We start from the raw sequence: 93,894 nt of genomic DNA on the forward strand, positions 1-93,894 counted from the left end.
CCGGAATTTTTGGCTGGGATATCGACTTTGCTCAAGACATTCGTGAACGCGACAGCTTTCGCGTGCTTTATCAAGAACAGGTTGTGGAGGGCGAAGTCATCGGTCGTGGCCGAATTATTGCAGCCATTTTCCACAACCAAGGCGATACCTTCACCGCTATCTATGATGACAAAACAGGCAACTATTACGACGAGAACGGGCGAGCAATGAAGAAAGCGTTCTTGCGGGCACCTATCGATTTCCGACGCGTAAGCTCTAACTTCAATCCTCGTCGACTACATCCCGTCACCGGACAAGTCAAAGCGCACCGAGGTACCGATTACGTTGCGCCCGTCGGCACACCAATTTGGGCAGCAGGCGATGGCGTCGTACAACAAGCAGGGTACAACCAATTTAACGGCAACTATGTGTTTATCCGCCACAGCAACACTTATCTGACGAAGTATTTGCATCTACAAAAGAAATTAGTCAAAACCGGACAACGAGTCAAACAAGGTCAAAGTATTGGTACTCTAGGCGGTACAGGCCGTGTAACGGGCCCTCACTTGCATTATGAATTCTTGGTTAACGGGGTTCATAAAAACCCCAGAACGGTCAGCTTACCTCAAGCTCAATCGTTGAGCGGACAAGCAAAAGAGACCTTCATCGCCAATTCTAAACTGCGTCTCGATAAATTAGAGCGCTACAGTAAGTTACTGGCAATGAACTAACCCACTTAAAAACAAAAGAGAGGCAAGGTTTGCCTCTCTTTTGCTTAATAGAAGTTGGAGATTACAGACCGACGACTTTTCCAGATTCAGAGTTCGCTGCTGGTGGAATATCAGTATGAACGTCCTCAACTACCTCATCCTCCGCAACGTTTTCTTCTTTCATCACTCGGTGCTCTCGCCCCAACATCAGCATACAGGGTGTCAGTACTAACGTTAGTACCGTAGCAAAAGCAAGCCCCCCCGCGACAGCAGTGGCTAACTGAGACCACCATTGGGTGCTTGGCGCGCCAAACTCAATCTTTTGATTAATCAAATCGATATTCATTTCAAGCACCATCGGCAACAAGCCAAGTATGGTCGTCACCGTAGTGAGCATCACCGGTCTTAAACGCTGAACCCCTGTGCGCAAGATCGCTTCTTCCTTATCTAAACCTCTCTGGCGTAACTGGTTATAGGTATCAATCAACACAATATTATTGTTCACCACGATACCCGCCAAGGCAATAACCCCAATCCCCGACATAATGACGCCAAACGGTTTTTGGAAAATCAACAGCCCAGCAAAAACCCCAACCGTGGAAAAGAGTACAGCACTGAGGATCAAAAACGCTTGATAGAAACTATTAAACTGAGTGATCAAGATAAGTGCCATTACGGCCAACGCGATCATAAAGGCATTTTGCAAGAAGGCTGAAGAGTGTTCTTGCTCTTCATTTTGCCCTCGAATCCGAAACTCTACCCCCTCTGGTAGACCAAGCTGACTGAGCGCTTGCTCAATCTTTGGCAGTTCAAGCGCTAAGTTGTAACCTTCTACCATATCCGCCATTACATTGATTACTCGTTGACCATCAATGCGCTTGATGGTGTCCTGCTTCGGCTCTGGCTTAATTTGAGCAAAATTGGTAATTGGAACCAGACCTGCTTGAGTTTTCACTCTAAGCTGATCAAAGCGTCCAATATCGCGTTTTTCCTCTGGATAGCGAACCAAAATGTCCACTTCCTCATTGGCGTCATCCGGTAAGTAATCACCAATTTTCAAACCATTAGTGACAAATTGGACGGTGTTACCAACTAAAGTAGCATCAGCAGCAAAACGCGATGCGTCATCTCGGCGGATATCTATTTGCCAATCAATCCCTTCCTTGCTGGAACTATCACTCAAGTTGGTCAGAGCTGGGTTGTTATCTGCCCAATGCCTAACGAGCTTCGCGGCATCATCCAATAATTCTGGTTTTCGAGAAGACATTTCTATGACAAGGTCATGCTCAACAGGTGGCCCTGCATCGGGAAATTTATATTCGATCTCAACCCCAGAGAACGTGGATGTAGTTTGTTTTAACTCATCAATAATCTCTTTGACTTTACGACGGTATTGCCAGTCTACTGGTGTAATTTGTATCTGGCCAATTTCGTCATCGCCACCGGTTCGGGTGTAGACGCTTTCAAACTCATCATGACCAAGCATCACTTGTTCGATATCACGCATCACGATGTCTTTCTCAAAAATCGACAGATCACCATAAGAGCGGACTTTCACAGTAAAGAAAGGCGGATCCACTTCGGGGAAAAACTCAGCACCTAATCCAGCCTTGTTGTAGGCAAAACCTACACCACCCGCCATTAAAATCGCACTAAGGAGAATTTTAAGGGGGTGTCGCACAGCGATAGCCAAGGTTTGATAGTAAAGCTTGGTAATACCCGTCGCTTTATCAAACTCACCATTGTGCAGTGCCACCATTCGTCGCTGATTTTCACGCGAGACATTCTGTGGCCTACCAATAAGCCCGCCAAGCACAGGCACAAAAAGCAAGGCCATGATCAACGAGGCCGCCAAGGTTGCGATAAGTGTTAGCGGCAAATACTTCATGAATTCGCCTGTAATATCTGGCCAGAAAAGCAGTGGTGCAAACGCAGCTAACGTGGTGGCTGTTGATGCGGTAATTGGCCATGCCATTCGCTTAGCCGCATCTCGGTAGGCTTCCTTGCGCTCAACGCCTTCCTGCATTCGTCTATCGGCGAACTCTGTCACGACGATTGCACCATCCACCAGCATGCCTACCGCCATGATCAGGGAAAACAGCACCACGATATTCACGGTTAAGCCGAACACAGCTAACACCAATAATCCCGTTAAGAATGACCCAGGAATCGAAATGCCGACCAACAGTGCGGTTCTTACCCCTAAGATGGCGATAATAACAATCACCACCAAAATAATTGCCGATAAGATATTGTTTTGCAGATCGTTGAGCATCAACTCTACGTCTTCCGATTGATCCCAAGTGTACTTCACCAATAAGTTATCTGGCCATTCTGCGCGTTTTTGCCCTTCTTCAATCACGCGTTTAACCAGTTCCACCGTTTCAATGATGTTCTCACCCGCGCGTTTTTTCACATCTAATACGACTGCTGGCTTGCCATCTAGCCGAGCGAAAGACTCTGGATCGCGAAACGCACGACGCACCGTCGCCACATCGGCAAACGTAATGACTTGCTTGCCATCCACTTTGATTGGTAGTTCTAAGACATCCTTTAATGAATCAAACACCGAAGGGACTTTAACCGAGAAACGGCCATAACCAGTGTCAACAAAACCCGCCGCGACCACTCGGTTGTTTAACGCGATCAGGTTGTATATGTCACCTTGATCGAGACCATAACTTTCCATCAATAAGGGATCGACGATGATCTCAACGATGTCTTCGCGATCACCAGCAATATCAACCTCAAGGACTTGGCGATAACTCTCTAACTTATCACGTAACTGGCGAGCAATTTGCACAATGGTGCGCTCTGGTAGCGTGCCATAAAGCACCACTGACAGTACCGGCTCTTCCGAAGCCAAAGTAACTTCATTAACGGTAGGCTCATCACTGTCGGCAGGTAATTTGGGCTTGGCTAAATCTACGGCGTCGCGTACATCCGCCATCGCTTTGGCAAGATCCACCCCAACCGTAAACTCCAACATGACCGAAGCGTGCCCCTCTGCTGCAGTTGAAGTCATCTCTTTAACCCCCTCAATTGAACGAAGCTCTTGTTCAATTGGGCGCACGAGCAAGCGTTCAGCATCTGCGGGTGAAATGCCTTGATGACCTACCGATACATAAATAATGGGAATGGTAATATCAGGGCTCGATTCCTTCGGAATGGTCATATAGGTGACGACCCCTGCCAATAAAATCATTACTAACAGCGTCATCATGGTACGTGAGCGAGAAAGAACCGCATCTATGACAGATAACATGGCTTTCTCCTTAATCGTTCACGATGTCTGTGTTTAGCTGTGCATTGACCAGATCACCATCTCGGACAAAGCCTTGTCCTAACACAATGATATCTGCACGTTCTCCTAAACCAGAGAGCCATACACCATCTTGTTCTGCCTTAACCAGCTGGATGGGAACAAAACGTACGTAACTGTTTTTTACTGTTTTCACACCTAAGTTACCGCTTTCATCCAAAGCGAGCATCGCGGGGGTGACTTTGATGGCCGAAGTTTCGTCTAAGGTCAATTGCACCTCAGCGCTCACTCCCGCTGGGATGCGGTGTTGGCTATTATCCACCTCGATTTCGATCGGGAAAGTATTGGTGGTTTGGGAGGAAACTTGTCCGACGTATCGAATACTACCGTTGAGGAGTTGCCCGCCAATCAAACGAATTTGAGCCGTTTGATTCGCTTGAAGATATTGAACGTGACGCTCACTGACATCCGCTTCAATCAGTAACTTCTGTAAGTCAATCACCGTTGCTACAGGATCACCAATCCCCACGAAATCACCCACTTCGACAAATCGGCTGTCCAAAATGCCGTCAAAAGGAGCTCTAACTTCGGTATTACTTAGCTCAGTTTCCACATTACTCAAGTTCGCTTTGGCATCAACGAGTGCGGCTTCTGCGGTTGCAAAGGCGACTTCTCCCTGCAAGCCTCGACTCTTTAAAGATTGAGCGGCTTTGAACTCTTTTTGTTTCACTTCGAGCATAGCTTTGGCTCGTTGTAAACGATAGTCCAAATCACGCTTATCGATTAATGCTATCACCTGCCCTTTGCGAACAAGCTGGCCTTTATCGACTTCTAAACGAATAATTTTGCCCGCAATTTCAGCGCCTAAACGAGCTTGGCGGTTGGGAGCCGTGCGACCATAAAGCTCCAAGCTTCGGGAAGTCGGCTTTGCATCAAACGTTTGAGTAACAACGCTTGCTAGAGGGATGTCTTGTGACGCTTTGTCTGGGGCTGACTCTTGAGCGTTTGTCCCGCCAACGCTTAACCAAATAGCCAAAATAACGATAATAGCAACTGACACTAACCACGGGCGTTGAATGAACTGACGCCCCTGTTGTTTTATAGACATAGTAAGTCCTTTTTGATTTTTATGCTCAGCAAGATAGAATCTGGAGCAAGCCTAACATGACATCCTAATACGTTAGGCTGAGGTGATTGGATTAATACCCAATCACCTTTAAGATCAGCGTTAAACTGACATTACACGCTAAACGATGCACCACAACCGCAGGTTGTCGTCGCATTAGGGTTATCAATAAAAAAGCGCGAACCTTCTAACCCTTCAGTGTAATCAACCACACCACCAATCAAATACTGCAGACTCATTGGGTCAACGACCAAAGTCACACCACTATTTTCAATTGTGGTATCGCCTTCGTTAACACTCTCATCGAAAGTAAAGCCGTACTGGAAGCCACTGCAACCACCGCCAGTAATGTAAACACGCAATTTCAGCGCTGGATTTTCTTCTTCAGCAATCAACATTTTAACGCGCGCCGCTGCTGCATCAGAAAAAGATAATGGTAGATTCATATCGCTCACGACGACCTCTCTCACTCGTGTATTACTGCCAGAGGCTCTTTAAAATAAGAGCACACAGACAATGGTATTGTTTTAGCTTTCGCTCGATTATCCAATACCTGACCAAGACGTTCAAGTATTCACCACGTCATTGTCTACAATGATTTACCAAATACTCGTTATCTAAACAGATCATTTTTATAAAACCCGTGAATGAAGTCATAAACCGAAGCAAAATATTCCTAACAGCGGTTTAGAGCGTTACAATGCCCGCCACTTGGTCCGAGCAATCAGAAGAGGATAATCCCATGACCAAATCAGCCGAGCTGTATCAAAAAGCCCAGCAAACCATTCCTGGTGGCGTTAACTCTCCCGTTCGTGCGTTTAACGGCGTAGGCGGATCACCGATTTTCGTCGAAAGAGCCGACGGCGCTTTCATCTTTGATGCGGATGGCAAAGCTTACATCGATTATGTCGGTTCATGGGGTCCTATGATTCTTGGCCACAATCATGCGGTGATTCGTGAAGCGGTGATTGACGCAGCTCAACGTGGTTTGAGTTTCGGTGCGCCGACTGAAATGGAAATCAAAATGGCGGAACTGGTTTCTGAACTGGTTCCTTCTATGGAACAACTGCGTATGGTCAGTTCAGGCACAGAAGCAACCATGAGTGCGATTCGTCTCGCTCGTGGTTATACTGGGCGTGACAAAATCATGAAGTTCGAAGGTTGTTACCATGGACATGCAGACAGCTTGCTTGTCAAAGCTGGCTCAGGTGCACTAACTCTTGGCCAGCCTAGCTCTCCTGGTGTTCCTGCTGATTTTGCAAAACATACCCTAACCGCTACATTTAACGATCTCGATTCGGTACGAGAGCTGTTTGCAGCAAACAAAGGTGAAATTGCGTGTATCATCGTTGAGCCGGTTGCGGGCAACATGAACTGTATTCCTCCAGTGGCAGGCTTCCACGAGGGGCTGCGCGAAATCTGTGATCAAGAAGGCGCACTACTGATTTTTGACGAAGTGATGACCGGTTTCCGTGTTGCGCTTGGTGGTGCACAAGCTCACTACAACATCAAACCAGACTTGACCACGCTTGGTAAAGTCATTGGTGGGGGTATGCCTGTGGGCGCATTTGGTGGTCGTAAAGAAGTCATGCAATACATTGCTCCGACAGGTCCGGTTTACCAAGCAGGTACACTATCAGGTAATCCTGTAGCGATGGCAGCCGGCTACGCTTGTCTAACGTTGTTGCGTGAAGAAGGCAATGAAAAACGTCTTGCTGCAAAAACCAAACAACTAGCGGATGGTTTTAAGTCGCTGGCAGAAAAGCATGGTATTCCACTGGTTGTGAACCAAGTGGGCGGCATGTTTGGCTTCTTCTTTACAGAGCAAGAGCAGATCACTTGCTATGAAGATGTCACCAAGTGCGACATTGAGCGCTTTAAGCGTTTCTTCCACCTGATGATTGATCACGGTGTTTATTTGGCACCTTCCGCTTTCGAAGCCAGTTTTACGTCTTTGGCACATGGCAGCAAAGAAATCGAAGCCACACTTGAAGCCGCTGATCGCTGTTTTGCTATTTTGGTAGCAGAAAGCAAATAAGTGTATTTAGCATGAACAGAAGGGTCGCAGTGCGGCCCTTTTTATTGCCAGTAAAATGCGGTCAGAGCCGCAAGGAGCAACATGGTCAAAGTAAACCATGGCACTATTCGGCAGCGCTTCTGAACAGAATGGTTTTGCTCTTGGCAACTTGTCTCATTATTACAACACCCCATATTCTTCCCATTGCATTGATAACCATTGAATTTAAGGTCATTATAACGACAAACTGCAACTAATTGGATTGCCACTGTGCCAGATAAACTAAAAATGAGTTCAAGCCACTGGGTCTTGATCGTCGCACTCTTAGCCGCAGGGATGGCTTGCTATCTTCTTGTCGAGCCGTACATCAACTCCATTATCATGGCTTTCATTATTTCGCTGTTGATGTTTCCCATTCACGACTGGTTTGAAAGCAAAATTCCTAAACACCGCAATGTCGCGTCTCTGCTCTCTTGCGTGGTTTTAACCTTTATTATTGTTGTGCCTTTATTGTTTGTCTTCGCAGCTATCGTACAGCAAGGATCTGTTTTTTCTCAAAACACCTATCAATGGGTCACGCATGGTGGCATACAACAAGTACTTGGCCATCCATGGATTGTTAAAGGCTTGAAGTTAGTGAATGAGTACTTACCCTTTGACAATATTGACGCCAAATCGATTGCTGAAAAAATTGGTCAACTCGCCACCTCATTTGGCTCAAACCTTGTTGCCATCAGCGCAAAAATTCTCGGTGATGCGACCAACTTCCTGATGGATTTTTTCTTGATGCTGTTTGTGCTCTTTTTCTTATTGCGCGATCACGACAAAATCATCAGTGCCATTCGGCATATTCTTCCGCTATCGCGCAGCCAAGAAGATAAGCTATTGAGCGAGATTGAAAATGTTTCTAAGTCTGCAGTAATGGGCTCTTTTCTCACCGCGATTGCACAAGGTATTGCTGGCGGTTTGGGGATGTGGCTCGCCGGTTTCCCAGGATTGTTCTGGGGCACCATGATGGGCTTTGCTTCCTTTATTCCCGTGGTCGGCACCGCGTTAATCTGGATTCCAGCGACCATCTACCTGTTCCTAACTGGAGAAACTGGATGGGCAATCTTCCTTACGATTTGGAGCATTGCGATTGTCGGCTCGATCGACAATTTACTCCGCCCGTTCTTAATGCAAGGTAGTGCTGGGATGAATACTCTGATGATTTTCTTTTCGTTATTGGGCGGTATTCAATTATTCGGACTCATAGGCTTAATCTATGGCCCATTGATCTTCGCCGTCACCATGGTGCTCTTTAATATTTACGAGGAAGAGTTCCAAGGCTTCCTGAATCGGCAGGATAATAGCTAACCCACACGCTACTTCACGTTGTGGGCAGAGTATGCGAGAATCTGCCCACTTTATTTCCAACCGATACCATCCCATGTCTGCCTATACTGCCCCAAGCCAAATTGCTGAGCGCCAACTTGATTACTTTCACGGAAAACACGTTCTTGTCGCGGGTGAAATCGAAGATTTGTTTCCTCTCTCGCTCAGCAAACACTGTGAATCAGTCACTCTCTTTACGTCAAACTACAGTTACTTTCGTCAAATTGAATCTAACACTAACGTGACCAGCTACTTTGGCAGCGAATTTGATTCAGAAACAAATGCAGACTTATTGCTGCTTTACTGGCCGAAAGCCAAAGCGGAAGCGGAATACTTATTGTCGATGTTGATGAGCAAGTTGGGCAAAGGATGCGAAATTGTGGTGGTTGGCGAGAACCGTTCTGGTATCAAAAGTATTGAAAAAATGTTCAACGCCTACGGCCCCGTGAACAAGTACGATTCTGCGCGACGCTGCTCATTTTATTGGGGACAGTGTATCAACCAGCCTGCGCCATTTAAGCAATCTGATTGGTTCCGCAGCTACGAAATCACAATCAATGGGCAGACACTAAGTGTAAAAAGCCTTCCTGGTGTCTTTAGTCATGGTGAGTTTGATTTGGGCAGTAAACTACTGATTGAGAGTCTTCCATCGTTACAAGGGAAAGTGCTCGACTTTGGCTGTGGCGCAGGCGTTATCGGAGCCTATATGGCGAAGAATAATCCTTCGATTCAACTGGAAATGTGTGACATTAACGCTTACGCGTTAGCCTCTAGCCAAGCAACATTAAAGGCTAATCAATTACAAGGCCGTGTTTTTGCTTCTGACATATACTCCGATACAGCGGATGACTATCGCTTCATTGTCTCTAACCCACCGTTTCATAGTGGTCTAGAAACAAACTACAATGCTGCGGAAACACTGCTTGGCCAAGCACCTCAGCACTTAAATCATGTCGGCGAACTGATTATCGTGGCCAATAATTTCTTAAAGTACCCACCCATTATTGACAAAGCATTCAGTAATTGCGCGACTCTAAATAAGACCAATAAGTTCTCGATTTATCACGCAACGAAGTAGTTATTTAACCCAGCACAGCGCCTTGCTGTGCTGATTTTCAACACTCAATCGCCTCCTGTCGCGATTTTTGCGCCACTCTCCACGAATTAGTGACAACTTACTTGTCAAAGTAAAAAAACTCGTTAATTTCGTTAAATTTGAATCCTTTTGCTCTTATTTTGCCAACACACTTAAGAGTAACTGAGCAGCATTGTGCATTCACGACTTCGATTCGAGTCCTTCTTCATTAACATTAACGAAATCGTATGTTTAAGTTTTATCGCAAACAGAAGTTTAAACGTCTTCAAAGTACGCTGATGACTGCGTTTTTGGTGTTGAGCCTGACACCACTAACCATCACTGCCATTTTCTTTTTGCAATCACACAGTAAAGATCTACAAGAGCAAAGTACCTCTCACTTGCTGTCCGTTCGCGACACCAAACAGCAGCAAATTCTAGACTACTTCCAAGCTCAAGAGACCGAAGTAATGGGTTTTGTACGTTCTGAACTGGCTTATGCCAGTGGTGGACGTTTTTATGGTTTGGTCAATGCCTTTAAGAGCTTGGGCATCGACATAGAGCAAGCTCGAGATAATGCGCAGCAACGCTATATCCAAGGCTCGGGTGACCAAATAAAGACATCTATTTTGCCTGAATCGAGCTCTTATGTGGGCAGCGAACGTTACCGCCTGCTCCATAAGCGTTACCATTGGGCCTACTTAGAACTGCTTAAGCGTTCCGACTTCGATGACATCCTCTTAGTAGACTTAGATGGTAATGTCACTTACTCAATCTACAAACATGAAAACTTTGGAACAAACCTCAATACAGGTCCATTCAAAGACAGTATGTTGGGACAAAGTTTCCGTTTACTTGCAGCCGATGTCTCCGAGAAAAGGAAACAAAATGAAGACTACACCCCTGTCTACATTTCGGATTTCTCAATAGAAGATGGCAAATCAGTCGCTTGGCTTGGCGCTCCTATCATTCAACAAGGGCATCTTCATAGCTACGCGATGTTCCGGCTACCAAACAATGGAATCACCAAGTTAATTGCCGACATTAACAAAGATGCCGCAATGCATACGCTACTCGTAGGAAGCGATCATCTTCCTAGGACAATGACAACAAAAACCATCGACATCGAAAGCAGTATTGAGGTCGTCAATAAAGCGCTTGAAGGGCTGACCGACGTTGGCACCTATACCAATACCACTGGAGAAGCGACCATCGCTGCGTATGCACCTATTGCGTTGAAAACGCAGACTTGGGCGCTCGTTGTTCAACTTCCAGAAAAAGAAGCGTTTGCTCGAATCCATCAGTTAGAGAAGCTGTTTGTCATCGCGATGCTGATTGCGATCGTATTGGTGTTTATCTCCTCTCACTATCTGTCTAATTTCATCACGTCACCTCTTCTTAAACTTACTTGGGCTGCTGAACGAGTTTCTGCGGGCGATCTCGACGAGAGCATGATCAACACCGAACGAAAAGATGAAATAGGACGATTAGCGGTCAGCTTTGAAAGAATGCAACGCAGCATCAGAGACAAAATTCAACTAATTAAAACTCAAAACGCCGAACTCGAGAGAAACCTGCAACTGATTCAAAAGCAAAACGAAGAGTTGCAACTTGCCGACAAACTAAAAGATGAGTTCCTAGCCACCACATCTCACGAGTTGCGTACGCCGCTGCATGGCATGATTGGTATTGCAGAAACCTTGATCTCTGGAGCTAATGGGCCTCTCCCTTCCAATCAAAAATATCAGCTGGATATTATTATCAAAAGTGGTCAACGCCTTGCGACACTGGTCGACGATTTACTTGATTATCATAAGATGCGTTACGGCAGCTTGGATATTCAAAAATCCGCCGTTAATCTTTCGAGTGCCACGAAACTCGTCTTGGAGCTATCCAACCACTTATTAGGCAACAAGACCCTTCGCATCATCAACCAAGTCTCTAACGATGTACCGTCTGTTTCCGCTGATCCACAGCGTTTAGAGCAGGTGCTGTACAACTTAATAGGCAACGCTATCAAATATACAACGGAAGGAAAAATCGTCATCTCAGCAAATTTGGTTGATGACAAAGTACGAGTCCAAGTAGTTGATACTGGGCAAGGCATTCCAGCCGAACAACTGGAGCACATCTTTGAGCCATTAATTCAAGCTGGACAAGATTCCGGCCGATACCGCCAAGGCGCGGGCTTGGGACTTTCTATTAGCCGACAATTAATTGAGTTGATGGGTGGTTCATTGTACGTGAGCAGCCAACCGATGGTAGGCACCACCTTCAGTTTTACCCTTCCACTGGCAACAAACGAAGAGGTTAACGCCGCTGAAGGAATTCTTCATCAGAATCACTTCCAAGCGCCAGAAAATAGTGAACTGGTTCACTTAGACAACTCTTCTTTACCTGAGAATCCAAATGGCGCATTACTCGTTGTTGCTGATGACGAACCCGTCAACCTGAGAGTACTCGAAAGCTTCCTTAGAATCGAAGGTTACCGAGTTAAAACGGCCTCTGATGGCCCCGAAACTCTTGACCTAATCAGTCAAGAAAAACCGGCATTATTACTACTCGATATCATGATGCCTGGCATGAGTGGCTATCAAGTATGTCATCAACTGAGACAACACTACGATATCGCAGAGTTGCCAATCATCATGCTCACTGCGTTGAGTCAGAGTGAAGACAGAGTACGAGGATTTGAAGCGGGCGCGAACGACTATCTGACCAAGCCATTTAACAAACAAGAGCTTGCCGCTCGAATCAAAGCGCACTTAATGGCGAGTAAGGCGGAAGAAAGACGATTGGAAAACAATCGATTAGAAGCCGAGCTTCATCAACGAGCGATGGTAGAAGCCAGTTTGCTTGAAACTCAGGGGAGACTGTTAGAACAGTTAGAGTCAGCACCAGAAGCCATCATCTGTATCCGTGAAGATAAGCGTATTCGTTTTGCCAACGACGCCGCATGCAAGCTATTCAAGCGTAGTTTGGAGCAGTTGAAACGTTCAAGTGCCGAAGAGCTTATTGCGCCGAAATACCTAACCGTTAAACAACAGCACTATTGTGGCAACATTGATATCTACGTTGATGATGTAAGGCAACATATTGAAACCGATATTTTGAAACTGCCTGAAGGTTCAGGGCTTGACGCTATGTTTATCTTTAACGTAGGTGGAGGAGCAACCGCTTCACGCGTACACAACCTTGAGACAGCGGTGGAAGTGCTATCCAGTTATGCTTTCGATGGTGATAAAGAGCGCCTACAAAGTCTAAAAGAGCTTGGTGGTGAGTTTACACGCCTCGCAGATAAAGCTTTAGGTACAAACAAGAATAAGCAAGAGCTAATGAGGGAAGTATTGGTCGACCTCATGACACACGCTCTTGACTATTGGGAGTCTGTAACAGGTGAGGATAAGTTTTCTTTTGCTGAGCAAAGTGGCCTATGGCGAGTATACCTAGACAGAAGCACATTACAAACACGTACTCTGGACAAGTACATGCGTATTGAAACTCTGCCCAAAACCCCTCGCTGGCGCACGGTGTTAAGCTCAATTGACTACATTTTGGATCATTGTAAAGAGCAAAGCCCGGAGCGAACTTATATTGAAATGCAAAAGGACAAACTTCAACGTCTACTAACAAGCTAATGTGACAGTACGTTGCTCCCACTTTCAACGCCCAAATCGAGTGATTTGGGCTTTTTTTATCGCTTTGAAACGAACACACACAACGTTACTTCTTATTGGTACGGTAACGCGCCACACATGACCGAATCATCGCTGCCACAAGCGTTCTTTAATTAGCGTAGCCATGGCGTTTATCGCGTTAGACAACCAAGTGCGTCCAGCCGGTATTCCCTTCTTATTTCATCTATATTCGTCTAGAAAGAACGATGATAGAAGCCCAGAGATTGCTGCAAAACAACTTTCTTTCCCGTGTAAAAAAACCACATTTAACAGGCCATCAAATAGTCGTTATTCATCAATCCAAGCTTTAATCATAAGTAAATTGTGGACTTTTGAACCATATTGCGAGATCTATCACAACAGAACGGCAGATTAAATTTTGGCTAAAAAATTAACGTAAAACTGACATGTGAGCGGGATCCTGATTTATCAAAAATGCGATGGTAACCTTAATATCATTAACGCAAGGAGTTAGTAACCACTAACACTAACTCAGCAAAAACACCCAGTATGCGACACACATCAATGTCCATTTTTTGCTCAAAAAACCAACTCAGATAAAAAAAATGCCGTTTATAACGGAGTTTTAAGTAGTTTTAACGTTTTTAACGAGAATGCCATTTGATTATTTTCTCGCTAACGTGTTTTCTTAGCCTTGCCTAAGGCCTACAGGCCACTTTGGTAACGAGTATCAGAGGTAGGTCTTGGAGAGTGTTTATCAATTGATGACATTCCAAACATTGTGAAATGAAAGCAAAATAGTAAGGAACAGCTATGCTTGCCAATATTAAAAAAACAGCTCTAGCTACTGCAGTAATCGCTGCAGCTGCGACCAGCATTTCAGCACCAGCAGCAGCTCGCAGTGAGTTGACTGTAGTACCAAACTTTTACCCTACATTCGTCAAAAACTTTAACCCGTACTTGGCGACAAACCTTGCAACAACAACAGACTTCATTTACGAGCCACTTGTTGTTTTCAATGAGATGCACGGTAACACACCAGTAATGCGTCTTGCTGAAGACTTCCGCATGTCTGACGACCTAATGAGCGTAACTTTTGACATCCGTAAAGGTGTTAAATGGTCTGACGGTCAAGCGTTTACAGCGGATGACGTTGTTTTCACTTACTCAATGCTTAAGAACAAGCCTGAGCTTGATCAACGTGGTATCAACAAGTGGGTAACAAGCGTTGAGAAACTGAATGACTACCAAGTTCGTTTCCGTCTAGCTGAAGCTAACTCAAACGTACCATACGAGATCTCAGTTGTTCCTATCGTTGCTGAGCACGTATGGAAAGATGTGAAAGATCCAGCGTCTTTCACTAACGAAAATCCTGTAGGTACCGGTCCATTTACAGTTATCGACACCTTCACTCCTCAGCTATACATTCAGTGTCGTAACCCGAACTACTGGGATGCTGCGAACCTAGAAGTAGACTGTCTACGTGTACCTCAGATCGCAAACAACGACCAACTTTTGGGTAAAATCGTTAACTCTGAACTAGATTGGACTTCTTCGTTCATTCCAGACATCGACCGCACTTACGCAGCAGCAAGTCCTAACCACCACTACTGGTACCCAGCAGCTGGTACTCAAGCGTTTGTTGTGAACTTTAAGAACCCAGATGCAGCGAAAAATGAAGCGTTGACTAACGTTGACTTCCGTCGTGCATTCTCAATGGCTCTTGACCGTCAAACTATCATCGACATCGCATTCTACGGTGGCGGTACAGTGAATGACTTCGCATCTGGCCTTGGCTATGCATTCGAAGCGTGGTCTGACGAAAAGACTCACAACAAGTACAAAGGCTACAACACTTACAACGTTGAAGGCGCGAAGAAACTTCTAGCGAAAGCTGGCTTTAAAGATGTGAACAAAGACGGTTTCGTTGACACCCCATCTGGTAAGTCATTTGAGCTACTCATCCAATCTCCAAACGGTTGGACTGACTTCAACAACACAGTTCAACTAGCAGTTGAGCAGCTTGCTGAAGTAGGCATCAAAGCTCGTGCGCGTACTCCTGAGTTCGCAGTGTACAACCAAGCAATGCTTGAAGGTACTTACGACGTTGCGTACACCAACTACTTCCACGGTGCGGATCCACACCTATACTGGAACAGTGCATACAACTCAGCACTGCAGGAAGGTGACGGTATGCCACGTTTTGCAATGCACTTCTACAAAAATGAAAAACTGGACAACCTACTTGACAGCTTCTACAAAACGGCTGACAAGAAAGAGCAGCTAGCTATCGCTCACGGTATCCAGCAAATCATCGCTGCGGATCAAGTGACTATCCCTGTCATGTCTGGTGCTTACATGTACCAATACAACACCACTCGCTTCACTGGTTGGTGGACAGAAGAAAATCCGAAGGGCCGTCCAAACATTTGGGCTGGCATCCCAGAGCGTCTACTACACGTACTGGACCTAAAACCAGTTAAATAAGTAGAAGTTCATCTCCCGCGGCGCGCATCCCGTGCGCCGCTATAAAATCCCTCTCAGACCTAGTTTGTTTATGGCGCCAGTCGTCAGGGGATTTTTCGCTCTGAATTTGGTCACGAGCGACCTGAAACCAGAAACAGGGAAAAAGTCTGGGTGAGTAAGGTGTGAGTTATGGGTTATTTTTTAAGACGTTTGTCGTTCTATATGATTGCGCTGCTAGTCGCGGCAACATTAAACTTTATTATTCCTCGAGCAATGCCTGGTGACCCTGTTACCATGATGTTCGCTAATGCAACCACGCAAGTGACACCTGAGCGTATTGAGGCGATGAAGAAGCTACTTGGCTTCGTGGATGGTCCTCTCTATATTCAGTATTTCACTTATATCAAGAGTATTCTTAGCTGGGAACTTGGTACTTCTATCAAATTCTACCCACTGAGTGTGAATGACCTACTAGGCAGCGCATTTGGTTGGTCTCTGTTCCTAGCAGGAACTGCGGTAATTCTTTCATTCTCAATAGGCTCTATTCTCGGTATTTTCGCAGCATGGCGTCGTGGTAGTAAATACGATGCATTCATCACTCCAGGTATGTTGATTATTCAAGCAGTACCTCAGGTGGTTATCGCAATGCTCGCGCTATTTATCTTTGCAATCGGCCTTGGTTGGTTCCCGACAGGCTATGCATACACGCCAGGAACTCTGCCAGATTGGACTAGCTGGGACTACTATAAAGACGTCGCTTACCACGCCATACTACCTCTTTTCTGTGCTTCTATCGTTCAGATCGGTGGCTTCTTGGTCAACATGCGTAACAACATGATCAACCTGCTAGCAGAGGACTACATCACGATGGCAAAAGGTAAAGGCTTGAGCGAAAACCGCGTGGTGTTTAACTACGCAGCGCGTAACGCACTATTACCTAGTGTAACAGCCCTTTCCATGTCACTCGGTATGGCCATCGGTGGTCAGCTGATTGTTGAAATCATCTTCAACTACCCAGGTTTAGGTAAAGTCCTGCTTGATGCGATCAACGCACGTGACTACCAAGTACTACAAGGCCAATTGTTAATCATGACTCTGTTTATGCTGTCATTTAACCTAATTGCCGACATGCTGTATGTCGTACTCGATCCTCGCCTACGCAAGGGAGGCAAATAATCATGAACAATCTATTTAAGCTGATTCTTGGCAACGCTATCGCACGTGTAGGTCTGGTCATCGTTAGCCTATTCATTTTTATGGCTGTGGCTGCGCCACTGATCACCAAACATGCACCAGATAAGCGCACGGGTAATCCTCATGAGTATCCTAGCTTCGTAGTAAAAGCAGCGAAAGCTGACCCAAATGGTTGGATTGCGACCAACTTAGCGGATGATCGCCGTACTTTGATGCTTTCCAAGAAAGCGGATCACATATTGGGTACATCACGCATGGGCCGTGACGTATGGTCACAGCTTGCCTACGGCGCACGAGTTTCACTCGCTGTTGGCTTCGGTGCTGGTATCACCGTGTGTTTCTTAGCAACCGTGATTGGCATCTCAGCAGGCTACTTCGGGGGACGTGTTGATGACATCCTCACCGCAGCGATGAACATCATGCTGGTTATTCCACAATACCCACTGCTATTTGTTCTCGCAGCCTTCATCGGTGAAGCAGGACCAATGACCATCGCCATTATCATCGGCTGTACCTCCTGGGCTTGGGGTGCGAGGGTTGTGCGCTCACAAACGCTTGCCCTACGCGAAAAAGAGTTTGTGAAAGCTGCTGAAGTGCTAGGTGAATCGTCGTTCCGTATTATCTTTGTTGAAATTTTGCCAAACCTTGTACCTATCGTTGGTGCGAGCTTCATCGGCTCGGTAATGTACGCCATCACTATGGAATCGATCATTTCGTTCCTTGGTCTGGGCGATCCAAACACCATCAGTTGGGGCATCATGCTCTACAACGTGCAAACCTCCTCTTCAATGTTGATTGGGGCGTGGTGGGAACTTATTGCGCCATGTATTGCCTTGACTCTACTGGTTACAGGTCTAGCTCTATTGAACTTTGCCGTAGACGAAATTGCTAACCCACAACTTCGTTCTCACAAAGGAATGAAGCGCTGGATGAAACTTGCTAAGCAAGACAAGAAAGAACGTGAGCCTGAACTGGCACCGCAAAATGCACTTTGGAGCGGAGATAAATAATCATGACCGAACCACTTATTTCAATCCGCAACCTTTGTGTTGACTACATCACAGACGCGGGCGATGTCCGCGCTTGTAACAACGTTAGCTTTGATATTGCACCAGGCGAAGTCTTCGGCCTAGCGGGTGAATCAGGCTGTGGTAAATCAACTGTAGCATTTTCGCTGATGCGCCTACACAAGCCGCCCGCGTTTATCACTGGCGGGGAAGTCATCTTCAATGGTGAAAACATCTTGCAATACAGCGATGACCGCATGCAGGCATTCCGCTGGAGCGAAATGTCGATGGTTTTCCAAAGTGCAATGAACGCGCTGAACCCAGTACTGACGATGGAAGATCAATTCTGTGACGTCATCATGCGCCACACCAACATGACGCGTGAGCAGGCAAAACGTCGCGCAGAAGGTTTGCTGGAGATCGTGGACATTCACCCAAGCCGTTTGCATGACTATCCTCACCAGTTCTCTGGTGGTATGCGTCAGCGTTTGGTTATTGCAATCGCGTTGGCTCTCAATCCGAAAATGATCATCATGGATGAGCCAACCACAGCACTAGACGTGGTTGTACAGCGTGAAATTTTGCAAAAAATCTACGCATTGAAAGAAGAGTTCGGCTTCTCGATTCTGTTCATTACCCATGACTTGTCGTTGATGGTCGAGTTTTCAGACCGCATTGGCATCATGTATTCCGGTGAACTGATTGAAGTCGCTCCCGCTAAACAAATTTTGGAAAGTCCATACCACCCTTACACCAAAGGGTTGGGTAGCTCTTTCCCTCCGTTAACGGGTCCAAAAACCAAGTTAACAGGTATCCCAGGGAACCCTCTTAACCTACTAGAGGTTCCTCAAGGTTGTCGTTTCCAGGCCCGTTGTGAACGAGTGCATGACACCTGTACCAAAGTCGCTACTAGCTTAAGACAAATCGAGCCAGGCCGTTTCTCGAACTGCCACCTCTATGGCGAAACGATTGCTCAAACCAAGCAGTAACACAACGAAATAAGCAGTAAGAAGACTGGAGACAATTATGAGCAAAGAATATGGCGAGCTGCTGATTGAAGGTAAAAACGTCGTCAAAGACTTTCCCTTAAATAGTAATGCTCTAAAGCAAACCAAGATGCGCGCACTCAACGACGTATCGTTCAAAATGTACAAGGCACGTGGTCTGTCTGTCGTGGGTGAATCGGGTTCAGGTAAATCCACCACAGCAAAAATGATCGCGAAAATGTACGCCCCCAGTGGAGGTGTTATCGAGTACAAGGGACGTGATATTCAGGAGATCACCTCAAGAAAAGATCTCATGAGCTATCGCGAAGGGATCCAGATGGTTTGGCAAGACCCATTCGGTTCACTGAACCCAACACACAATATCTTTCACCACATTGCTCGTCCGCTGTTGATCCATAAAAAGGTCGATCCGAGCAACAAGAAAGAGTTGGAAGAACGTGTGTATGACCTGCTTGAGCAAGTGGGCTTGATTCCACCGAAAGCCACTGCAGAAAAGTTTCCTCATCAGCTTTCTGGTGGTCAGCGTCAGCGTGTCAACTTGGCGCGTAACATTGCCGTCGGCGCAGAAGTGGTGCTTGCCGATGAGCCGACTTCAATGCTGGATGTATCGATTCGCGCTGGCGTCCTTAACTTGATGGAAGAGATGAAATTTGAAAAGCAAATGTCTCTTTTATACATCACGCACGACATCGCGACAGCGCGTTACATCGCTGAAGATCTGGCGGTTATGTATGTCGGACACATGGTGGAATGGGGGGATACTGACGAAATCATCCACGATCCTCAGCACCCATACACTCAGCTGCTTGTTTCTGCAGTGCCGGATCCATCAAAGTCGATTCACACCAAGTTAAAAGGCAACAAAGGTGAGATCCCGTTGTGGACACCTGAATCGGTCGGTTGTCCTTTTGCAGGTCGCTGTGAACACGCAACTGAGAAGTGTCGTGAGAAGCTACCTGAGGTTACTCAGCTATCTGAAAACCACTTTGTACGTTGTTACTTGTTCGAAAACTAAACCACTCTGAGCCAAGGCGTTGCCTTGGCTCAAACTGTTGCTACCCTTGATTTTGCTATTTGTCGGAGATTTTTAATGCTGCTACTCACCAACCACCTAGGCTATGAATTGAATGGACCCAAGCATGCCGTCATTCAAAGTAATAAGTCGCGCTTGTCGTCTTATACTGCCTTATTGGTCTGTGCGAATGGTCATCAGACCGTGGCATCATTAGAAATTGAGAAAGTGGGCAAAGTTGCTAACTGGCATCAAGGCCATTTTTATACCATTGACTTTTCAGACTTTCAGCAAAGCGGTGAGTTCTACATTCGCTTCGATAACCATCGTTCTGCCAATTTTACGGTGGGCGAATCCCTACTCATGCAACGCACTTTTTCTGATGTGTTGCATTACTTTAAGTCGCAACGTTGCGGGGGGATATTTGATCGTCAAGACCGCGCAATTCCACTACTAGACAGTGATAAAACCGCTGATGTGCACGGTGGTTGGTACGATGCCTCTGGCGATGTGAGCAAGTATCTGAGCCATCTTTCTTACGCAAACTACCTTAATCCACAACAAACCCCAATGGTGGTTTGGAACATGCTGAAAGGGTTAGAGCTACTGAACGGCCACTCTACCCTAGCTGCATTTAGCCAAGTACGTCTGAAAGAAGAAGCCCTGCACGGTGCGGACTTCTTAGTTCGCATGCAAGATAGTCAAGGCTTCTTCTATACCACAGTTTTTGACAAGTGGAGTAAGGACATTAAACAACGTGAGATCTGTTCTTATGAAACCCAGAAGGGCCACAAGTTAGCGGATTACCAAGCAGGCTTTCGTCAAGGCGGCGGTGTGAGCATCGCAGCCCTAGCCGCCGCCTCGCGTCTCGATGTGCACGGTGAATTTGACCAACAGAAATACCTCAATGCAGCAGAGAATGGTTACTGGCATCTCAAAGAGTACAACTCTCAGTACCTTAACGATGGACAAGAAAATATCATCGATGAGTACTGCGCTCTGCTTGCGGTTGTTGAACTTTTCCGCGCAACGCAAGAACCACGCTATCTCACAGAAAGCCGCATTTGGGCATCACGCCTCTCTGCTCGACAGCAAAGTGATGAACGATTCACTCATTATTGGTCAGCCAATCAGGATGGTTCTCGCCCTTATTTCCACGCCGCCGAAGCCGGACTTCCGGTGATTGCCCTGTGTGAATATCTGGCGATCGAACACGACTATTCTGAACATGAAAAAATTACGCAGATCGTTCGCCAAGCATGTCAGTTTGAGTTGAGTATCACCCACAAAGTCAACAATCCGTTCAGCTACCCAAGACAGTACGTTAAAGGAGTTAACGAGAAGAAACGCGATGCGTTTTTTGTCGCACAGAACAATGAATCGGGCTATTGGTGGCAAGGTGAGAATGCTCGTTTAGCCTCTATCGCCACCATGGGCTACTTAGTCCAACCTCACCTTGATGATGAGACACTAAAAGCGGATATGGCAGAACTTGCTCAACGAGCATTGGACTGGATTTTAGGCCTTAACCCCTATGACATGTGCATGCTTGATGGTCACGGTAGAAACAATCCTGATTACCTCCCGCACCTTGGTTTCTATAACGCTAAGGGCGGCGTCTGTAACGGAATTACTTCTGGTTTTGATGATGAAAATGACATTGCTTTCAATCCAGAGAAACAAAAAGACGATTTACTACAAAACTGGCGCTGGGGAGAGCAGTGGATTCCACACGGTGCATGGTATCTCCTAGCAGTAATGAGCCAGACAAAACACCATTCAGCTGGGCTAGGAAACTAATATGACTAATTTTTATGTGGGGATAGATGGTGGCGGCACCTCATGCCGCGCTCGAATTCGCGATGCAGAAGGAAATTTTGTGGGCGAAGCGAAAAGTGGCAGTGCCAACATTATGCTGGGCGCTTCTGTGGCGATGGAATCGATTCTCTCCGCTATTCAGGAAGCAGCAGCACAAGGCGGCTTATCAGCACAAGATTTTTCTCGCATGCATGTTGGATTGGCATTGGCGGGGGCAGAACATAAAGCCTCTTGGCAGAGTTTTATGCAGCAATCGCATCCCTTTGCCAGCATGACTCTCAACACCGATGCCTATGGCGCCTGTATTGGCGCACATAATGGCCAAGACGGCGCCATCATGATTGCAGGTACGGGCTCTTGTGGCATCTATTTACAAGGCACTACTCAACATGTGGTGGGTGGTCGTGAATTTCCAATTTCCGATCAGGGTGGTGGTGCAGTCATGGGCCTTCGTCTTATTCAACAAGTACTCCTAGCTCAAGACGGCATTCGCGAAAACACACCGTTATGTGAGCATGTTATGACGCATTTCAATCAAGATATTGATGCGATTGTCGAATGGTCTAAGAGCGCGCTGCCAAGAGACTACGGGCAGTTTTCGCCTGCCATTTTCCAATTTGCTGAGCAAAACGATCCGCTGGCGGTTGAAATGTTGAAGCAAACCGCACAAGACATTGAAATGTTTTTGATCGCCTTAAACAAGCGCGGCGCAAATCGTATTTGTCTCATGGGCAGTATTGCCGAACGCATTGTTAAATGGCTATCTCCCCCGGTTCAGAAATGGGTTGTTGAAGCACAATTCGATGCCATCGAAGGTGCGATTATGTTTGCAGGCAAAAGCGAACACAATCTTTATACAGTGGCAACAAATTAGGAATCACTTATGGAATATCGTATCGACCTTGTTGTCCTTTCAGAGCAGAAACAAAACTGCCGTTTTGGTATGACGTTGCACAATCTCAGCGATCAAGACCTACCAAACTGGTCATTGACCTTTGCCTTCAACCGATTTATTCAACCTGGCAGTATTTCTCATGGTCATTTGACGCAAATCGGTAGCTTCTGCCAACTCAAGCCAGATTCAATGGTGCTGCCGGCCAACCACCATTTTTATTGTGAGTTCACCGTATTAACCAACCCGTTCCGTTTTTATTCCGATGGCCTTAACGCGGCTTTTGTTGAGTTCTACCAAAACGGCAGCTTGGTTAGGTCAAACGTTGATGTCACGCCTATCGTTCTCGCCTCTCCCTATAAAGAGCGTGTAAGCGTGCCACAAACGTTAGCCAGCGGTTACGCCTTGTTACCTAAAGTTAATGCACTGAAAGTTGATTCAGGTCACTTTACTCTGAACGCATCAACTACTATTGCTTGCACTTCTGCACTCGCGGATTCTGCGGTCACTTGGTTGACTGAAGAGCTGACTCGTATCCATCAGCTCGATCTAACCACCGACCAAGGGGCAGGCATTGTTTTCCGCAGCAATCCAACGTTGGATGAAGGGGCATATCATCTGAATGTCACTCCCAGTGAGATCAAAGTCGAAGCGGGATCATCAGCAGGATTTGTTCACGCGGCTGCGAGCTTGATCCAGCTCTTGGATTACAATCAGGACGACGGCCAAGCACAAATCGCTTGTTGCTCTATTTCTGATAGCCCTCGTTTTCGCTATCGCGGCATGATGCTCGATTGTTCACGTCATTTTCACTCCGTAGAACAAGTGAAACGTCTAATTAATCTTCTTGCACATTACAAGTTCAATACGTTCCATTGGCATTTAACCGATGATGAAGGCTGGCGCGTTGAAATCAAAGCCTTCCCTGAACTAACAGAAATTGGCGCTTGGCGCGGGGTCGATGAGGCGATTGAGCCACAATACACCCACATATCTCAGCGTTATGGCGGTTTTTATAGCCAAGAAGAGATCAAAGAAGTGGTTGCGTACGCAGCGCAACGCAGTATCACTGTGATCCCAGAAATCGATGTACCTGGTCATTGCCGTGCAGCCATCAAGTCACTGCCACATATGTTGGTCGAAGCTGAAGACACAACTGAATATCGCAGTATTCAAAACTACTCTGATAACGTCCTAAACCCAGGTTTAGCGACCACATACGAGTTCATTGAACGCGTATTGGAGGAGATCGCTCAACTGTTCCCAGCACCTTACGTCCATATTGGTGCCGACGAAGTACCACATGGCGTTTGGTCAAACAGCCCAAGCTGCCAAGCATTGATGGCAAAACATGGTTATCAGGATTACAAAGAGCTACAAGGTCACCTACTGCGTCACGCAGAGCAGAAGCTTCGTAGCCTTGGTAAACGCATGCTGGGTTGGGAAGAAGCACAACACGGTGACAAAGTGAGTAAAGACACCGTGATTTACTCGTGGTTAAGTGAAGACGCTGCGGTGAACTGCGCTCGTCAAGGCTTTGATGTTGTGCTCCAGCCAGCACAAACCACTTATCTCGACATGACACAAGATTACGCACCAGAAGAGCCGGGGGTAGATTGGGCCAATCCACTGCCACTCGAAAAAGCCTACAACTACGAGCCGCTTGCCAATATTCCGGCTGACGACCCGATTCATAAACGAATTTGGGGAATCCAAACGGCTCTCTGGTGCGAAATCGTCAATAACCCCGCGCGAATGGACTACATGATCTTCCCTCGCGTGATTGCTCTCGCAGAAGCGTGTTGGACTCATAAGGAACATCGCGACTGGGGAGACTTTTTATCTAGGTTGAAAGGTCATTTGCCCTTACTTGATAAGCAAGGCGTGAAATACCGTCATCCATGGAAATGAACAACCGAATGAAAGCGTTGCTTTCACCAGTTTTCACTAGCTTTAGTTTTTTGACTGCCATATAAGCGCAGTTTGTTAAAAAGGAAATGACAATGAAATACGGCTATTTCGATAATGACAATCGTGAATACGTCATCACTCGTCCGGATGTTCCGGCACCTTGGACTAACTACCTCGGCACAGAGAAATTCTGTACGGTTATTTCACACAACGCAGGGGGATACTCTTTCTATCACTCTCCTGAGTACAACCGTGTGACCAAGTTCCGTCCAAACTTTACTCAAGATCGTCCAGGGCACTATGTGTACCTACGTGATGATGCAACGGGTGATTACTGGTCAATTTCATGGCAACCAGTGGCGAAAAGCCTGGAACAAGCTAAGTACGAAGTACGTCATGGCTTGTCTTACTCAAAATTCAAATGTGAATACAATGGCATCGTTGCCAACAAAACCCTGTTCGTACCAAAAGGTGAAGACGCGGAAATTTGGGACGTTGAAATCGAGAACACCTCTAACGAAGTACGCACCATCAGTGCCTTCAACTACGTTGAGTTTTCTTTCAGCCACATTAAGTCGGACAACCAAAACCATCAGATGTCCTTGTACTCTGCCGGTACCGAGTACAAAGATGGCGTGATTGAGTACGATCTTTACTACAACACCGACGACTTCCTAGGTTTCTACTACCTAACCGCCACGTTTGATGCTGACAGCTACGACGGCCAACGCGATGTCTTCCTAGGTATGTACCGTGACGAAGCAAATCCAATCGCTGTGGCACAAGGTAAGTGTTCTAACACTGCACAAACCTGTTACAACCACTGTGGCGCTTTGCACAAACAATTCGTTCTACAACCTGGCGAAAAAGTACGCTTTGCCGTGATCTTAGGTGTTGGTAAAGGGAACGGCGCGAAACTGCGCGAGAAGTACCAAGATCTTGCCAAAGTCGATCAAGCGTTTGCTGGCATTAAAGCACACTGGGATGAGCGTTGTGAGAAGTTCCAAGTGAAATCACCGAACGCAGGTTTGGATACCATGATCAACGCATGGACTCTGTACCAAGCTGAAACGTGTGTGGTGTGGTCTCGCTTTGCCTCTTTCATTGAAGTTGGCGGCCGCACTGGCTTGGGTTACCGTGATACTGCACAAGATGCAATTTCGGTCCCTCACACCAACCCAGCGATGACGCGTAAGCGTTTGGTTGATCTGCTTCGCGGCCAAGTGAAAGCCGGATACGGTTTACACCTATTTGATCCAGATTGGTTCGATCCAGCAAAAGCGGATGTGAAACCATCAAAATCACCTACCGTTGTCCCAACGCCATCTGACGATGACAAGATCCACGGTATCAAAGACACCTGTTCAGACGATCATCTATGGATTGTCCCAACCATCTTGAACTATGTGAAAGAGACAGGCGATATCAACTTCATCGATGAAGTGATCCCGTACGCAGATGGCGGCAACGCAACTGTGTATGAACACATGATGGCAGCGCTGGATTTCTCCGCAGAATACGTTGGTCAAACAGGTATCTGTAAGGGTCTACGCGCAGACTGGAACGACTGTCTAAACCTAGGTGGTGGTGAGTCTTCCATGGTGTCATTCCTACACTTCTGGGCACTAGAAGCCTTCCTAGAGCTTTCTCGTTTCCGCAATGATGAAGCGGCGACAGACAAATACCAAGCGATGGCGGACGGTGTTCGTGAAGCGTGTGAAACTCACCTATGGGACGAGAAAGGTGAATGGTACATTCGCGGCCTGACCAAAGATGGCGACAAGATTGGTACCTTTGACCAAGTGGAAGGTAAAGTGCACCTTGAGTCAAACTCACTGGCCGTCCTTTCTGGCGCTGTCAGCCACGAGCGCGGCATCAAGGCGATGGATGCGGTCTACGAGTACCTATTCTCGAAATACGGCCTACACCTAAACGCACCATCATTTGCTACGCCAAACGATGACATCGGTTTCGTGACTCGCGTATACCAAGGCGTAAAAGAGAACGGTGCTATCTTCTCTCATCCAAACCCATGGGCTTGGGTAGCGGAAGCGAAACTAGGCCGTGGTGATCGCGCAATGGAGCTTTACGATTCGCTAAACCCATACAATCAAAACGAAAGTATTGAAACGCGCATTGCAGAACCGTACTCGTACGTTCAGTTCATCATGGGCCGCGATCATCAAGATCATGGCCGCGCTAACCACCCATGGTTAACAGGTACATCGGGTTGGGCTTACTACGCGACCACCAACTTTATTCTCGGTGTGCGTACTGGTTTTGATTCACTTGAAATCGACCCATGTATTCCAACATCATGGCCTGGTTTTGAAGTGACTCGTCAATGGCGTGGCGCGACTTACCAGATCAAAGTGGAAAACCCACAAGGCGTATCGAAAGGCGTGAAATCCATCACCCTTAACGGTCAAGCGATTGAAGGTGCCGTTCCTGCGCAAGCAGAGGGCAGTGTAAACGAAGTCGTGGTGGTGTTGGGCTAAGCCTCAATTCCAACGCTAGCAAATAGATTGGGAAGTGGCCGAAAGGCCGCTTCCTAAGGGAGATCGAAGAATGATCAAATTTGGAACAGGTGGCTGGCGTGCCTTTATTGGTGAAGAGTTCACCAAAGACAACGTTCGCATTGTTGCTCAAGCCGTCGCCAATATCATCAATAACGAACAAGTTGCAGAACGTGGGTTTGTGATTGGATACGACCGTCGTTTCTTGTCGGATAAAGCTGGTGCTTGGTTTGCTGAAGTCCTTGCCGCTAATGGTATTGTGGTGAGCTTCATCAACAAGTTTGTCCCAACACCTATCGTCATGTTCAAAGCCAAAGAAATGGGCTGCGCTTACTCTGCGTGCATTACCGCCTCACACAACCCGGCCGACTACAATGGAGTCAAGATCTTTATTGAAGGCGGACGTGATGCAGACGAAGTGATCACACAAAAAATCGAAGCACAAATTGCCCACCTGACACTAGATCAAGTGAAAAGCGTCGATTTCGAGCAAGCCGTTGAAGATAAACAGATCGTCATCATCAACCCGATGAACGAGTTTGTGGACTCTATCATCAACTTCATCGACATCGAAGCAATCAAAAAGGCCAATCTACGCGTGCTGATCGACCCGATGTTTGGGGTGGCGAAGAACGCGCTGCAAACGGTATTGATCAATGGGCGCTGTGATGTCGACGTGATCAACGATGGCAAGAACCCAGACTTCGGCGGCTTAATGCCATCCCCAAGCGCTGCGACCCTCTATCGTCTGAAGCACCTTGTGGCGGCACAAGGCTATGACATCGGTATTGGTACCGATGGCGATGCAGACCGTTTGGGTATTATCGATGAAAAAGGCAACTTCATTCACCCGAACGAAGTGTTGATCCTATTGTATTACTACCTACTCAAATACAAAGGCTGGACAGGTTCTGTGGTTCGTAACATCGCCACCACGCACCTGCTGGATAAAATCGCTGCAGACCATGGTGAGAAGTGTTTTGAAGTGCCTGTGGGCTTTAAACACATCAGTTCACAAATGGAAGCCGACGACTCTTTGATCGGTGGTGAGAGTTCTGGCGGCTTAACCATCCGTGGTCATATCAAAGGCAAAGATGGCGTGTTTGCCTCGAGCCTATTAGTTGAAATGATTTCCGTGACGGGCAAAAAGCTTTCTGAGCTATTAGAAGAGATCTACAGCAAGTACGGCTATGCCTACATGGCTGAAGGTGATTGCAAGTTCAAACCAGCGGCTAAACAGTCGTTGTACGACAAAATTTATGTCGAAAAACAATTGCCTGAATTTGGCTTTGAGATTGAAAAAGTCAGTTATGACGATGGAGCGAAAGTGTACTTCAAAAACGGAGGCTGGGTCATTGCTCGCTTCTCCGGTACTGAACCTTTGCTGCGAATTTTTGCTGAGATGCAGGATAAAGAGACTGCCGAACTGGTCGTTAATCAATTTAAAGAGTTTTTAGCCCTTTAAACATTGTTTTTCGGAACAGTGAGATAACGTACCATTGCCCGACCAATTTAGGTCGGGCTTTTTTCGTTTAAAACGCTAAGATGCCTTGGGTATCAACTTTCACCGAGACCATTTGTCCGATATTGAGTGCTTCCGCCGAACTGGCGAGTAGCTTATTGCCATTAGCTTCGATCACATAGCGGCAGTGATCACCCATAAATTGCTGCTCCATAATACGGATACTGCTTTCCTCTGCGGCACTGATTTGAATGTGCTGAGGACGCAACAACAACTCACACTGCTCATTAATCAAAATCGATTGCTGCGCCGTGGCTTCGACGACACCCAAATGGGTTTCAAACTCGGATTCCGACAAACGCTTCGCAGGGAGGTAACTGCCGCCGCCAAGGAAGTCTGCGACAAACTTGCTCGATGGTTTGTAATAAAGTTCAGAAGCGGTGCCATATTGTTCAATCACACCGTGATTCATCACCGCCATTTTATCGGCAAAAGCAAACGCTTCTTCTCGGCTGTGCGTAACGAAAATTGCTGTTACGCCTTGCTGCTTAAAGATTTTACGAATCTCAGCAATCAGTTCATGGCGTACTTGCGTGTCAATGTTCGAGAAGGGTTCATCGAGCAGAAGCAAATCTGGCTTGTACGCCAACGAACGCGCAATCGCCACTCGTTGCTGTTGGCCACCCGAGAGCTGATGCGGGTAACGATCGGCAAAAGGAGACAAATGCACCAACTCTAGCATTTCTTTGACTTTGCTTTGGCGTGCATCTGTGCTGATGCCACGCAATCCAAACGCCACATTCTCTGCCACAGTCAGGTGAGGAAACAGCGCATAATCTTGGAAAATCATGCCGATATTACGCTGCTCAGGTGGCACCCAATGTTCACCATTATCGATCATCATGCAGTTTAAACTCATCTCTCCGGCTGAGAGAGGCAGCAGCCCTGCGATGGCTTTCAATAAAGTGGTTTTTCCGCAACCACTGGCCCCAAGTAAACAAACAATCTGCCCTTGTTCTACTTCCAGAGAGAGTGACTCAAGCACCGTTTGAGCATCGTATTGACAAGTCAGGTTTTTAATCGATAGTGCGCAACTCATTAGTGACTCTGCTCCAGTGAACGGTTAACGATAACAAGGGGGATCAATCCAACCAACACCAACAACACCGCCGGTAATGCAGCCAGTTCCAAACGCTCGTCGGAGGCATAGTTGTAAACATAGGTGGCCAAGGTTTCAAAGTTGAATGGGCGCAATAGTAGCGCTGCATTCAGCTCTTTCATCGACTCAATAAATACCAACAATCCCGCAATCAGCATGCCGCGTTTGATCAGCGGGAAATGCACACGCCATAACATAGCATTGGCATGGCAGCCCATAGTACGTGATGCCATATCAAGCGAAGGGGAGATTTTGTTCAAGCTACTTTCAATGCTGCCAATCGCCACCGCAGAAAAACGCACCACCATGGCAAAAATAATCGCAAATATAGTTCCTGAAAAAATCAGGCCGGGTCTGCCCCATCCCATGTACTTCGCGACATCATTGACTAAGTGGTCCATAGACAACACCGGCACCATGATACCAATCGCCAATACGGTACCTGGCACTGCATACCCCAAGGACGAGAAGCGAATGCACGCCAAGCTGGTTTTCTGATTGTGTAGACGGTGATTGAAGTTCACCACTAAAGCAATCAATACCGCCACCACTGCCGCTGCAGTTGAGACTTTTAAGCTGTTCATCGCAAAGCGACGGAAGTCGTTGGTCCAACTCTGTTCAAAATAAGTGATCGAGTAATCCACCAACTGCAGCAGCGGGAAAATAAAGGCAATAGACACCAGCCCCCAACACCAAGTCAGTGCAGCCCATTTTTTCCAACCTTTGAGTTGATAACGGAAATCTTCGTGGCTATTGAACTGCGCTTGAAAGAGCTTTTGCTTACGTCGGCTATAACGCTCAGCACTGAGTAATAAGATGACAATCAGTAGCATTAAGGCTGAAATTTTTGCCGCCGCGTTTAAGTTGGAGTAACCGAGCCAAGTGTCATACACCGCAGTGGTGAGCGTGTTGACCGCAAAATAGCTGACGGTGCCGAAGTCACCAATCGTCTCCATCGCCACCAACGACAACCCCACCGCAATAGAAGGGCGCGCAAGCGGCATAGAAATACGCCAAAAGCTCTCCCATGCGCTGCACTTCAGTAAGCGAGCACTTTGCAACAAAGAGACGTTTTGTTCCATAAAGGCAGCGCGACAGAGCAAATAAACATACGGGTAAAGCACGAGCGACAGCACGAAGGTGGCCCCTGCTACCGTTCGAATATCAGGAAACCAATACTCTCCAGGACCCCATCCCGTTATATCGCGCAAGAGAATTTGAACTGGACCTGCGAAATCAAACCAATCAGTAAAAATATAGCCAATAATGTAGCCCGGCATAGCCAGTGGCAGCACTAAAGCCCATTGCAACCATTTTTCAGTGGGAAGTTTGCACATGGCCATAAACCAAGCACTTGGAATACCCAAAATGAGAGAGACAACTAACACGCCAGTCGTCAAAAGGATGGTATTTAAAATGTACGAAGGCATCACCGTTGACATCAAATGAGCAAACAGCTCATCCGTGTGACCAACAGCAGTATAGAAGATCGCCAAGATCGGCAAAACCAGCAGCAGAGCCAACACTCCACTACTGGTTTTCCATGTGTATTTTTTTTCTTTCATCGCCTAATAACTGCAAGGGCGTATGAAACACAGATGCGTTTGCAAATACATCTCATATCACTTAAATAAATAGGGGTATAGTTATACCCCTAGTTTCATTTAAAGGTCAAATTTCACTTCATCAAGAAGTTTGATTGCAGCTGCATGGTGTGATGCGATGTCATCAAGAGAAATGTTATCTGCTTTGAAGTCACCCCAAGAAGCCACAAGCTCAGAACGCTCTACACCCGCTTTTACTGGGTATTCAAAGTTCACTTCCGCATACATGTGCTGTGCTTTGTCGCCAGTTAGGAATTCCATTAGCTTTTGTGCATTGGCTTTGTTCGGTGCGTATTTCGCCATCGCCATACCAGAAATGTTCACGTGTGTACCCGTGGTTTGCTGGTTAGGGAAGTTAATGTAAACCGCTTCCGCCCACGCTTTCTGCTCTTGATCATTAACCATTGCGCCTAGGTAGTAGCTATTACCTAGAGAAACATCACAAAGGCCTTCTTTAATTGCCTTCACTTGACCACGGTCGTTACCTTGAGGTTTACGTGCTAGGTTGGCTTTTACGCCTTCTAGCCATTTCTTAGTTTCTGCTTCACCGTGATGTGCGATCATCGCTGAAACCAAAGAGATGTTGTAAGGGTGCTTACCACTACGAGTACAGATTTTGCCTTTGAATTCTGGCTTCGCAAGATCTTCGTAAGTGAAAGATTCACCTAGCTTACCAACGCGATCACGAGAAGAATAAACGCTACGAGTACGAGTCGTTAGTGCAAACCACTCGTTTTCTTTGTCTTGGTATTGAGCAGGAACATTGGCTTCAATGATTTCGCTGTTGACTGGCTGAACAAGACCTTTGTCTGTTAGCTCTGCAAGACGGCTGATATCTACGGTTAGAATTACGTCAGCAGGGCTGTATTCGCCTTCTTGCGCGAGTTTTTCTGCAATACCAGTTTTTGCAAACATCACGTTTACTTTGATGCCGGTTTCCTTTGTGAACTCATTGAACATTGGCTCAACAAGGAAAGGTTGACGGTAAGAGTAAACATTGACCTCTTCAGCAGCCATTGCTGTAGGAGCAAGCGTCGCACATGCAAGCGCAGAAAGAGTAAGCAGCTTTTTCATTGATTCAATCCTTTAGATTCGTAATGATAACGTTTATCAGTAGCGTTATTATATTCATCATAGTTTAGAAAACAATGACGGAAAACAAAAAAACCTGCTGGTATGAGCAGGTTTTTGATATTTTTATTTGTAAACAAGTATGTCTTGATTGACTTATTTTACCGTAACGAATTCTGGGTACGCACCAACACCACAGTCGTGCATGTCCATTCCTTCCATCTCTTCATCTTCCGATACTCGGATGCCGATGGTGGCTTTGAGTACTGCCCAAACCGCAAGGCTTGCACCAAATACCCAAGCAAAAATCACTGCTGCGCCAAATAGTTGCGAAAGAAAACTCGCATCACCGTTGCTGATTGGTACGACCATGAGACCAAAGAAGCCACACACACCGTGAACCGAGATCGCACCCACTGGATCATCAATTTTTAGTTTATCAAGACCAACAATACTGAACACAACCAAGGCACCCGCTACCGCACCAATCGCCACCGCATACAAAGGTGATGGTGAAAGAGGGTCCGCAGTAATCGCAACTAAACCAGCAAGCGCGCCGTTGAGAATCATGGTTAAATCGGCTTTGCCCCAAGTTGTTTTACACACCAATAGCGCGGTAATGGCACCCGCTGCAGCTGCGGCGTTGGTGTTTAGGAAAATTTGCCCAACCGCCGTCGCGTTTTCAAAGTCAGACACCATTAACTGTGAGCCACCATTAAAACCAAACCAGCCAAACCACAGAATAAAGGTACCTAACGTTGCCAATGGCATGTTTGAACCTGGGATGGGATACACTTCGCCATTTTTGCCGTATTTACCTTTGCGCGCTCCCAACAGCAGTACACCAGCTAAAGCCGCCGCAGCGCCGGCCATGTGCACAATACCCGAACCTGCGAAGTCACTAAATCCCGCCGCTGACAAGAAGCCGCCACCCCAAGTCCAATAACCTTCTACCGGATAGATAAAGGCAGTCAAAATGGCAGAGAACAGTAGGAAAGACCAAAGCTTCATACGCTCCGCTACCGCACCAGATACCACTGACATCGCCGTTGCCACAAACACCACTTGGAAGAAGAAATCTGATTCAAGTGAGTGATCGGCCCCTTCTGCTTGGCTACCAATTAATGCGCCAATCGAAGGCAACCAACCGCCTTCACTGTTATCCACGTACATAATGTTGTAGCCCACGACTAAATACGTGGTGCACGCAATCGCGTATAGGCAGAAGTTTTTAGTTAAGATTTCCGTGGTGTTCTTTGAACGAACCAACCCCGCTTCCAGCATGGCGAAACCTGCTGCCATCCACATCACCAGCGCCCCAGAAATAAGGAAGAAAAAGGTATCGAGCGCGTAGCGTAGTTCCGAGACTGTTGTTGTTAATTCCATAATGTATCTCTCCAATCCTTTGAATCGTTAAAGTGCTTCAACGTCAGTTTCACCAGTACGAATACGTACGGCATGGCTCAAGTCGTAAACAAAGATTTTACCGTCACCGATTTTTCCGGTGTGCGCTGCTTTGGTGATCGCTTCAATCACACGGTCAACATTCTCAGCCTGCGTTGCGATCTCCAGTTTGACTTTAGGTAGAAAGTCCACTTGATATTCCGCACCACGGTAAAGTTCAGTGTGACCTTTTTGACGACCAAAGCCTTTGACCTCGGAAACGGTCATTCCCTCAATACCGACATCCGCCAGCGCTTCTCGAACATCATCGAGCTTAAAAGGTTTTATAATGGCGTTAATTAGTTTCATTGCATCCTCTCTGAAAGCGTTCATCCTGTAACGCTTTAGATAATCCAAGCAACGTGCCAACTTTTTATCTTATTGTTTTTAAATAAAATTAATTTTAAAAGTTACAAAAATAAAAATAGAGCGCACCATAATAGTGCGCTCTATTCACAAATATAAAGCAAGTGTTCAATAAACGTGCAACAAGCTATCCATCAACGACGAACGAACAACTGCCACTGCTGAATGAGCTGTTCAAAGTCTTCTAAACCACAACATGCGACACTCTCACAGTCATACAGTTCGAACTCGCTCTCTTCCTCAAGCTCGTAACTGTGCAGCAACGCATTATCTTGCACGGTGACTTCGTCACCACAAATCATCAAGCTGATTTCGGTGCCATTTAAGCAAAGCTCTTCTGTCGGGTTACTTCTTGCGGCGGTAATTAAAGCCAGCACTTGGGCGATTTTAGTGCTCTCTTTGCCGATTTCTTCTTGAACCCAACGGCCGACAATTTCATGGTCCATTGAGCAATGGCAGTAATAGTTGCCATCTAGGATGTTTTTCTTAAATTCGTAATCCATGTTTTTCTCTATTGATAACGAGATCAGGTACTATTATCGACAAATTCCCACTTGGACTCCACTCTCAAGCATGAAACTGAACGAAACTATTGCACGGCAAATTGTCGAACGCACCATGAAGATCATCCCCTATTCCGTCAATGTGATGGACGATCAAGGGAGGATTATTGGTTCAGGGGATGCAAGCCGTCTTTATCAGAAACATGAAGGCGCGATTCTCGCCATCAATGAATCGCGTGTGGTAGAGATAGACACCGCAACGGCCGAGCACCTCATGGGGGTTAAACCTGGGATCAACTTACCCATAGTGCACCACGAGCAAGTGCTTGGCGTTGTTGGTGTTTCGGGTGCACCACTTGAAGTACGACAATACGGCGAGTTGGTTAAAATGACCGCAGAACTCATTGTTGAACAAGCGGAAGTGATGGAGCAAATTCAATGGGACAAGAGACACCGGGAGGAACTGGTACTTCAACTCATTTCTGCCGATATCGAGCAGCAGAGCCAGCTAGCATTGATAGCTCAACGATTAAATATTGATATATCCGAACCCAGAATTGTCGCGATCATTAAGTTAATGCCCAAGGGAAACAACCACATTACTTTAGAACATATGCAGCATCTTGTTCATTTGCTCGAATACCCCGAACGCAATAACTTAGTGGGCATATTGTCGGTGTCAGAACATCAAGTCGTTGTACTCAAACCCGCCTCTCTCGTGCACGGTTGCTGGGATCCCATCAAAGAGAAACAACGTGTTCGCTCACTGATAAAACGTATCGACAACGAAGCAGGTTATTCCGTCCGTGTCGCCGTTGGCGACTACTTTCCTGATATCAATGGTTTGATTCAATCCTTTCAAACCGCGAAAACGACCTTAGAAGTCACCCGCAAGCTTAAAGGGACCATGTTTTTTTATCACGATCACCAGCTCCCAGTATTACTAAGTTCAATTCACTACGACAGTTGGCAAAGGACGCGCCTACAAGCCCCTCTCGCTCTCCTTGCACAACACGATAAACAAGGACTGCTGTTACGTACTTTGGAGAATTATTTGTTATCAGATTGCGACCCAGCTCAAACCTGTCAGAGTCTCCATATCCATCGCAATACACTTCGTTATCGATTAGAGAAGATACAACAAATAACCTCAATAAATATCAACACATTAGATGGAAAAATACAGTTCTATTTGGCGCTAAAATTAACCTAAGCAAATTCACAACATGTGCAAAAGAACAAATTATCACTTTTATTTGGCATCTTTTTTATTACTTTGCACAGTTATTTTTTGAACCACTCCTTGATAATGCATTTTGCTATCGACAATTAACCTACTACAACAATATGAAATCGATAGCATTTAACTTACCCACCCTACATCATGGAGATTGTACATGGAACTCATCTTGATACTGTTGGCGGTGATTGCCTTTATCGTCATCGCTACAACAAAATTTAAACTACACCCTTTCTTAGCACTCATTTCAGCCGCTTTTTTAGCCGCCTTCGCCTATGGATTACCCGCGGAAAGCATCGCTAAAACCATCACCAGTGGTTTTGGCGGCATCTTAGGCTACATAGGTTTAGTCATCGTACTCGGCACCATTATCGGTGTCATTTTGGAAAAAAGTGGTGCAGCCATCACGATGGCAGACACCGTCATTCGCGTTCTGGGAGAACGTTTTCCAACCTTAACCATGACCATTATCGGCTATATCGTTTCTATTCCTGTTTTTTGCGATTCTGGTTATGTCATTTTGAATTCTTTGAAAGAATCACTGGCCAAACGTCTACGTACTTCCAGTGTCGCGATGAGCGTAGCTTTGGCCACTGGCTTGTATGCTACCCATACTTTTGTTCCACCAACGCCGGGACCAATCGCCGCCGCTGGTAACTTAGGTTTGGAATCGAATCTTGGTTTAGTGATTGGTGTCGGTGTCTTCGTGGCTGCCGTAGCGGCTTTAGCCGGTATGCTGTGGGCAAACCGCTTTAAAGATATTGAACCCGATAACCTTGAACAACAGGAAGAGCTACAACAAGACTGGCAAGCACTGAAAGCCTCCTACGGCACGCTACCTTCTGCCAGCCAAGCTTTTTCACCAATCTTTGTGCCGATCCTGCTCATCTGTCTTGGTTCTATTGCAAAATTCCCATCACTTCCTTTGGGTGAAGGGTTTCTATTCCAAATGCTTGGCTTTTTAGGACAACCGCTCGTCGCCCTATTTATCGGTTTACTTCTTTCCGTTCGCCTACTGAAATCAGACAACAAGGCAGAAGAATTTAGTCAACGTATTAGCCAAGGCATTACCGCTGCGGCACCGATTCTGCTGATCACTGGTGCTGGTGGTGCGTTCGGTGCGGTACTTAAAGCCACGGAACTGGGCACCTATTTAGGTACAACACTTTCTGCGCTAGGAGTTGGCATTTTCATGCCATTCATCGTCGCTGCAGCATTAAAGTCAGCCCAAGGCTCCTCGACCGTTGCACTCGTTACCACTTCAGCACTTGTTGCGCCAATGCTTGCTCAGTTAGGTTTAGATTCCGAGATGGGCCGAGTACTCACCGTAATGGCTATCGGCGCTGGGGCAATGACTGTATCTCATGCGAATGACAGCTTCTTCTGGGTTGTTTCGCAGTTCAGCCGTATGAGCGTCGGCTTAGCCTATCGCGCGCAAACTGCCGCTACGTTAGTGCAAGGCATTACGGCTATGCTGCTGGTTTATCTATTAAGTTTAGTTTTACTGTAAGAGAGTCTTTATGAAAATCGTTATTGCTCCAGATTCCTATAAAGAAAGCCTTACTGCCATGGATGTGGCAATCGCGATTGAAAAAGGATTTAAGCAAGTCTTACCCGATGCACACTACGTGAAGCTCCCTATGGCAGATGGTGGAGAAGGGACGGTGCAATCGATGGTTGACGCCACTGGTGGCACCATCATCGAACACACCGTTACTGGCCCACTTGGCCAGAATGTTGATGGCTTTTTTGGCTTGCTTGGCGAAGGCAAAACCGCAGTCATCGAGATGGCGGCGGCTTCTGGCTTGCACCTTGTATCACCAGAGCTGCGCAACCCTCTCATCACCACAACGCTGGGGACGGGAGAGTTGATCAAAGCCGCCCTCGACCACGGTGTGGAACACATTATCGTTGGCATCGGCGGCAGCGCGACCAACGATGGCGGCATTGGCATGGCACAGGCTCTCGGCATCAAACTGCTTGATGCGCACGGGAACGCGCTTGGCCATGGTGGCGGTGAGCTAGCGAAATTGGCAACGATTGACTGCTCTCAACTTGATTCTCGCTTGGCTCAAGTTCGCCTCGAAGTCGCGTGTGACGTTGATAACCCACTATGTGGAACAAAAGGCGCTTCCGCCGTCTTTGGGCCACAAAAAGGGGCAACACCCGAGATGGTTACGATCTTGGATGAAAACTTGGCACACTATGCCACAGTCATTAAACAGCAACTTGGCGTGGATGTTCGTGATATGGCCGGTGCGGGCGCAGCCGGTGGTATGGGCGCAGCGCTGCTAGGCTTGCTTAACGCCGAGCTTCGCCCTGGTATTGAGATTGTCATGGACGCGGTTCGCTTAGATGAAATCGTTGCTGATGCGGATCTGGTGATCACCGGAGAAGGTCGCATCGACAGCCAAACCATTCATGGCAAAACCCCAATCGGTGTCGCGCGCACAGCGAAAAAGCACGGCTTGCCAGTGATTGGCATCGCGGGTTGTCTGTCGGCCGATTGCGGAGTGGTCCATGAACATGGCCTCGATGCCGTCTTTGCCGTGGTCAATCGTTCCGTTGATCTGCCAACCGCGTTGGCTGAAGCGGCAGAGAACGTAGAACTAACGGCAAGAAACGTTGCCGCTGCTTTTTGTATGACTCGCCGTTAAACTTTACTTAACGTAAAAAAAACCGCTGAAAATTCAGCGGTTTTTTATTATCGAAGATGTTATTAAGCCGGCTGTTGGAAAATCACTGTGTCGGCTTTTTTGGTGTACTGCCCCATCAGGTGGAAGTTGAGGTAACGGTAGGTATCCGCCGCCGTTGCATCCAACTGTTTCGCGTATTCCATGTACTCTTCTACCGTTGGGATTCGGCCAAGAATCGCACCGACTGCCGCCAATTCTGCTGATGACAGATAGACGTTCGCACCCGTACCTAAACGGTTCGGGAAGTTACGTGTTGAGGTCGACATCACCGTGGTTTTGTCTGCAACACGCGCTTGGTTACCCATACACAGCGAACATCCCGGAGTTTCAATACGAACCCCAGCGCGACCGTAAATACCGTAGTAACCTTCTTCAGTTAGTTGGTCACGGTCCATCTTGGTTGGTGGTGCAATCCACAGACGCGTATCAAGCTGACCTTTGAACTTCTCTAGCAACTTACCCGCTGCACGGAAGTGACCAATGTTGGTCATACACGAACCAATGAACACTTCGTCGATTTGCGTGCCTTGAACATCAGAGAGCAAACGTGCATCGTCTGGATCGTTCGGCGCACAAAGAATCGGCTCTTTGATTTCCGCGAGATCAATTTCAATCACGTGTGCGTATTCTGCATCACGGTCTGCCGACATCAATTCTGGGCTTGCTAGCCACTCTTGCATCGCAACGATACGACGCTCGATAGTACGACGATCACCGTAACCTTCTGAAATCATCCACTTCAGCATCACGATGTTCGAGTTGAGGTACTCTTCGATCGATGCTTGAGACAGTTTCACCGTACAGCCTGCCGCAGAGCGCTCAGCTGACGCATCAGACAGTTCAAATGCTTGCTCAACCGTGAGGTGTTCCACCCCTTCGATTTCCAGAATACGACCAGAGAATTCGTTGATCTTGCCGGCTTTCTCAACGGTCAGTAGACCTTGTTTGATGCCGTAGTAAGGAATGGCATGGACAAGATCACGCAGCGTAATACCTGGCTGCATTTCGCCTTTAAAGCGCACCAAGATTGACTCTGGCATATCCAGTGGCATAACACCGGTCGCTGCCGCAAACGCAACCAGACCAGAGCCCGCAGGGAATGAAATGCCCAATGGGAAACGAGTATGTGAGTCACCACCCGTACCTACGGTATCAGGCAGCAGCATGCGGTTTAGCCATGAGTGGATAACACCGTCGCCAGGGCGCAATGACACACCACCGCGATTCATGATGAAATCAGGCAGAGTATGGTGCGTGTTCACATCGACAGGTTTTGGATACGCTGAGGTGTGACAGAAAGACTGCATCACAAGATCAGCGGAGAAGCCAAGACAAGCAAGGTCTTTTAGCTCATCACGCGTCATTGGGCCAGTAGTATCTTGCGAACCAACCGTGGTCATTTTAGGTTCACAGTAGGTCCCTGGGCGAATGCCCGTTACGCCACATGCTTTACCCACCATCTTCTGAGCAAGCGTGTAGCCTTTGCCCGAATCTGCAACATCCGCTGGTTTGCGGAAGACATCAGACGGCGCTAAACCTAGTGATTGACGCGCTTTCTCTGTCAAACCACGACCGATGATCAGTGGAATACGGCCACCTGCACGAACTTCATCAATCAACACATCGGTTTTTAGTGAGAATTCAGCAAGAACATCACCTGTTGCATGGTTAGCCACTTTACCTTGGTATGGGTAGACATCAATCACATCGCCCATATTGAGCTTGGACACGTCAACTTCGATAGGTAGCGCACCCGCATCTTCCATGGTGTTGAAGAAGATAGGTGCAATTTTGCCACCCAAGACATAACCACCAGCACGTTTGTTTGGTACGTAAGGAATGTCATCACCCATAAACCAAAGCACTGAGTTGGTTGCTGATTTACGCGATGAGCCTGTACCAACGACATCACCAACATAAACAAGTTGGTGACCTTGTTCTTTTAGCGCTTCAATCTGTTTGATCGGGCCAATGCTGCCAGGCTGATCTGGCACAATGCCTTCACGCTCATTTTTTAGCATCGCTAAAGCGTGAACAGGAATATCAGGGCGAGACCAAGCATCCGGAGCTGGAGACAGATCATCGGTGTTGGTTTCACCCGTGACTTTAAAGACGGTTAACGTAATTTTTTCGGCAAGCTCAGGTTTTGACAAGAACCATTCTGCATCAGCCCATGACTGAAGCACTTGTTGCGCATATTGATTACCAGCTTTCGCTTTTTCTTCAACGTCATAGAAAACGTCAAACATCAGTAACGTGTGAGACAGCGCTTCAACGGCGATTGGCGCCAGAGCTTCATCATCAAGCAAGGCCACCAATGGTTCGATGTTGTAACCACCTTGCATGGTGCCAAGCAGTTTTGCCGCATGCTCACGGCTGACAAGCGGAGAGCTTGCTTCACCACGAATCACCGCAGCAAGGAAACCCGCTTTCACATACGCGGCTTCATCAACACCAGGGGGAATGCGATTTTCAAGTAGGTCTAGAAGAAACGCTTCTTCACCTTGTGGGGGATTTTTCAGAAGTTCAACAAGTCCAGCAACTTGTTCTGCATCTAGAGGTTTTGGAACAACTCCCTCTGCTGCACGCTCTTCGACGTGTTTACGGTAGGCTTCAAGCACGACTTTTTCCTCTCATTGCGGTTCCTCCTTTTGTTATTACTATGATTCAAAGTAAAGGAGTGAACATCCTTGGAAACTTGGCTCCCTATTGCCCATGTTTTCATTCAATTATGATTGAGAAACAGCGCCGCAGAGGCCAAACTGTGGGCGACAGAATAGCAAATTTAACGATAAATTAAAATCTCATCACTTTGACCAACATAGCAACTTAAGACTAAAGTCCCATTAAATTTAGCTATTTATTCGTCTTTTTTGTTCAATTTTTCACCACTAGCGAAACGATGTACCAATGATCAAATAGAATGCACTTAGGTCACTTTCCGTACGGCCATAACCAAACATAATGGGGCCTATCGGTGAATCAATGCCTGCAAAGATACTCGCGGCGTTATAGAGTGGTGCTTGACTGAGGCTCAGTGTCGTATCAGACCAGACTCCACCGTGCTCCAAAGATGCCCCAAGATAAACAGGCGCTTCGAACATGCCAAAGTCATTGTCGAACCAACGGTAGCGATAGACCAAACTGCTAAAAAATTTGTTTTGTCCGATCAAACTGTTACGAGGAATACCCGACAAGTTTAGGAAACCACCGATCGATTTGGGATCGAGGGGGAAATATTTGTTTTTACTTTCAACGAACTCGTAATCAGCCGATCCGACCAAAGTATGACGCTGATATGTGCTTGCAAACCGCCCTACGATTGAAAATTCATGAACCGTGTCACTTTGAGATTCGGAAGCAAAGCCGTTTTCGAACACATCATGGCTTTCATCGTGGGAAACCAAATACTCCAGATCGAGATAGATACCTCGTGTGGGCAGCGCAAAATTATCTAATGTATCTAATCGGTATTGGACAAATACACCTCGGCGTTCAAACTCACTCGAACCTGCCGACTGTATGGTCGTCAACTCAATATCCCCTTTAGTGTATCGGCCACCGAGTTTAAACTCTTGCCACAAAGCAGGCTGATAACCAAACGCAATTTCACCGATGAACTGACCATAGGTAATGGGGAAATAGTCGTAAGCACTTTCAAGCGGTGGCTCGACAATCTCATCAAGGGTAAAAGGTATACTGCGCTTTTCGCTGCTGTAAGCCAATTTCGTTGTGGTAAAAAACTCCTGTCCAAACCAAACCGGAGAGTAAAACTCCATTTCAACCAGCTTATCCGTTCCCATATCTAAATTAACCGTTAACTCGCCACCTTGAGAGTTTAAATCCGTAAAACTGGTCGAGAGGCCAACACCATATTGGCTGTCTGTGGTGAAATCATCTTCAAGGAAAAAGCGAAAGTTAACGTAATTTGGCCCCCATGATTTTTCATCCACCACCACCACGAGTTGGTTGATCCCGTCCACTTCCTCATAGTGATAAGAGATCAACTCGAAGCGATCCAAGGCATAGAGGTTTTCTATCGCCGCTTCGATTTCATCCGTTTTCAGTACTCGGCCAGTATCCAAGTCAAGACGACGAGTCAACAACCCAGCACTGTAGTGAGTATTATTGATCACCACAATTTGATCGACGCGAGTTTGGTCACCATAGTTGAGCGTTTTTCGTGCTTGCTGCTTACCATCAATATAGTGTTGATATTGGCGGCCATTAAGTCGCAGAGCCTTCAATTTCTCTTTCATTTGATAGGTTGCTTGATACCCAGCTTCATACGCATCGGGCATCTTAGCAAACTCGGTGGTTTCCATTTGACCAACATTAGGCCTGAGGTAGACATCCTGCCCGCCTAAGCTTTCTGCTTGCTGTTGGGTGCTGCGACGTACAAGATAGTTAGACAGCTGGTCTGCAACCACCAGCATGCTGGTAAAGTCTTCTTTCTGCTTGTAATCGGTACTGATGTCAACAGCAATAACAATATCAGCCCCCATGTCTCTGGCAATATCCACCGGCATATTGTTAATAACGCCACCATCGACCAGCATGCGCCCATTAAGCTCGTAAGGAGGTAACGCACCAGGCACGGACATACTGGCCATCATGGCATCCACCAACTGCCCTTTATCAATCACCACTTGTTGTAGCTCTACGATGTCCGTCGCGACAGAACGATACGGGATAGCCAGATCATCAAACGAGTCGAATTCGTTCAGGTTACCGGTGGTTTCACGCAAAATGCGCAGCATGTTTTGCCCTTGCACAAACCCCCGTGGCGCGTGCACTTCGCCAAAACGCAAACCAATATCGGTTCTTAGCTGGTAGCGGTCTTCAGACTCTTTATCTCTAACACGACGCTGGCTGCGATCGACGCGATCACGATAACCACTGTTCCAATCGATGCTGTAGATAAAGCTTTCAATCTCATCTGCACTCATACCGGTAGCGTATAAACCGCCAACATACGCCCCCATACTGGTGCCCGTGATGTAATCCACCGGGATCTGCATCTCTTCCAGTGCTTTCAACACACCAATGTGCGCCGCGCCTTTAGCGCCACCGCCTGCTAAGACCACCGCCACTTTAGGTCGTTGCTCTTCATCAACAGAGAGTGATTGAGCGAAAACCGTAGGTAGTTTGAGAAAACAGGCTAAGACGACACAACATGTCAGGCTATCGAACCACCTTTTATTAACTCGTGCCACGCTTTCACTCTCCCTATGTTTTCACGTTATGTTGAACAGTTTTACACCCAATTGTATCCGGGAACAATTACCAACTGAGTAATTTATTCAACCAGTTACCTGATTTCTCACACTGCTGTTTCAAATCCCCTTGTTTGTCCCAAACGGGAAGGGTGAAAGCACTACTGCAGTCGATTTGTAACTCGCCATCACTTTGCTGTTTGTAGCCCAACGTCGAGATCTGCTTTGGCCAAGGTAGGATCAGTTTCTCTGGTGTTCGCTGTTTAAGGTATTCAGCGTAGACACGCAACGCCCCACTCGCACCCGTCAGTTTTATCGGCTGGTTGTCGTCTCGGCCTAACCAAATTGTGGTCACTTCACGACCATCCACCCCAACAAACCAACTGTCTCGGCTATCATTACTGGTGCCGGTTTTGCCCGCCAGTGCCGCCCACGCAAATTGGTTTTGCAAATAACGCCCCGTCCCTTGTGCCACCCCTTGTTTCATCGCGTAGGTGGTTAGCCATGCTGCCTGTTCATTCACCGCAGGGGAGGATTTGGGTAACGATTGATAAAGTACATCGCCCTCTAAGTCGACTACCGACCGCAGCGCGGTCAATGGCGCTTTACGCCCCGAGTTGGTGAGGGTTTGATACATCTGCGCGACTTCGATAGGCGTCAAGGAAAATGCGCCCAAAAACATCGATGGCATTGGACGAATTTCATTACGATTGACGCCCAATCTTGCCAAGGTTTCTGATACAGGCTCAATGCCTAACTGCATCCCCAGACGTACCGTGGGTACATTAAGCGATTGAGCTAAAGCAATATACAGTGGCACGTCACCACGAAATTTTCGGTCAAAATTACGTGGCTCCCACACCGAGCCTTTACTGCCTTTCAAGCTCAATGGTGTATCTTGCAACGTGGTGGCTAAGGTGTATTTCTCTGGCTGCTCTAGTGCGGTTAAATACACGGCCGGCTTCACCAAAGAACCAATTGGGCGGCTGGCGTTGATCGCGCGGTTAAAACCATCGTATCCAGTGCGCTTACCACCGACCATAGCGCGAATTTCACCACTGGTACGATCCACGGCAACGGCAGCGGCCTCAAGTTCATCCCCCGCCACTGTCGCCAGTTCAGGGACTTTCTTACTGATCGCCTTTTCCAACTTATCTTGAGAAATTGGGTCCAGTGAAGTGAACACTCTTAGTCCAGATTCACCACGGAACGCATCGCCAACTTTCTGTTTCAGCTCCATTGAGAGCTGTTGAAAGTAAGCAGGTTGACGGCTGGCAACTCGTGGGACATCCTGAATATCAAGTGGACGGCTGGCCGCTTGGTCATATTCCGAGGCGGTGAGCATGTTTTGCTGCATCATCAGACGCAGCACCAAGTCACGACGCTCTTTGGTGCGCTCAGGAAAGCGCACTGGATTGTAGTAAGACGGGCCTTTCACCATCCCCACCAGCATCGCCAACTGATCAATACGCAACTCTTGGATCGGTTGACCAAAGTAATAACGAGAAGCCAAACCAAAACCGTGGATAGCTTGTTTACCACTCTGCCCTAAATAGACCTCATTGAGATAGGCCTCTAGAATGCGATCTTTGCTGTAGCGGTAATCCAGAATCAGCGCGATATACGCCTCACGCACTTTCCGCCACAAGGTGCGGTCTTGGGTGAGGAATAAGTTTTTTGCCAACTGTTGTGTTAGCGTACTGCCCCCTTGCACCGTTCTACCCGCTTTCAAATTAACAAACAACGCGCGGCCGATCGCGAGCGGAGATACGCCTTCATGTTGGTAAAAATCGCGATCTTCAGTCACCAATAGCGCATCAACGATGATCTCGGGAAATTGTTCACGACGTAAAAACAATCGCTGCTCGTCACTGTCTTTTTCCAGCATCCCCAGCATCTTAGGCTCAAGGCGCAAGTAGCCAAGATCCCCTTGCGACTCTAGCGACTGAATGCGAGTCAGACTCGACTCATCGAAATGCAACATTACATGACGATCAGCCTCTGGACCATCAACAAATTCAAACGGGCGACGAATCAGCTCAATTTTGCTCGAAGAGGAAGAGTATTCTCCCGGATACTTTGGTTGGCTTACTTTTCGATAGTTGAGAATATCGAGCTCTTTTTGCAACTCAGGACGGGAGACATTTTCTCCTGCATACAAGGTTTGAATGCGCGCATAAACCACTGTTGGCAATTGAAACAACTGACCTTCAAAACGTTGTTTGACCACGCTATCGAGATAAATGCCAACGAACAGCAGCACCGCAACCACAGCAACGCCCGCTTTCCAGCTGAAAGACCAAATATTTTTCAGCCAGTTGCGCTGAGTACTCGTTGCGCCTTGACGTTTGCTCGCCGTTTTACGCGGAGTCCGTTTAGCGGTTTTCTTTTTTGTCGAGGCTTTCTTACTGTCAGCCGTTTTCTTTTCTTGGGTCATGAGTGTAACTGTCTTTTGGTTTTATTGGTTGCTTGGTGAGTGGCAGGATCGTCAGGCCAAACATGCTTAGGGTAACGACCTTTCATCTCTTTTTGCACTTCTTTGTAAGCACCAGCCCAAAAACCGGCTAGGTCTTGCGTCACTTGCAAAGGACGACGCGCAGGGGAAAGCAGCTCTAAGGTGAGCTTTACACGTCCTTGCGCCAGCGTTGGCGAGCTTTGCTCACCAAACATCTCTTGCATGCGTACCGAAAGTACTGGGTTAGCACCTTGTTGATAGCGAATCATTTGCTGGGTGCCGGTTGGTAAGGCGTAGTTCTTAGGCAACCACTCATCCAATTGCTGATTCAACGGCCAGCCAAGGCGAGCATTCAATGCTTCGCAGAGGTTGATTTTAGCCAGATCTTTCACCGTTGTGACGTGCGCCATATACGGCTCCAACCATTGCTCTAACTCGCTGAGCAAGCGGGCATCATCCATCGCTGGCCAGGCCTGTTCCGGCAACCACTCAATGGCACAACGAATACGCTCGAGTAGCGATTGGGACTTTTCGCTCCAGTCTAATACCGCAAGCCCCTTTCTTCGGACATAGGAGAGTAAAGCTTGCGTCATTTTTTCTTTTCCGGGTTGAGCAAGTGTTTCTCTGCTCACCACCAGCTCTCCGATTCTTCGCTGCTTTTCCGCCAGTAAACGCCCTTTGGTTTCATCCCAATCAATGTGCTCGTGGCTAACGAGGCAACTTGGATTGCCTTGTTGCAAAGCCGATAGGTCTAGCGGGATAGCCAATTGGATCTGGCTGGCATTTTTTTGGCCACGCATCAGATCGAGCACCACAAGGTACTCTTCTCCCCCCAAAGGGTCATCCTCACGCAGTTCGGCTCCATGACCATTGGCCATCAAATATCGACCAAACTGCTGGCCTCGTTTTTGAGCAATGCGATCGGGAAACGCCAAGCTAGCGGCAATGGCACAGGCCGATTCGGTCACCCGTTTTAAAGAGAAAGTGCCATTGAGTTTATTCGCCAGTGCATTGGCACGCTGAGTGAGTAGCGCCGTCTTGCTGTGCTTACTTTGCTGCCAACGGTGTAAGCTGTGACAAACGTTGCTGATGTTACGCTCAGGTTCTTCCAACATCACCGCGACGGCCAAGGCTGAGGCGAAAAGCGTCTCATCGCGTTGCTGAGCACCGATCAACATGGCGGCAATACGCGGCTCAACACCAAGCCGCTGCGCCAGCTGTCCTTCACTCGTCAATTGGTGCCCAGAAATTAATCCCAATTGCTGCAACAGTTGCTTGGCCTGACGCACCGCTGCCGAAGAGGGGATATCCAATAACTTCACTTGTTCTGGTTCACTGACTCCCCATTGCGCCAACTCCATCATCAGCGGAGCAAGATCAGCTTGCATGATCTCTGGAAGGGGCACACTCGCCATTTGCTGGTACTGGCTTTCTGAGTACAAACGTACACAAATCCCCTCTTCCACTCGACCCGCGCGCCCAGCGCGCTGAATGGCCGACGATTGAGCGATACGCACTTGCTCTAATTTGGTGATCCCCGTTTTCAAGTCAAACTTAGCCACCCGCTCTAAACCGCTATCGACCACCAAGCGGATCCCTTCGATGGTTAACGACGTTTCGGCAATGTTGGTTGCTAGCACCACCTTTCGCTCACCGGCTTTAGCAGGCTCAATCGCCTTTTGCTGCTCAGCAAAAGAGAGCTGGCCGTACAACGGGCAGATCACCACTTGTTCACTGAGATGGTCTAAACGCTCAGCCACTTGTTTGATTGCTGCCACTCCTGGTAGAAACGCCAACAAAGAGCCCGATTCCGTTGCCAGTAGATGCTCAATGGTTTTCGCCATCACATTGGGTAAAAAGTCGTTCGTTTTTAACGGCTGATAGCGCTGCTCAACCAAATAACTGCGACCTTGAGATTCAATAAAACTGGCCTGAGGCATGAGAGATTGCAAAGCATGCTGCTCAAGTGTGGCCGACATCACCACTAATTTCAGATCGTCACGCAGCGCTTCTTGCACTTCAAGAGCAAGCGCCAAAGCAATATCAGCATGCAAACTACGCTCGTGAAATTCATCAAAGATCAGTACATCAACCCCATTCAGCTCTGGATCGTTTTGGATCATGCGCGTCATGATCCCTTCGGTAACGATTTCCAGCTGGGTCGCGTGGCTGACCTTGCTTTCGCCACGAACGCGATACCCCACTCTCTCACCAACTTTTTCGCCAAGTTGCTGCGCCAAATAGCGAGCAATATTGCGTGCCGCCAAGCGCCGTGGCTCAAGCATCACGATTTTTCCGCTGAATGCATTACTCAGCAGCAACTGCAAAGGGAAATAAGTGGATTTGCCCGCACCAGGTGCGGCTTTGAGTATGACTTGTGAATGTTGCGAGACCGCTTGAAGCAGTTGTGGCATCACGGCGTGGATAGGCAATTGTGACAATGTTGAGTCCTTATGCTTAAATGGCGGCCACATTGTACATAAAAACCCGCTCGTCTAAATAAGCAAATGCATTTCGAACCCGCGCTAGATTGCGCCCTATTACAAAAACGCTATAAACGCTTTCTCGCCGATGTGACTTATCAAAGCGGCGATACAGGCACGATTCATTGTGCCAATACCGGCGCCATGACTGGTTGCGCAACCCCTGGTGATAAAGTGTGGTATTCCACGTCCAACAACACCAAACGAAAATATCCCCACAGCTGGGAAATCACAGAAACGCAGCAGGGTCATCTTATCTGTGTCAATACCATTCGCGCCAACCAGCTCGCGGTGGAAGCCATTGAGCAAGGCTGGATTAAAGAGCTCTCAGGGTATGAGCGACTTCAAACTGAAGTGAAATATGGCAGTGAAAATAGCCGAATTGATATCCTGCTCAGCGCAACGGACCAAGCCGCGTGTTATATAGAGGTGAAAAGCGTCACCTTGCTCGACAACATCGAGGCTGGGCAAGGCTATTTCCCTGATGCCGTCACAACTCGTGGTCAAAAACATCTGAGAGAACTCACAGAAATGGCACAAAATGGAAGTAGAGCCATACTTTTATTTGCTGTTTTGCATTCAGGGATTGAAAAAGTTGCTGCGGCGCTCCATATAGACGCCAATTATTCCCAATTACTCAAACAAGCACAAAAAGCCGGAGTTGAAGTTCTCTGCTATAAAGCAGAGATCAGCAATACTGAAATCAAACTCAATTCTGCTATTGAATTTATCAATAGTTAGAAAAATGATGTGGTCTTCACATTGACGTTAAGTTTACGATTGATAGTTTGCCAGCACCGCCTCTTTCTGCTATAGATACCCGCCTTAAATTAGCTGCTTAGCAGTTGACTAGGTGTAAGTAGGAGATGCTGTATGCCAGAATCGAAGAAAAAAACGCTAGGCATCCTAGCCATTGCAGGGGTGGAGCCATATCAGGAAAAAGCTGGTGAAGAATACATGTCACCAGACCAAGTGGCTCATTTTAGAAAAATTTTAGAAGCTTGGCGCAATCAGCTAAGAGAAGAAGTTGATCGTACTGTGCATCATATGCAGGACGAAGCAGCCAATTTTCCTGATCCCGTTGACCGTGCATCACAAGAAGAAGAATTCAGCCTTGAGTTGCGTAACCGCGACCGCGAACGCCGCTTGATCAAGAAGATTGAAAAGACTCTTGATAAGATCAAAGAGGATGATTTTGGTTTTTGCGAATCTTGTGGTGTTGAGATTGGCATTCGCCGTCTAGAAGCGCGCCCAACTGCAGACCTTTGTATCGACTGTAAAACACTTGCAGAGATCAAAGAGAAACAAATGCAGGGTTAATCACCACTGTATACTGTTTTTAAGGGAGCTGATGCTCCCTTTTTGTTTTGAGATGATATCCATGAGCTATATCGGTCGTTTTGCACCATCCCCTTCCGGTCCGCTGCATTTTGGTTCTTTAATCGCTGCGCTTGGCAGCTATTTCCAAGCGAAATCCCAACAAGGAAGCTGGTTAGTTCGTATCGAAGATCTCGATCCTCCCAGAGAAATGCCTGGCGCATCAGAACTCATTCTCAAAACTCTCGAACATTATCACTTGTTTTGGGATGGTGAAGTGGTCTATCAAAGTCAACGTCACGCGCTTTACCAACATCAAATCGATCACTGGTTAAACAGTGGGCAAGCCTATTTCTGCCAGTGCAGTCGCAAACAGATCAAAGAAATGGGTGGCTATTACAACGGCCATTGCCAAGAGCTGCATCTCAATGAAGGGGCTATTCGCCTTAAAATGACACAACCCATCACCCATTTTGACGATCTTCGTCATGGGCAGATGCACATTCCTCTTGAACTCGCGCAAGAAGATTTCATCATTAAACGCCGAGATGGTTTGTTTGCTTACAATTTGGCGGTGGTGCTCGATGATATTGACCAAGGGGTCACCGAAGTGGTTCGTGGTGCTGATTTAATTGAGCCTACAGGTCGTCAAATCAGTTTGTACAGAATGCTCGGTCAAACGCCCGTAAAATATCTCCACCTCCCATTGGCGATGGATAAGAATGGCAACAAACTTTCTAAACAAAATCATGCCACTGGCATTGATTTGACACATCCAGCTTCTATGATTCTTGAAGCGATGACGTTTTTAGGTTTCGTTGTTCCCCATGAGCTCACTCACGCCAATATTGATGAGATTCTTACTTGGGGAGTACAAAATTGGCGGATAAACCAGTTACCAGACTCACTAGAAATCACAGCGCGATTCTCAAATGGCACGGCGTGAGCTATTATAGAGCGCAAATTCAGGCCAAATCGGCGTAAAAAACTAACCCATGCAAAGTGATGCCCATTCACTGTTGCCAGATGCACATGAATAAAAACGAATATACAACATGCAGTTCTAACACTTGTCCGGAACTTGCTTTAAATGTCATTACTCGTCAAGAGCACAACATTTCGCGCAAACAGATCAGCGACCATGCGCTAAAAGTCCTGTACCGTCTTCACGGCGCGGGCTTCGACGCTTTTCTTGTCGGCGGTGGCGTACGTGATTTACTGCTGGGACAAAGCCCAAAAGATTTTGATATTGCAACCAACGCAACACCAGAGCAGCTAAAGCAGTTGTTCCGTAACTGCCGCCTGATTGGTCGTCGCTTTAGACTGGCACACATCATGTTTGGTCGTGAAATCATCGAAGTGGCCACGTTTCGTGGTCACCACCAAGACGCGAACTCTCCTACGTCTCAACAGTCAAAGGAAGGCATGCTGCTACGAGATAACGTCTACGGCACCATCGATGAAGACGCAGAGCGACGTGACTTCACCATCAATGCGATGTATTACAACATTGCAGATTACTCGATCCACGATTACGCAGGTGGCGTCGAGGATCTGGAAGATCGCTTGGTACGCTTAATCGGTGACCCTGAAACACGTTATCGTGAAGACCCAGTGCGTATGCTTCGCGCGGTGCGCTTTGCTGCCAAGCTCGACTTCGATATCGAAGAAGATACCGCAGCCCCAATCGAAGAGATGGCGCATTTATTGAGAGAAATTCCAGCCGCACGCCTCTACGAAGAGTCACTCAAACTGCTTCAATCAGGATATGGCCTTGAAACCTACCATCTGATGCGCGAGTACAATCTCTTTCAACAGATGTTCCCGGCTATTTCCACCTATTTCACCGATGATTACTCATCAAACACTGAAAAGATGTTGGACTTAGTGCTGGACTCAACCGACATTCGTGTTGAAGAAGACAAACGCATCAATCCTGCTTACATGTTTGCCGCTATGCTGTGGTACCCACTGCTTGAGCTGGCGGACAAGTTGATGGATAGCCACAACTTGTGTCACTACGATGCCGTGATGGAAGCGAGCAACCTGATCCTCGATGAACAGGTGCGCACAATCGCCATTCCACGTCGCCACACCGCAACCATTCGTGAAATTTGGCAACTGCAACTGCGTCTACCTCGTCGCAACGGTAAACGTGCATCCCGCTTAATGGAACTTAATAAGTTCCGTGCTGGCTTCGATTTCCTCGAAATGCGTGGAGAAATTGAAGGTGGCGAAACGGCCAAACTCGCTAAATGGTGGGGCACGTTCCAAAATGCTGGCCGTGAAATGCGCCTAGCGATGGTGAACGATCTAGACGGCCCTACAGGTGGTTCCAAATCTGGCCGTAAACGTCGCCCCTTCAACAAGAAAAAGAGCAGAAGCCAATCATGATCACTGTCTATATCGCTATCGGCAGTAATCTTGCAGATCCCGTTGTGCAGGCAAAAAGCGCCATTGACGCGCTAAAGCAGTTGCCGAAGTCACGATTTCTTTGTGCATCGCAGCTGTATAGCAGCACGCCAATGGGGCCGCAAAATCAACCAGACTACATCAACGCTGTCGCAGCGATTGAAACCGAATTAACACCCTTGGAACTGCTTGATTGCACCCAAGCAATTGAACTAGACCAAGGGCGTGTCCGTAAAGAAGAACGTTGGGGGCCAAGAACTCTCGACTTGGATATTATTCTTTACGGCGATGAGGTGATCGATTCCGAGCGATTGACTGTTCCTCACTATGGAATGAAAGAGCGCGAATTTGTGCTCTACCCGCTCGCTGAAATCGCACCAAATTTAACCCTCCCTGATGGGACCGAGCTATCTCAACTTCTCACTACGGTGGATAGAAATGGCCTCGGTATTTGGCACTCATAGCCAAATCCTGCTAAGGAACAATCATGAAAAAAATTACCATCAATGACCTGCTAAAGTGGAAACAGGAAGGTCGTAAATTTGCAACTTCAACGGCCTACGATGCCAGCTTTGCGCAACTTTTTGAGAGCCAAGAAATGCCAGTACTACTGGTCGGTGACTCTCTTGGCATGGTATTACAAGGCAAAAATGACACGCTTCCAGTGACAGTTGAAGACATTGCTTACCACACACGCTGTGTTCGCGCCGGTAGCCCAAACTGTTTGTTAATGGCCGACATGCCATTTATGAGTTACGCCACTCCAGAGCAAGCGTGTGAGAACGCTGCACAGTTGATGCGTGCAGGGGCTAACATGGTCAAAATCGAAGGTGGTGACTGGCTGGTTGATACGGTGAAAATGCTCACAGAGCGTGCGGTTCCAGTGTGTGCACACCTAGGCTTGACGCCACAATCCGTGAACATTTTTGGTGGTTACAAAGTGCAAGGCCGCGACCAAGAAAAAGCGGATCGCATGGTCAAAGACGCACTTGCACTGCAAGCCGCAGGCGCACAAATCGTCCTACTTGAGTGTGTGCCAGCAGAGTTAGCTGCGCGAATTACTCAGGTGTTGGATGTGCCGGTGATTGGCATTGGTGCTGGTAATGTCACCGACGGTCAAATCCTCGTGATGCACGATATGTTTGGAATTTCAGCCAATTACATGCCAAAATTCTCGAAGAACTTCCTGGCAGAAACAGGCGATATGCGCAAAGCGGTGGCGCTGTACATGGAGCAAGTACAAGCGGGCACCTTCCCTGATGACGCGCATACTATTGCTTAGAGGACTAATGTAAATGCAAACCTTTGCCGAAATTTCAACTCTTCGCGAACAGCTCAAAGCGTTCAAACGCGAAGGACGTCGAATTGCTTTTGTTCCAACCATGGGCAACTTACATGAAGGCCACTTAACGCTCGTGCGTAAAGCACGTGAGCACGCTGATATCGTGGTTGTCAGTATTTTTGTTAATCCAATGCAGTTTGATCGCGCTGACGATTTAAATAATTATCCAAGAACCTTGGAAGAAGACCTCAGCAAACTCAATGGTGAAGCGGTTGAACTGGTCTTTACACCAACGCCAGAAATGATCTACCCAGAAGGGTTGGATAAACAGACTGTCGTTGAAGTTCCAGGGCTCTCAACCATGCTCGAAGGAGCATCGCGCCCAGGCCATTTCCGCGGTGTATCCACCATCGTGACCAAGCTATTCAATATCGTTCAACCTGATGTCGCATGTTTTGGTGAGAAAGATTTCCAACAGCTCGCTATCATTCGCAAAATGACCACCGATTTGGCAATGGACATTGAGATTATTGGTGTCCCTACCGTGCGTGAAATGGATGGCCTTGCCATGAGTTCTCGCAATGGCTTATTGACCATTGATGAGCGCCAACGTGCGCCCGTCTTGGCTCGCACCATGCGTTGGATCAGCAGTGCGATCCGTGGTGGCCGTGACGACTTTGCTTCAATCATCGAAGACGCCAGCGATCAATTGCGCGCCGCAGGCTTGCACCCTGATGAAATCTTCATCCGTGATGCACGTACTCTACAAGCGGTCAACTCGGAGAGCACGCAAGCCGTTATTCTGATGTCCGCTTTCTTGGGTAAAGCTCGCCTAATCGACAATCAAGTTGTGGAATTAGTGAAAGACAGCAAAGAAGAAGTCGACAGCATCGAATCAGAAAGTGAAAACAGTCACTGATGTCTCATCACTGACCTAAACACTTCCCGTACAAAGAATAAAGGGATTGCCATCGGCAATCCCTTTTTGCTATCTGTGAACTGAACATTCGTTTTCGTTAAGAACGCAAGCCGATACCTCGCGTCACTAAGTAGTGCGCCACGCCATAAAGTAAGACAACAAACGCACTTAGCACCGTAAACGATGTGGCGATCCCCACATCAGATACGCCAAGGAAACCATAACGAAACGCGTTAACCATATAAACAATCGGGTTGATCTGCGACACCCCTTGCCAAAACTCGGGCAATAACTGAATGGAGTAGAAAACACCGCCAAGATAGGTCAATGGTGTGAGCACAAACGTCGGAATAATCGAAATATCGTCAAACGTTCGGGCAAAAACAGCGTTGATCAAACCACCTAACGAAAAAACCACCGACGTCAAAAAGACCGTCGCAATGATGATTCCCCAATGTTCAACTTGCAAATCAACAAACAGCAAAGAGACCATGGTAACCATGGCGCCCACCAGCAAACCACGAGCGACACCGCCCATAACAAAACCAAAAATAATCACGTAATTTGGCACGGGTGCCACTAGCAACTCTTCGATATTGCGCTGAAATTTGGCACTAAAGAATGATGAAGCGACATTGGAATACGAGTTGGTGATCACCGACATCATGATCAAACCAGGTACGATATATTCCATGTAACTGAAACCGTTCATTTCACCAATCCGCGAACCAATCAAGCTCCCGAAAATAATAAAATAAAGCGTCATGGTAATAGCTGGCGGCACCAAGGTTTGGACCCAAATACGAGTAAAGCGGTTAATCTCTTTGGTTAACAGGCTACAAAAAGCCGTCCAATATAGACGATACATATTATTTCTCCTTCGCCTGTTCACGCACGATGTTCACAAACAGCTCTTCTAAGCGATTGGCTTTATTGCGCATCGACATGACCATTACCCCCTGCTCACTCAACTGACTGAACACATGGTTTAACGGCTGGGTTTTCTCCACTTCAATCTCTAAAGAATCATTTTCAACACGAGATGACACCACACCTTCCAAACAAGGCATCGGCGAATTTGGGGCAAGATCCAAAATGAACGTTTCCACGTCTAACTTAGCCAGCAAAGACTTCATCGTGGTGTTTTCAATTAACTCACCTCGGTTGATGATGCCGATATTGCGGCACAGCATTTCGGCCTCTTCTAAATAGTGAGTGGTCAAAATGATGGTAATGCCCTGTTTTTGATTGATCTCTTTGAGAAATTCCCACATTGAACGACGCAGCTCGATATCAACACCCGCCGTTGGCTCATCTAAAATCAAAAGTTTAGGTTCATGCATCAGAGCACGTGCGATCATCAGACGACGCTTCATCCCACCAGAAAGATTTCTTGCTCGCTCTTTGCGCTTTTCCCACAAATCGAGCTTGGTCAGATACTTCTCTGCTCGTTGCTTGGCGAGTTCACGCGACACACCGTAATAACCCGCCTGCTGCAACACGATCTGCTCCACGGTTTCAAACTGATTGAAGTTGAATTCCTGTGGCACCAATCCAAGATGTTGCTTTGCCAACTCCAAATCGCGATCAATGTCGTAACCAAAGACTTTGACGTTGCCCGATGTTTTGTTCACCAGAGAAGAAATCACGCCTATTGTGGTGGATTTCCCCGCGCCATTTGGCCCCAACAGCGCATAAAAATCGCCTTCTTGCACGGCTAAACTGATGCCTTTTAGCGCCTCGAAGCCCCCAGCATACGTTTTTCGTAGCTGCTCAATTTGTAATGCATACATAATTTTGTATTGCTCTTTTTCTCTATGATGCCTATCAAATGACGCTTGAGTGGCGACTTTTCAACCCTACATTAGCAATTAATCATAAAAAACTGCCTACACGGAAAATAAAAACGCAGAGGAAGACCTCTGCGTTTTTCTGCGACTCATTCATATGCTTTACACGTTTAAACAAACGCGCCTTGGTGCTCATCTTGCTCTACTTTTTTCACCGCAGCGTTAAGTGCTTCATAGCGGAACTTAAAGGTATTTTCATCCGGCACCAAATCCAGCACGTGGAACTTTTCAAGCTGCTCACGCACGCGTTCATTCGGGCAGAGTAAGTAGACATCACACTGGGCTTCTTGCGCATCTTTAATGGCGTTTTCTAATGCAAGCCCAACGGTGACATCAATCATCGGTACGTCGGTCAAATCGAGAATCATCGCTTCATAATCACTAATACTGCTGTGCTGACGCGAGATCGCTTTCGAGACACTGAAAATCATCGGACCAGACAGGTAAAAGAACAGCACTTTGCCATTGGCGCGGTCAAGCAGGCCACGTTCACTGTCGGTTAATGGCACGTCGTTTTCATCCGCATCACTGATTGCTTTCACTTGCTTGGCTTGCACGCGACTGAGGCGCTCGATAATAAGGATGTTGGAAATGAAGACACCCAGCCCCACCGCCACAATCAGGTCAACAAACACTGTTAGGAGCATTACGCCATACATGATCGCCATGCCTTGCACGCTCACACGGTGCGCACGTTGAATAAAGCTCCAGTCCAAAATGCCGAAACCGACGTACACCGCAATCCCCGCCAAGACCGCCATGGGGATAGGCTCGGTCAACCCGCTCGCGACCAGTACAACCAGTGCCAGAATCAAGGCACGAATCACGCCAGATAACGGAGAACGCGCCCCCACCTGGATATTGGTCACTGTCCCCATAGTTGCGCCCGCACCAGGCAATGCACCAAACAGTCCCGAGATCATGTTGGCAAACCCTTGCCCGCGTAGCTCTTTATCTGAATCATGCTCTTTACGCGTCAGAGAGTCGCCAATCACGGCCGTCAATAAGGTATCAATACAACCGAGCGTGCCCAGCACCAAAGCATCAATCACCATCGCGGTGAAGATTTCACCATTAATCACAGGCACAACAAGAGAAGGCAAACCCGTTGGAATTTCGCCAATCCGGCGCACATCGTCAAAATCAAAAACAATGACAGAAAGTAGCGTGACCGCCACCAACGCGACCAATTGCGCAGGAACATATTTGCGGTACTGCTTGGGGAAAAAGAACAGAATGCCCAACGTCAGCAAGCCAAGGAAAAACTCACTAAACTTCATGTTGGAAATCGTCTCAGGCAACGCAGAAAGTGTGCCGAGAACCCCACCAGCTGGCGCGGCATGGCCAAGTAACGGGGACAATTGCAAAATGATCAGTATCACGCCGATGCCAGACATAAACCCCGACACCACGCTATACGGCATTAGGGTAATGTATTTGCCTAACTTCAATGTGCCTATCAATACCTGAAAGGCACCAGCCATCATGACGATGGTAAAACTAATGGCAATGCCAGATTCTGGGTATTTCGCCACCATGCTGGTTAATACCGCGGTCATGATCACAGTCATTGGCCCAGTTGGTTCAGAAATCAGGGTAGATGAACCACCAAATAACGCTGCAAATAAACCGACTAAAATCGCTCCCCACAAACCGGCTTCAGCCCCTGCTCCAGAGGCCACACCAAATGCTAATGCCAGTGGCAGAGAAATAATGGCTGTGGTGACTCCACCAAACAGATCCCCTTTCAGGTTGATATCGTTAAAACGATCTCCAAACATCACTCAGCTCCCTGTAAAAAACATAAATCGCGCAACTTTAGCAAAAGTTAACCTATTTCGTTAAGTGTTAATTAGATCTCATAAGCCACACCATATAACTTATGGTTTGGTTAACGGCTAAGTTTATGATTTTTTATGCCATAACTAGTCAGATGAGTGCTTTTCTGCCAATTTATTTCGGGTAGTAAATTGTAACATTGTGTATAGTGATGCAAGAATTTTTAGGGAAGTAAGACGCAACATGCCGGAAATAAAGCAACTATTTGAAAATAACTCGAAATGGTCCGAAGAGATCAAATCGCATCAACCGGAGTATTTCTCCAAATTAGAAGAAGGGCAAAATCCCGGCTTTCTTTGGATTGGTTGTTCCGACAGTCGCGTTCCTGCAGAACGCTTGACAGGACTTTACTCAGGTGAATTATTTGTTCATCGTAATGTAGCCAACCAAGTGATCCATACCGATTTAAATTGCCTCTCGGTTGTGCAATACGCTGTTGACGTGTTGAAAGTCAAACATATCATCATCTGTGGCCATTACGGTTGTGGGGGGGTGAACGCTGCGATTGAAAATCCTCGCCTTGGTTTGATCAATAACTGGCTACTGCACATCCGCGATCTCTACCTCAAACATCGCAATTGGTTAGGTGAACTACCAAAAGAAAAATGGGGCGACAAACTGTGTGAAATTAACGTCGCAGAGCAGGTCTACAACTTAGGTAATTCTACGATTATGGAAAGCGCTTGGGAGCGCGGACAAGATGTGGAAATTCACGGCGTTGTCTATGGCATTGGTGATGGCCGCCTACAAGACATTGGCGTACGTTGCTACAGCAGAGAGTCACTCGAAGTCAACTACCAAGCTGCGATGGCAAAAATCCTCAATAGCGATGTGATGAAGTTCCACGAATAGCGCCATCGTTAGACCACCGACACAATCCGTGTTTTAGAGATAGAAACACAATGGCCCACTGTATCAGCGGGCCATTATTATTTATCAGTACCACTTACTCTTGTGGAACGACTTTACCAATGAAGGGCAGATGGCGGTATTTCTGCGCATAATCGATGCCCACACCGACAACAAATTCGTCCGGAATTTCAAAACCGACCCACTTCACCGGAACTGGTACTTCACGGCGAGAAGGTTTATCGAGTAGTGTACAGATCTCGATTGACTTCGGCTCTCTTAAAGACAGGATCTCTTTAATCTTGTTCAGTGTGTTGCCTGTATCGATGATGTCTTCAACGATCAAGACATCTTTACCTTTGATGTCATCATCGAGATCTTTCAGAATGCGAACGTCACGCGAGCTTTCCATTGTATTACCGTAGCTAGAAGCCGTCATAAAATCGACTTGATGCGTGAGTTCAATGGCACGAGCAAGATCCGCCATAAAAACAAACGAACCACGTAGCAAGCCGACTAGCACAAGATCTTCACTACCTTGATAATGCTCAGTAATCTGTCTACCTAATTCACGAACTCGTTCCTGAACGGTCTGCTCAGAAATCATAACTTCTACTGTATGTTTCATACTGTACTCAATGTTTTATCGTTACTAATGGTGAGTTTCGTACCCGAGCTAAGAATCGCTGAGGTCAAGACGCAAACGTTCACCTGAAATTCTTGCGTAGTGTATCACTCCATAAAGCAATCTTTAACCCCTAAACAGCGAAGTTGCTCTCCTTCCTTCTGCTATCTACTAACGCATCAATAACGAGATCTTGCTACCAGTTTACATAAAAGTTGCTCGAGAGAGATATCAATATTGATATTACTGTTCATTTATTCACCACAAGTTATTGACCCAATTCATATGCACCATTACACTCATGAGGCTTAAACGCAATTATTAAAACAATCAATAGGAACCGCTAAGCCGTTCCATTTTATATAAAGACAACTCATTGGTAAGGAAATAATTATGGATTCAATTGCTAAGAGAGCGCGAACGCGTTTATCTCCGATAAGACGCAAACAACAGCTGATGGAAATTGCTTTGGAAGTGTTTGCACGTCGTGGCATTGGGCGAGGAGGTCATGCAGACATCGCTGAAATTGCACAAGTTTCTGTGGCGACCGTCTTCAACTACTTCCCAACTCGCGAAGATCTTGTAGACGAAGTGCTTAACCATGTTGTTCGTCAGTTTTCTAACTTCCTATCTGACAACATCGATTTGGATCTCCATGCGAAAGAAAACATCGCCAACATCACTAACGCCATGATTGAGCTTGTGGTTCAAGACAGCCACTGGTTGAAAGTTTGGTTCGAGTGGAGTGCGTCGACGCGTGATGAAGTTTGGCCTCTGTTTGTCACCACCAACCGTACTAATCAATTGCTGGTACAAAATATGTTCATCAAAGCCATTGAGCGCGGTGAAGTGTGTGATCAACACAACCCAGAAGATTTGGCGAATCTGTTCCACGGCATTTGTTACTCGTTGTTTGTTCAGGCAAATCGTACCAACAATACCGCAGAACTGAGCAAACTGGTCAGCAGCTACTTAGACATGCTATGCATCTATAAACGCGAGCACTAATCGCCAGTAACCTCACATCAAGGTTGGCCACGGCCAACCTTTTTTATGCCCGGATAAACGTGGGGCCGTTTTTGAGGAAAATAAAAAACCGCTGATGATTCAGCGGTTTTTCTTTAGACTATTTCAGAAGATTACTTTTTCTTCTTCGCTTTCGCGTTTGGTAGGTCAGTGATTGTACCTTCAAACACTTCCGCCGCTAGACCAACAGATTCGTGCAGCGTTGGGTGAGCGTGGATAGTTAGTGCGATATCTTCAGCATCACAACCCATCTCGATAGCAAGGCCGATTTCACCAAGCAGTTCACCACCGTTGGTACCAACGATAGCACCACCGATAACGCGATGCGTTTCTTTATCAAAGATCAGCTTAGTCATACCGTCAGCACAATCAGAGGCGATTGCACGACCCGATGCTGCCCATGGGAAAGTAGCCACTTCGTAGTTGATGCCTTCTGCTTTCGCTTCTTTCTCAGTCTTACCAACCCACGCCACTTCTGGCTCAGTGTACGCAATTGAAGGAATGACTTTAGGATCGAAGTAGTGCTTCTTACCAGATATAACTTCTGCAGCAACGTGACCTTCATGCACACCTTTGTGCGCTAGCATTGGTTGACCAACGATGTCACCGATAGCAAAGATGTGAGGAACGTTAGTACGCATTTGCTTGTCAACGTTGATGAAACCGCGCTCGTCGATTTCAAGACCCGCTTTTTCACCGTCGATCAGTTTGCCGTTTGGTACACGACCGATAGCCACAAGAACGGCATCGTAGCGCTCAGCTTCTGCTGGTGCTTTTTTGCCTTCCATTGAAACGTAGATACCATCTTCTTTCGCTTCAACTGCCGTTACTTTCGTTTCCAGCATTAGGTTAAATTTCTTGCTGATACGCTTGGTGTAAACCTTGACGATATCTTTGTCTGCCGCTGGAATCACTTGATCAAACATTTCCACAACGTCGATCTGTGAACCTAGCGAATGATAAACGGTACCCATTTCTAGGCCGATGATACCACCACCCATGATCAGCAGCTTTCCTGGTACTTCTTTCAGTTCAAGCGCATCAGTTGAGTCCCAAATACGTGGGTCTTCATGTGGGATAAATGGCAGTTTGATTGGACGAGAACCTGCAGCAACGATCGCGTTATCGAAGTTAACCACGGTTTTACCGTCTTCGCCTTCGACTTCAATCGTATTAGGGCCAGTGAATTTACCAAAGCCATTCACCACGTTCACTTTACGCATCTTAGCCATACCGCCAAGACCGCCAGTCAACTGGTTGATTACTTTTTCTTTCCAAAGACGAACTTTGTCGATGTCTGTTTGAGGCTCGCCAAATACGATGCCGTGCTCAGCAAGCGCTTTTGCTTCTTCGATCACTTTCGCAACGTGAAGCAGTGCTTTCGATGGGATACAACCCACGTTCAGACACACACCACCAAGGGTGTTGTAACGTTCAATAAGAACAGTGTCCAGACCTAAGTCTGCACAACGGAATGCAGCGGAGTAACCAGCAGGACCGGCACCAAGTACTACCACCTGGGCTTTAATTTCTTTGCTCATTTTGACCTCTTGTAGTCATTATCCCTAACAGGCTGAGTGAGTTTTGATTTTTGTTTAAGAGTGGTTTGTTTTAAACATTTTCAGACCGCCAACAGTTTACAGAGATGTTAATGGTGTGAAAAGTAAATCAATTTAGCCTGTGAGCCAGACGACAATTCGATGGACAAAAAACACACGAGTGCTCGCTTGTCATCCAATTGTCCGATAATTCTATTAACAGAGGCGGCTGTTAGGCCGCCTCTCAATGTTCACGTTGATTACAGAACCAAACGACGAATGTCAGATAGGCACTCGTTTAGATAAGTAATGAAACGCGCACCTTCTGCACCATCAATCACACGGTGGTCGTATGACAGAGATAGCGGCAGTTGTAGGCGAGGAGCGAACTCTTTACCATTCCAAACAGGCTTGATCTCAGACTTAGATACACCAAGGATACCCACTTCTGGCGCGTTTACGATTGGTGTAAACGCAGTACCACCGATACCACCTAGGCTTGAAATCGTGAAACAGCCACCTTGCATATCCGCTGCAGTCAGCTTACCAGCACGTGCTTTCTTAGAAACCACCATCAGCTCTTCAGACAGCTCGTAAATGCCTTTCTTGTTCACGTCTTTAAAGACAGGAACCACTAGGCCATTTGGCGTATCGACTGCGATACCGATGTTCACGTATTTCTTCAGAATCAAGCTCTCACCATCTTCTGATAGTGAAGAGTTGAACGCTGGGAACGCTTCTAGCGCTTTAGCAGCCGCTTTCATGATGAACACAAGTGGCGTGATCTTCATGCCCGAGTCTTTCTTCGCTTCAATCGCGTTTTGCTCTTTGCGGAAGTTTTCTAGCTCAGTGATGTCAGCGTTATCCCACTGTGTAACGTGAGGGATCATGACCCAGTTACGATGTAGGTTTGCACCAGAGATCTTCTTAATGCGAGATAGTGGCTGAACTTCTGTTTCACCAAACTTGCTGAAGTCCACTTTCGGCCATGGTAGTAGACCAAGCGCTGCGCCATCGCCTTTACCAGACGCTGCTGCAACTGCACCAGACTCAAGACGCTTAAGTGCGTCTTTCACGTAAGCTTGAACGTCTTCTTTCAGGATACGGCTCTTACGACCAGAACCTTTCACTTTCGCTAGGTTTACACCGAATTCGCGTGCTAGACGACGAACCACTGGTGAAGCGTGTGCGTAAACATTGTTCTCTTCAAACTCAGTTGCCGCTGGAGCTGCTGCAGGTTTCGCTGCTTCAGCTTTAGGAGCGGTCGCTGCTGGAGCTGCTGCTGGAGCAGGTGCCGCTGCTGCAACTGGCGCTGCGCCAGCAACAGGGGTCCCTGCGACCTCAAACACCATGATTAGAGAACCAGTAGAAACTTTGTCACCAGCTGCTACTTTGATTTCTTTAACAGTACCAGCAAATGGTGCAGGTACTTCCATAGATGCTTTGTCGCCTTCTACAGTAATCAGAGATTGCTCTTCAGTTACTGTATCGCCAACCGCTACCATGATTTCAGTCACTTCAACTTCGTCGCCGCCGATATCAGGAACGTTAACTTCTTTACGTTCCGGCGTTCCGGCTCCAGAGACTACTGCTGGAGCCGCCGCCGGAGCTGCTGCAACTGGTGCAGGTGCTGCTACGCCTGAACCTGCTACTTCAAAGATCATCACTAGTGAGCCTGTCGATACTTTATCGCCTGCTGCCACTTTGATTTCTTTTAGAGTACCTGCGAATGGCGCTGGTACTTCCATTGAAGCTTTGTCACCTTCTACTGTCAGTAGAGATTGCTCTTCAGCGATTGAATCGCCAACAGCCACGAGGATTTCAGTGACTTCAACTTCGTCACCACCGATATCCGGTACACAAACTTCTTTCAGTTCACTTGCTGCCGCAGCTGCAGGTGCAGCTACTGGAGCCGCTTCTGCCGCTGGAGCAGGCGCAGCTGCGCCCGCTTCTTCGAAGATCATGATAAGTGAACCTGTTGTTACTTTATCACCAGCAACAACTTTGATTTCTTTTACGATACCCGCTTGAGATGCTGGTACTTCCATAGAAGCCTTGTCGCCTTCTACCGTAATGAGAGACTGCTCTTCTTCAACCTTGTCGCCAACGCTTACAAGAATCTCAGTAACTTCAACCTCATCCGCACCGATATCAGGTACATTAATTTCGATTGCCATTATTCTTTCCTACCTTCAATTAAGCGTATAGCGGGTTAGTTTTTTCAGTGTCGATGTCGAACTTCTTGATTGCTTCCACAATCACAGACTTCTCAACTTCGCCACGTTTCGCCAGTTCAGTTAGCGCAGCAACCACGACGTAACCTGCGTTCACTTCGAAGTGACGACGTAGGTTTTCACGGCTGTCTGAACGACCAAAGCCATCAGTACCCAGCACTTTGTAAGACTCAGCAGGAATGAATGCACGAACCTGCTCAGCGTAGTTCTTCATGTAGTCAGTCGCCGCAATTGCAGGCTCAGTACCCATTACAGTTTGGATGTAAGGTACTTGCGCTTCTGCTTCTGGGTGAAGCATGTTGTAACGCTCACACGCTTGACCATCACGAGTCACTTCATTGAACGACGTTACAGAGTAAACGTCTGACGCAATGCCGTACTCATCGCTTAGGATTTGAGCCGCTTTACGCACTTCGTTCATGATAGTACCAGAGCTCAACAGCTGAACTTTACCTTTCGAACCTGTGTAAGTTTCTAGCTTGTAGATACCCTTACGAATGCCTTCTTCAGCGCCTGCTGGCATTGCTGGCATTGCGTAGTTCTCGTTCATCAGAGTTAGGTAGTAGAACACGTTCTCTTGATCACCATACATACGACGGATACCGTCTTGTAGGATAACCGCCACTTCGTAAGCGAATGTTGGGTCGTAAGAGATACAGTTCGGTACAGTACCTGCCATGATGTGTGAGTGACCGTCTTCGTGCTGTAGACCTTCACCGTTTAGCGTTGTACGACCTGCTGTAGCACCTAATAGGAAACCACGAGCTTGTTGGTCACCCGCCATCCACGCCATGTCGCCAACACGTTGGAAACCGAACATAGAGTAGTAGATGTAGAACGGGATCATTGGTAGGTCATTGGTCGAGTATGACGTTGCCGCCGCAACCCATGAAGACATAGCACCTAGTTCGTTGATACCTTCTTGCAGTACTTGACCTGACGTTGCTTCTTTGTAGTAAGAAACGATGTCACGGTCTTGTGGTGTGTAGTTCTGGCCGTGTGGGTTGTAAATACCGATTTGACGGAACAGACCTTCCATACCAAATGTACGCGCTTCGTCAGCAATGATAGGAACAATGTTTTCACCAATGTTCTTATCTTTAAGCAGTACGTTTAGAGTACGTACAAACGCCATGGTTGTAGAGATGTCACGCTTCTGCTCTTCTAGCAGAGGTTGGAACTCTTCAACAGCTGGAATCACGAGCTCTTTGGTGAAGTTAGGTAGACGCTGTGGCGTGTAACCTTTCAGCGCTTTACGACGAGCGTGTAGGTATTCGTATTCTTTCGAACCTTCTTCCAAAGTTAGGTATGGAAGTTCTTTTACTGCTTCGTCCGTTAGGATGTCTTGAAGGCCTAGGCGATCACGTAGATGTAGCACGTGAGTCATGTCCATCTTCTTAACTTGGTGCGCGATGTTCTTGCCTTCCGCCGCTTCACCCATGCCGTAACCTTTAACGGTTTTCGCTAGGATAACCGTTGGACGCCCTTGGGTGTCTTGCGCATTTTTGAATGCTGCGTACAGTTTAGAAGACTCGTGACCACCACGCTTAAGCGCGAAAATTTGATCGTCAGTCATGTCTGCCACTAGCGCTGCAGTTTCAGGGTACTTACCAAAGAAATGCTCACGTACGTACGCGCCATCTTTCGATTTGAATGTTTGGTAGTCACCGTCGATGGTTTCGTTCATCAGTTGAAGAAGCTTACCCGTGGTGTCTTTAGCTAGTAGTGAATCCCAGTTGTTACCCCAGATTACTTTCACTACGTTCCAGCCAGCACCTTTGAACAGACCTTCAAGTTCTTGAATGATCTTACCGTTACCCATTACAGGGCCATCGAGACGCTGCAGGTTACAGTTGATTAGGAAACATAGGTTGTCTAGCTTCTCACGTGCAGCGAAAGAGATAGCACCACGTGATTCTGGCTCATCCATCTCACCGTCACCTAGGAACGCGTATACACGTTGCTCAGTCGTGTCTTTTAGACCACGGCCATTTAGGTATTTCAGGAAGCGCGCTTGGTAGATCGCAGAAATCGGACCAAGACCCATAGATACGGTTGGGAACTGCCAGAACTCAGGCATTAGTTTAGGGTGCGGGTATGATGGAATACCTTTGCCGTCCACTTCTTGACGGAAGTTGTCTAGTTGCTCAGCCGTTAGACGACCTTCAACGAACGCACGTGCGTAGATCCCTGGAGAGATGTGACCTTGGTAATAAACCAAGTCGCCACCATCTTTCTCGTTTGGTGCACGGAAGAAGTGGTTGAAACAGGTTTCGTAGAATGCTGCAGAAGACTGGAAAGACGCCATGTGGCCGCCTAGCTCTAGGTCTTTCTTAGAAGCACGTAGAACGATCATGATTGCGTTCCAACGGATGATGGAACGGATACGACGCTCAAGCGTAGTATCACCAGGGTAAGCTGGTTCTTGGTTCGCTGGAATCGTGTTGATGTAGTTGGTTGTGATGCCAGTCGGCATATCAACGCCATCTAGGCGAGCTTTGTCTAGAACTTGCTCTAGTAGGTACTGTGCACGTTCTACACCTTCTTCACGAACTACTGACTCAAGTGCTTGTAACCATTCTTGAGTTTCAAGTGCGTCTACGTCATGCTTCATATCAGACATGGCGATCTATCCTTCTGTTGGTTGGATCTACGTTAAACTTGCAATGAGTCCGATTAAGACTCATTACCTCGTTGAATTCGACGTAAAGAGCGTTCTCTACGTGACTCTTCACGAGTCAAATCCAACAATGTTTCTTCGATGTACGCTAAATGCGAATGGGACATTTCACGCGCCTTTTCTGGCTGACCAGAAACAATCGCATCCACAATATTAGCCCGATGTTTGCTGACTTTTTCCACCACTTCAGCGCGGCGGTGCAGCAATTTCAGATTCTGTAAGACATTTTGCTCGAGTAACGGCGAGAGGCTACGAACAATATGCAGTAGCACGACATTGTGTGAAGCTTCGGTTAATGCAACCAAAAACGCCATCACTGCGGCCGCTTCCGCTTCTACATCTTTTTTTGCCTGCTCAGCGCTAATTTTTTCCAGGCAAGCCTGAATACGAGCGAAGTCTTGCTCGGTACCACGCAACGCAGCGAAATACGCAGAAATACCTTCCATCGCATGGCGCGATTCGAGTAAATCAAGCTGTGTTTCAGAGTGGCTAGACAATAAATTTAGCAGAGGATCGGAAAAACTTTTCCAGATGTTCTCACTGACAAACGTGCCACCACCTTGACGGCGAGTAAGCAGACGTTTGGCTTCCAAGCGTTGAATCGCTTCACGAACAGAAGGACGTGACACCTCGAACTGTTTGGCCAGTTCGCGTTCTGGCGGCAATTGCTGCCCTGGTGCCAATATTCCCTCGACGATCAGTCTTTCCAACTCTTGTTCAATCACATCAGAAAGTTTCGGCTGACGAATCCTTTGATAAGCCATATTTATTATTCTTTTTCTCTTTGCTGTTAATTGGTAATACCAATTCTAAGTTGGTGCAGAAATTAACATAATTAAAACGCAACTGTCCAGCCAAAAATTGACCTAAATCATAGAACACCTCACGCTTCAACACTTTGCTAACATTCGCTCATTAAAACGGCAATAGAATTGGTCTTACCAATTACAAATAGTAAACAGATGGGGAAAGGGCGTGCTAGCAAAACGGTTAAAGAAAAACAAAAAAAGACAAAATATTGTGCCTCATTTGCCCCTTAGGTCGCTTACCCCACGATTAAACGTAGTTAACTTTTAACAAGACGAAATAATTTTCGATATAAAAAAGGTAAGCCATGATGCTTACCTTTTTGTGACGACCTTGCGATTGATTTACATTTTTGCAACCAACCCATCTTGAGAAAGTAAAGTGCGATAATAACGCCAGTCAAAACTTAAACCGGGATCGGTTTTTCTTAGCGGTGCAATGTATTGGTGCCCAGTAATTCGAGGAAGGGTGATGTGCGGGTATTGGCGCATTAAGGTTCTGGTGAGCTCGCTTAACGCTTGATACTGCGCTTCGGTATAAGCGACAAAATCACTGCCCTCAAGCTCAATACCAATCGAATAATCATTGCAGCGCTCAACCCCGGCAAAGCTGGATGCACCCGCATGCCAAGCGCGATCTTCAAAAGAGACAAACTGCACCACTTCCCCATCTCTTTTAATCAAGCAGTGAGCCGAAACACGCATCTGATGAATCACTTGGAAAAAAGGATGCGCGCTTGGGTCAAGCTGGCCTTGAAAAAAGTCCTCTATATAGTGGCCACCAAACTGACCGGGAGGCAGGCTAATATTGTGCACCACCAGCAGAGAAATTGGCTTTCCTTGTGGCCTCGCATCAAAAAACGGCGACGAAACTCGCTTGACGCCCTCCAACCATCCTTGCGTGATCACAGCTTGCATATCATCTCCATGGGTTTGTCAATTAACTGCTGAAATTGTTACCTATGCAGAGTATCATGCGTTGCAATTCCCCTTTCAAGATAAGATTTGCGATGAAGAACACACATAACAGCCAAGAACGCCTTGATTATTTGAAGCAACAGCTCCCTATCGAAATCACCCGAGCGGTTACCGACACGCTGAAAGAAGACTTGGGCGGTTCGCTAAACGCTGACAATGATGTGACTGCCGCGCTTATCCCAGCAGAGGCCATGAATACAGCGACCATCATCACTCGCGAACACGGCGTATTTTGTGGCCAAGCATGGGCGGATGAAGTGTTCAAACAGCTCGGCGGCAAAGTGACCATTGAGTGGCACGTAAAAGATGGCGACAACGTCGAACCGAATCAAACGCTTTGCACACTCACAGGCCCTGCCCGTGATTTGCTCACAGGTGAGCGCAACGCGATGAACTTTATTCAAACCCTGTCTGGTTGTGCAACCATCACCGCGCAATACGCCGCGAAGATTGCGCATACCGAGTGTCGCTTATTAGATACACGCAAAACCATCCCGGGCCTACGCAGCGCCTTAAAGTACGCTGTAGCCTGTGGTGGCGGCTACAACCACCGAATTGGCGTGTTTGACGCTTACCTGATCAAAGAAAACCACATCATTGCCTGCGGTGGCATCACTCAAGCGATCACCAAAGCAAAAGAGCTGCAACCTGGAAAGCCCGTGGAAGTGGAAACTGAGAATCTCGATGAACTGCGTGAAGCCATTCACGCGGGTGCTGACATCATTATGCTTGACAACTTCACCACCGAGATGATGCGACAAGCGGTGGAAATTAACGCAGGCCGCGCAGCACTGGAAAACTCAGGCAACGTCACATTAGAAACCATCGCAGAATACGCAGAAACCGGCGTGGATTACATTTCGGTTGGTGCCCTGACCAAGCATGTCAAAGCGATGGACTTATCAATGCGTTTTCAATAACGCCCTCACGTCAATCGCACCTCTGACCAGATTCCGTAAAGTGGAAGAGAGACATAATAAGGGCCCAAGCGGCCCTTATATTCATTCTATAAATTTCATATCAACCTCACATTCAGCTAGCAACAGAGTGAAACAAAAAGTGAAAGAGTTTTAATTCACTCGAAAGCCATTTTCAGCACGATATCCAGCACAGGGTTTCCTTGAATACTCTATCGATAAGCTCCTAGAGCGAATTTCATAGATTGAAGGAAATCATGATGAAAAAGATAAATAGATCGAAGAAACAACAAGGTTTTACCTTGATTGAATTGATGATAGTGGTCGGCATTATTGGCATTATCAGTGCGTTAGCTATCCCTGCCTACAAAAGCTATGTCTTAAAAACCGAAGCGAGTACCGCTGTCGGCGTTCCAAGAGCGTTATTAACCAATGTTGACATGTTTATTCAAGAGGAAGGCAAGTTTCCAAGCTCTACGGAAGCTACCGAACTAGAAGCTATCGGTGCTGCTACCGATATGAGTGCGCTAGGGACGCTGGCTATTTCGCCAACAGGAGCGAATACCAAAACAGGCAAAATCGTCTTTACACTTGGGGCTAATGCCTCATTGAGTGGTAAGAAAATCCAGTTTGTCAAATCAGCCAATGGTTGGAAGTGTACTCAAGACACAGGTGAAACACTAAAAAGCTGTGAGGCAGGCACAATTCAATAAATGCAAACTAACCTTGCCACCATTCTCCGTCAGGCCAACCAACTTAGCCTAACGCAAGAACAAGCGTGTCGAGAAATCATGCAAGCTTCTGGTGTAACCGCACCGGAAGCTTTGTTGCATTTGGGTTTTTTCCAAGCCGATGAGCTCACCGAGCAACTCAGCGCCATTTTTGGTTTGCCGCCAACCGACCTGAATCGCTACAACTATCAAGAACTGTGCAATCAACTTGGCTTACGTGAGCTGATCACCCGCCACCAAGCGCTGCCACTGCAAAAAAGCAGCGCTGGTTTAATCCTCGCGGTGGCCGACCCGACCAATAATCAAGCCGAAGATGACTTTCGCTTTGCTACTGGCTTGCAAGTGGAGATTGTTCTTGCCGACAACCTAGAACTGCAGGCAGCGATTCGCCGTTTGTACGGCAAAAGCATCAAACAGAGCCAAGAAAGTGGCCTCAAAGAGATCCATCAAGATGAACTGGCTAACTTGGTTAAAGTCTCCGATGACGAAGTCGAATCGATTGAAGACTTAAGCCAAGATGAATCGCCAGTGAGCCGCTTTATCAACCAGATTTTGCTCGATGCGGTGCGCAAAGGCGCATCCGATATTCATTTTGAACCGTATGAAAATCAATACCGCGTGCGCTTGCGCTGCGACGGTATTTTGGTGGAGATACAACAACCGCCGAGCCATTTAAGTCGTCGTTTGTCGGCTCGACTCAAAATTCTTTCCAAACTTGATATTGCCGAGCGGCGCTTGCCACAAGATGGCCGCATTAAGCTGCGCTTAAACCAAGACACCGCGATTGATATGCGCGTTTCCACTTTACCGACCCTGTTTGGTGAAAAAATTGTGTTGCGATTGCTCGACAGTTCAAGCAGCAGCCTAGACATTGATAAGCTGGGTTATAACCCACAGCAAAAACAGCTCTACCTTAACGCCTTGCGCAAGCCGCAAGGGATGATTTTGATGACAGGTCCCACCGGCAGCGGCAAAACCGTTTCGCTCTATACTGGCCTAAGTTTGCTTAACCGACCGGAGGTCAACATCTCCACCGCTGAAGATCCGGTCGAGATTAACCTCCCTGGTATCAACCAAGTGCAAGTGAAGCCAAAAATCGGTTTTGGTTTTGCCGAAGCGCTGCGCTCTTTTTTACGCCAAGACCCGGATATCGTCATGGTGGGTGAAATCCGCGATCTCGAAACCGCAGAAATCGCGGTCAAAGCCGCGCAAACTGGCCACCTTGTGCTATCAACGTTACACACAAATTCCGCAGCAGAAAGCATCGTTCGTCTCTCCAACATGGGGATTGCCAGCTTCAACTTAGCGTCTTCGTTGAGTTTGATCATCGCGCAGCGCCTCGCTCGCCGATTGTGTCGCCATTGCAAACAGCCTCATCCCTATGACGCACTGTTGGAATCGCTCCACCTCACTCGGCAAGACCAAATTTATCAGGCCAATAAGCAAGGATGTCACCACTGCACCAATGGTTACGCTGGGCGTATTGGCATTTACGAAGTGATGCCATTTGATAACGCCTTAGCCGAAGCGATTGTCAGAAACGCTTCGGTACAAAGCATCGAAATGCTTGCACAACAAAAAGGCATGATGACGCTGAAAGAGTCGGGCATCGAAAAGCTCAAGCAAGGCATCACTAGCCTAGAAGAGTTGCAACGCGTGCTTTATTTGTAATGTTATTTTTGTCATTCGTTAGTCATCGCCACTGAAAGGAAGCGATATGAAGCTCAAAACCCATTCACAAATCAAAAACTATCAATGGAAAGGGATCAACAGCTCTGGAAAAAAAGTGTCCGGCAATACGCTGGCACTCACCGAGCTGGAAGTGCGTGACAAGCTGAAAATGCAGCAGATCCAGATTAAAAAGATCAAAAAAGCCAGTGTGTCGGTTTTTACCCGTTTAAGCCACAAAGTGAAAGGCAAAGACATCACCATCCTCACTCGGCAACTGGCTACCATGCTGACCACTGGCGTCCCTATCTTGCAATCGCTCAAGTTGGTGTCCGACAACCACCGTAAAGCGGAAATGAAGTCCATTTTGGCCAATGTCAGCAAAGCGGTTGAAGCAGGCACACCACTCTCTAAAGCACTGCGCAGTGCCAGTCCACTTTTTGACGGCATCTATGTTGATCTCGTTGCCACGGCAGAACAGTCTGGCAACCTTCCTCAGGTGTTTGAGCGCCTAGCGTTTTATCGTGAGAAAAATGAGCAGCTACGCTCGAAAGTAATCAAAGCGCTGATTTATCCTTGCATGGTGGTTTTGGTCTCATTAGGGGTGTCGTATTTGATGTTGACCCAAGTCATTCCCGAGTTTCGCAAAATGTTCACTGGATTTGGCGCGGATCTCCCTTGGTTTACCCAGAAAGTGCTCGATATCTCCGATTTTGTCCAAGCCTACAGCAGTTGGTTTTTTATCACGTTACTCACTTCAATCTATCTTCTTCGTGGCATCAGCAAGAAATCGCCGCAGTTTCGCTTACGACTATCTCGCTTGGGTTTAAGAATTCCAGTGATCGGCGGTGTTTTGTCCAAAGCGGCAATTGCCAAGTTTAGCCGCACACTGGCCACCAGCTTCAGTGCAGGTATTCCGATCCTCACCAGTTTAAAAAATACCAGCAAGACATCAGGCAATCTCCATTATCAATACGCCATTGAGGATGTTTATCGTGACACCGCCGCTGGGATGCCGATGTATATCGCCATGCGCAACAGTGCCGCCTTTCCTGAACTCGTGTTACAGATGGTGATGATTGGTGAGGAGTCGGGACGGATGGATGACATGTTGAACAAAATTGCCACCATCTATGAATTTGAAGTCGACAATACCGTGGATAACTTGGGTAAGATCCTTGAGCCTTTGATCATCGTTTTTCTCGGGATCGTCGTCGGTGGTCTGGTCGCAGCTATGTATTTACCGATCTTTAACTTAATGAGTGTTATGGGATAAGATAACCCCCACTGCTTACCTTCTGTCATATCAAGCAAGCTATTGGCTTGCTTGAGCTATTTTAGCCCAAACCACAAAGAGAACGACGATATATGGACGCGTTACAATACTACCCTTGGCTTTACATTGCTTTAGCTTCCCTGTTTGGTCTACTGGTAGGCAGTTTTCTTAATGTCGTGATCTATCGTCTTCCAAAAATGATGGAACTGGAGTGGCGCCAAGAGTGTGCGGAATCCTTTCCTGAATACAAAATATCACCGCCGACAGAATCCCTAACATTAAGCACGCCGCGTTCAAGCTGTCCTTCGTGCCATACCCCAATACGAGCTCGAGACAATATCCCAGTGCTAAGCTGGCTGATGCTAAGAGGCAAATGTCATCAATGCCAAGCCAAGATCAGTGTTCGTTACCCTATTGTCGAAGCACTAAGCGCCTTATTGTGTGGTCTCGTGGCTTGGAAATTTGGTTATACAGCGATGACCGTGGCACTGATTGGTTTTACTCTGGTGTTGATCGCCGCCACCTTCATCGACTTAGACACCATGTTATTGCCCGATCAGCTGACCCTACCGCTCACCTGGGCAGGCATCGCGTTGGCGTTACTAGGGATAAGCCCAGTAACTCTGCAAGATGCGGTTATCGGTGCAATGGCGGGTTATCTCTGCCTTTGGAGCGTTTATCACCTTTTCCTTTTGCTGAGAGGAAAAGAAGGCATGGGCTACGGCGACTTCAAACTGCTCGCAGCGCTTGGAGCATGGCTTGGCTGGCAGTATCTGCCGATGATCATCTTGCTTTCTTCGGTTGTCGGGCTGATCTTTGGTCTCATTCAACTCAGGATGAAAAGACAAGGCGTTGAGATGGTTTTTCCATTTGGGCCTTATCTGGCCATTGCTGGATGGGTAGCACTGATGTGGGGGGAGCAAATTATCTCTTGGTATCTTAATAGCGTTATGGGAATGTCATAATGGCTTTTGTTGTAGGTTTAACGGGTGGTATCGCCAGTGGAAAGACCACCGTCGCCAATCTCTTTCACCAGCAGTTTAACATTGATATTGTCGATGCAGACATTGTCGCAAGAGAAGTGGTAACACCGGGCAGTCTAGGTTTGAAGGCGATCGTTGATCATTTCGGACCTAACATTTTGACAGAAAATGGCGAACTGGATCGTGCACAACTAAGAGATCAGATATTTCGTCATCCAGACGAGAAAACTTGGCTCAATCAACTGCTACATCCAATGATCCGCAATGAGATGGTGGAGCAACTCAAATCCGTCACCTCAGCTTACGCCCTTTTAGTGGTCCCCTTACTGGTAGAAAACCAATTGCAAACGCTGTGTAATCGCGTCTTAGTGGTAGACGTTGAGGAAAAAACACAACTTGAGCGAACGATGTTACGTGATGGTGTAGACGAACAACAAGTCCGGGCCATACTGAACGCGCAAGCCTCTCGGCAAGAGCGCCTTGCCTTGGCGGACGATGTGGTTAAAAACGAGCCAACAGACCGAAATCTTTTGCAGCAAATCACAGATTTACACCAAAAGTACCTAGCCATGAGTGCGCAAAATCGGTGACAATAACTCAGAGACGACGACAGGCCCGCTAGATGACCACGCATAAATTCGAACATCCACTCAACGAAAAGACTCGTATTTACTTGAGAGTCGAATCACTGCTTCAACAGGCAAACAGTGCCGCCTCATTTTCAGAGCCACATCAACATCAGCTGTTCTTTCGATCTATCTTTGATCTCGTCGAAATTTTTGAACAGATTCAACTCAAAAGTGAGTTAGCCAAAGACATTGAAAAGCAAAGGCTGCTTTATCGCAGTTGGCTAGATGTTGACGGTGTCGATCAAGCCACTTTGCAAGCTCTGCTCAATGATGCCGATCGCACTCATGCTGGGTTGATGCAAGCACCTAGGTTTGGCCAATCCTTAAAAGAAGATCGCTTTCTCAGTTCTATTCGCCAGCGTTTTAGTTTGCCTGGTGGTTCGTGTTGTTTTGATTTACCTGCATTACATTACTGGCTGCACTTACCTATCGAACGTAAGAGACAAGATGCTCAAAAGTGGCTTTGTAGCCTCAAGCCTCTGTCCGATGCGCTTCACCTCTGGTTGAAACTGACACGAGAAACCGGACATTTTAGAAAGCAAATCGCGCGCAATGGCTTTTTCCAAAGTGACGCAGAAGAGGCCAATATTCTTCGCTTACATATTCCAATGGAATTTGGTGTTTACCCGATGATTTCGGGCCACAAAAATCGCTTTGCCATCAAATTTATCAGTTTCGAAACTGGCCAAGCTTGTAGCCAAGATGTTGGCTTTGAACTGGCGATATGCAGTTAGATTTGACGCTCAGTCACCTCGCTTTATTTTATGTTTACTAACCCTTTTCTTGCTAATCAATAGATTGAATACCGGTTTTATTATTTATGACAAAAATCACCATCGTAAAATGCCCACAGTGTGGTACCGATGTCGAATGGGGCGAGCAAAGCCCTCACCGCCCTTTTTGCAGCAAAAAATGCCAAATGATTGATTTTGGTGAATGGGCAGATGAAGAAAATACCATTCCTGGTGCACCAGATATGTCTGACAGTGACGGTTGGTCTGAAGAGCAATATTAAAGTTTTCTAGTTTTCTAGTGATTAAAGAAGGTTGATGTTCTCGCATCAACCTTTTTTTATTTTTCCATTTCGACATGCTGACAAACTGGCAAACATAAAAAAGCGGAGGCCTAATGGCCTCCGCTAACACTATGAGAATGCGAGTTATAGCATTACTTCTTAGTAAGCTTCTCTTTGATACGAGCAGCTTTACCAGATAGATCGCGTAGGTAGTACAGTTTGGCACGACGTACTGCACCGCGGCGTTTCACTTCAATGCTAGCAACGATTGGAGAGTGAGTTTGGAACGTACGCTCAACACCTTCACCGTTAGAGATCTTACGAACAGTGAATGCAGAGTGTAGACCACGGTTACGGATTGCGATTACAACGCCTTCAAAAGCCTGTAGACGCTCACGGTCACCTTCTTTTACCTTAACTTGAACAACAACAGTGTCACCTGGTGCAAATTTAGGTAGGTCTTGCTTCATTTGCTCTTGCTCAAGAGCTTTGATGATGTTACTCATTTTTAAAATTCCTAGAATAAACTGATACTAAATTAAATAGGTTACTTGCGCTTATAGTGAGTATCTTGAATGAACTCAGCAAGTAATTGTTCCTGTTCGTCAGTCAGAGCTAGGTTTTCCAGGAGCTCTGGTCTTCTTAGCCAGGTGCGGCCTAACGACTGTTTCAGTCGCCAGCGACGAATTTCCTTATGGTTGCCGGACATCAGTACCTCAGGTACTTCTTTGCCATCCAACACTTCAGGACGCGTATAGTGAGGGCAATCTAACAAGCCATTAGCAAAAGAATCTTCTTCTGCCGACGCAAAATCCCCTAATACCCCAGGAACAAACCTAGAGACAGAGTCAATCAACGTCATGGCTGGTATTTCACCACCCGTCATCACAAAATCCCCAATTGACCATTCTTCGTCAACTTCAGATTGAATGATGCGCTCATCTACCCCTTCATATCGGCCACAAATCAGAAGCAAGTTCTCATTGGTTGCCAATTCTTCCACTCCTTTTTGGTCGAGCTTACGACCTTGAGGAGAAAGGTAAATGACTTTCGTCTTGCCTGGTGAGGCTTGTTTGGCTGCATGAATGGCATCGCGCAAAGGCTGAACCATCATTAACATACCAGGGCCGCCACCATAAGGTCGGTCATCAACTGTGCGATGTTTATCGTGAGTGAAATCACGAGGATTCCATGTCTCAATCGATAAAAGACCTTTTTTAACCGCTTGACCTGTTACTCCAAAATCAGTAACAGAACGGAACATTTCAGGAAAAAGGCTAATGACGCCAACCCACATGTTTATCTCGCTCTGTAGCTTTGGAGATTAGAATCCAGGATCCCAGTCAACTTCGATCCGTTGAGCTTCGCGATCAACTTTGATGATCACTTGCTCTTCAAGGAACGGAATTAAACGTTCCTTTTGCCCAAAAGCATCTTTTAGATTTGCTTTTACTACGAGAACATCGTTTGAGCCCGTTTCTAGCATGTCTGTAACGACACCCAGATCGTAACCATTGGTGGTTACCACTTGCATTCCAAACAATTCTCGCCAGTAGAATTCATCTTCTGACAATTCAGGTAGTACAGCAGGGTCAATAGCGATCTCAAGGTTAGTCAGGAGATGCGCGTCTTCGCGAACATCTAGACCTTCCAGCTTTGCCACCATACCTTTGTTATGGCGCTTCCAGCTTTCAACCTTGAACTCGACCCACTCGCCTTTTTGGTTAACGTACCAAGGGCTGTAATCAAATAGGCTTTCGGCATTGTCTGTGTAGGAAAAAACTTTGAGCCAACCACGAATGCCGTAAGTAGAACCAAATTTACCAACAACAATACGCTCATCACTCATTGTTTCTTTACCTTTCATCGACATACACTAGTTTCTTAATTAAGCCGCTTTTTGAGCGTCTTTAACTAGCTTAGCAACACGGTCAGATAGAGATGCGCCTTGACCAACCCAGTGGTTAACGCGATCTAGATCGATACGTAGACCTTCTTCTTGACCTTGTGCAGTTGGGTTAAAGAAACCAACTTTCTCGATGAAACGGCCAGTTGCAACATTGCGGCTGTCCGCTACTACGATTTGATAAAATGGACGCTTTTTAGCGCCGTGACGTGCCAAACGAATGGTTACCATGTCGTCCTCTTTGCTTTCTCAAAAATAAAATTAACCCCAGAAACCATCTATCACTAAACAGTTTGGGGTCTCGTGCCAAAATAAAGCTCCGGAATTTTACTCTTATTAAGCTGTATTGCAAGGGGGTTGTTACTTTTTCACCAACATAAATTCAATTTTCAATTTGTGATGGAGATAACAGGTTGAAAAACAGGCGGGGATGAGAAATTGGAGATAGAAAATAATTAGGCCCTAATGAAGACTAGGGCCTAAATGTGATTAGCGACCAAACGGGTTAAAACCACCACCCATTCCGCCCATCATACCTTGCATGTTGCGCATCATGCCTTTCATGCCGCCTTTTTGCATTTTCTTCATCATCTTCTGCATTTGGGTAAACTGCTTAAGAAGACGGTTGACATCCTGCACTTGAGTACCAGAACCCGCTGCAATACGTTTTTTACGCGATCCTTTAATAAGATCAGGGTTTTGGCGCTCTTTCATCGTCATGGAGTTAATGATCGCTTCCATCTGCTTGAACATCTTGTCGTCGACTTTATCTTTGATGTCAGCTGGCAACTGAGACATGCCAGGTAGCTTGTCTAGCATCCCCATCATGCCACCCATGTTTTGCATCTGACCAAGCTGTTCACGGAAATCTTCAAGATCAAAGCCTTTTTTCTCTTTGAACTTTTGCGCCAGTTTCTGCGCTTTTTCAGTATCAACGTTGCGTTGCAGATCTTCAATCAGCGACAGTACGTCACCCATGCCTAGAATACGTGAAGCAACACGATCGGGATGGAATGGCTCTAGTGCGTCAGTCTTTTCACCCACACCCAAGAACTTGATTGGTTTACCTGTAATATGGCGCACAGACAACGCCGCACCGCCACGTGCATCACCATCCACTTTGGTCAGAATCACACCCGTCAGTGGCAGCGCATCACCAAACGCTTTGGCGGTATTGGCGGCATCTTGACCCGTCATCGCATCAACCACAAACAGTGTTTCCACTGGGTTAATTGCACTGTGAAGCTGTTGGATCTCGCCCATCATCGCTTCATCAATCGCTAAGCGACCTGCGGTATCGACAATCAAGACATCAAAGAATTTCTTTTTCGCGTGATCGATAGCGGCATTGGCGATATCAATGGGTTTCTGGTCAGCAGACGAAGGGAAGAAGTCGACACCAATGTCACTTGCCAATGTTTCCAACTGCTTGATTGCTGCAGGGCGGTAAACGTCGGCTGACACAACCAACACTTTCTTTTTATCGCGCTCTTTTAACAGCTTCGATAGTTTACCGACGGAGGTGGTTTTACCCGCACCTTGTAGACCCGCCATCAAAATAACCGCTGGTGGTTGAGCCGCTAAGTTAAGTGCTTCGTTCGATTCACCCATGACCGCTTCAAGTTCGCCTTGAACGATCTTGATAAACTCTTGGCCAGGAGTCAGAGATTTAGAAACCTCGACACCTACCGCTTTTTCTTTTACGCGTGCAACAAAATCACGCACTACAGGTAAAGCGACGTCGGCTTCCAGTAGTGCCATACGTACTTCACGCAGGGTATCTTTGATATTGTCTTCTGTCAGACGACCTTTGCCGCTGATGTTTTTCAGCGTTCTGGATAATCGATCCGTTAAATTCTCAAACATTTTGTTCTCTACGCTAAATTCGGCGATAAATTGGGGTGAGTATACCTTAGCCACGGAATCAGAGATACCCGCGAAACGGCTCTATTCCACACTATTGGGGATAAGTTATTCATTTCAACATCTCAACTCTCAGTATTGTTAAACATTGCACGTAGCCCAGAACCTCGTAGCAAGGTATACTTGCGTCATTCTTTTGCCCAACACTCAGGATATATGGACAGCATAATTGCCATTGGTGCAGCGATTCTCTACGGTTTAGCCATCGCTATGATTATTCCGGGACTTGCCCACCAAACGGGGATAAAAGCCAAAACCGTTTTAGTCAGTGCTTCTTTAGCGTTATTTTTTCACGCTTGGCTGTTAAGCGATCTCATTTTTGGCGGCTACGGGCAAAACCTCAGTATCTTAAATGTGGCCTCCTTAATCAGTTTCATCATTTCTTTAGTGATGAGCGCGGCCATGCTTAAAAATCGCTTGTGGTTCCTATTACCTGTTGTCTATAGCTTTGCTGTTATTAATCTCTCTGCTGCTGCGTTTCTACCCAGCACGTTCATCAAGCACTTAGAAAACGAACCTAAGCTACTGCTCCATATATCTTTGGCACTGTTTTCCTACGCCACGCTAACAATAGGAGCACTCTATGCCCTGCAACTGGCTTGGCTTGACTACAAATTAAAGGCCAAGAAATCGTTGATAATGAACCCCAATTTGCCACCATTACTCATGGTGGAAAGACAATTATTTAAAATTATCCTAATTGGCAACTTGTTATTAACTGCAACGTTGGCAACTGGGTTTGTTTTTGTGTACGACATGTTTGCAGAGGGCAAAGCACACAAAGCGATACTTTCGTTTATTGCTTGGTTAGTCTACTCAATCCTTCTTTGGGGCCATTATCAGAAAGGGTGGAGAGGAAAAAAGGTCACGTGGTTTGCCGTAGCGGGCGCAACCTTGCTTACACTGGCCTACTTTGGCAGTCGCTTTGTTAAAGAGATCATTCTTAGCTAAGTTGACAAAACGTGTGCGACTACGTCGTCGCACTTCGGTTTGCAATCAAGCAATGATTATTCGAAACAGTAAAAGGAAAAATTAAGTTTTGAACGACATATCTACGGGTATCTTATTTGCGCTACTCGCGTGTCTTATTGTCATTTCAGGTTATTTCTCTGGTTCAGAGACAGGGATGATGTCACTGAATCGCTATCGCTTGAAACACCTAGCCAACTCTGGCCACAAAGGGGCTAAGCGTGTTGAAAAGCTATTGAGTCGCCCAGACAGACTGATTGGTTTAATCTTAATCGGCAACAACCTTGTCAACATTCTCGCTTCAGCCATTGCAACCATTCTCGGCATGCGTTTGTACGGTGATTTAGGTGTCGCGATTGCCACCGGTGCTCTCACCTTAGTCGTGTTGGTTTTTGCGGAAGTTACCCCAAAAACCGTTGCAGCTCTCTATCCTGAACGTGTGTCCTATGCCAGCAGCATTCTGTTGGTTGCGCTGATGAAGATCCTTTCACCACTAGTGATGTTAGTGAACTTTATTACCAATGGTTTTATTCGCTTACTTGGCCTTAAAGCACAACATAACAGTGAAGACAATCTGAGCTCTGAAGAGTTGCGCACTGTGGTGAACGAAGCGGGTAGCCTGATCCCTCAGCGACACCAAGATATGCTGGTCTCCATTTTGGATCTCGAACACGTCACTGTGAATGACATCATGGTCCCGCGCAATGAGATTACTGGTATCGATATCAATGACGATTGGAAATCGATCGTACGCCAATTGGCGCATTCCCCACATGGTCGTATTGTTCTTTATCGCGACAAAGTTGATGAAGCTGTGGGTATGTTGAGATTGCGAGAAGCCTATCGTTTGATGTTGGAGAAAAATGAGTTCAACAAGGAAACCTTGTTGCGTGCTGCCGATGAAGTCTATTTCATTCCTGAGAGCACCCCGCTCAATGTTCAGTTACTGAAGTTCCAACGCAATAAAGAACGTATTGGCCTTATCGTCGATGAATATGGTGACATTATTGGTCTAGTGACGCTTGAAGATATTCTTGAAGAAATTGTTGGGGAGTTTACCACCTCGATTGCACCTAGTTTCTCCGATGATATTACGCCTCAAAGCGATGGAAGCTTTCTCATTGAGGGCAGTACCAATATCAGAGATATTAATAAAGGATTAAAATGGAAACTTCCCACTGATGGTCCAAGAACCTTGAACGGCTTGATTTTGGAACACTTAGAGCATATTCCAGAAAACCACTTGAGCATCAAAATTGAAGGACATGCGATGGAGATCGTGCAACTGGAAGGGAACCGAATAAAATTGGTTAAGGTGTTTCCTAAGCGCAAACGCAAAACAGCTTAATGACGATCAAAAAGGCCCAGTGGAAACACTGGGCCTTTAACTTTTTTATGATGAACTGAATTAATCGACTTTAAGCTCTTTCAACATGGCTTCAGGCAAGGCAAGCTCATCGTTTTTATTGACTGAGATGCCAGCCACTAAGATATTTTGAGCAATTTGCTTCGCTTCATCCAGAGAGTGCATGGCCGCGGTACCGCACTGGTACTCGTTCAACTCAGGGATCTTGTTTTGGCTTTCCACTTTCAACACATCTTCCATCGAAGCCGTCCACGCAGATGCCACATCTTGCTCGCTCGGCGCACCAATTAAGCTCATGTAGAAACCGGTACGACACCCCATCGGAGAAATATCGATAATCTCAACCGACGCACCATTGAGATGCTTGCGCATAAAACCAGCGTACAGGTGTTCTAGAGTGTGAATACCTTTTTCAGACAAAATGTCTTTGTTGGGGGCGGTGAAACGTAGGTCAAACACGGTAATGGTGTCGCCTTTTGGCGTTTGCATGGTTTTTGCCACACGCACAGCGGGTGCATGCATGCGAGTGTGGTCAACGGTAAAACTATCTAATAACGGCATTACTTCTCTCCTGCTCTATTCGTCCTTGATGCTCAGAGGACTTTACTGGCTTAGAAAAACCAGCTTCGATTATCTTCCAATTCTTGGCGGCATTGCTTTAGCTGCCAACCATAATCCTTGGTCTGTTGCTCCACTTTGCGAGCGACCTTGATCAACGAAGGTTTCTTTTGGTATGTCTTGCGTTTGTACCCACCTCTTCCTTCATGATAGGCGAGATACTGGTTATAAGGGTCCCATAAGGAGACGCCCAACTGCTTGCGTGTTTCACTGGTATACCAACCAATGAACATCAATGAGTCATCAAAGTTAGTCCGTGAGCCACCATGTCCTGTCGCACGTTGAAAATCTTCCCAAGCCGGATCTTGCGCTTGAGCATAACCGTACGCACTACTCACATGTCCCCAAGGAATAAACCCAAGTATATAGTCTTTTGGTGGCCTTGCATCGTGGCGAAAACTGCTCTCTTGTTTGACAAACGCCATCGCGACTTGAATCGGGGTACCCCACTCCTTTTCCATTGCTAAGGCATCTTTATACCAGCGAGGTTTCTCACGGAAAATGTCACATAAGTTATTTTGCTGTGCTGGCGGGGTAGTTGCACAGCCGGATAACCACACCACACCGAACAACAGCATACAACGAGCAATCTTCACCATCCCTCTTTCAACGGAGGCACGAGTCATTGCCGATACCCTATTTCAAGTAGGCGAAGTAATTGGCCAAATAGGTATCAAAATCGACCTTATCGGCTTGCTCAACTTGGCTCTGTTTCATGAGCGAGAGCTCAACCTCTTGCTCCATTTGCTGCAAAGAGAAGTGACGATATTGATGCGCTAAATTTTTCTCACGGTATTCACGACCCAACTCGCATCCCGTTGCGCCCAAGCTGCCATTTTGCTGAATCAAAGTAAGCATCTGTGCAGACAAGGTTTTGTCTGGATGATCAATCCACTGTTCTAGCTCACTACAAACGAGGCTGTATTGATTGTTACCATGAGCACTGTCCATGATTTCCGCTAACTGACGCAGCTCTGTAAACACGCGATGCGCCCAAGCTTGTAAGCTGAGCTTTTCACCTTTACAACCGATCTGCAACTCTAAGCCATACTCACGGCCAGATACCACCACCTTGTTCCAGTTTTCCCGCCAACAAGCCAGTTCACATTGATCCATTGGTTGCGACTCAGATAAGGCAGCCCATGTTAAGAATAAATCGAGGAAACGCACTTGAGTTTCCGTGATACCCACTGGCGTAAATGGATTCACATCCAGCGAGCGTACTTCAATGTATTCCACACCGCCACGAGCTAATGCCTCGGATGGCTTCTCACCATTTTGGGTCACACGTTTGGGGCGAATAGGAGCATAAAGCTCGTTTTCAATTTGCAGAATATTGCTGTTCAACTGGCGGTACTCACCATTTTCCTTCACACCCAACTTGGCAAACTCAGCCGAAGGTGTGCGGATGGCTTTACTTAGCCCTTCTAGGTATTCATCAATGCTGTTAAAGCCAATCGTCAGGACACTTTGAGCGCTATTGGTGTAACCCAAATCACTCAACCGTAGTGACGTCGCCTTAGGTAAATATAAGGTTTTCCCCAACGCTTCAAAAGGCAAAGAGGTCTTACGACCTTGAAGGAATGAGGAACACATGGCAGGTGACGCACCAAAGAAGTAAGGGATCAACCAACCGAAGCGATAATAGTTACGAATCAGGCCAAAATAAGCATCAGACTTCGTTGCTTGGCGATCTTCTTCTGTCTGTTCACCATGCAGCGCATCCCAAAAACTCTCTGGAAATGAGAAGTTAAAGTGCACGCCGGAAATGATCTGCATGAGGCTGCCATAACGACGCTTCAAGCCTTCACGATATAAGGTTTTCATTTTGGCCGAGTTTGAACTGCCGTATTGCGCCAAAGCGATTTGATCTTCATTTTCCACGAAACAGGGCATCGACATCGGCCACATTTTCTCTTCCCCAAGCTGAGTTTGGGTGAAGTGATGAATATCTTCTAGTTGGCTCAATAGCACATCAATATCGTTGGAAACGGGCGTAATGAACTCTAGCAAAGATTCAGCAAAGTCTGTGGTAATCCACTTGTTGGTAAACGCAGAGCCAAGTGACTTAGGATGCATGGTGGTCGCAATACGGCCATTTTGGCTGTAGCGCAATGTTTCACGCTCCACACCACGGCCAAACTGTTTAAACACTTCTGGGTTTCTTGCAACTAACTCGAGTCGCGCAGCAAAATCAGTCAAAATGAAATTCACTTATATCAGAAGCTTGCAGCGTCACACCTGCAAACTGAGTTGTCAGAAATCGAATTGGTCTGGATACCCTTCTGATGAACAAAAGGGTATCCAGACCAACAACAAGTAGCGAAGAGAAGTTCTCTTCGCTACTAAATGTGTACTCTATCGGATGATTTCAAGCTCTACTACAGGTTTATTTAGCTTTTCTAATTGTGGGCGAAGCGTTTTCGCGTCACCCACCACAATCATCTGATAGTCCTTGGGATCGAACCATTTTTCAGCCAAATCGTTCAACGGCGCCTTAGCAACACTGTCGACAATAGCATTACGCTGCTTGAGGTAATCCTCATCCAGGCTGTAGTGCAAGATATTACCGATCAACTGTGCTTTTTGGCTTGGCGTTTCGTATTTCAGTGCATCTTGCTGACCGACCGCTTGGCGCATAAAGCGTAACTCGTCATCCGTCATTCCAGATTGAGAAAACTCATTCAGTTCATTCTCCATCTCAATTAACGCAGGAATGGTTGCATCAGCGCGCACTTGCGCATCAAACACCACGACACCGGTTTCGAGATTGCTGGCAAAGTAGCCTTGTGCGCCATAGGTATAGCCTTTATCTTCACGCAAATTTTGATTTAGGCGACTATTGAAATTACCCGCCAAATTAAAGTTCGCCAACTGGCTCAAAAACATTTCTCCCGTAGCATCATACGGTAGGCCCAAACGAACCATACGAATCACGCTTTGCGGCGCTCCCGGCTTATCCACCAAGTAGATTTTTGACTCACTTAATGGCCTCAAAACTTGTGGACGATACAGCGGCGCAGCCTCACCTTGCCACTCTTTCCAGAATGAAAGTTGCTTTGCCATATCACGACGATTTAAATCCCCCACCACAACGATTTGTGCGCTTTGCGGTGTATAGTGCGCTTTGTAGAACGCCTTTACGTCATCCAACGACAAGCTGTTTAATGACGCCATAGTGCCATCGCTAGAGCGAGCAAACAGTGAATCTCCGTAAAGAACCTGACGTGTTGCTTGTGAGGCCATCCAGCTTGGTTGCTGCTGCTCATAGACCGCGCCTTCAATCATCTGTTTTTTCGCTCGTGCGAAATCATCTTCGTTAAAGGCAGGGGACCGGATCATCTGCTGAAAAATTTCCAAAGTTGCTGGCAAATTTTTCTCAAGAGCGGATAGTGTCACCATTGTGCTGTAGCGTTCCGCGGAAACACTAATGGTACTACCTAACTTATCCAGCTCCGCTTGGATCTCTTCTGCGCTGCGTTTTGTTGTGCCCTCTTGCATCATGGATGCAGTCAATTTCGCTAACCCCTCCTTGCCTAACACTTCAAATCGGCTGCCTGCAGGAAAGCGGAACTGCATTAATACTGTCGGAGTCTCGTCACTGACAGCGCCGAGTAACTCGCTGCCATTATCAAAATGAAGCTTATACAGTTCTGGCATTTCAGCTTTCACTGCTTTGGCAGCCGAAGGCATCACAGAGCGATCAAAATCCGCCTCAGCTTTTCGGTAAGCGAGTTGTTCATCCGAAATTTTGTCGTATTCTGGTAAATCGCGTTTTGGCGTCACAAAGTTGGCTTTTTGCACCGCCAGTTCTGTTTTCCCTTTAGGTACCACACTTAATGTGACCTTGTTTTTGCCATCTATAAACTGCTGATAGGCTTGATTGACTGATTCGGTGCTTACTGCACGTAACTGATCAAGTTGGTATTCGATGCGGTCAGGGGTCGCAAAGAATGTTTCATTGGCGGCCAACTGACTCACTTTGCCACTGACGCTTTGTAATGAGAACACGGCATCGGCTTCTGCTTTGCCGAGAATCTGCTCCAACCGCTGGGCATTGGCACCTTGTTGCTTAAACTCATCAAGCGTATGCATCAGCTCTTGGTAGAGTCCGGATAAATCGCCTCGATCACCAGAATCGCCCATCGCATACACGTAGAAAGTACAGGCTAATTCAGCACAATCTTGGAAGGCGCCAGCATCGACGGCTTTTTGCGTTTTTACTAAGTTTTGGTACAACAAGCTGTTGTTCCCTTCACCAAGCAAGCTGGCTAAAGCGTCCAGTGAAGCTTCTTGCTCCTCACCTTTATAGCTCGTTGGCCAGCCAATCATCACCATTGGTTGACGAATACGATCTTCCAGCGTGATGAAGCGATTTTCATCCAGTTTTGCAGGCTGCTTAGGTGCGTTATTAACCTCTGGCCCGCGTGGAATGCTGCCAAAATACTTATTAACCCACTCCAATGTCTGATCACTATCGATATCACCACCAATGGTCAGCACCGCATTATTAGGTCCATACCAGCGCAAGAAAAATGCTTTCAGGTCATTGACGTCTACACGGTCAAGATCGTCAACATACCCGATAGTTTGCCACGAATATGGATGTCCCTCTGGATACATCGCTTCGGCCATCTTTTCCCAGATCAGGCCGTACGGACGATTGTCGTAGCGCTGCGCACGCTCGTTTTTCACCGTGTCACGTTGCACCTCAAACTTACGTTGCGATACGGCATCAAGTAGAAAGCCCATACGATCCGACTCTAACCACAACATTTTCTCAAGTTGGTTCGCTGGCACCGTTTCGAAATAGTTGGTTCTATCTCGGTTTGTGGTGCCATTTAGTGTTCCGCCGGCTTCCGTAATGATCTTGAAGTGTTGCTGATCACCCACATTTTCCGAACCTTGGAACATCATATGCTCGAAGAAATGCGCAAAGCCTGACTTACCAATCTCTTCTCGAGCCGAGCCGACATGATAAGTGACGTCAACGTGCACCAAAGGATCGGAGTGATCGGGTGACAAAATGACGGTTAAGCCATTTTCTAAACGGTATTTTTCATACGGGATTTTGACTTTACCCGCTTGCGCTGACGACTCTTCAATCAGAGTCACCCCTTCTGGTAATGAAGAAAAAAACGGCACAGAAACCGATTTTACGGAAGAACAACCAGCGAGGACAAAAAGAGAGCAGGCACTCAGCATCAGTTTTTTCATGCTTTTTCCTTAGAATAGTCCGATATAAAGCATAGCCAGCACGCTGTAGCGTACCGCTTTCCCCAGTGCGATAAGCACCAGACAAGGAAGAAATTTCATTCGCAGCCAACCGGCCGCTAAACAGAGAGGATCGCCAATCACAGGAAGCCAACTAAAAAACAGCCCCCAATAGCCGTATTTGGCTAACCACCTCAAAGCGGTATGACCATGTTTTTCTTGTTGAGTTCGATTTGGTAGCAGCAAACCTAGCCAATAGTTAGTTAACCCACCAAGGGTATTTCCTAGCGTCGCGACAATAATGATGTGTGAAATTGGAAATTGATTAAGAGACAAGGTCGCGATCAAACTCGCCTCTGAGCCTCCTGGTAATAAGGTTGCACTGAGAAAACCACTGAAAAACAAGACCCAAAGTGCAGAGTCGGAAAACCACAATGCCGCCTCTGCAAACCATCCATTAAAGGTTTCTAACATTGCATATCCAGTAGTACTTTTCCTCGGGTATGCCCTGTTTCGATTTGTTTGTGCGCATCACTGACCTCATGCATCGGATAGATACGCTGAATTTCTGTTTTAAGTAAGCCAACGCCTACCATATACAGCAATGTATCCAACTGCTGAGGATCGGGATCCACCAACATCCCCATCGCCTCAAACCCGAGCAGTTTGGCTTTTTCACAGATCATCTCAGCACTCAGCGTCGGCACCGTCACGACTCTGGCGTTGTCTTTTAAACACTTCAATGCATCAAGGGCAACATCACCACCAACCAGATCAATCAATACATCCACATCACTCAAACGCTCTGAAGCAGCAGCAAATTGGTAATTGATGGCATGAGCACCCAACGTTGCCATGTAATCTAAATTGCGTTCACTGCACGTCGTATACACTTCGGCTTTCGCAGCCACGGCGATTTGCACGGCCAAATGGCCAACGCCTCCAGCGCCAGCAAGAATGAGCACACGCTCCCCTTCTTTCACTTGGGCCTTGTTCAGCGCTTGGGCTGCCGTTTGCCCGGCTAATGGAAGTACCGCCGCAGCCTCTAAAGTGACCGAATCTGGCACCAGACTCAGTGCGTCTTCTTCCACGCAAAGATACTGGCTGTAACCACCGCCTTCTAATGGGAAACCGACAAAACCGGCAACGGTATCGCCTAGGACAAAGCGCTCCGCGTTCTCACCACAACTGACGACTTTGCCAGAAATGTCATAACCTGGCACCCAAGGTAATTTGTCCTTATTCTGTGCCGCTGCCCACCCCAGCCCTGCACGCGTTTTAACATCGATAGGATTAATACCTGAAAAATAGACTTTAATGACGACCTGACCAGGTTTGGGTTCAGGCATTTGACTTGAACGGATAGCCAGTACATCAGGGCCACCAAATTCTGTAATAACGATTTGCTTATTTTCCATAATCAGCCGTTCCTAAGGACAAAAAGAAAGGGATGCCGAAGCATCCCTTTGACTATAAACCATTTTGTTAACCGAAGTTAATTGTGATGACACAATTTGACTTACATTTCACAGCGAAGTTATCCAACTAGAGCCAATAGCACACCGGCGGCGACTGCACTACCCAGTACACCCGCCACATTCGGCCCCATGGCATGCATCAACAAGAAGTTTTGTGGGTTTGCTTCCAACCCCACTTTGTTGACCACGCGAGCCGCCATAGGCACAGCTGACACTCCAGCGGCACCAATCAACGGATTGATGTCTTCTTCCGAGAACTTGTTGAGTAGCTTCGCCATCAGCACGCCCGCGCCAGTACCAATACTGAACGCAGCAGCACCTAATGCAAGAATGCCCAATGTTTCCACATTCAAGAAGTGCTCAGCTTGTAGTTTTGAACCTACACCTAAACCAAGGAAAATAGTCACGATGTTGATCAGCTCGTTTTGTGCCGTTTTTGACAAACGTTCTACCACACCCGCTTCACGCATCAAGTTCCCCAGACAGAACATCCCTACCAGCGGCGTTGCAGAAGGAAGGAACAAGATGGTCATTACCAATACCGCCAATGGGAAAAGCACTTTCTCCACTTTTCCGACATGACGAAGTTGAGCCATTTTGATCTTACGCTCTTCCGGCGTCGTGAGCGCCTTCATGATCGGCGGCTGAATAATAGGAACCAAAGCCATGTAACTGTATGCCGCTACGGCAATCGCCCCCAATAAATCAGGAGAGAGACGGCTGGCGAGGAAAATGGCTGTTGGGCCATCCGCGCCACCAATGATGGCGATGGATGACGCATCCTCCATGGAAAACTCCATGCCCGGCACATAGTTCAATAGAATCGCACCAAACAGCGTGGCAAAAATACCAAACTGCGCGGCGGCACCGAGCCATAAGGTTTTAGGGTTGGCAATCAAGGCACCAAAATCCGTCATTGCCCCAACGCCCATAAAAATAAGCAGTGGGAAAACGCCAGATTCAATACCAATGTAATACACGTAGTAAAGCAATCCACCCGACTCGGTAAAGCCCGCATTCGGGATATTAGCCAAAATGGCACCAAAGCCAATAGGTAACAGAAGTAAAGGCTCAAAGCCTTTACTAATGGCTAAAAACAGCAGTACACAACCGACTGCGATCATACAGATTTGCCCAAGTTCAAAGTGGGCAATCCCCGTTTCAGACCAAAGCGTGATTAATCCATCCATGGTACATCCTTACGCCAAACTCAGTAGAGGTGAGCCTACTGTCACGGCATCTCCCTCTTTCACATTCAGTTCATGCACCACACCACTACGAGCAGCGCGGACTTCAGTTTCCATTTTCATCGCTTCGAGGATCAGCAGAATATCGCCCTCTTCAACCGAGCTTCCTGCTTGAACATGAACTTTGAAGATGTTGCCTGCAAGCGGAGCCGATACAGCCTCTGCATCGCTTGGTACTGCCGCAACAGGAGCCGCGATAGGAGTACTCGCTGGTGCAGCGGCTGGTGTCACCGAAGTCAATTGACCTTCTGGCCCTACTTCAACATGGAATACCTGGCCATCAACACGAACACTGTAAGCTTCAACGGCACCATTAACGGCTTTCGTCGCCGTTGGCTGAGCCACCTCAAGAGTCGGTGCTGGCTCAAATGCATCAGGATTGCCACGATTCTTAAGGAACTTCAGGCCAACTTGTGGGAAGAGTGCGTAAGTGAGAACGTCATCAACACTCTCTTTAGCCAATTGAATGCTTTCTGATTGTGCTTTTGCCAGCAGTTCGTCTGTCAGTGTATGCAATTCCGCTTCAAGTAAATCAGCAGGTCGACACGTGACAGCTTCAGCACCGCTCAGTACACGTGCTTGCAACTGCGCATTCACAGGAGCTGGTGCAGCGCCATATTCGCCTTTGAGAACGCCTGCCGTTTCTTTGGTGATGCTCTTATAACGCTCGCCCGTCAGGACGTTAATGACCGCTTGAGTGCCGACAATTTGCGAGGTTGGGGTCACCAATGGAATAAATCCAAGATCTTCACGAACGCGAGGGATCTCTTCAAGAACTTCGTCGATACGATCCGCCGCGCCTTGCTCTTTCAATTGGCTTTCCATGTTGGTCAGCATACCACCAGGAACTTGAGCAATCAGAATGCGAGAATCCACCCCTTTCAATTGACCTTCAAACTTAGCGTACTTTTTACGGACTTCACGGAAATACGCGGCAATAGGTTCAATTTGAGCAAGGTCTAAATTGGTATCACGCTCGGTACCTTGCAACATCGCCACCACGGTTTCCGTTGGAGTATGACCGTAGGTGCAGCTCATGGATGAAATCGCGGTATCCAAAATATCGATGCCAGCCTCTACCGCCTTAATCGCCGTCGCGGTTGATAACCCTGTGGTAGCATGGCAGTGCAGCGCCAATGGGATATCACAAGAGGATTTAATACGCGTAATCAATTCTTGCGCTTCATAAGGCTTAAGTAAGCCAGACATATCTTTGATACAAAGCGAGTGACAACCCAAGTCTTCTAAACGTTTGGCAAGATCGACCCAAGTGTCAGTATTGTGAACCGGGCTGGTGGTGTAAGAAAGCGTCCCTTGCGCATGTGCACCAACATCCACCGTCGCTTTAACCGCTTTTTGGAAATTACGCACATCGTTCATCGCATCAAAGATACGGAAAACATCCATACCGTTGGCATGAGCACGCTCAACAAACTTCTCAACCACATCATCGGCATAGTGACGATAACCCAGCAGGTTTTGACCACGCAGTAGCATCTGCATTGGTGTATTCGGCATCGCTTTCTTCAGTTCACGTAAACGCTCCCACGGATCTTCCCCTAAGAAACGGATACACGCATCAAAGGTGGCACCACCCCAGGTTTCGAGCGACCAATAACCCACTTTATCCAACTCTGCTGCAATAGGCAGCATGTCTTCAATGCGCATTCGGGTCGCAAACAGTGATTGATGGGCGTCGCGTAGGACCACGTCAGTAATTGCTAGTGGCTTAGACATGCTCATAAACTCCTTTTATTCCTTTGTTGTACTACTTCGCAACCGAGGCGCGATGCTGATGAATCGCAGCAGAAATTGCCGCGACGACCTGTGGGCTCACTGTTGAAGTGTGATTGGTTTGATTTTTTACCGCTTTGGGTGTAGCGATCGGTGGTGGTACTTCTTGCGGTACCATTTTTGACATCAAGCGAACGAGGAAAATAAGAATAGTAAGAAAAATAAATACGACCCCCATTCCTGTTACCATTAGGGCTGCCGCATCAACTAAGAGGCTTCCAATATTTGTCATCTTGCTTCCTTTCTGTGTCATCCTGACATAACGCAGGACATGATTTATACACAATCCCGACCAACCGATTATCTAGATTGGTTAAATATTGTCAATTTTGTTTAAAAAGGTTTCAGAGCTTCCCACACTATTGGTTGCTTTTTTCACCACATAGATCACATAAACTAAAATATTCGCCCAAATTCCTGATACTTAATATGGACATTCATCAATTTACTGCAGAAGTTCGAACAAAACTGCGATAGAGATAAAAGAACACCAATAAGCTTTTGAATTGTAAGAATTAAAAACAACAAAAAATTAACAATCTAGAAACATTTAAATGCCCATTGTTTTTTTAGCGTTGTAAAGAGTGGTGGTGATCAATGAGAAGAGAAAGACGCGCTAAGAATAAATCGATTGTCCAGAAGTGAAGGCCTGAGGGATCCTAAAAATCCAATGCTCGCGGGTGCAAAAATGAGGAATAAGAAAAAACCCTGCATTTTCATGCAGGGTTTTCAAGGATGGCGCGCTCGAGAGGATTCGAACCTCTGACCGCCTGGTTCGTAGCCAGGTACTCTATCCAGCTGAGCTACGAGCGCGCAATAATCTGTTGTTCACCTTGTCACTTTCGAAAGAGAAAGTGGCGCGTCCGAGAGGATTCGAACCTCTGACCGCCTGGTTCGTAGCCAGGTACTCTATCCAGCTGAGCTACGGACGCGCAGGTGTTTGATATCAAAATCGCATACACTATTTCAATATCAGGAGCGAAGCCCCTTTAATCGTTAAAAGAATATTCATTTGAAGAAATGGCGCGCTCGAGAGGATTCGAACCTCTGACCGCCTGGTTCGTAGCCAGGTACTCTATCCAGCTGAGCTACGAGCGCGCAAT

73 protein-coding genes and 3 tRNA genes (1 of these 76 cut by a window edge) are annotated in these 93,894 nt (G+C 47.0%); 37 read left to right on the forward strand and 39 right to left on the reverse strand.

Translation table 11 applies throughout. From position 1 onward, the window contains the following. Positions 1-710: the 3' portion of a peptidoglycan DD-metalloendopeptidase family protein gene (locus LZU85_RS07880; RefSeq protein ID WP_176299199.1), read on the forward strand. 583 nt of this gene lie to the left of the window's left edge; only the last 710 of its 1,293 coding nucleotides appear in the window; the start codon falls outside the window, past its left edge; the stop codon is at positions 708-710. A gap of 61 nt (positions 711-771) precedes the next feature. On the opposite strand, the gene LZU85_RS07885 is transcribed toward LZU85_RS07880, so the two are convergent. The 3 genes from LZU85_RS07885 to erpA form a co-directional block, all read right to left on the reverse strand. Beyond that, positions 772-3,954 (reverse strand): efflux RND transporter permease subunit, encoded by a 3,183-nt coding sequence (locus LZU85_RS07885; RefSeq protein WP_237286834.1) that lies wholly within the window; start codon positions 3,952-3,954, stop codon positions 772-774. 10 nt (positions 3,955-3,964) lie between these two features. Further along, on the reverse strand, positions 3,965-5,059 hold the full coding sequence (locus tag LZU85_RS07890) for an efflux RND transporter periplasmic adaptor subunit (protein ID WP_237286835.1): 1,095 nt from the start codon (positions 5,057-5,059) through the stop codon (positions 3,965-3,967). Positions 5,060-5,190: 131 nt separating this feature from the next. Further along, positions 5,191-5,532, reverse strand: a complete 342-nt coding sequence (erpA, locus tag LZU85_RS07895) for an iron-sulfur cluster insertion protein ErpA (protein ID WP_176299202.1) — start codon at positions 5,530-5,532, stop codon at positions 5,191-5,193. 287 nt (positions 5,533-5,819) lie between these two features. Between erpA and hemL the strand changes: the two genes are divergently transcribed. The 14 genes from hemL to LZU85_RS07965 all read left to right on the forward strand — a co-directional run bounded on the left by hemL (position 5,820) and on the right by LZU85_RS07965 (position 28,469). Further along, positions 5,820-7,115 carry a glutamate-1-semialdehyde 2,1-aminomutase gene (hemL, locus tag LZU85_RS07900; RefSeq protein ID WP_176299203.1) on the forward strand — a complete coding sequence of 432 codons (1,296 nt, stop codon included), beginning with the start codon at positions 5,820-5,822 and terminating at the stop codon, positions 7,113-7,115. A 267-nt stretch (positions 7,116-7,382) separates the two neighbouring features. Then, complete coding sequence (locus LZU85_RS07905) at positions 7,383-8,450, forward strand: AI-2E family transporter (protein WP_272909868.1); 1,068 nt, start codon at positions 7,383-7,385, stop codon at positions 8,448-8,450. Positions 8,451-8,523: 73 nt separating this feature from the next. Continuing rightward, positions 8,524-9,546 carry a 16S rRNA (guanine(1207)-N(2))-methyltransferase RsmC gene (gene rsmC, locus LZU85_RS07910; protein ID WP_237286868.1) on the forward strand — a complete coding sequence of 341 codons (1,023 nt, stop codon included), beginning with the start codon at positions 8,524-8,526 and terminating at the stop codon, positions 9,544-9,546. A gap of 245 nt (positions 9,547-9,791) precedes the next feature. Next, complete coding sequence (locus tag LZU85_RS07915) at positions 9,792-13,181, forward strand: response regulator (protein ID WP_237286837.1); 3,390 nt, start codon at positions 9,792-9,794, stop codon at positions 13,179-13,181. 813 nt (positions 13,182-13,994) lie between these two features. Beyond that, on the forward strand, positions 13,995-15,668 hold the full coding sequence (locus LZU85_RS07920; RefSeq protein WP_176299206.1) for an ABC transporter substrate-binding protein: 1,674 nt from the start codon (positions 13,995-13,997) through the stop codon (positions 15,666-15,668). A gap of 168 nt (positions 15,669-15,836) precedes the next feature. Further along, complete coding sequence (locus tag LZU85_RS07925) at positions 15,837-16,823, forward strand: ABC transporter permease (RefSeq protein WP_176299207.1); 987 nt, start codon at positions 15,837-15,839, stop codon at positions 16,821-16,823. A 2-nt stretch (positions 16,824-16,825) separates the two neighbouring features. Beyond that, positions 16,826-17,851 carry an ABC transporter permease gene (locus LZU85_RS07930; RefSeq protein ID WP_176299208.1) on the forward strand — a complete coding sequence of 342 codons (1,026 nt, stop codon included), beginning with the start codon at positions 16,826-16,828 and terminating at the stop codon, positions 17,849-17,851. Positions 17,852-17,853: 2 nt separating this feature from the next. Then, the gene (locus tag LZU85_RS07935; protein ID WP_237286838.1) at positions 17,854-18,837 is read left to right on the forward strand and encodes an ABC transporter ATP-binding protein; all 984 of its coding nucleotides are present in this window, start codon (positions 17,854-17,856) and stop codon (positions 18,835-18,837) included. 37 nt (positions 18,838-18,874) lie between these two features. Further along, positions 18,875-19,870: an ABC transporter ATP-binding protein gene (locus LZU85_RS07940; protein ID WP_237286839.1), complete on the forward strand. Its 996-nt coding sequence runs from the start codon at positions 18,875-18,877 to the stop codon at positions 19,868-19,870. Between the two features lie 75 nt (positions 19,871-19,945). Further along, on the forward strand, positions 19,946-21,667 hold the full coding sequence (locus LZU85_RS07945; RefSeq protein WP_237286840.1) for a glycoside hydrolase family 9 protein: 1,722 nt from the start codon (positions 19,946-19,948) through the stop codon (positions 21,665-21,667). A gap of 1 nt (position 21,668) precedes the next feature. Next, the gene (locus LZU85_RS07950) at positions 21,669-22,559 is read left to right on the forward strand and encodes a glucosamine kinase nucleotide-binding domain-containing protein (RefSeq protein ID WP_176299212.1); all 891 of its coding nucleotides are present in this window, start codon (positions 21,669-21,671) and stop codon (positions 22,557-22,559) included. Between the two features lie 9 nt (positions 22,560-22,568). Beyond that, positions 22,569-24,488 carry a beta-N-acetylhexosaminidase gene (locus tag LZU85_RS07955; RefSeq protein ID WP_237286841.1) on the forward strand — a complete coding sequence of 640 codons (1,920 nt, stop codon included), beginning with the start codon at positions 22,569-22,571 and terminating at the stop codon, positions 24,486-24,488. A 92-nt stretch (positions 24,489-24,580) separates the two neighbouring features. Then, complete coding sequence (locus LZU85_RS07960) at positions 24,581-26,986, forward strand: glycoside hydrolase family 94 protein (protein WP_237286842.1); 2,406 nt, start codon at positions 24,581-24,583, stop codon at positions 26,984-26,986. A 70-nt stretch (positions 26,987-27,056) separates the two neighbouring features. Further along, positions 27,057-28,469 (forward strand): phosphoglucomutase/phosphomannomutase family protein, encoded by a 1,413-nt coding sequence (locus tag LZU85_RS07965; RefSeq protein WP_176299215.1) that lies wholly within the window; start codon positions 27,057-27,059, stop codon positions 28,467-28,469. A gap of 67 nt (positions 28,470-28,536) precedes the next feature. Here the strand turns inward: LZU85_RS07965 and LZU85_RS07970 are convergent, their stop codons facing one another. From LZU85_RS07970 to LZU85_RS07995, 6 genes are all read right to left on the reverse strand, one after another. Next, positions 28,537-29,565 carry an ABC transporter ATP-binding protein gene (locus LZU85_RS07970; RefSeq protein ID WP_237286843.1) on the reverse strand — a complete coding sequence of 343 codons (1,029 nt, stop codon included), beginning with the start codon at positions 29,563-29,565 and terminating at the stop codon, positions 28,537-28,539. Then, complete coding sequence (locus LZU85_RS07975) at positions 29,565-31,190, reverse strand: ABC transporter permease (RefSeq protein WP_176299217.1); 1,626 nt, start codon at positions 31,188-31,190, stop codon at positions 29,565-29,567. Before LZU85_RS07975 ends, LZU85_RS07970 begins: the two co-directional genes overlap by 1 nt. 99 nt (positions 31,191-31,289) lie before the next feature. Continuing rightward, positions 31,290-32,303: a Fe(3+) ABC transporter substrate-binding protein gene (locus LZU85_RS07980; protein WP_237286844.1), complete on the reverse strand. Its 1,014-nt coding sequence runs from the start codon at positions 32,301-32,303 to the stop codon at positions 31,290-31,292. A 153-nt stretch (positions 32,304-32,456) separates the two neighbouring features. After that, positions 32,457-33,686: an ammonium transporter gene (locus LZU85_RS07985; RefSeq protein ID WP_011079580.1), complete on the reverse strand. Its 1,230-nt coding sequence runs from the start codon at positions 33,684-33,686 to the stop codon at positions 32,457-32,459. Positions 33,687-33,713: 27 nt separating this feature from the next. Next, positions 33,714-34,052 (reverse strand): P-II family nitrogen regulator, encoded by a 339-nt coding sequence (gene glnK, locus LZU85_RS07990; RefSeq protein ID WP_013571157.1) that lies wholly within the window; start codon positions 34,050-34,052, stop codon positions 33,714-33,716. Positions 34,053-34,243: 191 nt separating this feature from the next. Next, positions 34,244-34,612, reverse strand: a complete 369-nt coding sequence (locus LZU85_RS07995) for a YacL family protein (RefSeq protein WP_237286845.1) — start codon at positions 34,610-34,612, stop codon at positions 34,244-34,246. 70 nt (positions 34,613-34,682) lie between these two features. Between LZU85_RS07995 and LZU85_RS08000 the strand changes: the two genes are divergently transcribed. The 3 genes from LZU85_RS08000 (at position 34,683) to LZU85_RS08010 (ending at position 38,509) form a co-directional block, all read left to right on the forward strand. Continuing rightward, positions 34,683-35,825: a sugar diacid recognition domain-containing protein gene (locus tag LZU85_RS08000; RefSeq protein WP_045618741.1), complete on the forward strand. Its 1,143-nt coding sequence runs from the start codon at positions 34,683-34,685 to the stop codon at positions 35,823-35,825. Between the two features lie 184 nt (positions 35,826-36,009). Further along, positions 36,010-37,362 carry a GntP family permease gene (locus tag LZU85_RS08005; RefSeq protein ID WP_038941408.1) on the forward strand — a complete coding sequence of 451 codons (1,353 nt, stop codon included), beginning with the start codon at positions 36,010-36,012 and terminating at the stop codon, positions 37,360-37,362. Between the two features lie 10 nt (positions 37,363-37,372). After that, positions 37,373-38,509 carry a glycerate kinase gene (locus tag LZU85_RS08010; RefSeq protein ID WP_237286846.1) on the forward strand — a complete coding sequence of 379 codons (1,137 nt, stop codon included), beginning with the start codon at positions 37,373-37,375 and terminating at the stop codon, positions 38,507-38,509. 62 nt (positions 38,510-38,571) lie between these two features. Here the strand turns inward: LZU85_RS08010 and acnB are convergent, their stop codons facing one another. The 4 genes from acnB to hrpB all read right to left on the reverse strand — a co-directional run bounded on the left by acnB (position 38,572) and on the right by hrpB (position 48,660). Then, on the reverse strand, positions 38,572-41,169 hold the full coding sequence (gene acnB / locus LZU85_RS08015) for a bifunctional aconitate hydratase 2/2-methylisocitrate dehydratase (RefSeq protein ID WP_237286847.1): 2,598 nt from the start codon (positions 41,167-41,169) through the stop codon (positions 38,572-38,574). A 270-nt stretch (positions 41,170-41,439) separates the two neighbouring features. Beyond that, positions 41,440-43,764 carry a patatin-like phospholipase family protein gene (locus tag LZU85_RS08020; RefSeq protein ID WP_176299225.1) on the reverse strand — a complete coding sequence of 775 codons (2,325 nt, stop codon included), beginning with the start codon at positions 43,762-43,764 and terminating at the stop codon, positions 41,440-41,442. A 67-nt stretch (positions 43,765-43,831) separates the two neighbouring features. Next, entirely contained in the window at positions 43,832-46,201 is a 2,370-nt protein-coding gene (gene mrcB, locus LZU85_RS08025) for a penicillin-binding protein 1B (protein ID WP_237286848.1), read from the reverse strand. Continuing rightward, positions 46,198-48,660, reverse strand: coding sequence for an ATP-dependent helicase HrpB (hrpB, locus tag LZU85_RS08030; RefSeq protein WP_237286849.1), 2,463 nt, complete (start codon positions 48,658-48,660; stop codon positions 46,198-46,200). Before hrpB ends, mrcB begins: the two co-directional genes overlap by 4 nt. A gap of 66 nt (positions 48,661-48,726) precedes the next feature. On the opposite strand from hrpB, the gene sfsA reads away from it, so the two are divergent. The 7 genes from sfsA to panC all read left to right on the forward strand — a co-directional run bounded on the left by sfsA (position 48,727) and on the right by panC (position 54,632). Further along, on the forward strand, positions 48,727-49,443 hold the full coding sequence (gene sfsA, locus LZU85_RS08035) for a DNA/RNA nuclease SfsA (protein ID WP_176299228.1): 717 nt from the start codon (positions 48,727-48,729) through the stop codon (positions 49,441-49,443). Positions 49,444-49,575: 132 nt separating this feature from the next. Further along, positions 49,576-50,022 carry an RNA polymerase-binding protein DksA gene (dksA, locus tag LZU85_RS08040; protein ID WP_176299229.1) on the forward strand — a complete coding sequence of 149 codons (447 nt, stop codon included), beginning with the start codon at positions 49,576-49,578 and terminating at the stop codon, positions 50,020-50,022. A gap of 61 nt (positions 50,023-50,083) precedes the next feature. After that, a complete protein-coding gene (gene gluQRS, locus LZU85_RS08045) occupies positions 50,084-50,965 on the forward strand; it encodes a tRNA glutamyl-Q(34) synthetase GluQRS (protein ID WP_237286850.1) in 882 nt (293 codons plus the stop codon). A gap of 80 nt (positions 50,966-51,045) precedes the next feature. Then, positions 51,046-52,413, forward strand: a complete 1,368-nt coding sequence (pcnB, locus tag LZU85_RS08050; protein ID WP_217904639.1) for a polynucleotide adenylyltransferase PcnB — start codon at positions 51,046-51,048, stop codon at positions 52,411-52,413. After that, positions 52,410-52,895, forward strand: coding sequence for a 2-amino-4-hydroxy-6-hydroxymethyldihydropteridine diphosphokinase (gene folK, locus LZU85_RS08055; RefSeq protein WP_237286851.1), 486 nt, complete (start codon positions 52,410-52,412; stop codon positions 52,893-52,895). Before pcnB ends, folK begins: the two co-directional genes overlap by 4 nt. A gap of 23 nt (positions 52,896-52,918) precedes the next feature. Beyond that, entirely contained in the window at positions 52,919-53,713 is a 795-nt protein-coding gene (panB, locus tag LZU85_RS08060) for a 3-methyl-2-oxobutanoate hydroxymethyltransferase (protein ID WP_176299233.1), read from the forward strand. Between the two features lie 13 nt (positions 53,714-53,726). Then, complete coding sequence (gene panC / locus LZU85_RS08065) at positions 53,727-54,632, forward strand: pantoate--beta-alanine ligase (RefSeq protein ID WP_176299234.1); 906 nt, start codon at positions 53,727-53,729, stop codon at positions 54,630-54,632. A gap of 97 nt (positions 54,633-54,729) precedes the next feature. On the opposite strand, the gene LZU85_RS08070 is transcribed toward panC, so the two are convergent. The 3 genes from LZU85_RS08070 to LZU85_RS08080 all read right to left on the reverse strand — a co-directional run bounded on the left by LZU85_RS08070 (position 54,730) and on the right by LZU85_RS08080 (position 58,263). Continuing rightward, complete coding sequence (locus LZU85_RS08070; RefSeq protein ID WP_013571148.1) at positions 54,730-55,500, reverse strand: ABC transporter permease; 771 nt, start codon at positions 55,498-55,500, stop codon at positions 54,730-54,732. A 1-nt stretch (position 55,501) separates the two neighbouring features. Continuing rightward, a complete protein-coding gene (locus tag LZU85_RS08075; protein WP_176299235.1) occupies positions 55,502-56,425 on the reverse strand; it encodes an ABC transporter ATP-binding protein in 924 nt (307 codons plus the stop codon). A gap of 167 nt (positions 56,426-56,592) precedes the next feature. Further along, positions 56,593-58,263 (reverse strand): SulP family inorganic anion transporter, encoded by a 1,671-nt coding sequence (locus LZU85_RS08080; RefSeq protein ID WP_237286852.1) that lies wholly within the window; start codon positions 58,261-58,263, stop codon positions 56,593-56,595. A gap of 241 nt (positions 58,264-58,504) precedes the next feature. Between LZU85_RS08080 and can the strand changes: the two genes are divergently transcribed. Then, positions 58,505-59,173, forward strand: a complete 669-nt coding sequence (gene can / locus LZU85_RS08085; RefSeq protein ID WP_013571146.1) for a carbonate dehydratase — start codon at positions 58,505-58,507, stop codon at positions 59,171-59,173. A 94-nt stretch (positions 59,174-59,267) separates the two neighbouring features. Here the strand turns inward: can and hpt are convergent, their stop codons facing one another. Further along, entirely contained in the window at positions 59,268-59,798 is a 531-nt protein-coding gene (gene hpt, locus LZU85_RS08090; protein WP_176299237.1) for a hypoxanthine phosphoribosyltransferase, read from the reverse strand. Positions 59,799-60,188: 390 nt separating this feature from the next. Between hpt and LZU85_RS08095 the strand changes: the two genes are divergently transcribed. Next, on the forward strand, positions 60,189-60,803 hold the full coding sequence (locus LZU85_RS08095; RefSeq protein WP_176299238.1) for a LuxR/HapR/OpaR family quorum-sensing transcriptional regulator: 615 nt from the start codon (positions 60,189-60,191) through the stop codon (positions 60,801-60,803). 131 nt (positions 60,804-60,934) lie between these two features. Here LZU85_RS08095 and lpdA read toward each other — a convergent pair whose 3' ends face one another. The 5 genes from lpdA to ampD form a co-directional block, all read right to left on the reverse strand. Continuing rightward, the gene (gene lpdA, locus LZU85_RS08100; RefSeq protein ID WP_176299239.1) at positions 60,935-62,362 is read right to left on the reverse strand and encodes a dihydrolipoyl dehydrogenase; all 1,428 of its coding nucleotides are present in this window, start codon (positions 62,360-62,362) and stop codon (positions 60,935-60,937) included. A 257-nt stretch (positions 62,363-62,619) separates the two neighbouring features. Continuing rightward, on the reverse strand, positions 62,620-64,536 hold the full coding sequence (aceF, locus tag LZU85_RS08105) for a pyruvate dehydrogenase complex dihydrolipoyllysine-residue acetyltransferase (RefSeq protein ID WP_237286853.1): 1,917 nt from the start codon (positions 64,534-64,536) through the stop codon (positions 62,620-62,622). 19 nt (positions 64,537-64,555) lie between these two features. Then, positions 64,556-67,216 carry a pyruvate dehydrogenase (acetyl-transferring), homodimeric type gene (aceE, locus tag LZU85_RS08110; protein WP_176299241.1) on the reverse strand — a complete coding sequence of 887 codons (2,661 nt, stop codon included), beginning with the start codon at positions 67,214-67,216 and terminating at the stop codon, positions 64,556-64,558. A gap of 53 nt (positions 67,217-67,269) precedes the next feature. Further along, on the reverse strand, positions 67,270-68,037 hold the full coding sequence (gene pdhR / locus LZU85_RS08115; RefSeq protein WP_176299242.1) for a pyruvate dehydrogenase complex transcriptional repressor PdhR: 768 nt from the start codon (positions 68,035-68,037) through the stop codon (positions 67,270-67,272). Positions 68,038-68,424: 387 nt separating this feature from the next. After that, complete coding sequence (gene ampD, locus LZU85_RS08120) at positions 68,425-68,997, reverse strand: 1,6-anhydro-N-acetylmuramyl-L-alanine amidase AmpD (protein ID WP_225465114.1); 573 nt, start codon at positions 68,995-68,997, stop codon at positions 68,425-68,427. 92 nt (positions 68,998-69,089) lie between these two features. Here ampD and nadC point away from each other — a divergent pair, with 92 nt between their 5' ends. The 8 genes from nadC (at position 69,090) to yacG (ending at position 76,276) form a co-directional block, all read left to right on the forward strand. Then, positions 69,090-69,977: a carboxylating nicotinate-nucleotide diphosphorylase gene (gene nadC, locus LZU85_RS08125; RefSeq protein WP_176299244.1), complete on the forward strand. Its 888-nt coding sequence runs from the start codon at positions 69,090-69,092 to the stop codon at positions 69,975-69,977. Between the two features lie 257 nt (positions 69,978-70,234). Further along, complete coding sequence (locus LZU85_RS08130) at positions 70,235-70,687, forward strand: pilin (RefSeq protein ID WP_237286854.1); 453 nt, start codon at positions 70,235-70,237, stop codon at positions 70,685-70,687. After that, positions 70,688-72,376, forward strand: a complete 1,689-nt coding sequence (pilB, locus tag LZU85_RS08135) for a type IV-A pilus assembly ATPase PilB (RefSeq protein ID WP_237286855.1) — start codon at positions 70,688-70,690, stop codon at positions 72,374-72,376. 46 nt (positions 72,377-72,422) lie between these two features. Continuing rightward, complete coding sequence (locus LZU85_RS08140) at positions 72,423-73,649, forward strand: type II secretion system F family protein (RefSeq protein WP_176299247.1); 1,227 nt, start codon at positions 72,423-72,425, stop codon at positions 73,647-73,649. A 92-nt stretch (positions 73,650-73,741) separates the two neighbouring features. Continuing rightward, the gene (locus LZU85_RS08145; protein WP_176299248.1) at positions 73,742-74,614 is read left to right on the forward strand and encodes a prepilin peptidase; all 873 of its coding nucleotides are present in this window, start codon (positions 73,742-73,744) and stop codon (positions 74,612-74,614) included. Further along, on the forward strand, positions 74,614-75,222 hold the full coding sequence (gene coaE, locus LZU85_RS08150; protein ID WP_176299249.1) for a dephospho-CoA kinase: 609 nt from the start codon (positions 74,614-74,616) through the stop codon (positions 75,220-75,222). The genes LZU85_RS08145 and coaE overlap by 1 nt, the downstream gene beginning before the upstream one ends. Before the next feature lie 32 nt (positions 75,223-75,254). Next, positions 75,255-75,995 (forward strand): cell division protein ZapD, encoded by a 741-nt coding sequence (gene zapD, locus LZU85_RS08155; protein ID WP_237286856.1) that lies wholly within the window; start codon positions 75,255-75,257, stop codon positions 75,993-75,995. An 86-nt stretch (positions 75,996-76,081) separates the two neighbouring features. Beyond that, positions 76,082-76,276 carry a DNA gyrase inhibitor YacG gene (gene yacG / locus LZU85_RS08160; RefSeq protein ID WP_038941426.1) on the forward strand — a complete coding sequence of 65 codons (195 nt, stop codon included), beginning with the start codon at positions 76,082-76,084 and terminating at the stop codon, positions 76,274-76,276. Between the two features lie 152 nt (positions 76,277-76,428). On the opposite strand, the gene rplS is transcribed toward yacG, so the two are convergent. The 5 genes from rplS to ffh form a co-directional block, all read right to left on the reverse strand. Further along, positions 76,429-76,782, reverse strand: a complete 354-nt coding sequence (gene rplS, locus LZU85_RS08165) for a 50S ribosomal protein L19 (RefSeq protein ID WP_176299251.1) — start codon at positions 76,780-76,782, stop codon at positions 76,429-76,431. Between the two features lie 41 nt (positions 76,783-76,823). Next, positions 76,824-77,573 carry a tRNA (guanosine(37)-N1)-methyltransferase TrmD gene (trmD, locus tag LZU85_RS08170; protein ID WP_176299252.1) on the reverse strand — a complete coding sequence of 250 codons (750 nt, stop codon included), beginning with the start codon at positions 77,571-77,573 and terminating at the stop codon, positions 76,824-76,826. Between the two features lie 27 nt (positions 77,574-77,600). Beyond that, complete coding sequence (gene rimM / locus LZU85_RS08175) at positions 77,601-78,149, reverse strand: ribosome maturation factor RimM (protein ID WP_011079542.1); 549 nt, start codon at positions 78,147-78,149, stop codon at positions 77,601-77,603. Positions 78,150-78,164: 15 nt separating this feature from the next. Continuing rightward, positions 78,165-78,413, reverse strand: coding sequence for a 30S ribosomal protein S16 (gene rpsP / locus LZU85_RS08180; RefSeq protein ID WP_011079541.1), 249 nt, complete (start codon positions 78,411-78,413; stop codon positions 78,165-78,167). A gap of 258 nt (positions 78,414-78,671) precedes the next feature. Further along, positions 78,672-80,048 (reverse strand): signal recognition particle protein, encoded by a 1,377-nt coding sequence (gene ffh, locus LZU85_RS08185; protein ID WP_176299253.1) that lies wholly within the window; start codon positions 80,046-80,048, stop codon positions 78,672-78,674. Between the two features lie 213 nt (positions 80,049-80,261). Here ffh and LZU85_RS08190 point away from each other — a divergent pair, with 213 nt between their 5' ends. Both LZU85_RS08190 and LZU85_RS08195 read left to right on the forward strand, forming a co-directional pair. After that, complete coding sequence (locus tag LZU85_RS08190) at positions 80,262-81,056, forward strand: cytochrome C assembly family protein (RefSeq protein ID WP_176299254.1); 795 nt, start codon at positions 80,262-80,264, stop codon at positions 81,054-81,056. 88 nt (positions 81,057-81,144) lie between these two features. Beyond that, entirely contained in the window at positions 81,145-82,422 is a 1,278-nt protein-coding gene (locus LZU85_RS08195; protein WP_237286857.1) for an HlyC/CorC family transporter, read from the forward strand. Between the two features lie 60 nt (positions 82,423-82,482). On the opposite strand, the gene luxS is transcribed toward LZU85_RS08195, so the two are convergent. The 12 genes from luxS to LZU85_RS08255 form a co-directional block, all read right to left on the reverse strand. Then, complete coding sequence (gene luxS / locus LZU85_RS08200) at positions 82,483-83,001, reverse strand: S-ribosylhomocysteine lyase (RefSeq protein ID WP_176299256.1); 519 nt, start codon at positions 82,999-83,001, stop codon at positions 82,483-82,485. A gap of 50 nt (positions 83,002-83,051) precedes the next feature. Beyond that, positions 83,052-83,657, reverse strand: a complete 606-nt coding sequence (locus LZU85_RS08205; protein ID WP_237286869.1) for a transglycosylase SLT domain-containing protein — start codon at positions 83,655-83,657, stop codon at positions 83,052-83,054. Between the two features lie 37 nt (positions 83,658-83,694). Next, entirely contained in the window at positions 83,695-85,260 is a 1,566-nt protein-coding gene (gene gshA / locus LZU85_RS08210) for a glutamate--cysteine ligase (RefSeq protein ID WP_237286858.1), read from the reverse strand. A 156-nt stretch (positions 85,261-85,416) separates the two neighbouring features. Then, positions 85,417-88,275 (reverse strand): M16 family metallopeptidase, encoded by a 2,859-nt coding sequence (locus LZU85_RS08215; RefSeq protein ID WP_237286859.1) that lies wholly within the window; start codon positions 88,273-88,275, stop codon positions 85,417-85,419. A gap of 9 nt (positions 88,276-88,284) precedes the next feature. Next, the gene (locus LZU85_RS08220) at positions 88,285-88,746 is read right to left on the reverse strand and encodes a YqaA family protein (protein ID WP_237286860.1); all 462 of its coding nucleotides are present in this window, start codon (positions 88,744-88,746) and stop codon (positions 88,285-88,287) included. Then, positions 88,740-89,690 (reverse strand): NADP-dependent oxidoreductase, encoded by a 951-nt coding sequence (locus LZU85_RS08225; protein WP_237286861.1) that lies wholly within the window; start codon positions 89,688-89,690, stop codon positions 88,740-88,742. The genes LZU85_RS08220 and LZU85_RS08225 overlap by 7 nt, the downstream gene beginning before the upstream one ends. Positions 89,691-89,809: 119 nt before the next feature. Then, positions 89,810-90,940, reverse strand: coding sequence for a sodium ion-translocating decarboxylase subunit beta (locus tag LZU85_RS08230; RefSeq protein ID WP_237286862.1), 1,131 nt, complete (start codon positions 90,938-90,940; stop codon positions 89,810-89,812). 9 nt (positions 90,941-90,949) lie between these two features. Next, complete coding sequence (gene oadA / locus LZU85_RS08235) at positions 90,950-92,734, reverse strand: sodium-extruding oxaloacetate decarboxylase subunit alpha (protein ID WP_237286863.1); 1,785 nt, start codon at positions 92,732-92,734, stop codon at positions 90,950-90,952. 31 nt (positions 92,735-92,765) lie between these two features. Next, positions 92,766-93,023 (reverse strand): oxaloacetate decarboxylase subunit gamma, encoded by a 258-nt coding sequence (locus LZU85_RS08240; protein ID WP_176299262.1) that lies wholly within the window; start codon positions 93,021-93,023, stop codon positions 92,766-92,768. Between the two features lie 504 nt (positions 93,024-93,527). Continuing rightward, positions 93,528-93,604 (reverse strand) — tRNA-Arg (locus tag LZU85_RS08245). A gap of 42 nt (positions 93,605-93,646) precedes the next feature. Further along, a tRNA-Arg gene (locus tag LZU85_RS08250) sits at positions 93,647-93,723 on the reverse strand. An 89-nt stretch (positions 93,724-93,812) separates the two neighbouring features. Beyond that, positions 93,813-93,889 (reverse strand) — tRNA-Arg (locus tag LZU85_RS08255). Between the last annotated feature and the right edge of the window lie 5 nt (positions 93,890-93,894).

Source organism: Vibrio floridensis (genome assembly GCF_021852965.1).
Lineage (GTDB): Bacteria > Pseudomonadota > Gammaproteobacteria > Enterobacterales > Vibrionaceae > Vibrio > Vibrio floridensis.

Bases quoted from the DNA above. Each gene is read 5' to 3' on its own strand.
- LZU85_RS08140 (WP_176299247.1), top strand. From the start codon at position 72,423: ATGAAGCTCAAAACCCATTCACAAATCAAAAACTATCAATGGAAAGGG.
- rimM (WP_011079542.1), bottom strand. From the start codon at position 78,149: ATGTCGATGAAAGGTAAAGAAACAATGAGTGATGAGCGTATTGTTGTT.
- LZU85_RS08205 (WP_237286869.1), bottom strand. From the start codon at position 83,657: ATGGTGAAGATTGCTCGTTGTATGCTGTTGTTCGGTGTGGTGTGGTTA.
- trmD (WP_176299252.1), bottom strand. From the start codon at position 77,573: ATGTGGGTTGGCGTCATTAGCCTTTTTCCTGAAATGTTCCGTTCTGTT.
- gluQRS (WP_237286850.1), top strand. From the start codon at position 50,084: ATGAGCTATATCGGTCGTTTTGCACCATCCCCTTCCGGTCCGCTGCAT.
- glnK (WP_013571157.1), bottom strand. From the start codon at position 34,052: ATGAAACTAATTAACGCCATTATAAAACCTTTTAAGCTCGATGATGTT.
- LZU85_RS07980 (WP_237286844.1), bottom strand. From the start codon at position 32,303: ATGAAAAAGCTGCTTACTCTTTCTGCGCTTGCATGTGCGACGCTTGCT.
- coaE (WP_176299249.1), top strand. From the start codon at position 74,614: ATGGCTTTTGTTGTAGGTTTAACGGGTGGTATCGCCAGTGGAAAGACC.
- LZU85_RS07935 (WP_237286838.1), top strand. From the start codon at position 17,854: ATGACCGAACCACTTATTTCAATCCGCAACCTTTGTGTTGACTACATC.
- LZU85_RS07940 (WP_237286839.1), top strand. From the start codon at position 18,875: ATGAGCAAAGAATATGGCGAGCTGCTGATTGAAGGTAAAAACGTCGTC.
- LZU85_RS07965 (WP_176299215.1), top strand. From the start codon at position 27,057: ATGATCAAATTTGGAACAGGTGGCTGGCGTGCCTTTATTGGTGAAGAG.
- panB (WP_176299233.1), top strand. From the start codon at position 52,919: ATGAAAAAAATTACCATCAATGACCTGCTAAAGTGGAAACAGGAAGGT.
- oadA (WP_237286863.1), bottom strand. From the start codon at position 92,734: ATGTCTAAGCCACTAGCAATTACTGACGTGGTCCTACGCGACGCCCAT.
- mrcB (WP_237286848.1), bottom strand. From the start codon at position 46,201: ATGACCCAAGAAAAGAAAACGGCTGACAGTAAGAAAGCCTCGACAAAA.
- rplS (WP_176299251.1), bottom strand. From the start codon at position 76,782: ATGAGTAACATCATCAAAGCTCTTGAGCAAGAGCAAATGAAGCAAGAC.
- LZU85_RS07915 (WP_237286837.1), top strand. From the start codon at position 9,792: ATGTTTAAGTTTTATCGCAAACAGAAGTTTAAACGTCTTCAAAGTACG.
- lpdA (WP_176299239.1), bottom strand. From the start codon at position 62,362: ATGAGCAAAGAAATTAAAGCCCAGGTGGTAGTACTTGGTGCCGGTCCT.
- LZU85_RS08230 (WP_237286862.1), bottom strand. From the start codon at position 90,940: ATGGATGGATTAATCACGCTTTGGTCTGAAACGGGGATTGCCCACTTT.
- rpsP (WP_011079541.1), bottom strand. From the start codon at position 78,413: ATGGTAACCATTCGTTTGGCACGTCACGGCGCTAAAAAGCGTCCATTT.
- ffh (WP_176299253.1), bottom strand. From the start codon at position 80,048: ATGTTTGAGAATTTAACGGATCGATTATCCAGAACGCTGAAAAACATC.
- LZU85_RS08075 (WP_176299235.1), bottom strand. From the start codon at position 56,425: ATGTATGCATTACAAATTGAGCAGCTACGAAAAACGTATGCTGGGGGC.
- zapD (WP_237286856.1), top strand. From the start codon at position 75,255: ATGACCACGCATAAATTCGAACATCCACTCAACGAAAAGACTCGTATT.
- ampD (WP_225465114.1), bottom strand. From the start codon at position 68,997: ATGCAAGCTGTGATCACGCAAGGATGGTTGGAGGGCGTCAAGCGAGTT.
- LZU85_RS07950 (WP_176299212.1), top strand. From the start codon at position 21,669: ATGACTAATTTTTATGTGGGGATAGATGGTGGCGGCACCTCATGCCGC.
- yacG (WP_038941426.1), top strand. From the start codon at position 76,082: ATGACAAAAATCACCATCGTAAAATGCCCACAGTGTGGTACCGATGTC.
- panC (WP_176299234.1), top strand. From the start codon at position 53,727: ATGCAAACCTTTGCCGAAATTTCAACTCTTCGCGAACAGCTCAAAGCG.
- LZU85_RS07995 (WP_237286845.1), bottom strand. From the start codon at position 34,612: ATGGATTACGAATTTAAGAAAAACATCCTAGATGGCAACTATTACTGC.
- LZU85_RS08240 (WP_176299262.1), bottom strand. From the start codon at position 93,023: ATGACAAATATTGGAAGCCTCTTAGTTGATGCGGCAGCCCTAATGGTA.
- dksA (WP_176299229.1), top strand. From the start codon at position 49,576: ATGCCAGAATCGAAGAAAAAAACGCTAGGCATCCTAGCCATTGCAGGG.
- LZU85_RS08000 (WP_045618741.1), top strand. From the start codon at position 34,683: ATGAAACTGAACGAAACTATTGCACGGCAAATTGTCGAACGCACCATG.
- nadC (WP_176299244.1), top strand. From the start codon at position 69,090: ATGAAGAACACACATAACAGCCAAGAACGCCTTGATTATTTGAAGCAA.
- pcnB (WP_217904639.1), top strand. From the start codon at position 51,046: ATGCACATGAATAAAAACGAATATACAACATGCAGTTCTAACACTTGT.
- LZU85_RS08005 (WP_038941408.1), top strand. From the start codon at position 36,010: ATGGAACTCATCTTGATACTGTTGGCGGTGATTGCCTTTATCGTCATC.
- can (WP_013571146.1), top strand. From the start codon at position 58,505: ATGCCGGAAATAAAGCAACTATTTGAAAATAACTCGAAATGGTCCGAA.
- LZU85_RS07975 (WP_176299217.1), bottom strand. From the start codon at position 31,190: ATGAAAGAAAAAAAATACACATGGAAAACCAGTAGTGGAGTGTTGGCT.
- LZU85_RS07930 (WP_176299208.1), top strand. From the start codon at position 16,826: ATGAACAATCTATTTAAGCTGATTCTTGGCAACGCTATCGCACGTGTA.
- LZU85_RS08225 (WP_237286861.1), bottom strand. From the start codon at position 89,690: ATGGAAAATAAGCAAATCGTTATTACAGAATTTGGTGGCCCTGATGTA.
- LZU85_RS07970 (WP_237286843.1), bottom strand. From the start codon at position 29,565: ATGAGTTGCGCACTATCGATTAAAAACCTGACTTGTCAATACGATGCT.
- LZU85_RS08080 (WP_237286852.1), bottom strand. From the start codon at position 58,263: ATGTTTGGAGATCGTTTTAACGATATCAACCTGAAAGGGGATCTGTTT.
- aceE (WP_176299241.1), bottom strand. From the start codon at position 67,216: ATGTCTGATATGAAGCATGACGTAGACGCACTTGAAACTCAAGAATGG.
- aceF (WP_237286853.1), bottom strand. From the start codon at position 64,536: ATGGCAATCGAAATTAATGTACCTGATATCGGTGCGGATGAGGTTGAA.
- hemL (WP_176299203.1), top strand. From the start codon at position 5,820: ATGACCAAATCAGCCGAGCTGTATCAAAAAGCCCAGCAAACCATTCCT.
- LZU85_RS08145 (WP_176299248.1), top strand. From the start codon at position 73,742: ATGGACGCGTTACAATACTACCCTTGGCTTTACATTGCTTTAGCTTCC.
- luxS (WP_176299256.1), bottom strand. From the start codon at position 83,001: ATGCCGTTATTAGATAGTTTTACCGTTGACCACACTCGCATGCATGCA.
- LZU85_RS07890 (WP_237286835.1), bottom strand. From the start codon at position 5,059: ATGTCTATAAAACAACAGGGGCGTCAGTTCATTCAACGCCCGTGGTTA.
- LZU85_RS08010 (WP_237286846.1), top strand. From the start codon at position 37,373: ATGAAAATCGTTATTGCTCCAGATTCCTATAAAGAAAGCCTTACTGCC.
- LZU85_RS07945 (WP_237286840.1), top strand. From the start codon at position 19,946: ATGCTGCTACTCACCAACCACCTAGGCTATGAATTGAATGGACCCAAG.
- sfsA (WP_176299228.1), top strand. From the start codon at position 48,727: ATGCATTTCGAACCCGCGCTAGATTGCGCCCTATTACAAAAACGCTAT.
- LZU85_RS08070 (WP_013571148.1), bottom strand. From the start codon at position 55,500: ATGTATCGTCTATATTGGACGGCTTTTTGTAGCCTGTTAACCAAAGAG.
- LZU85_RS07920 (WP_176299206.1), top strand. From the start codon at position 13,995: ATGCTTGCCAATATTAAAAAAACAGCTCTAGCTACTGCAGTAATCGCT.
- hpt (WP_176299237.1), bottom strand. From the start codon at position 59,798: ATGAAACATACAGTAGAAGTTATGATTTCTGAGCAGACCGTTCAGGAA.
- pdhR (WP_176299242.1), bottom strand. From the start codon at position 68,037: ATGGCTTATCAAAGGATTCGTCAGCCGAAACTTTCTGATGTGATTGAA.
- rsmC (WP_237286868.1), top strand. From the start codon at position 8,524: ATGTCTGCCTATACTGCCCCAAGCCAAATTGCTGAGCGCCAACTTGAT.
- LZU85_RS07955 (WP_237286841.1), top strand. From the start codon at position 22,569: ATGGAATATCGTATCGACCTTGTTGTCCTTTCAGAGCAGAAACAAAAC.
- LZU85_RS08190 (WP_176299254.1), top strand. From the start codon at position 80,262: ATGGACAGCATAATTGCCATTGGTGCAGCGATTCTCTACGGTTTAGCC.
- LZU85_RS07960 (WP_237286842.1), top strand. From the start codon at position 24,581: ATGAAATACGGCTATTTCGATAATGACAATCGTGAATACGTCATCACT.
- LZU85_RS08220 (WP_237286860.1), bottom strand. From the start codon at position 88,746: ATGTTAGAAACCTTTAATGGATGGTTTGCAGAGGCGGCATTGTGGTTT.
- LZU85_RS07985 (WP_011079580.1), bottom strand. From the start codon at position 33,686: ATGGAATTAACAACAACAGTCTCGGAACTACGCTACGCGCTCGATACC.
- LZU85_RS08130 (WP_237286854.1), top strand. From the start codon at position 70,235: ATGAAAAAGATAAATAGATCGAAGAAACAACAAGGTTTTACCTTGATT.
- LZU85_RS07925 (WP_176299207.1), top strand. From the start codon at position 15,837: ATGGGTTATTTTTTAAGACGTTTGTCGTTCTATATGATTGCGCTGCTA.
- pilB (WP_237286855.1), top strand. From the start codon at position 70,688: ATGCAAACTAACCTTGCCACCATTCTCCGTCAGGCCAACCAACTTAGC.
- folK (WP_237286851.1), top strand. From the start codon at position 52,410: ATGATCACTGTCTATATCGCTATCGGCAGTAATCTTGCAGATCCCGTT.
- LZU85_RS07905 (WP_272909868.1), top strand. From the start codon at position 7,383: ATGAGTTCAAGCCACTGGGTCTTGATCGTCGCACTCTTAGCCGCAGGG.
- LZU85_RS07885 (WP_237286834.1), bottom strand. From the start codon at position 3,954: ATGTTATCTGTCATAGATGCGGTTCTTTCTCGCTCACGTACCATGATG.
- LZU85_RS08215 (WP_237286859.1), bottom strand. From the start codon at position 88,275: ATGAAAAAACTGATGCTGAGTGCCTGCTCTCTTTTTGTCCTCGCTGGT.
- LZU85_RS08095 (WP_176299238.1), top strand. From the start codon at position 60,189: ATGGATTCAATTGCTAAGAGAGCGCGAACGCGTTTATCTCCGATAAGA.